This window comes from Pseudactinotalea sp. Z1739 (assembly GCF_049725055.1).
Taxonomy (GTDB): Bacteria; Actinomycetota; Actinomycetes; order Actinomycetales; family Beutenbergiaceae; genus CALKWS01.
Genome location: NZ_JBMPQA010000007.1, coordinates 55,246 through 168,627 on the forward strand (window position 1 = coordinate 55,246; position 113,382 = coordinate 168,627).

General features: G+C 69.4%; 108 protein-coding genes and 3 rRNA genes (2 of these 111 cut by a window edge). 29 read left to right on the plus strand and 82 right to left on the minus strand.

What is annotated here, in order from left to right:
• The 22 genes from ACO0LV_RS10590 to argC all read right to left on the minus strand — a co-directional run.
• Positions 1-1,073, minus strand: partial view of a copper transporter gene (locus ACO0LV_RS10590; RefSeq protein WP_424787864.1) — the 5' portion only. The gene continues 52 nt to the left of window position 1, outside the view; 1,073 of the gene's 1,125 nt are visible here — the first part of the coding sequence; it begins with the start codon at positions 1,071-1,073; the stop codon falls past the left edge of the window.
• A 28-nt stretch (positions 1,074-1,101) separates the two neighbouring features.
• Positions 1,102-2,295 (minus strand): putative cytokinetic ring protein SteA, encoded by a 1,194-nt coding sequence (steA, locus tag ACO0LV_RS10595; RefSeq protein ID WP_424787865.1) that lies wholly within the window; start codon positions 2,293-2,295, stop codon positions 1,102-1,104.
• Between the two features lie 5 nt (positions 2,296-2,300).
• Positions 2,301-4,031, minus strand: coding sequence for a DNA repair protein RecN (recN, locus tag ACO0LV_RS10600; protein ID WP_424787866.1), 1,731 nt, complete (start codon positions 4,029-4,031; stop codon positions 2,301-2,303).
• A complete protein-coding gene (locus tag ACO0LV_RS10605) occupies positions 4,028-4,867 on the minus strand; it encodes an NAD kinase (protein WP_424787867.1) in 840 nt (279 codons plus the stop codon). Before ACO0LV_RS10605 ends, recN begins: the two co-directional genes overlap by 4 nt.
• Complete coding sequence (locus ACO0LV_RS10610) at positions 4,864-5,712, minus strand: TlyA family RNA methyltransferase (protein WP_424787868.1); 849 nt, start codon at positions 5,710-5,712, stop codon at positions 4,864-4,866. Before ACO0LV_RS10610 ends, ACO0LV_RS10605 begins: the two co-directional genes overlap by 4 nt.
• A 1-nt stretch (position 5,713) precedes the next feature.
• Positions 5,714-5,860: a hypothetical protein gene (locus ACO0LV_RS10615; protein WP_424787869.1), complete on the minus strand. Its 147-nt coding sequence runs from the start codon at positions 5,858-5,860 to the stop codon at positions 5,714-5,716.
• 41 nt (positions 5,861-5,901) lie between these two features.
• On the minus strand, positions 5,902-6,957 hold the full coding sequence (locus tag ACO0LV_RS10620; protein ID WP_424787870.1) for an HAD-IIA family hydrolase: 1,056 nt from the start codon (positions 6,955-6,957) through the stop codon (positions 5,902-5,904).
• Positions 6,954-7,784 carry a hypothetical protein gene (locus ACO0LV_RS10625; protein WP_424787871.1) on the minus strand — a complete coding sequence of 277 codons (831 nt, stop codon included), beginning with the start codon at positions 7,782-7,784 and terminating at the stop codon, positions 6,954-6,956. Before ACO0LV_RS10625 ends, ACO0LV_RS10620 begins: the two co-directional genes overlap by 4 nt.
• A 112-nt stretch (positions 7,785-7,896) precedes the next feature.
• Positions 7,897-8,013, minus strand: a 5S ribosomal RNA gene (rrf, locus tag ACO0LV_RS10630).
• 82 nt (positions 8,014-8,095) lie between these two features.
• Positions 8,096-11,214 (minus strand): 23S ribosomal RNA (locus tag ACO0LV_RS10635).
• Positions 11,215-11,606: 392 nt separating this feature from the next.
• Positions 11,607-13,131: ribosomal RNA gene (locus ACO0LV_RS10640) — 16S ribosomal RNA — on the minus strand.
• The 16S, 23S and 5S rRNA genes sit together here, the layout of an rRNA operon.
• Positions 13,132-13,684: 553 nt before the next feature.
• A complete protein-coding gene (gene tyrS, locus ACO0LV_RS10645; protein ID WP_424787872.1) occupies positions 13,685-14,947 on the minus strand; it encodes a tyrosine--tRNA ligase in 1,263 nt (420 codons plus the stop codon).
• Positions 14,948-15,010: 63 nt separating this feature from the next.
• On the minus strand, positions 15,011-15,685 hold the full coding sequence (locus ACO0LV_RS10650) for a DNA-3-methyladenine glycosylase (protein WP_424787873.1): 675 nt from the start codon (positions 15,683-15,685) through the stop codon (positions 15,011-15,013).
• On the minus strand, positions 15,678-16,256 hold the full coding sequence (locus tag ACO0LV_RS10655) for a uridine kinase family protein (protein WP_424787874.1): 579 nt from the start codon (positions 16,254-16,256) through the stop codon (positions 15,678-15,680). Before ACO0LV_RS10655 ends, ACO0LV_RS10650 begins: the two co-directional genes overlap by 8 nt.
• Positions 16,253-17,686 (minus strand): argininosuccinate lyase, encoded by a 1,434-nt coding sequence (gene argH, locus ACO0LV_RS10660; protein WP_424787875.1) that lies wholly within the window; start codon positions 17,684-17,686, stop codon positions 16,253-16,255. Before argH ends, ACO0LV_RS10655 begins: the two co-directional genes overlap by 4 nt.
• Positions 17,686-19,116 carry an argininosuccinate synthase gene (argG, locus tag ACO0LV_RS10665; RefSeq protein ID WP_424787876.1) on the minus strand — a complete coding sequence of 477 codons (1,431 nt, stop codon included), beginning with the start codon at positions 19,114-19,116 and terminating at the stop codon, positions 17,686-17,688. The genes argH and argG overlap by 1 nt, the downstream gene beginning before the upstream one ends.
• Positions 19,113-19,643 (minus strand): arginine repressor, encoded by a 531-nt coding sequence (argR, locus tag ACO0LV_RS10670; protein WP_424787877.1) that lies wholly within the window; start codon positions 19,641-19,643, stop codon positions 19,113-19,115. The genes argG and argR overlap by 4 nt, the downstream gene beginning before the upstream one ends.
• Positions 19,640-20,584: an ornithine carbamoyltransferase gene (gene argF / locus ACO0LV_RS10675; RefSeq protein ID WP_424787878.1), complete on the minus strand. Its 945-nt coding sequence runs from the start codon at positions 20,582-20,584 to the stop codon at positions 19,640-19,642. The genes argR and argF overlap by 4 nt, the downstream gene beginning before the upstream one ends.
• The gene (locus ACO0LV_RS10680; protein WP_424787879.1) at positions 20,581-21,831 is read right to left on the minus strand and encodes an acetylornithine transaminase; all 1,251 of its coding nucleotides are present in this window, start codon (positions 21,829-21,831) and stop codon (positions 20,581-20,583) included. The genes argF and ACO0LV_RS10680 overlap by 4 nt, the downstream gene beginning before the upstream one ends.
• On the minus strand, positions 21,828-22,748 hold the full coding sequence (gene argB, locus ACO0LV_RS10685) for an acetylglutamate kinase (protein ID WP_424787880.1): 921 nt from the start codon (positions 22,746-22,748) through the stop codon (positions 21,828-21,830). Before argB ends, ACO0LV_RS10680 begins: the two co-directional genes overlap by 4 nt.
• Positions 22,745-23,902: a bifunctional glutamate N-acetyltransferase/amino-acid acetyltransferase ArgJ gene (gene argJ, locus ACO0LV_RS10690; RefSeq protein WP_424787881.1), complete on the minus strand. Its 1,158-nt coding sequence runs from the start codon at positions 23,900-23,902 to the stop codon at positions 22,745-22,747. The genes argB and argJ overlap by 4 nt, the downstream gene beginning before the upstream one ends.
• Positions 23,899-24,960, minus strand: coding sequence for an N-acetyl-gamma-glutamyl-phosphate reductase (gene argC, locus ACO0LV_RS10695; RefSeq protein ID WP_424787882.1), 1,062 nt, complete (start codon positions 24,958-24,960; stop codon positions 23,899-23,901). The genes argJ and argC overlap by 4 nt, the downstream gene beginning before the upstream one ends.
• A 64-nt stretch (positions 24,961-25,024) precedes the next feature.
• On the opposite strand from argC, the gene def reads away from it, so the two are divergent.
• The gene (def, locus tag ACO0LV_RS10700; protein ID WP_424787883.1) at positions 25,025-25,744 is read left to right on the plus strand and encodes a peptide deformylase; all 720 of its coding nucleotides are present in this window, start codon (positions 25,025-25,027) and stop codon (positions 25,742-25,744) included.
• 12 nt (positions 25,745-25,756) lie between these two features.
• A complete protein-coding gene (locus tag ACO0LV_RS10705) occupies positions 25,757-26,743 on the plus strand; it encodes a quinone oxidoreductase family protein (RefSeq protein WP_424787884.1) in 987 nt (328 codons plus the stop codon).
• Positions 26,744-26,800: 57 nt separating this feature from the next.
• Here the strand turns inward: ACO0LV_RS10705 and ACO0LV_RS10710 are convergent, their stop codons facing one another.
• The 3 genes from ACO0LV_RS10710 to pheS form a co-directional block, all read right to left on the minus strand.
• Positions 26,801-27,298 carry a flavodoxin domain-containing protein gene (locus tag ACO0LV_RS10710; protein WP_424787885.1) on the minus strand — a complete coding sequence of 166 codons (498 nt, stop codon included), beginning with the start codon at positions 27,296-27,298 and terminating at the stop codon, positions 26,801-26,803.
• A 76-nt stretch (positions 27,299-27,374) separates the two neighbouring features.
• A complete protein-coding gene (pheT, locus tag ACO0LV_RS10715) occupies positions 27,375-29,921 on the minus strand; it encodes a phenylalanine--tRNA ligase subunit beta (RefSeq protein ID WP_424787886.1) in 2,547 nt (848 codons plus the stop codon).
• A complete protein-coding gene (gene pheS / locus ACO0LV_RS10720) occupies positions 29,921-30,994 on the minus strand; it encodes a phenylalanine--tRNA ligase subunit alpha (protein ID WP_424787887.1) in 1,074 nt (357 codons plus the stop codon). The genes pheT and pheS overlap by 1 nt, the downstream gene beginning before the upstream one ends.
• A 114-nt stretch (positions 30,995-31,108) precedes the next feature.
• On the opposite strand from pheS, the gene ACO0LV_RS10725 reads away from it, so the two are divergent.
• From ACO0LV_RS10725 to ligD, 4 genes are read left to right on the plus strand one after another with little or no spacing between them, the layout of a single operon-like run.
• Entirely contained in the window at positions 31,109-31,858 is a 750-nt protein-coding gene (locus ACO0LV_RS10725) for a DedA family protein (protein WP_424787888.1), read from the plus strand.
• A gap of 35 nt (positions 31,859-31,893) precedes the next feature.
• Positions 31,894-32,988: a PLP-dependent aminotransferase family protein gene (locus tag ACO0LV_RS10730; protein WP_424787889.1), complete on the plus strand. Its 1,095-nt coding sequence runs from the start codon at positions 31,894-31,896 to the stop codon at positions 32,986-32,988.
• A gap of 8 nt (positions 32,989-32,996) precedes the next feature.
• Positions 32,997-33,950 (plus strand): threo-3-hydroxy-L-aspartate ammonia-lyase, encoded by a 954-nt coding sequence (locus ACO0LV_RS10735; protein WP_424787890.1) that lies wholly within the window; start codon positions 32,997-32,999, stop codon positions 33,948-33,950.
• 10 nt (positions 33,951-33,960) lie between these two features.
• On the plus strand, positions 33,961-34,989 hold the full coding sequence (ligD, locus tag ACO0LV_RS10740) for a non-homologous end-joining DNA ligase (protein ID WP_424787891.1): 1,029 nt from the start codon (positions 33,961-33,963) through the stop codon (positions 34,987-34,989).
• Positions 34,990-35,004: 15 nt separating this feature from the next.
• On the opposite strand, the gene ACO0LV_RS10745 is transcribed toward ligD, so the two are convergent.
• The 3 genes from ACO0LV_RS10745 to ACO0LV_RS10755 are packed head-to-tail and all read right to left on the minus strand — an operon-like array spanning position 35,005 to position 37,779.
• Entirely contained in the window at positions 35,005-36,060 is a 1,056-nt protein-coding gene (locus tag ACO0LV_RS10745) for an ATP-dependent DNA ligase (RefSeq protein WP_424787892.1), read from the minus strand.
• A gap of 52 nt (positions 36,061-36,112) precedes the next feature.
• Entirely contained in the window at positions 36,113-36,694 is a 582-nt protein-coding gene (gene thpR, locus ACO0LV_RS10750) for an RNA 2',3'-cyclic phosphodiesterase (protein WP_424787893.1), read from the minus strand.
• On the minus strand, positions 36,691-37,779 hold the full coding sequence (locus ACO0LV_RS10755) for a hypothetical protein (RefSeq protein ID WP_424787894.1): 1,089 nt from the start codon (positions 37,777-37,779) through the stop codon (positions 36,691-36,693). The genes thpR and ACO0LV_RS10755 overlap by 4 nt, the downstream gene beginning before the upstream one ends.
• Positions 37,780-37,861: 82 nt before the next feature.
• On the opposite strand from ACO0LV_RS10755, the gene ACO0LV_RS10760 reads away from it, so the two are divergent.
• Entirely contained in the window at positions 37,862-39,019 is a 1,158-nt protein-coding gene (locus ACO0LV_RS10760; protein WP_424787895.1) for a hypothetical protein, read from the plus strand.
• On the opposite strand, the gene ACO0LV_RS10765 is transcribed toward ACO0LV_RS10760, so the two are convergent.
• Positions 38,959-39,546, minus strand: coding sequence for an adenylate kinase (locus ACO0LV_RS10765; protein ID WP_424787896.1), 588 nt, complete (start codon positions 39,544-39,546; stop codon positions 38,959-38,961). The two genes, ACO0LV_RS10760 and ACO0LV_RS10765, sit on opposite strands and share 61 nt — an antisense overlap.
• A gap of 88 nt (positions 39,547-39,634) precedes the next feature.
• Between ACO0LV_RS10765 and ACO0LV_RS10770 the strand changes: the two genes are divergently transcribed.
• Genes ACO0LV_RS10770 through ACO0LV_RS10780 form a run of 3 tightly spaced genes read left to right on the plus strand, consistent with a single transcriptional unit; the run spans position 39,635 to position 41,579 of the window.
• Positions 39,635-40,924, plus strand: coding sequence for a GNAT family N-acetyltransferase (locus ACO0LV_RS10770; RefSeq protein WP_424787897.1), 1,290 nt, complete (start codon positions 39,635-39,637; stop codon positions 40,922-40,924).
• Between the two features lie 53 nt (positions 40,925-40,977).
• A complete protein-coding gene (locus tag ACO0LV_RS10775; RefSeq protein ID WP_424787898.1) occupies positions 40,978-41,247 on the plus strand; it encodes a hypothetical protein in 270 nt (89 codons plus the stop codon).
• A complete protein-coding gene (locus ACO0LV_RS10780) occupies positions 41,244-41,579 on the plus strand; it encodes a ribbon-helix-helix protein, CopG family (protein ID WP_424787899.1) in 336 nt (111 codons plus the stop codon). The genes ACO0LV_RS10775 and ACO0LV_RS10780 overlap by 4 nt, the downstream gene beginning before the upstream one ends.
• Here the strand turns inward: ACO0LV_RS10780 and ACO0LV_RS10785 are convergent.
• From ACO0LV_RS10785 to ACO0LV_RS10835, 11 genes are all read right to left on the minus strand, one after another.
• The gene (locus ACO0LV_RS10785) at positions 41,552-42,250 is read right to left on the minus strand and encodes a nucleoside/nucleotide kinase family protein (protein ID WP_424787900.1); all 699 of its coding nucleotides are present in this window, start codon (positions 42,248-42,250) and stop codon (positions 41,552-41,554) included. The genes ACO0LV_RS10780 and ACO0LV_RS10785 overlap by 28 nt on opposite strands.
• Positions 42,250-43,092: a TrmH family RNA methyltransferase gene (locus ACO0LV_RS10790; RefSeq protein ID WP_424787901.1), complete on the minus strand. Its 843-nt coding sequence runs from the start codon at positions 43,090-43,092 to the stop codon at positions 42,250-42,252. The genes ACO0LV_RS10785 and ACO0LV_RS10790 overlap by 1 nt, the downstream gene beginning before the upstream one ends.
• Positions 43,093-43,125: 33 nt before the next feature.
• A complete protein-coding gene (rplT, locus tag ACO0LV_RS10795) occupies positions 43,126-43,509 on the minus strand; it encodes a 50S ribosomal protein L20 (protein WP_424787902.1) in 384 nt (127 codons plus the stop codon).
• A gap of 31 nt (positions 43,510-43,540) precedes the next feature.
• A complete protein-coding gene (gene rpmI, locus ACO0LV_RS10800) occupies positions 43,541-43,735 on the minus strand; it encodes a 50S ribosomal protein L35 (RefSeq protein ID WP_424787903.1) in 195 nt (64 codons plus the stop codon).
• A 52-nt stretch (positions 43,736-43,787) separates the two neighbouring features.
• Positions 43,788-44,411 carry a translation initiation factor IF-3 gene (gene infC / locus ACO0LV_RS10805; RefSeq protein ID WP_424787904.1) on the minus strand — a complete coding sequence of 208 codons (624 nt, stop codon included), beginning with the start codon at positions 44,409-44,411 and terminating at the stop codon, positions 43,788-43,790.
• A 179-nt stretch (positions 44,412-44,590) separates the two neighbouring features.
• Positions 44,591-45,259: an SseB family protein gene (locus ACO0LV_RS10810; RefSeq protein ID WP_424787905.1), complete on the minus strand. Its 669-nt coding sequence runs from the start codon at positions 45,257-45,259 to the stop codon at positions 44,591-44,593.
• Positions 45,259-45,987, minus strand: a complete 729-nt coding sequence (gene priA, locus ACO0LV_RS10815) for a bifunctional 1-(5-phosphoribosyl)-5-((5-phosphoribosylamino)methylideneamino)imidazole-4-carboxamide isomerase/phosphoribosylanthranilate isomerase PriA (protein ID WP_424787906.1) — start codon at positions 45,985-45,987, stop codon at positions 45,259-45,261. The genes ACO0LV_RS10810 and priA overlap by 1 nt, the downstream gene beginning before the upstream one ends.
• 8 nt (positions 45,988-45,995) lie before the next feature.
• Complete coding sequence (gene hisH / locus ACO0LV_RS10820; RefSeq protein ID WP_424787907.1) at positions 45,996-46,634, minus strand: imidazole glycerol phosphate synthase subunit HisH; 639 nt, start codon at positions 46,632-46,634, stop codon at positions 45,996-45,998.
• Entirely contained in the window at positions 46,631-47,329 is a 699-nt protein-coding gene (locus ACO0LV_RS10825) for a hypothetical protein (protein ID WP_424787908.1), read from the minus strand. Before ACO0LV_RS10825 ends, hisH begins: the two co-directional genes overlap by 4 nt.
• Positions 47,326-47,928 (minus strand): imidazoleglycerol-phosphate dehydratase HisB, encoded by a 603-nt coding sequence (hisB, locus tag ACO0LV_RS10830; RefSeq protein WP_424787909.1) that lies wholly within the window; start codon positions 47,926-47,928, stop codon positions 47,326-47,328. The genes ACO0LV_RS10825 and hisB overlap by 4 nt, the downstream gene beginning before the upstream one ends.
• Positions 47,925-49,031: a histidinol-phosphate transaminase gene (locus ACO0LV_RS10835; protein WP_424787910.1), complete on the minus strand. Its 1,107-nt coding sequence runs from the start codon at positions 49,029-49,031 to the stop codon at positions 47,925-47,927. The genes hisB and ACO0LV_RS10835 overlap by 4 nt, the downstream gene beginning before the upstream one ends.
• Positions 49,032-49,605: 574 nt before the next feature.
• Here ACO0LV_RS10835 and ACO0LV_RS10840 point away from each other — a divergent pair.
• Complete coding sequence (locus ACO0LV_RS10840; protein ID WP_424787911.1) at positions 49,606-50,139, plus strand: HNH endonuclease signature motif containing protein; 534 nt, start codon at positions 49,606-49,608, stop codon at positions 50,137-50,139.
• A gap of 47 nt (positions 50,140-50,186) precedes the next feature.
• Here ACO0LV_RS10840 and ACO0LV_RS10845 read toward each other — a convergent pair whose 3' ends face one another.
• Together ACO0LV_RS10845 and hisD are read right to left on the minus strand one after the other, a co-directional pair.
• Positions 50,187-50,471 carry a PspC domain-containing protein gene (locus ACO0LV_RS10845; protein WP_424787912.1) on the minus strand — a complete coding sequence of 95 codons (285 nt, stop codon included), beginning with the start codon at positions 50,469-50,471 and terminating at the stop codon, positions 50,187-50,189.
• A gap of 74 nt (positions 50,472-50,545) precedes the next feature.
• Positions 50,546-51,874: a histidinol dehydrogenase gene (hisD, locus tag ACO0LV_RS10850; RefSeq protein ID WP_424787913.1), complete on the minus strand. Its 1,329-nt coding sequence runs from the start codon at positions 51,872-51,874 to the stop codon at positions 50,546-50,548.
• 36 nt (positions 51,875-51,910) lie between these two features.
• Between hisD and ACO0LV_RS10855 the strand changes: the two genes are divergently transcribed.
• Positions 51,911-52,156, plus strand: coding sequence for an RNA-binding S4 domain-containing protein (locus ACO0LV_RS10855; RefSeq protein ID WP_424787914.1), 246 nt, complete (start codon positions 51,911-51,913; stop codon positions 52,154-52,156).
• Between the two features lie 12 nt (positions 52,157-52,168).
• On the opposite strand, the gene dnaE is transcribed toward ACO0LV_RS10855, so the two are convergent.
• On the minus strand, positions 52,169-55,711 hold the full coding sequence (gene dnaE / locus ACO0LV_RS10860) for a DNA polymerase III subunit alpha (protein WP_424787915.1): 3,543 nt from the start codon (positions 55,709-55,711) through the stop codon (positions 52,169-52,171).
• A gap of 82 nt (positions 55,712-55,793) precedes the next feature.
• On the opposite strand from dnaE, the gene ACO0LV_RS10865 reads away from it, so the two are divergent.
• Positions 55,794-57,041 (plus strand): aminotransferase class I/II-fold pyridoxal phosphate-dependent enzyme, encoded by a 1,248-nt coding sequence (locus ACO0LV_RS10865; RefSeq protein WP_424787916.1) that lies wholly within the window; start codon positions 55,794-55,796, stop codon positions 57,039-57,041.
• Here ACO0LV_RS10865 and ACO0LV_RS10870 read toward each other — a convergent pair.
• From ACO0LV_RS10870 to mraZ, 20 genes are all read right to left on the minus strand, one after another.
• Positions 56,998-57,480, minus strand: a complete 483-nt coding sequence (locus tag ACO0LV_RS10870) for a GNAT family N-acetyltransferase (protein ID WP_424787917.1) — start codon at positions 57,478-57,480, stop codon at positions 56,998-57,000. The genes ACO0LV_RS10865 and ACO0LV_RS10870 overlap by 44 nt on opposite strands.
• Positions 57,477-58,406 (minus strand): RluA family pseudouridine synthase, encoded by a 930-nt coding sequence (locus tag ACO0LV_RS10875; RefSeq protein WP_424787918.1) that lies wholly within the window; start codon positions 58,404-58,406, stop codon positions 57,477-57,479. Before ACO0LV_RS10875 ends, ACO0LV_RS10870 begins: the two co-directional genes overlap by 4 nt.
• Positions 58,399-58,986 (minus strand): signal peptidase II, encoded by a 588-nt coding sequence (lspA, locus tag ACO0LV_RS10880; protein ID WP_424787919.1) that lies wholly within the window; start codon positions 58,984-58,986, stop codon positions 58,399-58,401. Before lspA ends, ACO0LV_RS10875 begins: the two co-directional genes overlap by 8 nt.
• Before the next feature lie 3 nt (positions 58,987-58,989).
• Positions 58,990-59,712, minus strand: coding sequence for a DivIVA domain-containing protein (locus tag ACO0LV_RS10885; protein ID WP_424787920.1), 723 nt, complete (start codon positions 59,710-59,712; stop codon positions 58,990-58,992).
• A 94-nt stretch (positions 59,713-59,806) separates the two neighbouring features.
• Positions 59,807-60,097: a YggT family protein gene (locus tag ACO0LV_RS10890; RefSeq protein ID WP_424787921.1), complete on the minus strand. Its 291-nt coding sequence runs from the start codon at positions 60,095-60,097 to the stop codon at positions 59,807-59,809.
• 7 nt (positions 60,098-60,104) lie between these two features.
• Positions 60,105-60,554, minus strand: coding sequence for a cell division protein SepF (locus ACO0LV_RS10895; RefSeq protein WP_424787922.1), 450 nt, complete (start codon positions 60,552-60,554; stop codon positions 60,105-60,107).
• 94 nt (positions 60,555-60,648) lie between these two features.
• Positions 60,649-61,398, minus strand: a complete 750-nt coding sequence (locus ACO0LV_RS10900; RefSeq protein WP_424787923.1) for a polyphenol oxidase family protein — start codon at positions 61,396-61,398, stop codon at positions 60,649-60,651.
• Complete coding sequence (gene ftsZ / locus ACO0LV_RS10905; RefSeq protein WP_424787924.1) at positions 61,376-62,617, minus strand: cell division protein FtsZ; 1,242 nt, start codon at positions 62,615-62,617, stop codon at positions 61,376-61,378. Before ftsZ ends, ACO0LV_RS10900 begins: the two co-directional genes overlap by 23 nt.
• A 135-nt stretch (positions 62,618-62,752) precedes the next feature.
• Complete coding sequence (locus ACO0LV_RS10910) at positions 62,753-63,574, minus strand: cell division protein FtsQ/DivIB (RefSeq protein WP_424787925.1); 822 nt, start codon at positions 63,572-63,574, stop codon at positions 62,753-62,755.
• Between the two features lie 8 nt (positions 63,575-63,582).
• On the minus strand, positions 63,583-64,944 hold the full coding sequence (murC, locus tag ACO0LV_RS10915) for a UDP-N-acetylmuramate--L-alanine ligase (protein WP_424787926.1): 1,362 nt from the start codon (positions 64,942-64,944) through the stop codon (positions 63,583-63,585).
• Positions 64,941-66,059, minus strand: a complete 1,119-nt coding sequence (gene murG / locus ACO0LV_RS10920) for an undecaprenyldiphospho-muramoylpentapeptide beta-N-acetylglucosaminyltransferase (RefSeq protein WP_424787927.1) — start codon at positions 66,057-66,059, stop codon at positions 64,941-64,943. The genes murC and murG overlap by 4 nt, the downstream gene beginning before the upstream one ends.
• Positions 66,056-67,399: a peptidoglycan glycosyltransferase FtsW gene (locus ACO0LV_RS10925; protein ID WP_424787928.1), complete on the minus strand. Its 1,344-nt coding sequence runs from the start codon at positions 67,397-67,399 to the stop codon at positions 66,056-66,058. The genes murG and ACO0LV_RS10925 overlap by 4 nt, the downstream gene beginning before the upstream one ends.
• Positions 67,396-68,847, minus strand: coding sequence for a UDP-N-acetylmuramoyl-L-alanine--D-glutamate ligase (murD, locus tag ACO0LV_RS10930; protein WP_424787929.1), 1,452 nt, complete (start codon positions 68,845-68,847; stop codon positions 67,396-67,398). The genes ACO0LV_RS10925 and murD overlap by 4 nt, the downstream gene beginning before the upstream one ends.
• 2 nt (positions 68,848-68,849) lie before the next feature.
• The gene (gene mraY, locus ACO0LV_RS10935; RefSeq protein ID WP_424787930.1) at positions 68,850-69,935 is read right to left on the minus strand and encodes a phospho-N-acetylmuramoyl-pentapeptide-transferase; all 1,086 of its coding nucleotides are present in this window, start codon (positions 69,933-69,935) and stop codon (positions 68,850-68,852) included.
• Positions 69,932-71,338 carry a UDP-N-acetylmuramoyl-tripeptide--D-alanyl-D-alanine ligase gene (locus ACO0LV_RS10940; protein ID WP_424787931.1) on the minus strand — a complete coding sequence of 469 codons (1,407 nt, stop codon included), beginning with the start codon at positions 71,336-71,338 and terminating at the stop codon, positions 69,932-69,934. The genes mraY and ACO0LV_RS10940 overlap by 4 nt, the downstream gene beginning before the upstream one ends.
• Positions 71,335-72,900, minus strand: a complete 1,566-nt coding sequence (locus ACO0LV_RS10945; protein WP_424787932.1) for a UDP-N-acetylmuramoyl-L-alanyl-D-glutamate--2,6-diaminopimelate ligase — start codon at positions 72,898-72,900, stop codon at positions 71,335-71,337. The genes ACO0LV_RS10940 and ACO0LV_RS10945 overlap by 4 nt, the downstream gene beginning before the upstream one ends.
• A gap of 18 nt (positions 72,901-72,918) precedes the next feature.
• On the minus strand, positions 72,919-74,697 hold the full coding sequence (locus tag ACO0LV_RS10950; protein WP_424787933.1) for a peptidoglycan D,D-transpeptidase FtsI family protein: 1,779 nt from the start codon (positions 74,695-74,697) through the stop codon (positions 72,919-72,921).
• Complete coding sequence (locus ACO0LV_RS10955) at positions 74,697-75,095, minus strand: hypothetical protein (protein ID WP_424787934.1); 399 nt, start codon at positions 75,093-75,095, stop codon at positions 74,697-74,699. The genes ACO0LV_RS10950 and ACO0LV_RS10955 overlap by 1 nt, the downstream gene beginning before the upstream one ends.
• Positions 75,092-76,081: a 16S rRNA (cytosine(1402)-N(4))-methyltransferase RsmH gene (rsmH, locus tag ACO0LV_RS10960; RefSeq protein WP_424787935.1), complete on the minus strand. Its 990-nt coding sequence runs from the start codon at positions 76,079-76,081 to the stop codon at positions 75,092-75,094. Before rsmH ends, ACO0LV_RS10955 begins: the two co-directional genes overlap by 4 nt.
• Before the next feature lie 143 nt (positions 76,082-76,224).
• Positions 76,225-76,653 (minus strand): division/cell wall cluster transcriptional repressor MraZ, encoded by a 429-nt coding sequence (gene mraZ, locus ACO0LV_RS10965; protein WP_424787936.1) that lies wholly within the window; start codon positions 76,651-76,653, stop codon positions 76,225-76,227.
• 302 nt (positions 76,654-76,955) lie between these two features.
• On the opposite strand from mraZ, the gene ACO0LV_RS10970 reads away from it, so the two are divergent.
• Genes ACO0LV_RS10970 through ACO0LV_RS10980 form a run of 3 tightly spaced genes read left to right on the plus strand, consistent with a single transcriptional unit; the run spans position 76,956 to position 81,230 of the window.
• A complete protein-coding gene (locus ACO0LV_RS10970) occupies positions 76,956-77,897 on the plus strand; it encodes an AAA family ATPase (protein ID WP_424787937.1) in 942 nt (313 codons plus the stop codon).
• A gap of 1 nt (position 77,898) precedes the next feature.
• Positions 77,899-79,077, plus strand: coding sequence for a DUF58 domain-containing protein (locus ACO0LV_RS10975; RefSeq protein WP_424787938.1), 1,179 nt, complete (start codon positions 77,899-77,901; stop codon positions 79,075-79,077).
• Positions 79,077-81,230 (plus strand): transglutaminaseTgpA domain-containing protein, encoded by a 2,154-nt coding sequence (locus tag ACO0LV_RS10980; protein WP_424787939.1) that lies wholly within the window; start codon positions 79,077-79,079, stop codon positions 81,228-81,230. The genes ACO0LV_RS10975 and ACO0LV_RS10980 overlap by 1 nt, the downstream gene beginning before the upstream one ends.
• A gap of 7 nt (positions 81,231-81,237) precedes the next feature.
• On the opposite strand, the gene ACO0LV_RS10985 is transcribed toward ACO0LV_RS10980, so the two are convergent.
• The 3 genes from ACO0LV_RS10985 to ACO0LV_RS10995 form a co-directional block, all read right to left on the minus strand.
• Positions 81,238-81,624, minus strand: a complete 387-nt coding sequence (locus tag ACO0LV_RS10985) for a DUF3040 domain-containing protein (protein ID WP_424787940.1) — start codon at positions 81,622-81,624, stop codon at positions 81,238-81,240.
• A gap of 96 nt (positions 81,625-81,720) precedes the next feature.
• The gene (gene dinB, locus ACO0LV_RS10990; RefSeq protein WP_424787941.1) at positions 81,721-82,974 is read right to left on the minus strand and encodes a DNA polymerase IV; all 1,254 of its coding nucleotides are present in this window, start codon (positions 82,972-82,974) and stop codon (positions 81,721-81,723) included.
• A complete protein-coding gene (locus ACO0LV_RS10995; RefSeq protein WP_424787942.1) occupies positions 82,971-83,375 on the minus strand; it encodes an SAV_6107 family HEPN domain-containing protein in 405 nt (134 codons plus the stop codon). The genes dinB and ACO0LV_RS10995 overlap by 4 nt, the downstream gene beginning before the upstream one ends.
• A 102-nt stretch (positions 83,376-83,477) precedes the next feature.
• Here ACO0LV_RS10995 and ACO0LV_RS11000 point away from each other — a divergent pair, with 102 nt between their 5' ends.
• Complete coding sequence (locus ACO0LV_RS11000) at positions 83,478-84,434, plus strand: spermidine synthase (RefSeq protein ID WP_424787943.1); 957 nt, start codon at positions 83,478-83,480, stop codon at positions 84,432-84,434.
• Positions 84,435-84,503: 69 nt separating this feature from the next.
• On the opposite strand, the gene ACO0LV_RS11005 is transcribed toward ACO0LV_RS11000, so the two are convergent.
• Together ACO0LV_RS11005 and ACO0LV_RS11010 are read right to left on the minus strand one after the other, a co-directional pair.
• On the minus strand, positions 84,504-84,707 hold the full coding sequence (locus ACO0LV_RS11005) for a cold-shock protein (RefSeq protein ID WP_424787944.1): 204 nt from the start codon (positions 84,705-84,707) through the stop codon (positions 84,504-84,506).
• Positions 84,708-84,971: 264 nt separating this feature from the next.
• Complete coding sequence (locus ACO0LV_RS11010; protein ID WP_424787945.1) at positions 84,972-85,898, minus strand: proteasome assembly chaperone family protein; 927 nt, start codon at positions 85,896-85,898, stop codon at positions 84,972-84,974.
• 198 nt (positions 85,899-86,096) lie between these two features.
• Here ACO0LV_RS11010 and ACO0LV_RS11015 point away from each other — a divergent pair, with 198 nt between their 5' ends.
• Together ACO0LV_RS11015 and serA are read left to right on the plus strand one after the other, a co-directional pair.
• The gene (locus ACO0LV_RS11015) at positions 86,097-88,349 is read left to right on the plus strand and encodes a HelD family protein (protein WP_424787946.1); all 2,253 of its coding nucleotides are present in this window, start codon (positions 86,097-86,099) and stop codon (positions 88,347-88,349) included.
• Between the two features lie 43 nt (positions 88,350-88,392).
• Positions 88,393-89,604 (plus strand): phosphoglycerate dehydrogenase, encoded by a 1,212-nt coding sequence (serA, locus tag ACO0LV_RS11020; RefSeq protein WP_424788016.1) that lies wholly within the window; start codon positions 88,393-88,395, stop codon positions 89,602-89,604.
• A 32-nt stretch (positions 89,605-89,636) separates the two neighbouring features.
• Here serA and ACO0LV_RS11025 read toward each other — a convergent pair whose 3' ends face one another.
• The 3 genes from ACO0LV_RS11025 to ACO0LV_RS11035 all read right to left on the minus strand — a co-directional run bounded on the left by ACO0LV_RS11025 (position 89,637) and on the right by ACO0LV_RS11035 (position 91,024).
• Entirely contained in the window at positions 89,637-89,834 is a 198-nt protein-coding gene (locus ACO0LV_RS11025; protein ID WP_424787947.1) for a DUF5302 domain-containing protein, read from the minus strand.
• Positions 89,835-89,947: 113 nt separating this feature from the next.
• The gene (gene nrdR / locus ACO0LV_RS11030) at positions 89,948-90,418 is read right to left on the minus strand and encodes a transcriptional regulator NrdR (protein ID WP_424787948.1); all 471 of its coding nucleotides are present in this window, start codon (positions 90,416-90,418) and stop codon (positions 89,948-89,950) included.
• A gap of 96 nt (positions 90,419-90,514) precedes the next feature.
• Positions 90,515-91,024 carry a LysM peptidoglycan-binding domain-containing protein gene (locus ACO0LV_RS11035; protein ID WP_424787949.1) on the minus strand — a complete coding sequence of 170 codons (510 nt, stop codon included), beginning with the start codon at positions 91,022-91,024 and terminating at the stop codon, positions 90,515-90,517.
• 373 nt (positions 91,025-91,397) lie between these two features.
• Between ACO0LV_RS11035 and lexA the strand changes: the two genes are divergently transcribed.
• Positions 91,398-92,135, plus strand: coding sequence for a transcriptional repressor LexA (gene lexA / locus ACO0LV_RS11040; RefSeq protein ID WP_424787950.1), 738 nt, complete (start codon positions 91,398-91,400; stop codon positions 92,133-92,135).
• Here lexA and ACO0LV_RS11045 read toward each other — a convergent pair.
• Genes ACO0LV_RS11045 through hflX form a run of 3 tightly spaced genes read right to left on the minus strand, consistent with a single transcriptional unit; the run spans position 92,113 to position 97,387 of the window.
• Positions 92,113-93,789: a metallophosphoesterase family protein gene (locus ACO0LV_RS11045; protein ID WP_424787951.1), complete on the minus strand. Its 1,677-nt coding sequence runs from the start codon at positions 93,787-93,789 to the stop codon at positions 92,113-92,115. The two genes, lexA and ACO0LV_RS11045, sit on opposite strands and share 23 nt — an antisense overlap.
• Positions 93,786-95,855 (minus strand): ATP-dependent DNA helicase, encoded by a 2,070-nt coding sequence (locus tag ACO0LV_RS11050; RefSeq protein WP_424787952.1) that lies wholly within the window; start codon positions 95,853-95,855, stop codon positions 93,786-93,788. The genes ACO0LV_RS11045 and ACO0LV_RS11050 overlap by 4 nt, the downstream gene beginning before the upstream one ends.
• Positions 95,852-97,387 carry a GTPase HflX gene (gene hflX / locus ACO0LV_RS11055; RefSeq protein ID WP_424787953.1) on the minus strand — a complete coding sequence of 512 codons (1,536 nt, stop codon included), beginning with the start codon at positions 97,385-97,387 and terminating at the stop codon, positions 95,852-95,854. The genes ACO0LV_RS11050 and hflX overlap by 4 nt, the downstream gene beginning before the upstream one ends.
• A gap of 367 nt (positions 97,388-97,754) precedes the next feature.
• Between hflX and ACO0LV_RS11060 the strand changes: the two genes are divergently transcribed.
• Positions 97,755-98,378 carry a class I SAM-dependent methyltransferase gene (locus tag ACO0LV_RS11060; protein ID WP_424787954.1) on the plus strand — a complete coding sequence of 208 codons (624 nt, stop codon included), beginning with the start codon at positions 97,755-97,757 and terminating at the stop codon, positions 98,376-98,378.
• Between the two features lie 462 nt (positions 98,379-98,840).
• Positions 98,841-100,715: a DUF222 domain-containing protein gene (locus ACO0LV_RS11065; protein WP_424787955.1), complete on the plus strand. Its 1,875-nt coding sequence runs from the start codon at positions 98,841-98,843 to the stop codon at positions 100,713-100,715.
• A gap of 6 nt (positions 100,716-100,721) precedes the next feature.
• Here the strand turns inward: ACO0LV_RS11065 and dapF are convergent, their stop codons facing one another.
• Together dapF and miaA are read right to left on the minus strand one after the other, a co-directional pair.
• Positions 100,722-101,651 (minus strand): diaminopimelate epimerase, encoded by a 930-nt coding sequence (gene dapF, locus ACO0LV_RS11070; RefSeq protein ID WP_424787956.1) that lies wholly within the window; start codon positions 101,649-101,651, stop codon positions 100,722-100,724.
• A gap of 10 nt (positions 101,652-101,661) precedes the next feature.
• Positions 101,662-102,576 carry a tRNA (adenosine(37)-N6)-dimethylallyltransferase MiaA gene (gene miaA / locus ACO0LV_RS11075; RefSeq protein WP_424787957.1) on the minus strand — a complete coding sequence of 305 codons (915 nt, stop codon included), beginning with the start codon at positions 102,574-102,576 and terminating at the stop codon, positions 101,662-101,664.
• Between the two features lie 43 nt (positions 102,577-102,619).
• On the opposite strand from miaA, the gene ACO0LV_RS11080 reads away from it, so the two are divergent.
• Genes ACO0LV_RS11080 through ACO0LV_RS11090 form a run of 3 tightly spaced genes read left to right on the plus strand, consistent with a single transcriptional unit; the run spans position 102,620 to position 104,434 of the window.
• Complete coding sequence (locus ACO0LV_RS11080; protein WP_424787958.1) at positions 102,620-103,168, plus strand: YbjN domain-containing protein; 549 nt, start codon at positions 102,620-102,622, stop codon at positions 103,166-103,168.
• Positions 103,165-103,638: a YbjN domain-containing protein gene (locus tag ACO0LV_RS11085; RefSeq protein WP_424787959.1), complete on the plus strand. Its 474-nt coding sequence runs from the start codon at positions 103,165-103,167 to the stop codon at positions 103,636-103,638. Before ACO0LV_RS11080 ends, ACO0LV_RS11085 begins: the two co-directional genes overlap by 4 nt.
• A 10-nt stretch (positions 103,639-103,648) precedes the next feature.
• A complete protein-coding gene (locus tag ACO0LV_RS11090; protein WP_424787960.1) occupies positions 103,649-104,434 on the plus strand; it encodes an SIR2 family NAD-dependent protein deacylase in 786 nt (261 codons plus the stop codon).
• A gap of 39 nt (positions 104,435-104,473) precedes the next feature.
• Here ACO0LV_RS11090 and miaB read toward each other — a convergent pair whose 3' ends face one another.
• Positions 104,474-105,967 (minus strand): tRNA (N6-isopentenyl adenosine(37)-C2)-methylthiotransferase MiaB, encoded by a 1,494-nt coding sequence (miaB, locus tag ACO0LV_RS11095; RefSeq protein ID WP_424788017.1) that lies wholly within the window; start codon positions 105,965-105,967, stop codon positions 104,474-104,476.
• A 196-nt stretch (positions 105,968-106,163) separates the two neighbouring features.
• On the opposite strand from miaB, the gene ACO0LV_RS11100 reads away from it, so the two are divergent.
• The 4 genes from ACO0LV_RS11100 to ACO0LV_RS11115 all read left to right on the plus strand — a co-directional run bounded on the left by ACO0LV_RS11100 (position 106,164) and on the right by ACO0LV_RS11115 (position 109,462).
• Complete coding sequence (locus ACO0LV_RS11100; protein ID WP_424788018.1) at positions 106,164-106,916, plus strand: amino acid ABC transporter ATP-binding protein; 753 nt, start codon at positions 106,164-106,166, stop codon at positions 106,914-106,916.
• A gap of 64 nt (positions 106,917-106,980) precedes the next feature.
• On the plus strand, positions 106,981-107,838 hold the full coding sequence (locus tag ACO0LV_RS11105; RefSeq protein WP_424787961.1) for a glutamate ABC transporter substrate-binding protein: 858 nt from the start codon (positions 106,981-106,983) through the stop codon (positions 107,836-107,838).
• A gap of 83 nt (positions 107,839-107,921) precedes the next feature.
• Complete coding sequence (locus ACO0LV_RS11110; protein ID WP_424787962.1) at positions 107,922-108,575, plus strand: amino acid ABC transporter permease; 654 nt, start codon at positions 107,922-107,924, stop codon at positions 108,573-108,575.
• Positions 108,572-109,462, plus strand: a complete 891-nt coding sequence (locus ACO0LV_RS11115) for an amino acid ABC transporter permease (RefSeq protein ID WP_424787963.1) — start codon at positions 108,572-108,574, stop codon at positions 109,460-109,462. Before ACO0LV_RS11110 ends, ACO0LV_RS11115 begins: the two co-directional genes overlap by 4 nt.
• A gap of 14 nt (positions 109,463-109,476) precedes the next feature.
• Here the strand turns inward: ACO0LV_RS11115 and ACO0LV_RS11120 are convergent, their stop codons facing one another.
• The 5 genes from ACO0LV_RS11120 to ACO0LV_RS11140 form a co-directional block, all read right to left on the minus strand.
• Positions 109,477-109,770, minus strand: a complete 294-nt coding sequence (locus ACO0LV_RS11120; RefSeq protein ID WP_424787964.1) for a GNAT family N-acetyltransferase — start codon at positions 109,768-109,770, stop codon at positions 109,477-109,479.
• Positions 109,771-109,787: 17 nt separating this feature from the next.
• Positions 109,788-110,435, minus strand: coding sequence for a regulatory protein RecX (locus tag ACO0LV_RS11125; protein WP_424787965.1), 648 nt, complete (start codon positions 110,433-110,435; stop codon positions 109,788-109,790).
• A gap of 7 nt (positions 110,436-110,442) precedes the next feature.
• Positions 110,443-111,501 carry a recombinase RecA gene (recA, locus tag ACO0LV_RS11130; protein ID WP_424787966.1) on the minus strand — a complete coding sequence of 353 codons (1,059 nt, stop codon included), beginning with the start codon at positions 111,499-111,501 and terminating at the stop codon, positions 110,443-110,445.
• A gap of 269 nt (positions 111,502-111,770) precedes the next feature.
• On the minus strand, positions 111,771-112,541 hold the full coding sequence (locus ACO0LV_RS11135) for an ABC transporter permease (protein WP_424787967.1): 771 nt from the start codon (positions 112,539-112,541) through the stop codon (positions 111,771-111,773).
• Positions 112,541-113,382 carry the 3' portion of an ABC transporter permease gene (locus ACO0LV_RS11140; RefSeq protein ID WP_424787968.1) on the minus strand. The gene runs 25 nt beyond the window's last position, so only the last 842 of its 867 coding nucleotides appear in the window; its start codon lies beyond the right edge, outside the window; the stop codon is at positions 112,541-112,543. Before ACO0LV_RS11140 ends, ACO0LV_RS11135 begins: the two co-directional genes overlap by 1 nt.

Here is a 113,382-nt window from a genome sequence, read left to right on the forward strand (position 1 = left end):
TCCTGCTCGTCGGTGTCATCGGTGCCCGCTGCGCCGTCACCGGCCTCGCCGTCCTCCGCATCCTCGGTGTCCGCATCGGTCTCCGGGGCATCGGGTGAGCCCGGTGCGAAGTCCTCGGGGTCGGGCGGGGGGAGCATGGTGGTGCTCGGGAATCCCTCCTCGGCACTGTCGGTGGTGCCGTAGGCCCCGCCGGACCCGGCGACATCAGCGGCCAGGGCCAGCGGGACGGTCACCTGACCGGTGATCAGATCCACCCCGTCCACGGTGCTCATCGCCTCGCTGAGCGCCTCCTGCTCGCGCACCGCGAGCACCAGGTTGCCCTCCTCGCGTGCGGCACCGGCGAGTACGTTGCCCTCCCCGGTCCGGGCCAGCCCGGTGAGGGTGGAGATCAGCACCACGTTGGTCTGGCCGGCCAGTTCGACGTCCTCGACCTCCTCGGTGCCGTCGATCACCACGGTGGCGTAGGCCGGGGCGCTGGGGGCTTCGATCTCCTCGATCAGGTCGGAGGAGATCAACAGGTCATACATCGCCTCGGCCTGCTCGGAGGCCTGGCCGGTGTTCTCCGGGTCCCGCAGCGTCAGGGCCTGCCCCAGGGCGGTCCCGAGGATCTGATCGGCGCCGGTGTCGTCGTCCGGCTGGGGGTTGAGGTAGGCGGCGATGTTGCCCGCGATCCCGGACCGGAAGGCGCGCTGACCGGGGTCGGTCCAGCCCTCGGCCAGCACGGTGCGCGAGGTCACCTCGGCACCGGCCTGGTCCAGACGGGCCAGCACGGCATCGACCGCGTCACCCCCGGCGCCGGGAAGTTCCACGACGGCGACGGTGCGGCCCTCGAGCGCCCCGCTGAGCAGCACCGGGCTGGCGGCCGCCACGAACTGCGCGGTTTCGGCGCCGTCGGCCTCGGCCTCGTCCAGAGCCTGGCGCAGGTCCTCCCGCTCCACCCGGAGCTGGTCCACCTGCCCGGACAGTTCCTCGGCCAGGTAGTCCCGCAACGGACCCGCGCCGATCACGATGCCCACGGCCAGTGCCATGAACACCGCGATCAGGGAGACGATGTGGTAGCGGAAATCGATCACGTGCAGTCCTTCTCTCGCATGGCCGGCGTCAGAACATCGCCGCGAACAGGCCGCGGAACCACGAGAGGATGTCATCGAGGCGGGTGAGCAGGATCCCGAAAATGGTCTGGCCGGCGGGGGTGACGGCCAGCGCGGTGATCAGCGCGGCCAGGCCGGCCAGGATGAGGCCGGTGAGTTGCCAGTTGGAGATGCGGTGCTGGTACAGGCGCGAGACGCCCTTGGCGTCGATGAGCTTGCCGCCCACGCGCAGGCGGGTCAGGAAGGTGGAGGCCATTCCGGCCCGGCCCTTGTCGAGGAACTCCACCAGGGTGCCGTGGGTGCCCACGGCCACGATGAGTTCGGCCCCCTTGTCATCGGCGAGGAGCATCGCCACGTCCTCGCTGGTGCCGGTGGCGGGGAACACCACCGGTTCCAAGCCGAGTTTCTCCACGCGCTCCCGGCCCGGGGCCCGGCCGTCCCGGTAGGCGTGCACCACGATCTCTGCGCCGCTGAGCAGGGTCCTGTCCGACACCGAGTCCATGTCCCCGACGATCATGTCGGGTTTGAGGCCGGATTCCAGGATCGCGTCGGCTCCGCCGTCCACCCCGATCAGCACCGGCCGGTACTCGCGGATATAGGACCTCAGCATGCTCAGGTCCTCGCGGTAGTGGTAGCCGCGTACCACGATCAGGACGTGCCGGCCCTCCAGATCGGTGCGGACCTCGGGAACTCCGACCCCGTCCAGGAGCAGTTCGCGCTCGGCCCGCATGTAGTCCATGGTGTTGGCCGCGAAGGCCTCCAATTGGACCGAGAGTCCGGCCCGGGCCTCCTCCATCGCCTCCTCGACCGTCGCGGGGGTCTGCTCGGTGCCCTCGGCCACCACCGAGCCCTCGGCGTCGAGGACGGTGTCGGCCTCCAGGCGTACTTTGCTGCCCTCCGAGAGGGTCATCACGTCCGAGCCCAAGTCGTCCAGCAGCGGGATGCCGGCCTCGATCAGGATCTGCGGGCCCAGGTTGGGGTAACGCCCGGAGATGGAGACCGCGGCGTTGAGTACCGCGGCCGGCCGGCAGGCGACGAGCGCCTCGGCCGAGACCCGGTCGATGTCGATGTGGTCGATGACGGCGACCTCACCGGGTTTGAGGCGCTTGGTCAGGGACTTGGTCCGGCTGTCCACGCGCACGCTGAGCAGATCACCCGTCGTGGGCGTGTCGTCGGTGCCGGCGCGTTTGGACAGGGTTCTCATCCGATCTATGGTCGCACGTGCGTGCGGGCCAGCAGGTCAGCGGCATGCTGACGGGCGGCCTGCGAATCTTCCTCGCCGGAGAGCATACGGGCCAGTTCGGCTTCGCGACGCTCACCGTACACGTGCTCGATATCACTGTTGGTCACGCTCTGGGCGTCCGTGCGCTTGGTGACCACCACGTGTTTCTCCGCGAACGCGGCTACCTGCGCCAGGTGCGTGATCACGATCACCTGGGTATGCCGCGCGAGCTCGGCCAGCCGGCGGCCCACCTCCATCGCGGCGCGGCCGCCCACTCCGGCATCGACCTCGTCGAAGACGAACGTGGGCAGCGGCTCGGCATCGGTGGCCCTCGATCGGGCCAGGGCCACCTCGATGGCCAGCATCACCCGGGACAGTTCCCCGCCGGAGGCTCCCTTGCCCAGGGGCCGGGCCGGTGCCCCGGGATGCGGGGTGAGCAGGAACCGGACATCCTCGGCGCCGTGCTCGCCCGGCTCGGTCCGCGGCTGCAGTTCCACCTGCAGTGAGGCCCCGGTCATGGCCAGGCTCGCCAGTTCGGACTGCACTGCCGCGCACATGGTCTCGGCGGCCCGCTGGCGGCCCCGGGTGATGGTGGTGGCCAGCGTCTCGGCGGCCTCGGTCCGCTCGGCCAGATGGGCGACCAGCCCTTCACGCCCCGCCCCCGGTGCGGTGAGATCGGCGATGCGTTCTTCGGCCCGCTCGAGGAAGGCGAGCAGCCGGTCGGCGGCGTCGGCGTCGGCGTCGGCCTCCTGTGCCGGTGCGTAGGTGCGGGCGGCCTGGGCGATCGAGGCGCGGCGCTGGTGCACCAGGTCCAACCGGGCCGGGTCGGCCTCGAGCCGGGCCAGGTACCCGGCGGCTTCGCCCGCCAGGTCCGAGAGCACGTACGTGGCCTGGTCCAGCTGGGTGGCCCAGTCGGCGATATCGGAATCGAAACCCGTGGCCGCCTCCACCTGCCGGTGGGCCTGTTCCAGCAGGGCCAGCACGTGCACGCCCTCAGCGTCCGGGCCACCGGAGAGTGCCGCCGAGAGGCTCGTCGCGGCCAGGCGCAGGTCCTCCACGTTGCCCAGCCGTTCCGACTCTGCCCGCAGCCGGGCGTCCTCACCGGGTTGGAGGTCCAGTTCCTGCACCTGCGCCACAGCGCTGCGCAGATGGTCCAACTCGGCTTCCCGCTGCCCCTCGTCGGCGTCCCAGTCCGCCAGTGCCTGCTCGGCCGCCAACCGCTCCCGGTGGGCGCGGGCGAAGGACCTGAGGGTGTCGGCGTGGCCGGCGAAGTCGTCCAGCGCGGCCCGTTGGTGAGCCGTGGAGCGCAGCCGGTGCTGGTCGCTCTGGCCGTGCACGGTGACCAGGGACTCCCCCACCTCGGTGAGCAGTCCGGCCGGCACCGAGCGACCACCCAGGTGGGCCCTGGAGCGGCCGGTGGCCGAGACGCTGCGCGATACCAGGAGGGCGCCGGCGTCCAGGAGTGCGCCGGCGTCGGTGGCCACCCGTTGCGCCGGGTGCCCCGGTGGTGGGACCAGCCGGCCCTCGGCCGTGGCCTGCTCCGCTCCGGGGCGGACCGCGGCGGAGTCGGCCTTGCGGCCCAGGATGAGTGCGAGCCCGCTGAGCACCATCGTCTTGCCTGCTCCGGTCTCTCCGGTGATCACCGTCAGGCCCGGTGCAGGTTCGATCCGTGCGGCAGAGATCACACCCAGGTCGGTGATGGACAGTTCCTCGATCAATTCTGCTGCCCCGTCCCGCGCCAGCCCTGGACGGGCAGGTTGAACTTGTGCACCAGCCGTGCGGTGAAGGGTGCGGTGTTGAACCGGGCCAGGCGGACCGGCCGCTGGCCGCGCAGCACGTCGATGTGGGCCCCTGGCGGCGCGCTCAGCCGCCGCCGGCCATCGCACCACAGCACAGCCTGGGTCAGGCTGCGGGAGAGGACCTCCACCGACATCCTGGAGTTCGGCCCCACCACCAGCGGCCGGGCGAACAGCGCGTGCGCGCTCACCGGCACCATCAGCATGGCCTCCACATCGGGCCAGACGACCGGACCACCGGCGGAGAAGGCGTAGGCGGTGGAGCCGGTGGGGGTGGCCAGCACGACCCCGTCGCAGCCGAAGGTGGACAGCGCCCGCCCGTCGATGCCCAGCGCCACCTCGATCATCCGCTCGCGCTGATCCTTCTCCACCGAGACCTCGTTGACCGCCCATCCCGAGCGGGTGGAGCCGTCCGGATACTGCACGGTGACGTCCAGGGTCATGCGCTCCTCGACGGTGTAGTCCTGCTCGGCGGCACGGCGGACCAGGTCGGTGAGCTGTTCCGCCTCGTACTCGGCCAGGAAACCCACGTGACCCAGGTTGATACCCACCAGCGGGGTGGGCCGGGACCGGGTGAGTTCGACGGTGCGCAGGATGGTGCCGTCCCCGCCGAGCACGATCGCGAGTTCCAGGTCGCCGTCGTCGGCCTGCCAGACCGCCTGGATGCCGTAGCGGCCCAGCTCCTCGGCAACCAGCGCCGCGGCACGCTTGGCCGCGGCACGGTGCGGGTGGGCCTGCACCAGAAAACGTCGTGTCATGGGACCGCCCCAGCCGGCCCGGTCCGGATCGCGGTGTCGATCGCTTCGGCGAGTTCCTCCCCCGCCAGCGCCTCGGCACCCCTCGCGGCGCCGTGACGCAGGTGCAGGAAGTACTCCACATTGCCACTGGGCCCGGGTAACGGGCTGGGCACCACGGCCAGCGCACCCGCACCGAGCCCGGTCGCGCACCGGGCCACCTCGGCCACGGCCCAGGCGCGCAGACTCTCCTCCCGCACCACCCCGCCCGAACCCAGGCGCTCCCGGCCCACCTCGAACTGGGGTTTGACCATGAGCAGCAGGTCCGCCCGGTCGGCACTGAGCGCGAGCAGCGCGGGCAGCACCAGCGTCAGGGAGATGAAGGACAGGTCGGCGGTGATGAGCTCCGGAGGCGGCTGCACCTGATCCGGCATGAGGGTGCGCACATTGGTCCGGTCCAGCACCGTGACCCGTTCATCGGTGCGCAGTTTCCAGTCCAGCTGGCCATAACCCACGTCGAGGGCGACCACGTGCGCGGCGCCGCGCCGGAGCAGTACGTCGGTGAATCCGCCCGTGGAGGCTCCGGCGTCCAGCACTCGGCGGCCCCGCACCCGCGGTGCCCGCTCGCCGAGCGCATCCAGGGCGCCGGCCAGTTTGTGTCCGCCTCGGGAGACGTACTCCGGGGCGGCGTCCTGGTCGGCCGGAAGCAGGCGGACAGGCTGGGCGGGCAGCAGTTGTGTGGCGGCTTTGGTGGCGCGTTGCCCGTCCAGCAGCACCCGGCCGGCGCCGATCAACTCGGCCGCGTGCTGGCGCGACCGGGCCAGACCCCGGCGCACCAGTTCGGCATCCAGGCGCACGCGTCGCGACACGTCAGTTCTCTGCTTCGGCCAACCGGTCCTGCAGGGTCCGGTACAGCGCCTCGAAGGCGGGAACGTGCGCAGGCAGGTCCGTTTCGGGAAGGTCTGCCACGGCACGCAGCGCTGCCGCGATCTCCGGGTGTTCGGTTGCACTGCTCACCTCCTGCCTCCTTTCGGTGCCCACGCTACCGTGATCGGTGCTCAGGCCTGGTCGACCATGCGCACGTGTGGGAAATCGGCGGGCAGGACCGAGTCCACTCCCGCCACGTCGCTGGCCTCCCAGGCAGCGGCTGCTGCGGCCCGTACCTCATCCACGTCCAGTTCGTTCGTGTGCTGCCCGAGCGTGACGTCGCCGCCGTCCCGGCGGAGCACCACCGCCTCACCCTCGATCCGCGCCGCCGCGCCGGCGCAGGTCCACCACCCTTCTGCGCGAGTGGGTTCGGGGTGCGGCTGGGAGAGCGCACGCAGGTCGAGGCCGAGGAAGGCAGGACGACGAGCGCCGACGGCGCGGAGCACCTGGGTGGGTCCGTCCACACCGGTACACACGTGCAGCCCAGGGATCTGCGCGGCACGGGCTCCGGCCAGGTCGGTATCGAGACGGTCCCCCACCACCAGTGGTCGCTGCGCACCGCCCGCCCTGGCGGCTTGGTGGAAGATCTCGGGTCCGGGTTTGCCGGTGCTTCGCGGTTGTACGCCGGTGGCGGCCACCACCGCTGCCACCAGGGCTCCGTTCCCGGGGGCGAACCCGCGTTCGGTGGGGAGTGAGGCATCCAGGTTGGATGCCACGTGCTGGGCGCCTGCTGCAATGGCGTAGGCGGCCTCGGCGAGGTCGTGCCATCCGATCTCGGGGGTGAACCCCTGGACGACGACCGTCGGGGACTGCGTGGCGGATTCCACCAGGTGCAGCCCCTCGTCCGCGATGGCTTGACGCAGGCCCGCACCACCGATCGCAAGGACACGGGTGTGCTCATCTGCCTCGGCACTGATCAGCGCGGCGGCCGCCATCGCGGCTGTGGTCACTTCCTCGGGGCCCGTCGGTATACCGAGGTCGGTGAGATGGTCGGCCACAGTCTGCGGGGTGCGGGCGGCGTTGTTCGTGACGAACACCGTGCGCATGCCTCCGGCGCGCGCCACCCGAATCGCCGCCGGGGCATGCTCTACCGCAGCGGCGCCGACATAGACCACGCCGTCCAGGTCCAGCAGGGCACAGTCGAAGGTGTCCTGTAACGGCGCGGTGCTCCCGATCAGGCCGGTCACCGCGGGTGGTCCTGGCCGCGGTGCTCAACCCCCGGTAGTTCCAGGAAGACCACGTCATCATCCTCAGGTTCAGGCAGTTCCGCCTGCAGAGCCGCCGCCTCGGCCTCGCGCCCCAGAGCCTGGAGGACGTTGATACGTTGCTCGCTCACCCGGATCTGCTCCCCCGGCCCGCCCACACCTGCGACGCTGTCCAACGTCAGCAGCGCGGCTTCGGGCTCGCCCAGGTCCATCCGTGCACCGGAGGCCACGATCGCCAGTTCTACTCTGTCCACCGCGCTCATGCCCGGCGGCGCCTCGGCGGCCAGGGTCAGCGCCCGCTCCGGCCGGCCCAGCCCCCGCTCACAGTCGGCCTCGATGGCCCGGTGAGCGTCCACCCCGCTGAGCCTGCGGACAGTACGCAGCTCGCGCAACGCCTCCGCATAGTTCCCCAGCGCATAGGCGGTCAGCGCCACGGCCTCCCGCACCACGTCCACTCGCCCGGCACGGCGCAGGGCAGCCTGGGCGTGAGCGTAAGCCTGTTGCGGATCGGTATCGAGCAGCGCACCGGCCATCACCAGATGCTTGGCCACGCCCTCGGCGTTGTCCTTGGACAGCGTGCGCAACCTGGCCCGGGCAGCCCGGTCCAGATCCGTGGCCTCGACGTCGGGATCGATCGGAGGATCGGGTACCCGCTCGGCGCGCTCGGCTTCGCGGGGGCGGCGCGACCGTTCGGATCCGCCCGGGCGTCCTGGACGGGCTGACCCGCCACGAGACGTCCTTGACCCGCTGTCCCCGCGGAAGCCCCCGGGCCGGCTGCGCGAGCCGCCACCTGTTTGACCTGATCGCACTGTCGCCTCACTGAACCTTCGATTGAACCGGCTACACCCTATCGAGTTGATCGACCTCCAGAAACGACTGAGGGCCACCCAGAAAAATCTGGGTGGCCCTCAGCGAAAAGTTGTCCGGCGGCGACCTACTCTCCCACGCAGTCTCCCACGCAGTACCATCGGCGCAGAGGGGCTTAGCTTCCGGGTTCGGAATGGATCCGGGCGTTTCCCCCTCGCTATGACCGCCGTAACTCTGTGGAGATGTCATCGGTTTCCCGACCGTATCTCGGGAACCGCACAGTGGACGCGTAGCATCATTCAATTCTGAATGAGTAATCAAGTTATCGGCATATTAGTACCGGTCAGCTTCATGAGTCGTTAGTCCTCACTTCCACATCCGGCCTATCAACCCAGTAGTCTAGCTGGGAGCCTCTCGGGGCAAGCCCCATGGAAATCTCATCTTGAAGCAGGCTTCCCGCTTAGATGCTTTCAGCGGTTATCCCTTCCCAACGTAGCTAACCAGCCGTGCTCTTGGCAGAACAACTGGCACACCAGAGGTTAGTCCGTCCCGGTCCTCTCGTACTAGGGACAGCCCTTCTCAAATTTCCTGCGCGCGCAGCGGATAGGGACCGAACTGTCTCACGACGTTCTAAACCCAGCTCGCGTACCGCTTTAATGGGCGAACAGCCCAACCCTTGGGAACGACTACGACCCCAGGATGCGACGAGCCGACATCGAGGTGCCAAACCATGCCGTCGATATGGACTCTTGGGCAAGATCAGCCTGTTATCCCCGGGGTACCTTTTATCCGTTGAGCGACGGCGCTTCCACGAGCCACCGTCGGGTCACTAGTTCCGACTTTCGTCCCTGCTTGACTTGTCAGTCTCACAGTCAAGCTCCCTTGTGTACTTACACTCGACGTCTGATTACCAACCAGACTGAGGGAACCTTTGAGCGCCTCCGTTACATTTTAGGAGGCAACCGCCCCAGTTAAACTACCCATCAGGCACTGTCCCTGGTCCGGATTACGGACCGAGGTTAGATATTCAGAACGACCAGAGTGGTATTTCAACGATGACTCCACAACCACTGGCGTGGCTGCTTCAAAGTCTCCCACCTATCCTACACAAGCCGTACCGAATACCAATACCAAACTATAGTAAAGGTCCCGGGGTCTTTCCGTCCTGCTGCGCGTAACGAGCATCTTTACTCGTAGTGCAATTTCGCCGAGTTCGCGGTTGAGACAGCGGAGAAGTCGTTACGCCATTCGTGCAGGTCGGAACTTACCCGACAAGGAATTTCGCTACCTTAGGATGGTTATAGTTACCACCGCCGTTTACTGGGGCTTAAATTCTGAGCTTCGCTCCGAAGAGCTGACCCGTCCTCTTAACCTTCCAGCACTGGGCAGGCGTCAGTCCGTATACATCGTCTTGCGACTTCGCACGGACCTGTGTTTTTAATAAACAGTCGCTTCTCCCTGGTCTCTGCGGCCCTCAAACGCTCCCACCGCTAGGGTGTTCACGCCTCAGGCCCCCCTTCTCCCGAAGTTACGGGGGCATTTTGCCGAGTTCCTTAACCACGATTCTCTCGATCGCCTTAGTATTCTCTACCTGACCACCTGAGTCGGTTTGGGGTACGGGCGGCTAGAACCTCGCGCCGAGGTTTTTCTAGGCAGTATAGGATCGCCAATTTCCAGCATTCGCTGTCACCTTAAGTTCTCAGGCATATGAGGTACGGATTTGCCTATACCTCGCCCTACAACCTTGGACGTGCCAAGCCATAAGACACGCTCGGTTACCTTTCTGCGTCACCCCTGTTAATACGCTTACCTACTACCGGTTCGGGTCGCGCGCTCCACACAGAACAACTCCGAAGAGTCGAACCGTGCTTCGGGCGCTTAGCATCACCGGATTCGGTATGGGCGGTTCTTCGCCGGTACGGGAATATCAACCCGTTGTCCATCGACTACGCCTGTCGGCCTCGCCTTAGGTCCCGACTTACCCAGGGCGGATTAACCTGGCCCTGGAACCCTTGGTCATTCGGCGGACGGGTTTCTCACCCGTCATTCGCTACTCATGCCTGCATTCTCACTCGTATGGCATCCACGGCTGGATCACTCCGCCGCTTCTCTCGCCATACGACGCTCCCCTACCCATCTACACGCCTGGATCCGATGGTCAAGCCATCGGACCAAGCACAAATGTAAATGCCACAACTTCGGCGGTATGCTTGAGCCCCGCTAAATTGTCGGCGCGGAATCACTTGACCAGTGAGCTATTACGCACTCTTTCAAGGGTGGCTGCTTCTAAGCCAACCTCCTGGTTGTCTGTGCAACTCCACATCCTTTCCCACTTAGCATACGCTTAGGGGCCTTAGTTGGTGGTCTGGGCTGTTTCCCTCTCGACCATGAAGCTTATCCCCCACAGTCTCACTGCCACGCTCTCACTTACCGGCATTCGGAGTTTGGTTGACGTCAGTAACCTTGTAGGGCCCATCTGCCATCCAGTAGCTCTACCTCCGGTAAGAAACACGTGACGCTGCACCTAAATGCATTTCGGGGAGAACCAGCTATTACGAAGTTTGATTGGCCTTTCACCCCTATCCACAACTCATCCGCCCAGTTTTCAACCTAGGTCGGTTCGGTCCTCCACGCGGTCTTACCCGCGCTTCAACCTGGCCATGGATAGATCACTTCGCTTCGGGTCTAGGGCACGCGACTCAGTCGCCCATTTCGGACTCGCTTTCGCTACGGCTTCCCCACACGGGTTAACCTCGCCACGTACCGCTAACTCGCAGGCTCATTCTTCAAAAGGCACGCCGTCACCCCTGCTATGGAGGCTCCGACGGGTTGTAAGCAATCGGTTTCAGGTACTATTTCACTCCCCTCCCGGGGTACTTTTCACCTTTCCCTCACGGTACTTGTCCGCTATCGGTCATCAGGTAGTATTTAGGCTTACAGAGTGGTCTCTGCGGATTCGCACGGGATTTCTCGGGCCCCGTACTACTTGGGATACTCGTCGAGAGATCGCACTATTTCGTCTACGGGAGTGGCACCCTCTGTGCTCGACCATTCAATGTCGTTCGACTATAGCGCGATTTTGTAACTCTCTGTCTGCACGGCAGTACAGACTGACAAGTCCCGCAACCCCGTAAGTGCAACGCCTGCCGGCTATCACACACCTACGGTTTGGCCTGTTCCAATTTCGCTCGCCACTACTCTCGGAATATCTTTTCCTGTGGGTACTGAGATGTTTCACTTCCCCACGTTCCCTCCGCATGCCCTATGTGTTCAGGCATGGGTAACTGGACATGACTCCAGCTGGGTTTCCCCATTCGGAAATCCTCGGATCACGGTTCGTTTGCCAACTCCCCGAGGCTTATCGCAGGCTACTACGTCCTTCTTCGGCTCCTGATGCCAAGGCATCCACCGATTGCTCTTAAAAACTTGACCACAAAAATCAAAGATGCTCGCGTCCACTGTGCAGTTCTCAAGCTACGGGCGGTTCCCACCGGGCTCCTCCGCTTGCCGGCTTTGTGGCCGGTAGTTCGAAGGTCCGCCGGGACCGACGTGCTCCCTGTACGAGCACGGCATTGCTGCCGGTCTCGTACCGGGGTCCGAAGGATGGGTTCTTCACCCGCTCCCTCAGGACCCAACAGTGTGCCATGCGTCCCGAACTCGAGCACCGCGCGTTCCTGACCAACGAAGTGGCCGTACTGACTCGAGCACTCTCACTCGTTCCTCAATCAATGTTCCACCCGTGAGCACCACCTCAGATCGTACGTCTGAGTAGTGGGCCTGGACGCATTCGTACAAATGCACGCTATACGCCAGATGCTCCTTAGAAAGGAGGTGATCCAGCCGCACCTTCCGGTACGGCTACCTTGTTACGACTTCGTCCCAATCGCCAGTCCCACCTTCGACGGCTCCCTCCCAAAAGGTTGGGCCACCGGCTTCGGGTGTTACCGACTTTCGTGACGTGACGGGCGGTGTGTACAAGGCCCGAGAACGTATTCACCGCAGCGTTGCTGATCTGCGATTACTAGCGACTCCGACTTCATGGGGTCGAGTTGCAGACCCCAATCCGAACTGAGACCGGCTTTTTGGGATTCGCTCCACCTTACGGTTTCGCAGCCCATTGTACCGGCCATTGTAGCATGCGTGAAGCCCAAGACATAAGGGGCATGATGATTTGACCTCATCCCCACCTTCCTCCGAGTTGACCCCGGCAGTCTCCTATGAGTCCCCACCTTTACGTGCTGGCAACATAGGACGAGGGTTGCGCTCGTTGCGGGACTTAACCCAACATCTCACGACACGAGCTGACGACAACCATGCACCACCTGTATACGAGTGTCCAAAGAGACGACTATCTCTAGCCGCTTCTCGTATATGTCAAGCCTTGGTAAGGTTCTTCGCGTTGCATCGAATTAATCCGCATGCTCCGCCGCTTGTGCGGGCCCCCGTCAATTCCTTTGAGTTTTAGCCTTGCGGCCGTACTCCCCAGGCGGGGCACTTAATGCGTTAGCTGCGGCGCGGAACTCGTGGAATGAGCCCCACACCTAGTGCCCAACGTTTACGGCATGGACTACCAGGGTATCTAATCCTGTTCGCTCCCCATGCTTTCGCTCCTCAGCGTCAGTAGTGGCCCAGAGACCTGCCTTCGCCATCGGTGTTCCTCCTGATATCTGCGCATTCCACCGCTACACCAGGAATTCCAGCCTCCCCTACCACACTCTAGTCTGCCCGTACCCACTGCAGGCGCGAGGTTGAGCCTCGCGTTTTCACAGCAGACGTGACAAACCGCCTACGAGCTCTTTACGCCCAATAATTCCGGACAACGCTTGCACCCTACGTATTACCGCGGCTGCTGGCACGTAGTTAGCCGGTGCTTCTTCTGCAGGTACCGTCACTTTCGCTTCTTCCCTACTGAAAGAGGTTTACAACCCGAAGGCCGTCATCCCTCACGCGGCGTCGCTGCATCAGGCTTTCGCCCATTGTGCAATATTCCCTACTGCTGCCTCCCGTAGGAGTCTGGGCCGTATCTCAGTCCCAGTGTGGCCGGTCACCCTCTCAGGCCGGCTACCCGTCGTCGTCTTGGTGAGCTGTTACCTCACCAACTAACTGATAGGCCGTGAGTCCATCCCAAACCGATAAATCTTTCCAGACGCTACAGATGCCTGTGCGTCTCGTATCCGGTATTAGCTCCGGTTTCCCGGGGTTATCCCAGAGTCTGGGGCAGGTTACTCACGTGTTACTCACCCGTTCGCCACTGATCCACCAGAGCAAGCTCTGGCTTCACCGTTCGACTTGCATGTATGAAGCACGCCGCCAGCGTTCGTCCTGAGCCAGGATCAAACTCTCCGTAGATGCTTAATGGCAACTGCGACCTGAGCCGCACTTGCCGACATTACGAAGTGGCTCCGTTAAGAGCCGCTTAATGATTCTGGCTGGATCGAATCCCATACGGGGTATGAGTTCGATCTAACCAAACAAATGTTGGCATTGATTGATATGACACACTGTTGAGTTCTCAAGGAGCGGATGCGCACCGTTATGATCCCTCTCGGGCTCACCTCGGGGCAACCTCTTAAGCCTACATCACCTGGGCGATGCTTGTCCAACCGGAGTTCGGTGGATCCTGCTGGATCCGCCGCCCTCGTCATGGGGCTTGTGTTTCCCTGCGCCGGGCCGTTCGCCGATCGGCTTCCGTCCCTCTCGCTGCGGGGCAACGAGAAGTAACATTACGAGCCCCCGGGGCGGGTGTCAAATCTCTGCCGGGGCGCTCCGATCCGACCGGTTTCGGGCCTCGCGCCCGCCCTGACCTGCACAAACGCTCCGATCGCCGCAGCCCGGGCGGGCAGTTGAGGCCCCTGCTCGACGGAAGTATGACGCAGGTCACCCCAGGTTGGCGCCGGGGGCGTCAACCGGCGCGGATGGCCCCGAGATTGCGCCGTCCACGACGCAGGAGGGCCACGTTGCCGGCAAGCAGGTCGTTCTCGGTCAGGACCCGGTCCGGGTCGGTGACCTTGTCGTTGTTCAGGTACGCCCCGCCGTCGGCCACTGTGCGGCGGGCGGCGTTGCGACCGGTGCTCAATCCGGCGGCCACCAGGGCGTCCAGGATCGTTGCCTCGCCCAGGTCGAGGGCACCGCTGGGGATCTCCGCGACGGCGTCGGCCAATGTGGCTGCGTCCAGGTCGCGCAGGTCCGCGCGTCCGAAGAGTGCCTTGCTCGCAGTCATCACCGCCTCGGTGGCGGCGCGCCCGTGCAGCAGCGTGGTCACGTCCTGCGCCAGCACCTGCTGGGCCGCCCTCGCGTAGGGGCGCTCCTGTACGTCCGTGGCCAGGGATTCGATCTCCGCGCGGGTGCGGAAGGTGAAGACCTTCAGGTAGCGCACCACGTCGGCATCGGCGGTGTTCAACCAGAACTGGTAGAAGGCGTACGGGCTGGTGAGTTCGGGATCGAGCCAGATCGCCCCACCCTCGGACTTGCCCATCTTGGAGCCGTCGGACTTGGTGATCAGCGGCGTGGTCAGCGCGTGGGTTGCGACCCCCTCGGCCTTGCGGATCAGTTCCACCCCGGACAACAGGTTGCCCCATTGGTCGTTGCCGCCCACCTGCAGGGTGCAGTTGTGGCGGCGGAGCAGTTCCAGGAAGTCCATCCCCTGCAGGATCTGGTAGCTGAACTCGGTGAAACTGATGCCCTCGTCGGAGCGAAGCCGGCGGGCCACGATGTCCTTGGCCAGCATGGTGCCCAGGCGGTAGTGCTTGCCCACGTCCCGGAGGAAGTCGATCGCGCTCAGGTCCTTGGTCCAGTCCAGGTTGTTGACCATCTGCGCCGCCGCCGGGCCGGAGAACTCCAGGAAGGGTTCGATCTGGCCACGGATGCGCTGCACCCACTCGGTGACCACCTCGGTGGAGTTCAGGGCGCGTTCGCCGACGTCGCGGGGGTCCCCGATCATGCCGGTCGCGCCACCGACCAGTGCGAGCGGACGGTGCCCGGCGTCCTGCAGGCGCCGCATCGTCAGGATGAGCACCAGGTGCCCCACGTGCAGGCTGGCCGCGGTCGGATCGAAGCCGCCGTAGAAAGTCACCTGACCGCTCTTCAGGGCCTGCCCGAGGGCCTGTTCGTCGGTGGACTGGGCGATCAGGCCGCGCCAGCGGAGATCGGCAAGAATGTCGCTCATCGTGCCTTCTGCGAGGTCGGGGACGCAGTCCGCGTCCGGGTGGAGGTGATGCCGGTCCGAACCCTACCGGGAGCGTCCGGAGCCGGGGCGACCGGCCGCCCGCCCCGGCCGGAAGACCGAGACGTGCCGGTCGCCGGTGATCCAGAACCGCCACGGGTAGGTCGCCGGGTCCCCTCCGGGGCCGTTCACGCCCACCCGCGCTCCGGTGGATATCGGCACGGACCGGTCCTCGGCGCAGGGCCGGTGCAGATGCAACGGTGCGTCGGCGTCCGCACCCAGCCGGGACCCGTTGTGCGCCCCGGTCAGACCCAGGGCCACGGCCAGCCGCCCCGGCCCCCTGGCCAGGTCGACCGCGGCGCGACACACCCCGGCCGCTCGTCGTCGTGCGAACGCGATCTCCTCCCCCTCGACCACCTCGCCGGCACGCAGCAGCACGGCCGAAGCGCGTCCGGGCGCCCCGGTGACGATGTTGACGCAGTGGTGCAGCCCCATGTGGCGGTAGACGTAGAGGTGTCCCGCGGCGGCGAACATCACCTCGGTACGGGCGGTTCGGCCCCGGTAGGCGTGCGAGCCGGGATCGGCCCCGCCCTCGTAGGCCTCCACCTCGACCAACCGGACACTCACGGTGTCGGAACCGATCCGGCTGGTCAGCACCGAACCGAGCAGGCCCGGTGCCACCGACACCGCGGTGTCGGTCAGATCGGGCGTGCGATCGGGCCCACCGGGGTCTCTACTCATCGAGCCGGCCCCAGCTATCGAGGCGCAGGTGCGCGCGCTCGGCCGTGCGTTCGCGCGCATAGAGCACCTGCTCATCGGCCATGAATGCGCGCCAGTGGCCCTCCGACTGCGTGCCGTCACGCTCCAGGCCCCGCCGCAGTCGCAGGTCATCGGGTGCGCTCACCCAGATCAGCAGACCCAGATGGGGCTGCACCACTGCCGAACCCGCTCCGCACCCCTCCAGGATCAGCACCGGGGTGCGTGGTACAGCCACCCACTCCGCGAACTCACCGCGGTGCCAGTCGTAGCGCTGGTAGCGCCCCTGCTCCCCCGCGGCCATTGGCACCAGGATCTGCTCGTGCAGCCGAGTGGATACCCCCAGGAGGCCGGACCAGCCCTCGTACAGATCATCCATGTGCACCACGTGTGCGCCGGTCCGTCGGCTGAGCCGGGTGGCCAGGGTGGTCTTGCCCGAGCCTGCCGGCCCGTCGATGCACACCAGCGTGAGCCCATCCTCGCCAGGGCCCAGCCGCGCCGGGGCATGCCGGATCCTGGAGGTGATCACCTCCAGTGCGGCATCGGTGGCACTCACGGGGACGGCGCGGGCTCCCGTGCGGTGAACGTCCGGCGCCACCGGGCCGATTCGGTCCGGGCCTGGCCGAGCTGCTCAGCCACCCGCACCGGCGCGGTGCCCCCCACGGCGTCGCGGGAGGCCAGCGATCCGGCCACGGTGAGGACCTCGCGCACCTGCGGGGTCAGATGGGGCGAGATCCCGGCGAGATCGGCGTCGGAGAGTTCGTCCAACTCGATTCCGCGCTGCTCGCACACCCGCACGCAGGAGCCGGCGATCTCGTGTGCGGAGCGGAACGGCACACCCTCACGCACCAGCCATTCGGCGATGTCGGTGGCCAGCGAGAACCCGGCCGGGGCCAGTTCGGCCATCCGCTCGGTGTGGAAGGTCAGGGTGGCCACCATGCCGGAGACCGCCGGCAGCACCAGCGCCAGGGTGTCCACGGCGTCGAATACCGGTTCCTTGTCCTCCTGCAGATCCCTGTTATAGGCCAGCGGCATCCCTTTGAGGGTGGCCAGCAGCCCGGTCAGATCCCCGATCAGGCGCCCGGCCTTGCCCCGGGCCAGTTCGGCCACGTCCGGATTCTTCTTCTGCGGCATGATCGAGGACCCGGTGGAGTAGGAGTCGTGCAGGGTGATGAAGGAGAACTCCTTCGTCGCCCACACGATCACGTCCTCGGCAAGGCGGGACAGGTCCACCGCGATCATCGCGGCGACGAAGGAGAACTCCGCCACCACGTCCCGTGCCGCGGTGCCGTCGATGGAGTTGGTCACCGGTGCGTCGAACCCCAGTTCGGCCGCGACCTCGGCCGGATCCAGTCCGAGGGAGGACCCGGCCAGGGCGCCGGAGCCGTACGGGGACGTCGCCGCGCGGGCGTCCCAGTCCACCAGCCGCTGCACATCGCGCAGCAGCGGCCAGGCGTGCGCGAGCAGGTGATGGGCCAGCAGCACCGGCTGGGCGTGCTGCAGGTGGGTGCGCCCGGGCATCGGGGCCTGTGGGTGGGCACCGGCCTGGTCGCACAGGGCATCGACCACGTCGAGCACGGCAGCGGCGATCGAGGCACCCTGCTCGCGAAGGTACATCCGGATCAGGGTGGCGATCTGGTCGTTCCGGGACCGGCCGGCGCGCAGCTTGCCCCCCAGTTCGGGTCCGGCCCGCTCGATCAGCAGCCGCTCCAGCGCGGTGTGCACGTCCTCGTCCTCGGTATCGGGCTGCACCCGGCCCGCGGCCACGTCCTCGGCGAGACCGTTCAGTGCCTGCAGCATCGCGGTGAATTCATCGGCGGTGAGTAGCCCGGCTCCGTGCAGCACCCGGGCGTGGGCCCGGGACCCGGCCAGGTCGTGCAGCGCCAGGCGCCAGTCGAAGTGGGTGGACACGCTCAGGGCGGCCAGGGCGTCAGCCGGCGCGCCGGTGAACCGTCCGCCCCACAGGGCCGCACCGCCGCCGGCCATCAGTCCGTCCCCGCTTCCATGGCCGCGGCGTCCAGCGCGTCCTGCTCGGAGTCCGCGGCCTCGGGGTTGGCGACGATCCGCTCGGCTCCACCTCCGGGCAGGGCACCGAACAGCGTGCCGTGCTCCACCAGCACCTGGCCCTGGTCCACCGGCTGCTGGGCGTACATCTCCAACTTGGCCCGGGAGTCGGCGATGTCCAGGTTGCGCATGGTGAGTTGCCCGATCCGGTCGGTGGGCCCGAAGGCCGCGCCCTCGGTGCGCTCCATCGAGAGCTTCTCGGGGTGGTAGGACAGGTTCGCCCCGGTGGTGTCCAGGATCGTGTAGTCCTCCCCCCGGCGCAGCCGCAGCGTGACCGTGCCGGTGACGACCGAACCGATCCACCGCTGGATCGACTCCCGGATCATCAGCGCCTGCGGGTCCAGCCAACGACCCTGGTAGAGCAGGCTGCCGAGCCGGCGGCCCTGGTCGCGGTAGGTGGCGATGGTGTCCTCGTTGTGGATGGCGGCGACCAACCGCTCGTAAGCGATGTGCAGCAGCGCCATGCCCGGGGCCTCGTAGATGCCACGGGACTTGGCCTCGATGATGCGGTTCTCGATCTGGTCCGACATGCCCAGCCCGTGCCGCCCGCCGACGGTGTTGGCCTCGTGCACCAGCGCCACCGGATCGTCGAACACGCGCCCGTTGATAGCCACCGGCCGGCCCTCGGCGAACTCCACCGTGACGTCCTCGGTGGCGATGTCCACCTCGGGATCCCAGAACCGCACGCCCATGATCGGCTGCACCGTCTCCAGGGAGACGTCCAGGTGCTCCAGGGTCTTGGCCTCGTGGGTGGCGCCCCAAATGTTGGCGTCGGTGGAGTAGGCCTTCTCCGCGCTGTCCCGGTAGGGCAGGTCACGCTCGGTGAGCCACTGGCTCATCTCCGTGCGGCCTCCGAGTTCGGCGACGAAGTGCGGGTCCAGCCACGGCTTGTAGATCCGCAGATTCGGGTTGGCGAGCAGCCCGTAGCGGTAGAAGCGCTCGATGTCGTTGCCCTTGAAGGTGGAGCCGTCACCCCAGATGTCCACGCCGTCGGCCTGCATGGCCCGGACCAGCAGGGTGCCGGTCACCGCCCGGCCCAGCGGGGTGGTGTTGAAGTAGGCCCGCCCGGCGCTGGTGATGTGGAACGCGCCGCAGGCCAGTGCCGCCAGCCCCTCCTCCACCAGGGGAGCGCGGCAGTCGAGGGCGCGGGCCAGTTCGGCGCCGTAGACCTTGGCCCGGTCCGGAATCCCGGAGATGTCGGTCTCGTCGTACTGGCCGATGTCGGCGGTGTAGGTGTAGGGCACCGCACCGGCCTGGCGCATCCAGGCCACCGCCACCGAGGTGTCCAGACCGCCGGAGAAGGCGATCCCAACCCGTTCGCCGACGGGCAGTTGTGTCAGTACCTTGCTCACTGGTTCTCCTTCTCGGGGTGGGTGGTGTCGCCATCGGCGAGGGCGAGGAAGCGCCCCGCCACGGCCGCCGCGGCGCCGGGTTCGGTGTCGGTGACGATCAACAGGATCGTGTCGTCCCCGGCGATGGTGCCCAGCACCTGCGGGAGCAGGGACTGGTCGATCGCCGAGGCGAGGAACTGGGCCGCCCCGGGCGGTGTGCGCAGCACCACCAGGTTGCCCGAGGAATCGGCCCCGATCAGCAGATCGGTACACAGCCGTGCCAGCCGGGCCGAGAGGTCCTCGGCGCTGGCCGTGGGGGCCACGCCGATCGCGTGCCCCTCCGGGGGCAGGGCGTAGTGCGCCACGCCGTCGGTGCCGCGCACCTTGTGGGCCCGCAACTCTTCCAGGTCCCTGGACAGGGTGGCCTGGGTGACGTTGACGCCCTCGGCTTCAAGGTTGTGCAGCAGTTCGCTCTGGGAGCGCACCCGGGTGGCGGAGATGATCCGCCGGACCAGGGCGTGCCGGGCCGCCTTGGTGGCCGGGATCATGCCTCCCCCACCAGGAACTCCAGCACCGCCTTCTGCACGTGCAGGCGGTTCTCTGCTTCCTGCCACACCACCGAGGCCTCCGATTCCAGCACGTCGGCAGTGATCTCCTTGCCGCGATAGGCGGGCAGGCAGTGCAGCACGATGGCCGACGACGAAGCCGCGGCGAGCAGGTCGGCGTTGAGTTGGTAGGGGCGGAAGGGCGCCTCCCGCTGGTCCGCCTGATCCTCCTGGCCCATCGAGACCCAGGTGTCGGTGGCGACCGCATCGACGCCCCGGACCGCCGCCACCGGATCGGTGTGCACGGACACCGACCCGCCGGTGCCCCGGGCGATCTGCTCCGCTCGCGCCAGGATTCGTGCCTCGGGCTGGAAGGCTGGTGGGGTGCCGATCCGGATGTCCATCCCGGCCACGGCTCCGGCGAGCAGGTAGGTGTGGGCCATGTTGTTCGACCCGTCGCCGACATAGGCCAGCGAGCGTCCGGCCAGGGCCGGCCCGTCGGCAGCGAGGCCGCCGGTGTGCTCGGCCACGGTGACCAGGTCGGCCAAGCCCTGGCAGGGGTGCAGTTGGTCGGTGAGTGCGTTGATCACCGGTACCTGGGCCAGTTCCGCCATCTCCTCCAGGTCGGCCTGGGCGAAGGTGCGCCAGACGATGGCGCGCACCTGGCGACCGATCACACGGGCCACGTCGGCCACCGATTCACGCCGGCCGATCCCGGCCAAGCGCCCGTCCAGGACCAGGGGGTACCCGCCCATCTCGGCGATGCCGGTGGCGAAGGAGACCTGGGTACGCAGGGTGGGCTTGTCGAAGATCACCGCGACGGACTCGGGCCCGGCCAGGGCCGTGGAGGCGAACCGGTCTGCCTTGAGTTCCAGGGCGCGCCTGAGCACCCGGTGCTGTTCGGCACTGGTGAGGTCGTCGTCGGTGCGGAAGTGGCGGGTCATCTCTGCTCCACGTGGTCCAGGATGGCGGGCAGGGCCCGGGTGAAGTCGGCGGCCTGGTCGGCGCGCAGGATCAATGGCGGCGCCATCCGGATGGCGGCCGGCCCCACGGCGTTGACGATGAAGCCGTGCTCCAGCGCGGCGGCGGCCACCGCCGGGGCCACCGGCTCGTTCAGTTCGAGCGCGATGAGCAGTCCCTCACCGCGCACCTGGGCGATCATCGGGTGGCCCAATCCGGCCAGATCGGCTCGCCAGGTGTGCCCGAGTGCGGCGACGTGGCCGAGAAGTCCGTCCCGCTCGATCACCCCGATCGTGGCCAGCGCGGCGGCCGCCGCCACCGGATTGCCGCCGAAGGTGGTGCCGTGCTGGCCGGGGGCGAAGATACCTCCCGCCGCCCCCACGCCCACGAGTGCGCCGATCGGGAAGCCCCCGGCGAGGCCCTTGGCCAGGGTGATCACGTCCGGCGTGACGCCGCCGCCCAGGTGGTCGTGGTGGTGGGCCAGCCAGCGGCCGGTGCGCCCCATCCCGCTCTGGATCTCATCGAGGATCAGCAGCGCCCCGTGCTCACGGCTGAGGGTGCGCGCCAGCGCCAGGTACCCGGGCGGGAGCGGGCGCACCCCGGCCTCGCCCTGCACCGGTTCGAGGACCAGTGCGGCGACCTTGTCGCCGTCGGTGGCGAAGGTCTGCGCCAGCGCGTCGGTGTCACCGAAGGGCAGGTGTTCCACGCCGTCGGGCAGTGGTCCGAAGGGATCGCGGTAGGCGGCCTTGTGGGTCAGGGCCAGGGCCCCCATGCTGCGTCCGTGGAAGGCACCTTCCAGGGCCAGCACCCGCGGACGCCCCGGTCCGCCGTGCAGCCGGGCGAGTTTGAAGGCGCCCTCGATCGCCTCGGTGCCGGAGTTGGTGAAGAACACCCGCGAGCCCTCAGGCACCTGCTCCGGCAGGGCCAGGTCCAGGAGACGCTCGGCCAGGGCCACCTGGGTGGGGGTGGTGAAGAAGTTCGAGACATGCCCCAGCGTGCCCAGTTGCGCGCTGATCGCCCCGGTCAGGGTGGGATGGGCGTGCCCGAGTGCGTTCACCGCGATACCGGCGAGCAGGTCCAGGTAGCGGGTGCCGTCGGCGTCCCAGACGTAGGCGCCCTCCCCGCGCACCAGGACCCGTTGCGGGGCACCGAAGGCGTTCATCAGGGCACCGGCGTAGCGACGCTGCCACACCTGCGCCGGCGCCGTACCGGGATCGGTGAGTTCACTCATGGTCGCCCCTCCACAGGCTCATCGGGCAGCACCATCGTGCCCACTCCCTCGTCGGTGAAGATCTCCAGCAGCAGCGAGTGGGCCCGGCGGCCATCGATCACGTGCGCCTGGGGCACTCCGCCACGGACCGCGCGCAGGCAGGCCTCCATCTTGGGCACCATGCCCGAGGCGAGCGTGGGCAGCAACGCGGCCAACGCGTCGGCGCGGACCTGGCTGATCAGCGAGCCGGTGTCCGGCCAGTTCGCATACAGGCCCTCCACGTCGGTGAGCACCACCAGTTTGTCCGCCCCCAGGGCCACCGCCAGGGCCGCGGCTGCGGTGTCGGCGTTGACGTTGAGCACCGCGGCCGAATCGTCCACGTCGGGGGCGATGGTGGAGACCACCGGGATCCGGCCGGCGGCGAGCAGGTCCTGGACGGCCCGGGGGTTCACGTCCACCACGTCACCGACCATTCCGACGTCGATGTTCTCGCCGTTCTCCACCGCGTGGCGTCGTTTGGCCCGGAACAGCCCGGCGTCCTCCCCGGACAGGCCCACCGCCAGCGGATCGTCGGTGTTCAGCGCAGAGACCAGGGTGCGCTGGACCTGGCCGGTCAGCACCATCCGCACCACCTCCATCGTCTCCGGGGTGGTCACGCGCAGGCCGCCGCGGAACTCCGAGGAGATCGCCAACCGGTCCAGCATCGCCGAGATCTGCGGTCCGCCGCCGTGCACCACCACGGGCTGCAGGCCGGCGTAGCGGAAGAACCGCACGTCCTCGGCGAAGGCCCGCTCGAGCCGGGCGTCCACCATGGCGTTGCCGCCGAACTTGATCACCACCACCGCCCCGGCGAAGCGTTCCAGCCAGGGCAGGGCCTGCACCAGGACCGCGGCCTTGAGGTCGGGGTCCAGATCGTCGGGAGTCGTGTCGGCGCTCATGTGGAGTAGGCGCTGTTCTCGTGGATGTAGGCGTGGGACAGGTCATTGGTCCAGACGGTGGCTCCGGCGGCACCGGCGTGCAGTTCGATCTGGATGTGCACCTCGCGGCCGGCCAGGTCCACCTCGGAGCGGTCCTGCGCGGCGACGCCGTCGCGGCACACCCACACCCCGTTGATGGCCACGTCGATGCGGTCGGCCTCGAAGGCGGCCACCTCCGGCGGCACGGTGCCCACCTGGGCGAGGATACGGCCCCAGTTCGGGTCCTGACCGAACATGGCGGTCTTGACCAGGTTCGAGCGGGTGACCGCGCGCGCTACGGCCTCGGCGGCACCCTCGGAGCCGGCGCCGCCGACCTGCACCGCGATCTCCTTGGTGGCTCCTTCGGCGTCGGCGATCAGGGCCCGGGACAGGTCCGCGCAGGCCCGGGTCAGCGTGGCGGCGAACTCCTCGGCGTCGGCCTGCCGGCCGCTGGCCCCCGAGGCCATCAGCACCACGGTGTCGGAGGTGGACATGCACCCGTCGGAGTCGATCCGGTCCAGAGTGGTGGCGGTGGCGCGGGCCAGTGCCGTGCGCGCCGTCTCGGTGTCGATCACGGCGTCGGTGGTGAGGACGCAGAGCATCGTGGCCAGCGCGGGAGCGAGCATGCCCGCGCCCTTGGCCATCCCGCCGATGGTGTAGCCCTCGCCGTCCACGACCACCGACTTGGGGACCGTGTCGGTGGTCATGATCGCCTGCGCGGCGTCGTCGCCACCGGTGCCGCTGAGCTCCCCGGCGGCCGCGGTGACACCGTCGAGCAGGGTCTGGATCGGCAGGAGTTCCCCGATCAGGCCCGTGGAGGCGACCACCACGTCCTCGGGCTCAAGGCCCAGGTGGGTGGCGACGTGCTCGGCGGTGCTGCGGGTGTGCTCGCGCCCCTGTACCGGGGTGCAGGCGTTGGCGCCGCCGGAGTTGAGCACCACCGCGCTGATCACGCCGTCGGCCACCACCTCGCGGGACCACTGCACCGGCCAACCGGTCACCCGGTTGCGGGTGAACACCGCCGCTCCCACCTGGTGCGGCCCGTCGTTGACCACCAGGGCCACGTCCTTGCCCTGCGCCTTGAGCCCGGCGCGCACGCCGGCGGCCCGGAACCCTGCCGGGGTGGTGATTGTCACGGCGCAACTCCCGTCGTCGGCAGGCCCAGCGTCTCGGGCAGGCCCAGGGCCAGGTTCATCGACTGCAGCGCCGCTCCGGCGGTGCCCTTGACCAGGTTGTCCAGGGCACAGATGGCCACCACCCGGCCGGCCCGGGCGTCGTAGGTGAGTTGCACCTGAGCGAGGTTGGCACCCACCGTGGCCGCCGTCGTCGGCCACTGGTCCTGCGGCAGCAGTTGTACGAACGGTTCGTCGTCGGTGGCCTGCGCCCAGGCGGGGCGCAGTGCCGCGGGGTCGGCCCCGGCGGCAAGGGGCACGCTCATCGTGGCCAGGATTCCCCGGGCCATCGGGACCAGGGTGGGCGTGAAACTCAGGCCGACCTGGCCGGCACCGGCGGCGTGCAGGTTCTGTTCGATCTCCGGGATGTGCCGGTGCACCCCCCCGACGGCGTAGGGCTGGGCCGAGCCCAGGGCCTGCGCGGCGAGCAGGTGCGGTGCCAGGGCCTTGCCCGCGCCGGAGTAGCCGTTGGCCAGCACGGCGACCACGTCGGCGGTGTCGATCAGGCCTGCGGCCACCCCCGGTTGCAGACCCAGGGTGACGGCCGTGACATTGCAGCCGGGTACCGCGATCCGGCGCTGCCCGGACAGCAGGTCGCGCTGGTGCGAGGCGCGCTCGTGCCCGGCCAGGATCAGTTCCGGCATGCCGTACGTCCAGGTGCCGGCGTGGGCGGTGCCGTAGAAGGCCTCCCACGCGAGGGCGTCGCTCAGGCGATGGTCGGCGCCGCAGTCCAGTACCAGGACGTCCTCGTCCAGATCCGCCGCCAGCGGACCCGAAGCACCGTGCGGCAGCGCCAGGATCACGACGTCGTGGCCGGCCAGTGCCGCAGCGGTGGTGGGCTGCAGCACCCGATCGGCGAGTTCTGGCAGATGGGGGTGGTGACGCCCGAGCGGATCCCCGGCACTGCTCTGGGCGGTCAGGGCACCGATCCGGACCTGCGGGTGGGCGAGCAGCAGGCGCAGCAGTTCCCCGCCGGCGTATCCCGAGGCACCCGCCACGGCGATAGATACAGACATTTGCATAACTATACACGCACGTGGCTACGTCCGGGTCACCTGCTCCGCACAATGCGGGACAATGGTGCCCATGACCGACGCCGCCGAGTTGACCGAGGACCCCGCCGACCCCGCCCAGGGTCCGGTGCGCACCCTGCTCCAGGGACAGGACGTAGCCGACTTCGGGCCCGTCACGCCGATGGCCCGCCGCGGCAACGTGCGCCGGATCACCGAAATAGGCGAGGACGTGCTGCACCGGCGCTGCCGCAGCATCACCGACTTCGGCACCGACGGCCTCGCCGCCCTGATCGATGACATGTTCACCACCATGCTCGTCGCCGAGGGTGTGGGCCTGGCCGCCAATCAGATCGGTGTGGACGCCCAGCTCTTCGTCTACGACCTCACCGATGCCGACGGCGTGCGGCACGTGGGACACCTGATCAACCCAGCGATCGAGGCCATCTCCCCCGATGAGACCGAGGAGATGACCGAGGGATGCCTGTCCGTCCCCGGCCCGGGGGCGGACCTGTACCGGCCCTACCACGTGCGCGTGCGCGGGGTGGATCAACACGGCGAGCCGCTGACTCATGAGGCCACCGGCTACCTGGCCCGCTGCTTCCTGCACGAGACCGGTCACCTGCACGGACAGCTCTACACCGACCTGCTCGCCAAGCGGGTGCGCAAACGGGTCCTGGCCGAGATGGCCGACCTGCGCGAGAAGGTGTTCACCCGGCGCACCGAGGTTGCCCTCCTGCTGGACAAGGAGCCCGCCCGGTATCCCGAACGGAGCGCGCTGGAGGACGGCAGGTAATAGATTGGCCTCATGCAGGTCATCGAAGCGAAAGAACCAGGCGGCCCCGACGTCCTCCAGCTCCAGGAACGCCCCGAGCCCACCCCGGCTCGCGGTGAGGTGGTGGTGGATGTGGCCGCTGCCGGGGTCAACTTCTACGACACCTACGTCCGCTCCGGGGTGTACTCGGCCGACTTCCCGCTCGTACTCGGCAACGAGGGCGCCGGTGAGGTGATCGCGGTCGGCGACGACGTCACCCACATCGCCGTGGGTGACCGGGTGGCCTGGGCCGGCAGCGGCGGAGGCTCCTATGCCAAGTTCCTGGCGATCGCGGCCACCAAGGTGGTCCCGGTGCCGGACAACGTCGACCTGCGCACGGCGGCCGCGGTCCCCCTGCAGGGGATGACCGCGCACATGCTCGTCGAGGGTGCCTTCAATGTCCAACCCGGCCACGACGTGCTGCTCACCGCCGGCGCGGGTGGGGTGGGGCTGCTGCTCACCCAACTGGCGGTGGCCCGCGGAGCGCGCGTGATCACCACGGTGTCCACCGAGGAGAAGGAACGCATGTCCCGGGCCGCCGGTGCGGCCGACGTGATCCGGTACGACGCCTTCACCGACATGACCACCGAACTGTCCCAGGCGGTGCGCGACCTCACCGAAGGGCGCGGCGTGGATGTGGCCTACGACGGCGTCGGCAAGGACACCTTCGACGCCTCCCTGGCCAGCGTCCGGATGCGGGGCATGCTGGTGCTCTTCGGGGGCGCCTCCGGACAGGTGCCACCGTTCGACCTGCAGCGCCTGAACAGCGCCGGCTCACTGTTCGTCACCCGGCCCACGCTGTTCCACTACATCGCCGAGACCGACGAACTGCGCTACCGGGCCCGGGCGGTCTTCACCGCCGTGGCCGAGGGCAGCCTCGACGTGCACATCGGTGCGCAGTTCCCGTTGGCCGATGCCGCGCGCGCCCACCGGGCGCTGGAGGGCCGGGAGACCACCGGCAAGGTGCTGCTGCTCCCCTGACGACACACCGGGGGCGCCGGACCCGGCGACGACCTGGATCCCCCGCGGTCGAGCCGGTCAGGCCACCGATGCCCGATCCGCCTGCACGGCGACGCGGCGCGCCCAGGCCTCGATCGTCTCCCGATCGCGTTCATCCTTGCCGTGCGAACCCATGAACCCGGCCAGCGCCCGTTCGGCCGGGCCGAGTTGGCCGGGATCCACCCGCCCTCCGAAGATCGGGTACTGGCCCCCGAAGTAGGGCGGTTGCTGTGGTTGGGCGTACCGGTCCTGCAGCGGGCTGGCAGTGACGTTCTTCATCCCGGAGGCGAACACCCACACCGGCTTCGGTGCGAACTCACTCTCCAGACGGCGCGCGAACTGACGGGCGTGGGTCAGGATCCGGCCGATGTAAACCGCCGAACCGAGCACCACCGCGTCGTAGTCGGCCAATCCCTCCACCTGCTCCACCGACGACAACGTGACGGAGTGTCCGGTGTCGGCGAGGGCATCGCGGATCCAGCCTGCGAGTTCATGGGTGGCGCCATAGGTGGAGGCCACCGCGACCAAGATCTTCATACCTCTAGAGTGCCCCGCCGAACTGGCGTCTTCCAGGGACCTTGGTCCTCAGGCACACCGTCGCGGCCCCTGGTGCTCAGGTCCGCAGCCGGGCTCCGTGCCGCTTGGCCGCCAGATCCACCACCGCATCACGTACGGCCGCGGCATCGGCGGCGGTCAGCGTCCGGTCCGGGGCTCGCAGCCGCAGCGCGAAGGCCAGGGACACCTGCTCGGCGCCGATGGACTCACCGGTGTAGCGGTCGAACAGGTGCACCGCCTCGGCCAGGTCTCCGGCGGCCTCCTCGACCGTGGCCAGCACCTGGGCCGCCGGGACATCGGCCGGGACCACCAGCGCGATGTCCTCCTTGGCTGCCGGGTAGGTCGAGAGCGGAGCGAACTGCGCCGGCTCCTTCGGTGCCACGCTCAGCATCGCCTCCAGGTCCACCTCGAAGGCCACGGTCCGCTCGGGCAGCCCCAGGGCGCTGACCACCTTGGGGGCCAGTTCACCCGCGTGGCCCAGCACCCGGCCGTCCTCGGCGCGCACTACCGCGCAACGCCCCGGGTGGAACGGCGCGGTGGTGGTCTCGGCCTCGATGCGCACCGGCACCCGGAGGACGTCCGCGATCCGGATCACCGCGGTGATGGCGTCGCTGTGGTCCGCCCGCCGCGCCGCGGTGTACACACCGGGCGGTTCGGCGTTGCCGGTCAGCACCCCGGCGACGTGGCGGGGCTGGTCCGGTACGGCCGCCTCGATCGCCGCCAGGTCCCGCGGTCCGGGCAGTACGCCCAGCCGCGGGAGCGGGCTGGCTTCGCGGGTGCCGGTGCCGACCGTGACCATGCCGACCTCGAAGATGCCCAGATCCGTCAAGCCCCGGCCCACGTTGCGTACCGCGGCATCCACGAGCGTGTGCAGCAAGGTGGAGCGCAGATAGGGCTGGTTGTCCGCCAGCGGGTTAGCCAGGCGCACCCGGAGCCGGCGCTCGTCGTCCTCGGCCAGGCCCAGTTCGTCATCGCGGGAGCCGGCGACGAAAGGATAGGTGAGCACCTCCACCAGGCCGATGTCGGCCAACACCTGGGCCACCCGGCGCCGGCGACGCTGGTCGGTGGTCAGTCCGCCTCCGGGCCGGGCCTGCGGCAGCACCGAGGGAACCTGGTCATACCCGCGCAGCCGGACCACTTCCTCCACCAGGTCCGCCGCGGCGACCAGATCCGGGCGCCACGTCGGTGGAGTCACCACGAGGTGGCGCTCCTCGCCCTCGTCCACCCGCGCTCCGAGTTCGGTGAGGGTCTCGACCACCTGCGTGCTGGTGTAGTCGACCCCGACCAGGCGGGCCGGCTCGGCGGCGTCCAACCGGATCGGCGCCGGCGGCGCCGTGCGATCCAGGTCGGTGACCGCCGGGTCGGCACGTCCGCCGGCGTGGCGCACCAGCAGGTCCACCACCATCTGGGCGGCGACCGGCGGCAGAGCCGGGTCCACCCCGCGCTCGAACCGCTTGGCGGCCTCGGAAGGCAGCCGGTGGCGGCGTGCGGTCCGCGCGACGCTGACCGCATCGAAGTGCGCGGCTTCGATCAGCACGTCCGTGGTGTCCTGGCTGACCTCGGTCGCGGCACCGCCCATCACACCGGCCAGGCCGAGGATGCGCTCACCGTGGCCACCGGCGGAATCGGTGATCAGCAGATCTTCCGTGGCCAGGTCGCGTCGGACGTCGTCCAGGGTGACCAGGTGCTCGCCGGAGCGGGCCCGGCGCACCACGATCGGAGCGATGAGGCTGTCCAGGTCGTAGGCGTGGATCGGCTGGCCCACGTCGAGCATCACGTAGTTGGTCACGTCCACGACCACCGAGATCGGGCGCATCCCGGCCTGGCGCAACCGGCGCGCCATCCACGGCGGGGTGGGCGCATCCGGGTCCACGCCGCGGACGATCCGGGTGGCGAAGCGGTCGCAGCCCGCCCGGCCGTAGATCGGTGCCTCGTCCTTGACCACCACTTCGAATCCGTCCGGGGTCGGCTCCGGCGGGGCGGCCTGGGCGAGCACCGGGTCGGTGAACTCCGCCCCGGTGGAGTGTCCGTACTCGCGAGCGATACCGCGCACGCTGAAGCAGTACCCCCGGTCCGGGGTCACGTTGATCTCCAGTACGTCCTCGTCCAGGCCGAGCAGGCCGCGCGCATCGGTGCCGGGGGCGGGTGCGCCCTCGTCCAGCACGATGATTCCTGCCTCTGCCTCGGGCCCCTCGCCCACACCCAGCTCAGCCGCCGAGCAGATCATCCCGTCCGAGACGTGCCCGTAGGTCTTGCGGGCCGAGATGGCGAAGTCTCCGGGCAGCACCGCCCCGGGCAGGGCGACCACCACGGCGTCGCCGACGTCGAAGTTGTGCGCGCCGCACACGATGCCGCGACCCTGCTGCCCCGGCGGGTTGTACTCACCCACATCCACCTGGGTCCACGAGATGGTCTTGCCGTTGGAGTGCTCCTCCTTGACCAGCTGCGCCACGCGTCCCACCACCAGCGGTCCGGTGATGTCGGGGGTGTGGATCTCCTCCTCCTCCAGGCCCACCCGGACCAGGTCGGCGGCCAGGTCGGCGGCACCGGTGCCGGCGGGCACCGTCACGTGCTCGCGCAGCCACTCAGCGGTGATGTAGGGCATCAGCGGTCTCCCTGCAGCGAGAAGCGGATATCGCCTTCGACCATGTCGTGCATGTCATCGATGCCGTGGCGCAGCATCAGGGTGCGTTCCAGGCCCATGCCGAAGGCGAAGCCGGAGTAGACGTCCGGGTCCACGCCGCAGGCACGCAGCACGTTGGGGTGCACCATGCCGCAGCCACCCCACTCGATCCAGCCCGGACCGCCCTTCTTCTGCGGGAACCACAGGTCCATCTCCGCACTGGGTTCGGTGAACGGGAAGAAGCTGGGCCGGATCCGGGTGCGCGCATCCGGGCCGAACATCGCTCGGGCGAACTGGTCCAGCACCCCGCGCAGATTCGCCATCGTCAGGCCCTTGTCCACCGCCAGTCCCTCCACCTGGTGGAAGACCGGTGTGTGCGTGGCGTCGAGTTCGTCGGTGCGGAACACCTTGCCGGGGCAGGCCACGTACACCGGCACGCCGCGGGAGAGCATCGTGCGCGCCTGCACCGGGGAGGTGTGCGTGCGCAGCACCAGGTGCTCGTTCTGACCAGGGGTGTCATCGGCGACGAAGAAGGTGTCCTGCATCTGCCGGGCAGGGTGGTCCGGGCCGAAGTTCAGGGCGTCGAAGTTGAACCACTCGTGCTCCACCTCCGGGCCCTCGGCGATGTCCCAGCCCATGGAGACGAAGAAGTCGCCGACCTCCTCACCGAGCACTTCCAGGGGGTGGCGTGCGCCCAGGACGTACCGGTCCACCGGAATGGTGACGTCGACCGCCTCGGTGCGCAGCACCTGCGCGTCCCGCTCGGCGGCGAGCACCTCCTGGCGCTGCGCGATCACCTTGTTCACCTCGCCACGGGCCTGGCCCATCATCCGCCCGGCGGTGGCCTTCTGGGACTTCTCCAGGGAGCCGATCGCGCGGTTGGCCAGGGCCAGCGGGCTGGCGTCGCCGGTGTGCGCCAGGCGCGCCGCTTTGAGCTCATCGAGGTTGCCGGCCTCGGCTACCGCGTCCTTGGCGCGGGCAACGGCAGCACTAATGGCCTCTGCATCCAGAGGTGAGAGCGGGGTGGACACGACGAAGGTTCTCCAAATCGTCACTGCAGGGTGGTCTGGGGTTGCCCGCCCGGGGCGTGACTGCGTCGCTCAGCGACCGCGCGCCAGCCCGGAGACGGGCCGGCTAAATCGGCGCGGGAGCATATCCATGGCCCCATCATGGCACAGTCGACCGCACCCGGGCCCGGCGGTGCGTCACACTGGAGCGTGCCCGCCTCCGCTGCCTACTCAGCCTCCTCCGGCCCCACCGACCCCGCCGCCGGGTATGAGGGCTTCATCGGCTGGGTGCTGTCCCTGATGGAGTCCATCGGGGAGGTCGGGGTAGGCGTGGCCGTGCTGATCGAGACCTTCTTCCCACCGATCCCCTCCGAGGCAGTGCTGCCCGGCGCGGGTTTCCTGGCGTACGAGGGCCGGATGAGTGCATGGGGCGCCTTCATCGCGGCCACGCTCGCCTCGGTGGTGGGAGCATGGTTCTGGTACGGCATCGGGGCCGCGCTGGGTCCGGACCGCACCCGGTCAGTGGTGCGCCGGATCCCGCTGCTGGATACCGGCGACGTGGATCGTGCGGTGGACTTCTTCGCCCGGTGGGGAGCCATCGCGGTGCTGACCGGTCGGTGCGTGCCGTTGGTGCGCAGTTTCATCTCGATCCCGGCCGGTCTGGTGCGGATGAACCCCGGCGCCTTCACCGTCTACACCGCGATCGGCTCGGGGGTGTGGAACGCGATCTGGATCGGTCTGGGTTTCGGCTTCGGCCCGGCGATCCAACCGGCACTGCAACGTTGGAGCGGGGCGTTGTCCACCCTCACCCTGGTGGCGATCGGGCTCGCTCTGGTGGTGTTCGTGCTGCACCGCCTCCAACGCAACCGGCGCCGGCGGCGCGAGGCGCCCGGAGCGTCGCAGGACCTGTGACCGCCCGGGGGCGGCGCTGTCGGTAGGGTGGAGGTATGGCCGTTGAACCTGCACCGATCTCCTTTGCCCGTGGCGCCCCGTCGCTGGACATCATCGACGTCGACGGACTGCGCCGAGCCGCCGAACGCGCCTTCAGCAAGGACCCCGCCGGTAGTTTCGCCTACGGAACTGCCGTGGGGTACAAGCCGCTGCGCGCCTGGATCGCGCAGCGCCACGGTGTGGCCGAGGACCAGGTGCTGGTCACCAACGGGTCCATGCAGGCCGACGCGTTCCTCTTCCAGACCCTGGTGGAAGCCGGAGACGGCGTGATCGTCGAGCGGCCCAGTTATGACCGGACCCTGCTGTCCCTGCGTGGGCGCGAGGCGAAGGTGCACCCGGTCGAACTCGAGGCCGACGGGGTGAACGTGAGCGCGATGGCCGATCTGCTCGCCGGCGGAACGCCGGTGAAGTTGGCGCACATCATCCCCAACTTCCAGAACCCGGCCGGCTACACCCTCTCCGGTGACAAGCGCCGGGCCCTGGTAGCCCTGGCCCGGGAGTACGGCTTCACCATCTTCGAGGACGACCCTTACGTGGAACTGCGGTTCACCGGGACCCCCGAACCCACCATGTTGTCCCTGGCCGGCGGCGATGAGGTGGTCTATGCCTCCTCCTTCTCCAAGACCGTGTGCCCGGGTATCCGGGTGGGTTACCTGGTCGGCGAGGCGGACCTGATCGCCACGATCACCAAACTGGCCACCGCCACGTACATCTCGCCGTCGATGGTCTCGCAGTCGATCGTGAACGAGTTCGTCCGGGGTGGCTCGTTCGACTCCTCCATCGAGACGGTCAAGACCGCCTTGGCCAAGCGCGCGAAGCGCCTGGGTGAGGCGCTGCGGGCGGAGTTGCCGCAGGTGAGTTTCGTCGAGCCCGAGGGTGGCTACTTCCTGTGGGTGCAGTTGCCCGAGGGGGTCGACGGCGACGCGCTCGCCGAGGCCGCGGCCAAGCGGGGTGTCGCGGTGGTCAAGGGCTCAGACTTCGTCACCGATGGTTCCCGGGACGCGATCCGCCTGGCCTACTCCGGGGTCGGCCTGGAGGAGATCAGCGAGGGCGTGACCCGCCTGGCCCAGGCCTATCGGGAAGTCGCCTGAGAGAACCGGTGCAACCCGAGGACGTCGCCGCGGCCACCCACCGGATCGCGGCGCATGTGCACCGCACCCCGGTGCTGACGTCACGGCGTCTGGACGAGCGGGTGGGTGCCAGGGTGTTCCTCAAGTGCGAGAACACCCAGCGCGCCGGTGCCTTCAAGGTCCGGGGCGCCTTCAACGCACTGCTCCAGTTGCCTCCGGCCCAGGCCGCCGCCGGGGTGATCACCTACTCCTCGGGTAACCACGCCCAGGCGATCGCACTGGCCGCCGGTGAACTGGGCATCCCGGCCACGATCGTGATGCCCCACGATGCCCCCGAGGTGAAGGTCGCCGCGACGAAGGGCTACGGCGCCGCCGTGGTGCGGTACGACCGCTACGCCCAGACACGGGAACAGATCGGTGCCGACCTGGCCCGTGAGCGCGGCCTGACGTTGATCCCCCCGTACGACCATCCGCACATCATCGCCGGGCAGGGCACCGCGGCCGCCGAACTCCTCGCCCAGGCTCACGGCCTGGACGTGGTCCTGACCCCGTTGGGCGGGGGCGGGCTGCTCGCCGGCACCATCCTGGCCGCACGGGAGGCGGCGCCGGCGGCCCGGATCTACGGCGTGGAACCCGAGGCGGGTGACGACGGTCTGCGCTCGCTGCGCGCGGGCCGGATCGTGCACATCGACACCCCGCGCACCATCGCCGACGGCGCCCAGACCCAGGCGCTGGGTGAGTGGACCTTCCCGATCATCGCCGGCGGCGCGGCCGATGTGCTCACCGTGAGCGACGAGGCCCTGCGCGAGGCGATGCGAGTGCTGGCCACGACCACGAAACTGGTGGCCGAACCCACCGGTGTGCTCGCCCTGGCGGGCCTGCTGACGCACACCGGCACCATCTCCGGCGGGCGCATCGGGGTGATCGTGTCCGGGGGGAACGTGGACCTGGACCGCTATGCCGCACTGATCGCCACCCAGTAGCGTTTCGCGCATGGCTGCCAAGGCGATCGTGCTGGATGTCCCCGGACCGACCGTGCGTCAGGTGCGCCTGTCCAGCCCGGACCGGCTGCTGTGGCCGCAGGAGCAGATCACCAAGGCCGATCTGGCCGAGTACACCATCGCCGTCGGCGAGGGCCTGCTGCGGGCCGTCGGGGACCGCCCGGTGACGCTGCAACGCTTCCCCACCGGCATCGACGGGGAGGAGTTCTTCTCCAAGAATCCCCCGCGCGGGGTCCCGGAGTGGGCCCGCACCACGATGTGCACCTACCCGTCGGGCCGGTCCCACCCCCAACTCGTGATCGATGAGGTGGCCACCGCGGTGTGGGCGGTGCAGATGAACACCCTGACGCTGCACCCCTGGCCGGTGCGCTCGGGCGACAACGACAACCCGGACGAGCTGCGGATCGACCTGGACCCCCAACCGGGCCGCACCTTCGGTGACGTGGTCACCGCGGCCGTGGGGCTGCGGGCGGTGATGGCCGACGCCGGTCTGGTCGCCTGGGTGAAGACGTCCGGTTCCCGCGGGTTGCACGTGTACGCCCGGATCGAGCCGGTCGCGGAGTTCCTCGAGGTGCGCCACGCGGTGATCGCGATCGCGCGGCGCCTGGAGCGGGCGATGCCGGACCTGGTGACCACCGCGTGGTGGAAGGAGGAACGCGGGGAGAAGATCTTCGTGGACTTCAACCAGGCGAACCGGGACCGCACCATCGCCTCGGCCTACTCCCCCAGGCCCCTGCCCGCGGCGCCGGTGTCGATGCCGGTGCGGTGGGCGGACCTGGACGGGCTGGACCCGGAGGAGTTCACGGTGCGCACCGTGCCGGGCATCCTGGCAGCCGACGGTGATGCCTGGGCGGACCTGGACGCTCACGTGGGCACACTGGGCACTGCGATGTCCTGGTGGACCCAGGACTTCCAGGACGGTCTGGGCGAGGAGCCCTTCCCGCCGGAATACCCCAAGATGCCCGGGGAGCCGCCCCGGGTGCAGCCCTCGAAGCAGCGGCGCGCGGACAGTGAGTACTGAGCCTCACTGGTGGACTCAGGTGGCCAGCACCTCATCGAGGTCGTAGGCCACCGCGCGGTCCACCTGGTCCAGGGTGCACGATCGCGGATCGCGGTCCGGGCGCCAGCGCAGGAACCGCACCGCGTGGCGGAACCTGTTCCCCTCGAGCTGGTCGAAGGCCACCTCGACCACCCGCTCCGGCGCCAGCCGGACGAAACTGATGTCCTTGCCCGAGGTGAACCGGGAACGGTCGGTCTCCCCCAGCACGGGGGCGCCGTCGTCGTCTGTGATCACCCAGGGCTGGAGTTCCTCGACCAGTTCGACTCGCCGTGTGTTGGTGAACGCGGCGATCCCGCCCACGTTCACCAGGTCGCCGGCATCGGAGTACATACCCAGCAGCAGTGATCCGACACCACTGCCGGATTTGTGCACCCGGTAGCCCAGCACCACCGCCTCCGCGGTACGGGCGTGCTTGACCTTGACCATGGTGCGCTTGCCACCCTGGTAGGTGCTCTGCCAACCCTTGGCGACAACGCCGTCCAACCCGGCCCCCTCGAAGGTGGCGAACCAGTGCCGGGCCACGTCGGCGTCGTCGGTCAGCCGGGTCAGGTGCACCGGGGTGCCGGTGCCGGCCAGCGCCCGGCTCAGGCGGTCCCGACGGGTCCGGAACGGGGCTCCGGTCAGGTCCTGCTCCCCCAGGGCGAGCACGTCGAAGGCGATGAACTCGGCGGGAGTCTGCTCGGCCAGCAGTGCGATGCGGGAGGCGGCGGGGTGCACCCGGGCCGAGAGCGCCTCCCAGTCCAGGCGCTGGGCGCCGGGCTCACCGGTGCGCACCACCACCTCCCCGTCCAGGACGCACCGGGCGGGCAGGTGCTCACCGAGGGCATCGGCCAGTTCGGGGAAGTACCGGGCCAGGTCCTTGCCGCTGCGGCTGGCGATCCGGATCTGCTCCCCGTCCCGGCCGATCAGGGCGCGGAACCCGTCCCACTTGGGTTCATAGGCGTACCCACCCTCGATCGCGTCGGCGGCAGGGACTTCTTTGGCGGCCTTGGCCAGCATCGGCGCCGGCGGCCAGGACAGCGGCAGATCCATGGGCGAGAGTGTGGCAGGTCCGGGCACGCTCGCCAAAGCCGGAGTCGGGGGATCAGCCGGTGCCTGAACCCCCGCCGTGCCCCAGCGGGGCGGTACCGACCAGTTCATACCGGGGACTGCCGCCCGGGCCGGCGCCCAGTTCGGAGGAGTACAGGCAAACCTGCGGCACCGACCACGCCGGCCCGCGGTAGACCGAGAGGGCCCGCACCAGGCCGGGCAGTTCGGTGCCGTCGGAGCGCCGCCCCGTGCGCGCAACGGTCAGGTGCCCGCGCCGGCGCCTGCGGTCCGGTTCGGGAGTCAACTCGCCGCAGGAGGCCATCAGGTCCACCAGCCCTCGCTCATCGGCTCGGTCCGCACCGGCCACCCCCATCCACAGCGTGCGTCCGGTGAACGAGCCCGCCCCGGACAGCCGCAGCGTCATCGCCCGGCTCATCGCGGCCGTTGCGGTCAACGCCTGCATCAGGTCCGGGACGGAGCCATCGGGAACCTGCCCGTAGAACGCCAGCGTGAGGTGCCACTGCGCGGGGTGCACCCAGCGAAGCCGCGACCCGGCGCTCTCGCGGATCCCCTCCAGGGCGCCGTCGAGGTGCTCGGCGGCCGGTGCGGCGAGGTCGACCGCGGCGAAGACTCTCATCGCCGCCCGATCCGTTGCGCCGGGGATTCCGGTTGCCCTCCCGGATCCGCGCCGCCGGAGCCGGGCTGCTGCGAGCCGGGCCGCCGCTGCCGCCGGCGCCACCGTCCCAGTCCCAGCCCGAGGCCGAACAACACCAGCGCCACCGCCGCGGTCAGCGGCACCACCAGGGTCCAGTCGATCCGTTCGATCACCGGCAGCATCTCAGGTCGTTCCACCGCGGTCTCGGCCAACACCAGATCCAGCACGGTGGCATCGGTCCGGATGGTCACTTCGGCCAGACAATCCCCGGACAGGTTCGGGATACAGATTCGTGCGTCCAGTTCCAGGTGCACCGCAGCATAGAACCCCACCGCCGCGGCGGACCCGGTGGCCGCGTCGGCCTGCTCGGTCCGGCCCATCCGCACCTGCACCCCGCCGCCGGCCTCGAACACCCCGCCCAGGGTCTGCACCAGCGTGGTCAGTCCCGGCAGCGCCGTCTCCAGCGCCTCCAGGGCATCGGCGGTGGACAGGTACTGATCGATGTCCACCGGCTCATCGACCGGCAGCGGCACCTGGCGGCCGAAGAAGTGCACGCTCGGCTCTCCCGCCGAGGCAGTGGGTTCCTCGGTGGGGTGCGTGCTCGCCTCGGCGTGCACCCCACCGACCCGCAAGACATCCAGGCCGAGCAGGCCCACGTGTACCTCACCGGTGCGGGCCTGGGCGGACAGTTCGCCGTCCTGGATGCGTTCGGTCCCCGCGCTGATCTCCTCGACCGTGACCAGTCCGGGGATCCGTCGCTCCGGCTGGGTCCGGGACTCGGTGCCCGACGGCGGTTCCGGGGTGGCAACCTGCGCGGCGACCTCCTGGCGACCACTCAGGATGGGATCGCGGGTGAGCCGGTCCAGGATCGGCTGCACCGCGGAGATCGCGCCATTGGCGCTGACCTCCAGGCGCACCTCGGGGGCCTGACCGCGCATCCCGGTGGCTTCCGCGGACCCGCCCAGGCTCGCGTGGGCCGGCGTTGCCAGCACCATGGCAGCCAGCATGGCCGCCAGGACGCCCGCCCCGAGGCGGCGCACCCACGAGCCGGCCCGCTGCGTTCCCATCCAGTGCACGATACTGCCGCCGCGTGGCCGCCGGGGACCTCGCGCGGGGGATCGATAGACTGCCCGAGAGGATCCCCCGGATGTGAGGACTGCAGGATTGGATGTGCGCTGGCTCAGCGCCCCGGAGGCCGAGGTTGAGGCAGCCATCACCGATGCGGGGGCGGAGGCGCACGATCCGCCGTCGTGGGTCCCCAGGAGACGCAGCCTGGTCGGATACGTCAGTGTCTGGTTGCTGCTGTGGTATCTCGCTGTGGTGTGGGTGAGCCTCGGTGTCCACATCGACGCCCGCGGCGGCTGGGAGCCGCGCGACATCCCCACCGTCACGGTGACGATGGGGATCGCGATCGGCTGGACGTGGGGCACGCTCCGGCTGTTCCGGTGGGCCGATCGGCCCAGCAGCAGTGCCCGGATCGCGGTGTGGCGGTCGAACCTGACCGCCCTGGCCAATGGTTTCGAACCCGAACCGGCCCGGCGGGCTCACTTCTCCTCCCTGATCACCGGTGAGCGCCGGACCGCGCGAGCCTACCCACGCTTCGTCGCCGACGGGGTCGAGTTCGGCACCCTCCAGGCCCACGGCCAGCACCCGTTGGCGTGGAACTACGTCAGGGTGGCGCTCCCGGCGCCGCAGCCGCACCTGATCCTGGATGCCACGGCGGACGGCCCGGCGCCACGGGAGTTGCCGCGCCCGGACCCCGGTCAGCAGATACTCCGCGGTGGCACGTTCGACCGGTCGTTCCGGGTCTTCGCCCCGCGCGCCTACGAGACCGACGCGATGTTCCTGCTCACCCCCGAGGTGATGGCCGCACTCGCCGACCACGCACCCCGCTTCAACATCGAACTGCGGGATGACAGTCTGGTCTTCTTCACCCGCTCCCTCCCCGGCTTCACCGAGCCCGGATCGTGGCGGACGGTGGGAGCGTTGCTGCGCGATGCGGTGCCCCCACTGCTGGCGCGCACGGAACGCTACCGGGACCAGGACCGGTCCCGGACCGGGCCGGGGTCCGAGCAGGAGGCCCACCGGCGCGCAGCCTTTGACGCGGCGATCAAGGACCTGGGCTCCTATTGGTTGCAGCGGGCACCAAGCATCGGCCCGGTCGGCAAGCGCCTGAGGATGCACAAGCCCGGGATCACCTGGTCGCGATTCCGGTTCGGTGTGCGCAACGTGGCCCTGTTCCTCCTCTACGTCACGCCGCTATCGGTGGCCTTCGGCGGCTTCGCCTCCGCGATCTTCGGTCGGTGACGCTGGCGCGCCCAGGCCAGGAAGGCGCGGGTCTGGCGCGGGCTGCGCAGCACCAGCACCCGGTCCACCGGTGGATCCTGGGCCCAGGAGCGGATCTGGGCGCGTTTGGATGCGAAGGACCGGAAGTGCCAGATGAGGATCGACTCGCGGGAGAACAACCGTCGGAAGGACTCGGTGTTGTCGTTGCAGATCCGCCGCTTGCCGAGAGCACGCCTCAGGCTGCGGCGCACCAACCTGCCCAGCGACACCGCCCGGGGATAATCCAGCGCCACGATCATCTCGACCCGTGGCAGCACCACATCCAGCCAGGCGCCGTAGGCGGTGTCCATCACCCAGGCATCCTGCGCCACGATCTGCTCAACCAGATTCCGCTGCTGGACCACCGGCCGGTTCACCCAGCCCGGCAGCCAGCCGATCTCATCATCGACGCTGACCGAGCGCACATCCAGCGTGCCACCGAGATCCCGGGCCAGGGTGGTCTTCCCGCTGCCCGTGACCCCGTAGATCAGGATCCGTTGTGCACGCACCGCCCCCACCGTACCGGCGTCCCTGCTGCGCGCCGACCCGCGGGAAAATCACCTCGCCCCGCACCCCGGCAACCGGGATCATCGCACTATGGAGAATTACCGGATCATCCCGCTGTCCGCCGCCGATGCCGACCGGCTCACTGCCACCGAGGTGTTGGTGTGGTTCCACGACCGGCCCGGGGTGAGCCCGCAGGAGTTCGTGGAGACCTTGGACCCGCAGATGATCTGGGGCGTGGAGTACACCGGTCCCGAGCCCGTGGCCCTCCCCGAGCCGCGCCCGCTGGCCGGCACTTTCGCCTCGTGGGACATGGATCTGACGGTTCCGGGGCCGGGTGAGAAGGTGCGCCGGGTTCCGATGGATGCCCTGACCTGGGTCGGGGTGCACCCGGACCATCGCCGGCGCGGCCTGTTGCGGTCGATGATCTCCCACCAAGTGCACCGGGTGCGTGAGCAGGGCCGCGCTGCGCTGGCCGGCCTGCACGCCTCGGAACCGGGGATCTACGGGCGATTCGGGTACGCGGTGGCCTCCCTGGACGTCACCCTCGCGCTGAACAAGGGCACCACGTTGGCCGCCCCGGAGCACATCGCGCGGTCGGCGGAGGGCATCAGCACCCGCCTGCTGCCCGCGTCGCAGTCCGCCGACCTGATCCAGCAGGTGCACCGCGCCACCACGGCCGCCACTCTGGGGGCGGTGGCCCGCCGCGACGCCCAGGGCGACACCTGGTGGATTGACCACGCAGTCGAGCGGGGCAGCAAGGAACCGTTGCTGGTGCTGCTCGCCCAGCGCGACCAGGCCCCGGTGGGATACGCGATCCTGCGGCGGCAGAGCAAGTGGTCGGATCAGGAGTTGCCCGCGGGCAAGGTACAGGTGTGGGAGATGGCCGCCACCGACTCCCCCGCCCTGCTGGCGCTGGGCCGGCGCCTGGTCGACTTCGACCTGACCGCCACCGCGGAGTTGCCGAACCGCACCCTGGACGATCCGTTGCTGTGGTGGGCCGGTGGCCCGCGGGCCGCCGGGGTGCGCGCCGGGGACAGCCTGTGGCTGCGGATCGTGGACCTCGCGGCGGCGCTGACCCAGCGCGGATACGCCGCCCCGTGCGACGTGGTCCTGGACGTCACCGACCAGATGTGCGCGCCGAACGCCGGGAGGTGGCACCTGCAGGTCGGCGCCGATGGCACCGGGCGGTGCCGAAGGACCGACGACGACGCGCACCTGCGCCTGGACGTGTCCGACCTGGCCGCGGCTTACCTGGGCAACCGATCGATCGCCGGCCAGGCGGCTGCCGGTTACGTCACCGAGGTGTGCCCGGGCGCGGTGGCCGAACTGTCCCGTGCGATGCGCACCGACACCGCCCCGTACGGCGCGCTGATGTTCTGATCAGCCAGACCCGAATAGCGGCGCGTAGCCGCATTCTGTGCTACAGTTCCGTAGTGGGAGTTGAGTGGACCCTCAGCGCTGACAAGCACGGTGTGACCCGTGAGGACGCGCTGTACGCGATGATGCACGCCGAAGCAACGGCAGAGGTTGACGGCGAGCCAGGTGAGCAGACCATCGTGTACGTCGGTCACCCACATGAGCAGACCGACCGCTACCTGGAGGTAATCGCTGCGCATCGTCCGCCGAGGACGATCATCATCTTCCATGTCATGCCTCTCACCGACAACTTTCGTCACCTGCTGTACGAAGGAGAAGCACAATGACCGACAAGTACGACGACCTCGCCGCCGGTGCCGAGCGTGGCGACCTGACCGTGAAACTGGGCACCGTCCGCCGCGGGGAGGCCGCTGCTGCTGCCGCTCGTAGTGCCCTGATGGATGCCACCGGCGCGACCACCGAACAAGAGGTCGTGCAGATCGCCGTCGGGCGTCCCCCGGCGGGGACGAAGCGGGGCCCGTCACCCGTGGTCCGGGCGCGCGTTCCCCAGGCTCTCAAGGATCGAGTGCATGCCCTTGCCGAGCGTGAGCAACGCGACGAGTCCGACATCGTGCGCGAGGCCGTCGCTGCCTATGTCAAGTTGCGTGAGGTTTCGTGACTCGGTAACTGCTCCCAGTCGATGATCACATCGGCGCGGTTCCGGGTGGTGGCCACCAGGGCCGCGTTGGCGGCATCGGAGCCGTCGGTGAAGGCCAGCGCCTGTGCATGCGACTTGCCACCGGCCAGGTGCCGGGCCAGCAGCCATTCGCGCCGGACGTCCGCGGCAGTGTGCACGTACCAGGTCTCCTTGACCAACCCGGGAACCTGATCCCACGGAGCAGTGGGCAGCAACAGATAGTTGCCCTCGGTCAGCACCACCTCATCGTCCGGGTGCACCGGGACCGCCGATCCGATCGGTTGTTCCACCGCCCCGCGCACATAGAACGGCGCATAGACGGTGCCGGTGGTCTGCCTGCGCAGCCGGTGCAGCAGCGCGAGGTAACCATCGGCGTCGAAGGTGTCCGGGGCGCCCTTACGTTCCGCCCGGCCCAGGCGCTCCAATTCGGCCTGCGCCAGATGGAAGCCATCCATCCCGACGACGGCGCACCTCACCTGCTCGGCGCGCAGCGCCTGTGCCAGGGCGGCGGTCAGCGTGGATTTCCCGGCGCCGGGCGGTCCAGTGACCCCGACGATCACCCGCCCCGCGCCCCGCAAGCGCTGGATGCGCGCGAGGAGGTCATCGAGGTGCTCCGCAGTCGCGCGGAACCGCACTGGTCCGGTGGCAGGCATCAAGGGGTCCGCTGCGCCCGCGCGGAGGCAAACAGGCACAAGGTGGCGGCCATGGCCAGGTTGAGGGACTCCGCGTGCCCGCCGATCCCGATGCGCACTACGGCGTCGGTCAACCCACGTTCAGCCAGGGTCAGCCCGTGGGCCTCGTTACCGAACACCCACATCGTGGGGCGCCTCAGGTCCACCGCCCCCACCGCACCTGCGCCGTCGCTCTGGCCGGCCGCAGCATCGGCGAGGTCGTCCAGATCGACGGTGCCCTCGCCGTCAGCTGCCAGCACCTGAAATCCCGCAGCACGGGCCTGCGCCACGGCGCCGGCCAGGTCCGCGCCGGTGGTCACCGGCAGGTGGAATACCGACCCTGCGCTGGAGCGCACTGTCTTGGGGTTGTGCAGTTCCACACTGGCCTCGGACAGGATCACCCCACCGGCACCGGCGGCATCGGCAGCCCGGATCACCGTTCCCGCATTACCAGGGTCGCGAACCTCGTGCAGGTAGACGACCAGCGTCCCGGTGAGAGCGGCGGGCACCGGGGCCGGCTCGATCCGGCCGATGGCCAGCACCCCCTGGGCGTCCGGGCTCATCGCCTCCAGCACCGGCTCGGTGCCGGTCAGTGTGTCCCGTGGGGCCACCTGCCGGGCCAGTTCGGCAATGTCAGGATGCCGCCCAGCTGCCTGCGGGGTGAGGAACACCTGCACAACCACATCCGGCCGGTGCCTGAGCACGGCTCGCACTCCCTGGGGGCCCTCGATGAGGAACCGGCCCTGCCGCACACGCACCGAACGCCCGGACAACGACCGGATCCGGCGGACCCGCGGGGCGCGCGGGTCGATCAGATCAGTCATGTCCGGGCGTTCTGGTGGGTGTGTTCGGTCGGCTCAAGCCGAGGCCGGGGCGTTCACATCCTCCGGCAGGGCGTTCTTGGCCACCTTCACCAGCGCCGCGAAGGCTTCGGTGTCGTTGACGGCCAGGTCAGCCAGGACGCGGCGGTCCACCTCCACCTGGGCCAGTTTCAGGCCCTGGATGAACCGGTTGTAGGTCAGGCCGTAACTACGCGCGGCGGCATTGATCCGCTGGATCCACAGCCGACGGAAGTCACCCTTGCGGGCCCGGCGGTCGCGGTAGGCGTAGTTGAGTGAGTGGTCGACCTGTTCCTTGGCCTTGCGGTACAGCCGGGACCGCTGCCCGCGGTAGCCGCTGGCGCGCTCCAGTGTCGTCCGGCGCTTCTTATGGGCGTTGACCGCCCGCTTGACGCGTGCCACGTGATGCTCCTTGGTTGGTGGTGCCGGGCGCTTACTTGCCGAGCAGTTTCTTGGTCTTCTTGGTGTCCGCGGGTGAAACGACCACGTCGTTCACCAGCCGGCGCGCCTGGCGCTTGCTTCGTTCCTGGAACTTGTGCACGTGGCGCGCACGCTGGCGCATGATCTTCCCCGAGCCGGTGACGCGGAAGCGCTTCTTGGCACCGGAGTTGGTCTTGTTCTTGGGCATGGCCTCTTCCTTGATCTTCCCGGCACACCGGCCGGGACGTGGTGCGGACGTCTCAGGACGACGTTGCCGCGTCGTTCTGCTGAGCTTCTTCTCGAGCCTGACGGTCGCGCCGCTGCTGGCTGCGCGCCTCGGACTTCTTGGTGTTCGGGCCGAGCACCATGGTCATGTTCCGTCCGTCCTGGCGCGGCACGGACTCCACGTGACCGAGTTCTTCCACATCCTCGGCCAGGCGCTGCAGCAGCCGCATACCCATCTCCGGCCGGGACTGCTCGCGTCCGCGGAACATGATCATGACCTTGACCTTGTCCCCGCCCTTGAGGAACCGCTCGACGTGACCCTTCTTGGTGGCGTAGTCGTGCTCGTCGATCTTGAGCCGGAACCTGATTTCCTTCAGGACCGTGTGTGCCTGGTTGCGCCGTGCGTCACGGGCCTTCATGTCCGACTCGTACTTGAACTTGCCGTAGTCCATGAGCTTGGCAACCGGCGGCCGGGCGTCCGGCGCGACCTCGACCAGGTCGAGATCGGCCTCGGCGGCAAGGCGCAGCGCGTCTTCGACCCGGACAACTCCTACCTGCTCGCCGCTCGGGCCGACCAGGCGTACTTCCGGGACGCGAATCCGATCGTTGATGCGGGGATCGCTGATGTGTGGCTCCTTCGTGAGGTGATCTGCTTCCACCCACGAGAAAGGCCCCCGCGGGTGTGCGGAGGCCTGTGGTCTGAGCGCTTGCTCGTGCGGACATCGACTGCCCGCGACCGGGACCCAGGCTCTGGTGCGGCGTGACCCGTTCGGTCGAGCAGGGGTGGGAGTGGCTCCGCTTGGTCCGGTCCGTCAGGACCGGTTGGTCAGCGATGAGTCTAACACGCACGCAACCGCAACTGAACGGAGTCGACACGTTCGGCGACAAGATCACACCGAGCCAGTTCCGCCCCGGCCCGGGACGTGATCCGGTCCACCTGCGCGCGGGACAGCCCTGCTGGTACCCCCAGGACCACCCGGGTGGCCCCGTCCGGTGCGTCTTCCAGTTCCACCGCCGCCACCCCCGGCACCGTGCGCAGTGCCGCACCGACCTGGTCACGCAACTGCTCGTCGTCGGCCGGTGGCACCCAGGTACGGCCCTGAGCCAGCGCCCACACCGCGGGCCGGGGCACCAGCACCGGGACCGGGCCGGCCGGGTCCAGCACGAGCAGGCCGTCGGACTCGGTCACTGTGGCCAGGGCCACCTGCGGACCGGGCACCGGGATCGGGCGGGCGTCCGTGCGCCAGGCGTGCAGGGTAGCCAGCGCCGAGAACACCGGCATCGCCGAGCGCCCATCGGGCGTGGCCACCGTGACCATGGCCGCCGAGGCCTGCTTCTCCCCCGCAATCGCCACGACCGGTACCAGCAGACGAGCCCGGCCCAGGGCATCGACCACCGCCCGCAGCCGCTCCTCGGCACCGGTCAGCGCCAGGGCCGCACCCAGATGGGGGTCAGTGCTGCCGTCATCGCCGGCGAAGGCCGACGTCGGCGGCAACTCCCGGGCCATCAGGAGCGCCCGGCCACATCCAGGGCCTGGCCGAGGGTGAACGCACCGGCGTACAGAGCCTTGCCCACGATCGCCCCCTCGACGCCGATCGGGGTGAGTTCGGCCAGGGCCGCGATGTCGGCCAGGCTGGAGATCCCCCCGGATGCCACCACCGGGGCGTCGGTGCGGGCACACACCTGGGTGAGCAGGTCGGTGTTCGGGCCTCGCATGGTGCCGTCCTTGGTGACGTCGGTGACGACGTAACGTGCGCACCCGTCTGTCTCCAGGCGCTCCAGCACCTCCCACAGGTCCCCACCCTCCCGGGTCCAGCCGCGGGCGGCCAGGGTGGTGCCACGCACATCCAGCCCGACGGCGATCCGGTCCCCGTACTCCCCGATCACCCTGGCCGTCCACTGCGGGTCCTCCAGTGCCGCGGTGCCCAGGTTCACGCGAGCGCAGCCCGTGGCCAGGGCGCGCTGTAGCGATTCGTCATCGCGGATCCCGCCGGACAGTTCCACGTCGATATCCAGCGCGCCGACCACCTCGGCGAGCAGGTCGGCGTTGGAACCGCGTCCGAACGCGGCGTCCAGGTCCACCAGGTGCACCCAGGAGGCGCCGTCGCGCTGCCAGGTCAGCGCTGCCTCCAGTGGTGGGCCGTAGTTGGTCTCGGTGCCGGCTTCTCCCTGCACCAGGCGCACGGCCTGGCCCTGCGCCACGTCAACGGCGGGGAGTAGTTCAAGTGTGCTCAAGGGTCTCCTCAGGTCAGGGTGGTCAGCCAGTTGCGCAGCAGCGCGGCGCCGGCGGCGCCGGACTTCTCCGGGTGGAACTGGGTGGCGCTGAGCGATCCGTTCTCCACCGCGGCCACGAACCGGGTGTTCCGCTCGGGACTGCCGTGGGTGGACCAGGTGGTGCGCAGGTGCGCCGGGGCGGACCGGGCGGCGTAGGAGTGTACGAAGTAGAACCGCTCCTGCTCCAGTCCGGCGAACAGGGCGCTGTCCGGTGGTGGCTCGAGGGTGGACCAGCCCATATGCGGGACCACGGGGGCGTCCAGGCGCTCCACCCGGCCGGCCCAGTGTCCCAGGCCGCGGGTGTGCACGCCGTGCTCGAGTCCGTCGCTGAACATCACCTGCAGGCCCACGCAGATGCCCAGCACCGGCCGGCCGGCGGCCAACCGCGCACCGATCATCTGCGGTGCTCCGACCTGTTCCAGGGCGACCATCACCGAGGCGAAGGCCCCCACGCCGGGCACCACCAAGCCGTCGGCGCCCGCTACCGCCTCGGGCCGGGCGGTCAGGTCCACCCGCGCCCCGGCTCGGCGCAGGGCTCGGACCACCGAGCGCACGTTCCCCGATCCGTAGTCCAGCACCGCTACCCGCGGCACGAGCGGGATGGTCATTGCTTTTTGCGCCGTCGGGTTCCGAACAGGCCCCCGGGGCGCTGTACCTTGGCCGGATCGATCCGTCCGGGCGCATCCAGTGGGTCCAGGGCGCCGATCAGCAGGGACTCCAGGACGTCGTCGGCATTCGCCAGCACCAGCCCGGCCGGCACCTCCTTCCCCGGTTCCCCGCCGGTGTACTCCCGGCCGGTGATGGTGCCGCTGGGCCCGTCCTGCCCGCTGCCGAGGTTCGCGGTGAGCAGCACCACCCCGAGTTTGGCCGTGCGGGACAGGGTCTGGGCCAAGTCCACGGCCTCGGCCGGGGCGCCGGTGAGCAGCAGTTCGGTCTCATCGACGGGGCCGGTGATGGTGCGCACGGCCAGCGCCCCGTTCCTGGAGGCGATCACGTGGGCGTCGATGGAGGCCATCGCGCACAGCGCGGCCAGGGCCGCGGCCGAACGGATCGGGGTCAGCACCACCGCGATGATCCGGCGCTGGTCGGTGCTTTCGGTGCCCGCACTGCCGTCGGCGTGATCAATCTCATCAGGGCGCTCGGTCGGCGCGGCGGCGGGGCGGTCGGGTTCGGTGGCCTGACCGAACTCGGCCGCGAAGGCGGCGTCGAAGGCCGCCTGGTCGAAGGCGTCGCCGTTGAGGCGTTCGTCCTCGACCCGCTCCTCACGGTCGCCGTCGTCATCCCCGGGCGGTACCGCGGTCACAACGCCCCCTTGGTGGAGGGCACCCCGTCCACCCGCGCGTCGGGTGCGACCGCTGCGCGCAGCGCCCTGGCCAACGCCTTGAACTGGGCCTCGGCGATGTGGTGCGGGTCCCGCCCGGAGAGCAGGTGAACGTGCAGGCAGATTCCGGCGTGGTAGGCCAGCGACTCGAAGACGTGCCCGGTGAGGGAGCCGGTGAAGTGCCCGCCGATCAGGTGGTGGGCCTGGGCCTCCGGCTCCCCGGAGTGCACCACGTAGGGACGCCCGGAGATGTCCACCACGGCCCGGGCCAGGGCCTCGTCCAGCGGCACCAGGGCGTCACCGAATCGAGCGATGCCGCGCTTGTCCCCCAGGGCCTGGCGCAGGGCCTGGCCGAGCGCGATCGCGGTGTCCTCCACGGTGTGGTGGGCGTCGATCTCGGTGTCGCCCTCGGCCCGGACGGTCAGGTCGATCAGGGAGTGCTTGCCCAGCGCGGTGAGCATGTGGTCGTAGAACGGCACTGTGGTGGAGATGTCGGTGGCGCCGGTGCCATCCAGGTTGACCTCGACGCTGACGGTGGACTCCGACGTGCTGCGTTCGACCTTCGCGGTGCGTGAACTCACCGGCTGGTCACCTCCTTCAATGCGCCGCGGAAGGCGGCCATGTCCGCTTCGGTCCCGATCGAGACCCTCAAGTATCCCGCAGGCCCAGTCTCCCTGATCAACACACCTCGGTCCACCAGCCCCTGCCAGATGCGGTGCCGGTCGGTGAAGGTGCCGAACAGCACGAAATTCGCGTCGGAGTCCGCAACCGTGAAGCCCTGCGCACGCAGCCATGCCACGCATTCATCGCGCGTGACGCGCAGTGCGGCCACGCCCTCCTGCAGCACCGGTGCGTGGGCCAGGGCGGTGCGGGCCACCGCCTGGGTGATGGCCGAGAGGTGGTAGGGCAGCCGGACCACGCGCAGGGCATCGACCACCTCTGCGGCCGCGGCCAGGTAGCCCACCCGGGCGCCGGCGAAGGCGAAGGCCTTCGACATGGTCCTCGCCACCACCAGGTGCGGGTGGTAGGGCCGGATGCTCAACGCGCTGGCCGTGCCCTCCCGCCGGAACTCTGCGTAGGCCTCGTCGATCACCACGAGGCTAGCGGCGCCGTCGGGGCCGGTGTCGGTGGTCCCGGCGGCGATCGCGCTGATGGTCTCGATGTCCATCGCGGTACCGGTGGGGTTGTTCGGGCTGGCGATCAGGACGACGGCGGGGCGCACCTGCGCGATCTGCTCCAGCGCGTGCTCGGCGCCCAGGCGGAAGTCCGGCGTCCGCGTGCCGGCGACGTAGGTGGTGAAGGTGTCCCGGGCGTACTCGGGGTACATCGAATAGGTCGGCGCGAAGGACAGCACCGTCCGGCCCGGGCCGCCGTAGGCCTGCAGCAGGTGCAGCATGACCTCGTTCGAACCGTTGGCGGCCCAGATGTTCTCCGCCCGCAGTTCATCCGCACCGGACTCGACCGCCAGATAGCCGGCCAGTTCGGTCCGTAGGCCCACGAAGTCCCGGTCCGGGTACCGGTTCACACCCGCCGCGGCGCGGGCGACGGAATCGGCGATGTCGGCCACCACCTGCTCCGGTGGCGGGTAGGGGTTCTCGTTGGTGTTCAACGGGACCGGCACGTCCAACTGGGGGGCGCCGTAGGGTTCGATCCCGATCAGGTCCGGGCGTAGCGGCAGGGTCACACCGGTGAGTCTAGAACGTGTGCCCCGGCGGTCGGCCCCGCGCCCGGCGCGGAAGCGTCAGCAGATTCGCTCCGTCGCGCTTCCGCGGGAGCGTCGGGAGGCACTGTCCGAGAGATCTGCGGCCTGGCCTCCCACATCGCCGCGTTCACCTGCCGGTTCCTGGAGTCGCTGTCCGCGTTCGACGCCGTCGACGGCGGGCGTCAGCACGGCTTCGTCTCAGCCAGCCACTGGCTCAGTTGGCGCTGCGGGATGAGTCCCACGGCCGCGCGCGAGCACATCCGGGTAGCCCGGGCGCTCCCGGGGCTGCCGCTGATCAGCGTCGACTTTCAAGCGGGCCTGCTCAGTTACTCCAAGGTTCGCGCCCTGACGTCGCCCGTGGAGCCGGTGCGAACCAATTGGCACGGGACTACCTGGGCAGTACCGATCCCAACGGGCCATCGACTGCTTCCGGCTCAGCAGCGGCGCCGGAAGGGGCTGAGGAACATGCCAGGCGTCGGTCGGCTCTGCCAGGCTCGAACTCGGCCCGGCGCTGCACCCTGAGATCGCGCGACGGCTGACGTGTGACACCGGCGTGGTGCTACACCTGCACGATGGCGACACGGCCTACAACGCGGTGCCGAGCACCCATCCGGGCCGCACCATCGACGTCGGGCAGCGCACCCGCACATCCAATGCCGCCCTCATGCGAGTGCTGCGGGCGCGCGATCAGGGGTGCCGCTTCCCGGCTTGTGACCGGCGCCGGTACATCCATGTGCAGCACTGGGCCCACGGCGGGCCGATCGAACTGGACAACCTCGTGCTGCTGTGCGGTCAGCACAACCGTCTGCTCCATGAGGGCGGCTTCGCACTGACGATGAGGCGCGACCACGTCCAGGTCATCGACCCCGACGGGATGCCTCTCCCCGGGGTTTGCGACCTCGGTCCTGCCCCGCCGGACGCACCGACCGGAACCGAGGTCCCCGCGGACCCGGCGCATGGCGAGGCCCTGAGCCCCGTCAACGGTGGGCCGATGAACCTGAAGTGGGCCGTCAGCGTGATCGCGGGCAACTGGGAGATCGAGCGCCTGCGGGCGGCCCGCCAGTGGTCATACCCGGCTGCCGCGGCCTAGCCGGAGACTCCCGCGCCAAGTGCGGGGGACGGGCCCGGCGGGGAGCGCTACTCCGGCACGATCGTCGGTGCGTCGCTGTTCCTGTTGGTGCGGTACTGGTTCACCAGCCGCTGCAGCGGGATGGTGCCGTCCTGCCAGGGGAGCAGGATCCACAGCACGATGTACAGGGTGGGTCCGAGCACCGGCAGCAGCATCGCAACAATCATCAACACCCGCACCAGCACCACGTCGAGATTGGTGGCGTCGGCGATGCCGCCGGCGAGGCCGGCCAGCACCCGGCGTGGTCCGCGCCGGAAGCCGAGATTACGGATGACGTCGAAGAAGGAGTCCATGGACCCAAGAGTAGGGAACCGCTGGCAACGTGCGCCATCGGGGAACACCCGGAGACGACCCTGAGCCTCCGCCCCTACTCCGTCCGGCGAAGCACTACGGCGGTGCCGTGGGCCGGTAGGTCCTCCGCCGCGGCCAGGGCCACGAGGTGGTCGGTGACCTCGGCGAGACCGGCCGCGTCGTAGTCGATCACCTGCATCGACTTCAGATAGGCCATCACCCCCAGGCCGCTGGCGAACCGTGCGGTCCCACCGGTGGGCAGCACGTGGTTGGACCCAGCCAGGTAGTCCCCCAGCGGCACCGGCGAGTGGGAGCCGAGGAAGATCGCTCCGGCGTTGTGCACCCGCTCGGCCACCTGCGCGGCATTGCGGGTGTGGATCTCCAGGTGCTCGGCCGCATAGGCGTTGACGACCTGCACGCCCTGGTCCAGGTCCTGCACCAGCACCACCGCCGACTGCGGGCCGGTCAGCGCCCGCCGGATCCGCTCGGCATGCTTGGCCAACTCGGTCTGGGCCTCGATCTGCCCGGCGACCTGATCGGCCAGCGCTCCCGAGTCGGTGATCAGGACCGAGGCCGCCGCCGGATCGTGCTCGGCTTGGGAGATCAGGTCCGCGGCCACATAGGCGGGTTGCGCGGTCTCATCGGCCAGGACGGCGATCTCGGTGGTGCCGGCCTCGGAGTCGATGCCGACCAGACCCAGTACCGCGCGTTTGGCCGCCGCCACGTAGATGTTGCCCGGGCCGGTGATCACGTCGACCGGTTCGCAGGCATTCTCCGCCCCGGCTCCCGGCGCGGCCTCGACACCGTGGGCGAACATGCCCACCGCCTGAGCGCCCCCGACGGCGTAGACCTCCTCCACCCCGAGCAGGGCGCAGCTGGCCAGCACCACCGGATCGGGCCAGCCGTCGTTGTCCTTCTGTGGCGGACTGGCCACCGCCAGTGCCGTCACCCCGGCCTCCTGGGCCGGCACCACGTTCATCACCACCGAGGAGGGGTAGACCGCCAGTCCCCCGGGTACGTACAGACCCACCCGACGCACCGGGACCCACCGCTGGTGGACCTGTGCACCGGGGCCGAAGGTGGTGCGGGCGGCGCCGGGTAACTGGGCGCGGTGGGCTTTCCGGGCCCGACCGATCGCCTCGGTGAGCGCCGCCCGCAGATCCGGGACGAGCCCGGCCAGTGCCCGGGCGAGCACCTCCTGCGGCACCCGCATGGAGGCCGGTGTCACGCCGTCGAACGCCTCGGTGTAGTCCGCGATCGCCGGGGCCCCCTCCTGGCGGACACGTTCCAGGATGGGCCTGACGGTCTCGATCGCGGCCGCAACGTCCACCTCGGCCCGGGGAAGCACCCGGCGCAGGTGGGCCGCAGAGGGTGCGGTGTTACGAAGGTCGATCGTGCGCATCACGAGGCATGAGTCTACGCGCGCTGCCATGATGAGGTGATGCCCTCAACACCGCAGACCGATCCGCAGGACGTGGCGATTCGCGACGAGATGATCCGGCTGGGCCAGTTCCTCAAGTTAGCCGGCGTCGCCGAGGACGGGATCGAGGTCAAGGCGCTGCTCGCCGAGGCCGCGGTGACCGTCAACGGTGAGATCGAGGCACGCCGCGGCAGGCAACTGAACCGCGGGGATGTCATCGGCATCGAAACACCGGCCGGCTGGACCTATCTGCGGGTGAGCGGGTGAGATCAGTGCTGCTCAGGCCACGCAGTGCGGCCCCAGCAGCGCCTTGAGGTCCCCGTACAGCGCGGGCGTGCGCTCCACCCGGAGCTGATCGTCCAGCCGAAGCACGGTGGCCCGGCCGGGTGAGGTCAGTCGCAGCCGCACCTCGGTCACACCGGGGTGGGTGGACAGGATGTCGCGCAACTGCTGGACCACCGGGGTGGTGCAGCGGTACTCGGCGAGGCTGACCGTCATCGGGGCATCATCGCTGACCGACACGTCCGGCAGGGACATCTCCATCGCCTGCAGGGCCAGGGAGTCGTCGCGCCGGCGCAACCGGCCGCGCAGCACCACCACGGTGTCCTCGGCCAGGGCGGTGGAGTAGGCCAGGTAGGTCTCCCCGAAGAACATCACCTCGACGCTGCCGGCCATGTCCTCGATGGTCACCGCCGCCCAGGTGTTGCCCTGCTTGGAGACCTTGCGGGCGACCGAGGTGATCAGCCCGGCCACGGTGACGGTGGACCCGTCAGGTCGCGCCTCATCGGCCAGCAGGGTCGCGATCGGCACATCGGCGGCCTTGGTGAGCACGTGCTCGATACCGGACAGCGGATGGTCGGAGACGTACAACCCGAGCATCTCGCGCTCGAAGGCGAGTTTCTGCTTCTTGTCCCACTCGGGCAGGTCGGGGACCTCCACGGTCAGGGACACCTCGTCATCGGCGTCACCGAGTCCGGCGAACAGGTCGAACTGGCCCTCGGCCTCCTTCCGCTTGACCCCGATCACGGCGTCAACGGCCTGCTCGTGGATGAGCAGCAACGACCGGCGGGTGTGTCCCAGGGAGTCGAACGCACCGGCTTTGATCAGCGATTCGATGGTGCGCTTGTTGCACACCACCGCAGGCACCTTGTCCAGGAAGTCCGTGAAGGAGGTGAAGGCGCCCTTGTCCGCACGGGTGGCCACGATCGCCCTGACGACGTTGTCACCGACGTTGCGGACCGCCCGCAGCCCGAACCGGATGTCATCGCCCACCGGGGTGAATGTTCCCTCGGAGGCGTTCACATCCGGGGGCAGCACCGTGATGCCCATCCGGCGGCACTCGTTCAGATAGAGGGCGGACTTGTCCTTGTCATCCCGGGTGGAGGTGAGCAGGGCGGCCATGTACTCGGCCGGGTAGTGGGCCTTGAGGTAGGCGGTCCAGTAGGACACCAGCCCATAGGCCGCGGAGTGGGCCTTGTTGAAGGCGTAGTCACTGAACGGGACCAGGACTTCCCACAGCGCCTTGATCGCCGCCTCGGGATAGTCCCGCACACGCATCCCGGCGTGGAACTTGTCGAACTCGGCGTCCAGGACCTCCCGCTTCTTCTTGCCCATCGCCCGGCGGAGCAGGTCCGCCTCACCCAGGGTGTACCCGGCGAGTTTCTGGGCGATCTCCATCACCTGCTCCTGGTAGACGATCAGCCCATAGGTGGTGCCGAGGATCTCGTCCAGGGGCCCGGCCAGTGCCGGGTGCAGCGGGGTGATGTCCTGCAGGCCGTTCTTGCGCAGGGCGTAGTTGGTGTGGGAGTTGGCGCCCATCGGGCCGGGCCGGTACAACGCACCGACCGCGGAGATGTCCTCGAAGTTGTCCGGGCGCATCTGCCGTAGCAGCGTGCGCATCCCGCCACCGTCGAGCTGGAACAGACCGAGGGTGTCGCCGCGCCCGAGAAGTGCGTAGGTCTCGCGGTCGTCCATCGGCAGGTCCTCGACGATCACCGGGTCCTTGCCGTTGACCTCGATGTTGATCAGCGCGTCTTCCAGGATGGTCAGGTTCCGCAGGCCCAGGAAGTCCATCTTCACCAGGCCCAGGTCCTCCCCGGCGGGGAAGTCCACCTGGGTGATGACCGCACCATCCTGCTCGCGCCGCATGATCGGGATGATGTCGATCAGCGGCTCGCTGGCGATGATCACTCCGGCGGCGTGCACACCCCACTGGCGCTTCAGGCCCTCCAGGCCCTTGGCCGTCTCGAGTACTTTGGCCGCGTCGGGGTCCTCGCTGATGAGTTGGCGGAACTCCCCGGCCTCGGCGTAGCGGGAGTCATCGGCGTTGAACATCCCCGCCAGGGAGACATCCTTGCCCATCACCGCCGGCGGCATCGCCTTGGTGAGTTTCTCACCCATCGCGAACGGATAGTCCAGGACCCGGCTGGCGTCCTTCAGCGCCTGCTTGGCCTTGATGGTGCCGTAGGTGACGATGTAGGCGACTTTGTCCTCGCCGTACTTGTCCGAGACGTAGCGGATCACCTCGCCGCGGCGGCGCTCATCGAAGTCGATGTCGAAGTCGGGCAGGCTCATCCGCTCGGGGTTGAGGAACCGCTCGAAGATCAGCCCGTTCTTCAGCGGGTCCAATCCGGTGATGCCCATCGCGTAGGCGGCCATCGACCCGGCTCCCGAGCCACGGCCCGGGCCCACCCGGATGCCCTGGGACTTGGCCCAGTTGATGAAGTCGGCCACCACCAGGTAGTAGCCGGCGTACCCCTTGGAGGTGATCACCTCGTGCTCGTAGTTCGCCTGGGCGCGCACATCGTCGGGAATGCCGTTCGGGTAACGCTGGTGCAACCCGAGTTCGACCTGCTGGGTGAAGTAGGAGACCTCGTCCTCACCCTCGGGAACCGGGAAGTGCGGCATGTACCGACCGACCTCCTCGGTGAAGGTGACCTCACACTGCTCGGCCACCAGCAGGGTGTTGTCGCACGCCTGGGGGTAGTCGCGGAACAGCTCACGCATCTCCGCACCGGACTTGAGGTAGAACTCCTCTCCCTCGAAGGCGAACCGGGACCCGCCCTGCGCGTATGACGGCTCGGTGAGCCGGGAACCGGAGTTCACGCACAGCAGCGCCTCGTGGGCGTGAGCGTCCTCGCGCTTGGTGTAGTGCAGGTCGTTGGTGGCCAGCAGCGGCGCGCCGATGTGCTCGGCCAGCCGGATCAGGTCGGTGATGGTCCGGCGTTCGATCTCGATGCCGTGATCCATGATCTCGACGTAGTAGTTCTCCCGCCCGAAGATGTCCTGCAACTCGGTGGCGGCCCGGACCGCCTCGTCCCACTGGCCCAGGCGCAGGCGGGTCTGCACCTCCCCCGACACACAACCGGTGGTGCCGATCAACCCCTCGGCGTAGGTGGACAGCAGGTCCCGGTCCATCCGGGGCCACTTGCCCATCTGACCTTCCAGGGACGCCAGCGAACTCATCCGGAACAGGTTGTGCATCCCGGTGTTGTTCTTGGCCAGCAACGTCATGTGCGTGTAGGCGCCGCGGGCGGAGACGTCATCACCGCCCTGGGAGCCCTCCCCCCATTGCACGCGGGTCTTGTCGAACCGGGAGGTACCCGGGGTGACGTAGGCCTCCACGCCGATGATCGGATTGATGTCGTGCTTGCGGGCGGTGCGCCAGAAGTCGTAGGCCCCGAAGAGATACCCGTGGTCGGTCGTGGCCAGCGAGGTCTGCCCGAGCCGGGCTGCCTCGGCGAACAGATCGTCCAACCGTGCCGCCCCGTCCAGCATCGAGTACTCGGTGTGGACGTGCAGGTGAGCGAAATCGGCGGCCATGGCACCCGAGTCTAGGCGGGCTCGCCCACAGCAGCCGGACGGCTCACCGGGCGCGTGCGTGGACCGGGCATAGGGTGGCAGCATGGGCACGAGCAAGCGATGGCACGAGGTAGTCCGGGCAGCCGGTTTGGACGACGGTGAGGGTGGGACACGGCCCACGATCTTCGCCGAGATGACGGCGCTGGCCCAGCGGACCGGGGCGTTGAACCTGGGTCAGGGCTTTCCCGACTCCGACGGCCCGGCCACGGTCACCGAGGCCGCGCGCACCGCTATCGCCGAGGGGATGAACCAGTACCCGCCGGGCAACGGGATCGTGCCGTTACGGGAAGCGATCGCGGCGCATCAGAGCCGCCACTACGGCATCGACCTGGACCCCGGCAACCAGATCACGGTCTCCAACGGGGCCACCGAGGCGATCGCGGCGTCGATCCTGGCCCTGGCCGGACCGGGCGATGAGGTGCTGACTCTGGAGCCCTACTACGACTCCTACGCCGCCGTGATCGCGATGGCCGGCGCCACCCACGTGAGCGCTCCGCTGGTGGGCCACGCCGATCAGGGGTTCACCGTGGACGCCGAGGCCCTGCGGGCTGCTTTCAGTGAGCGCACCGCCGTGGTGCTGCTGAACAGCCCGCACAACCCCACCGGTGCGGTGCTCAGCGCCGAGGACCTGGCGCTGATCGCCGAACTGGCCATCGCCCACGACGCGGTCGTGGTCTCGGACGAGGTCTATGAGCACCTGACCTACGACGGCGCCCGGCACATCCCGATCGCCACCCTGCCGGGCATGTTCGAGCGGACGGTGACGATCTCCTCGGCGGGCAAGACGTTCTCGGTGACCGGTTGGAAGGTGGGCTGGGCCAGCGGTCCGGCGGATCTGATCACGGCACTGGTCAGCATCAAGCAGTTCCTCACCTACACCGGCGGCGCCCCGTTCCAGCCCGCGGTGGCCACCGCCCTGAACCTGGAGATCACCCCCGGTCCTGATCAGCACTGGGTCGGCGAACTCGCCGCCGACCTGTCCGCCCGGCGCGACCTGCTCATGACGGGCCTGACCGAGGCGGGCTTCGAGGTCGTGCGGCCGCGGGGATGCTACTTCGTCATCGCCGATTCCTCGACGTGGCTGGAACGGCACGGTCTGGCCGACGGAGCGGCGCTGTGCCGCGCCCTGCCGGAGTTGGCCGGGGTGGCCGCGGTGCCGGTGAGTGCCTTCACCGTGCCCGGCAGCCGGGCCGACCGGGATCTCGCCGCATCGGTGCGGTTCACCTTCACCAAGTCCTGGGACGTGCTCAACGCGGCTCTGCAGCGTCTGGCGCAGACGTCAGCACCTTGACCGCGTCGCGGTGCCACATCCTGGCATCGAGGTAGCGCTCGGCGCCGATCTCGTACCCCAGGGACTCGTAGAAGGGCAGCGCGGTCTCCTGGGCGGACAACTCCACCCGCACCTGCCCGTCGACGGCGAACTCGGTGTAGGCGATCCGTTCCAGCTCGGCCATCAGGGCCCGACCGACCCCCTGGCCCCGGGCCTCGGTGAGAACCGCGACCCTGGTGGCGTGCACGACGCCCGGCTGCTCGGCGTCGGTCAGCATCCGCGCGGTTCCCACGTCGCGGAAGTCGGGGTCCACCGCGATCAGGTGCACGCTGGAGTCGGACTCATCCCGCCCGTCGAGTTCCTCGGCGGGCAGCACACCCTGCTCCTCCACGAACACCGTCCAGCGCAGCCCGTGCACGCGGGCCAGTCCGGAGAGTCCATGTACACGTTCGATCCTCATGGCTGCCGCAATTCCTCCAGGGCTCCGGCCAGGTCCTCGGGGTAGGTCGATTCGATCATGAGCGGCTGCCCGGTGGCCGGGTGGTCAAAGCCCAGTGCCATCGCGTGCAGCCACTGCCGGCGCAGGCCGAGCCTGCGGGCCAGCACCGGATCGGCGCCGTAGGTCAGGTCGCCGACGCACGGGTGCCCGATCGCCGAGGAGTGCACGCGGATCTGATGGGTGCGTCCGGTTTCCAGGTGGATCCGCAACAGGCTGGCCGCGCGCATCGCCTCCAGCGTGGAGTAGTGCGTGATGGACTCGCGGCCTCCGGCTACCACCGCCCACTTGTAGTCGTGCCGTGGGTGCCTCCCGATCGGGGCGTCGATCGTGCCGGCCGAGGGGTCGGGGTGTCCCTGCACGACGGCGTGGTAGATCTTGGTCACGGTGCGCTCCTTGAACGCCCGCTTCAGCGCCGTGTAGGCACGCTCGCTCTTGGCCACCATCATCAGCCCGGAGGTGCCCACGTCGAGGCGGTGCACCACGCCCTGGCGTTCGGCTGCCCCGGAGGTGGAGACCCGGTACCCGGCGGCCATCAGCGCTCCCACCACCGTGGGGCCGTCCCAGCCGGGGCTCGGGTGGGCGGCCACGCCCACCGGCTTGTCCACCACCACGATGTCGTCGTCGTCGAGGCGGATCACCATGCCCGGGACCGGCTCGGGTGGAGCCGGGGCCGCGTCGGGGGGCGCCTCGGGCAACCGGAGTTCCAGCCACGCCCCGGACCGGAGCCGGTCGGACTTGCCGACGACGTCCCCGTCCATGGTCACCGCGCCGGCGCCGAGCAACTCGGCGGCCTTCGTGCGGCTCAGCCCGAGCAGGCGGCCCAGCGCGGCATCGGCACGCTGGCCCTCGAGTCCCTCGGGCACCGGTAGGGCGCGGTGGTCAGCCATGGTCTTCCTGCGGGGCGGAGGACACCGCAGGGGTGCCCGCGGAGTCGTGCTCACGGAGTCCGTCCAGCCCCACCCCGCGGATCAGTAGGATCGCGATCATCGGAGCGGCCACCACGATCGCGATGTCGGCGACGTTGCCGATCACCAGACCCGCGTAGTTGAGAAAGTCCACCACGTGCCCCTGGGCGAAACCGGGGTCGCGGAAGAGGCGGTCGGCCAGGTTGCCCAGGTTTCCCCCCAGCAGCAGCCCGAGTCCGATCGCCCACGCCCGGGAGCGCAACCGGGGCGCTGCGACCAGGATCACCACCGTGACGACGGTGGCGGCGACGGTGAACACCCAGGTCAGTCCGGTGGCCAGGGAGAAGGCCGCACCGGGGTTGAACACCAGTTGCAGGCCGAACCAGTCCCCCAGCACCGGGTGGTACGCGCCGGGTTCCAGGGTTGCCAGCACCACGATCTTCGTGGCCTGGTCCACACCGAGCACTGCCAGGGTCAGGACCACCAGGTAGGCCAGCGCCCGGGACCGGGAGGCGGGTGCGGCGCGGTTCCCGCCGGTACTGCTACTCGAGGACTCGCTCACCGATCACGGACGGCGCAGGTCGTTCTCCGAACTCCCGCCGCCATAGCCGCTCAGGCCGGAACCACGGCCCTCGACGTCGCTGAGCAGCCCTTCCAGATAGCTCTTCAGCCGGGTGCGGTAATCACGCTCGAAGACCCGGAGTTCGTCGATCTTGCGCTCCAGTAGGGAGCGCTCGCCCTCGAGCTGGTTCAGGGTGCGAGTACGCTTCTCCTCGGCCTCGTTGACGATCTGCTCGCCCTCGGTACGGGCTTCGGTCAGGATCCGGTCCGCCTCGGCCTTGCCGTTGGCGACGTACTCGTCGTGCAGGCGCTGCGCCAGTTGCAGCATGCCGGTGGCCGACTCGGGTTCGCCGCTCTGCGCGGCGGCAATGCCGGCTGCCGGGGTCGCATCGGCTGCGCTCGGCTGGGACGGCTCCGGCTCCACCGGGGATGCCGCGGACGGCTCGGCCGGTGAAGGTTCTTCGGGGGCCTGTTCGGTCGAGTGCGCAGCCGCCACTACACCGAGGTTGGCGGTCTCGTCGGCCGGGGTGCCGGCGCTGAGTTCTGCGATGCGTGCCTCGGCAGCCTCGAGTTTGGCCTTGAGTTCCTCGTTCTCGCCGGAGACCACCCGCAAGGTAGCCACGACCTCGTCGAGGAAGTCATCGACCTCATCCTGGTCGTACCCCTCGCGGAACTTCGTCGGTTGGAATTTCTTGTTGAGGACGTCGTCCGCAGTCAGCAGTGCCATTTTCAGCTACCTCGGATTGTTGATCGGGTGGCGGATGCCACCTACTTGTACGTTAGCGGAGTTCCGCCCGTGCCCTGCTACAGGATACGCCCGACTACAGCGTATGCGGCTGAATAATCCCGAGGAGCAGGGAACAGGCAATGAACACCAGGATGAAGCCCAAATCTAGGGCAACGGCGCCGATTCGCAACGGCGGAATGACCCTGCGGACCGCTCGCAGCGGCGGATCGGTGACGGTGAAGGTGAGTTCAGCCACAACCAAGGTCACGCCCTGGGGCTTCCAATCCCGGGCGAATTGCTGCACCCAGTTGAACACGAGCCGGACCAGCAGCAGGACCACGTAGAGCAGTACAGCCAGATACAGAACGCTCAGGACGACGGACACTCAAGACCTAACTCTGGTTGAAGAACCTTGCCTGAGCAGTCTCCGGCTCCCGCTCCTCGTTGGCAATCTCCACCGTGGCAGGTGAGAGCAGGAACACCTTGTTGGTGACCCGCTCGATAGCGCCGCGCAGCCCGAACACCAGGCCGGCGGAGAAATCCACCAGGCGCTTGGCCTCGGCGTCGGTCATGTCGGTGAGGTTCATGATCACCGGGGTTCCGGAGCGGAACGCCTCGCCGATGGTCTTGGCATCGTTGTAGGTGCGGGGGTGCACCGTCGTGATCCGCCGTAGACTGCCCGAGTCCCTGTGCGACGCGGCGCGGCTGATCGGGGTCACTTCTGCCGGGGGGGTCTGCTCACCCGGCTCCTCGTCGTCGTAGTCCACGTAGTCCTCGTGCTCCTCAGCCTCCGGCTCGGACAGCCCGAGCCAGAGCATCGACTTGCGCAGCGTTCCGGCCATGGGTGCTCCTCGTTCCCTCGCCCACAGCGTGCGCTGTGAGGATGCGTTCTGTTGGTTCCGACGCTAGACCAGCACCGAACCGCGTCAGGGCAGGTCACCGCGGCGTGTCGCGGCCGCCGAGCGCAACCAGTCCGGCAAACCGGCCGGTCCGGCCGTCCCGACGGTAGGAGTAGAACCGGCGGTCCTCATAGGTGCACAGGCCCACGTCGTCGATGTGGGGCACCCTGGCCCGGTGGAGCACAGCGGCCACTCCGGCGGCGAGATCGATCGAGGGGGTGCCCCAGCTCGTGGTGCCGCCGAGTGCGGGGTCGACCGCCTCGGCGTCCGCGCGCAGGTGGGCGGGAACCTCGTAGCACCGGCCGCAGATCGCCGGACCGATGACGGCGTGGGAGGCGCCGGCACCCCGGGCTTGCATCGCAGCGAGTGCGTTCTGCACCACCCCGGCCAGGAGACCCCGGCGCCCGGCGTGCACCGCGGCGACCAGGCCCGGCCCGGCCAGCAGCACCGGAACGCAATCCGCTACCAGGACCCCGACGCCGCTGCCCGTCCCCAGCAGCGCGTCACCGGTGCCGTCGGTACAGCCCGGCTCGAGCACGTCGGTGCCGTGGACCTGCCGGGCGTAGGCGACCGGCCCGCCGAGGAGCTCGGCGGCGATGGCCCTGTTGGTCCGCACATGGTCCGGGTCGTCGCCGGCCGCGCCCCCGAGGTTCAGCGCCTGGAACGGCGGCGCGCTGACACCGCCGGCGCGGGTGGTGAACAGTCCGCGCGCATCCGGGCCGAGGTCGACCCGGATCACGGTGTCGGCGTCAGCGCCGTCGGCCCTACTTGAGGAACTCGGGCACATCCAGATCGTCGTCCCGCCGCCGGCGGGGCGCCTCGTCGAAGATGCGCGGGACCTCAAGCCCCTGGGTCGGGGGGCCCGCGGGGCTCTGCGCCGAAGGGGCTTTCGGTGCGCCGTTGGTGTGCGCCGCCACCGGGACGCGCCCGGCGGTTGCGTGTTCGTCGGCGTCGATCACGGTGGGTACCGCACGCTCGGCCGGCGCCACGGGCTCCGGGGTCCGCTCCACCTTGGGCTCCGGGTGCGCAATCGACCTGCTCCCGTCCGTCGGGGTCGGGCTGCCGCCGTCGAATCCTGCCGCGATCACGGTGACCCGCACCTCGTCGCCGAGGGCGTCGTCGATGACGGCGCCGAAGATGATGTTCGCCTCGGGGTGGGCAGCCTCCTGGACCAACCGGGCCGCCTCGTGGATCTCGAACAGGCCCAGGTCGGAGCCGCCCTGGATCGACAACAACACCCCGTGGGCGCCATCGATGCTGGCTTCCAGCAGTGGCGAGGAGATCGCCAGTTCCGAGGCCTGCACGGCACGGTCGTCGCCACGCGAGGAGCCGATCCCCATCAGGGCGCTGCCGGCCCCCTGCATCACCGACTTCACGTCCGCGAAGTCCAGGTTGATCAGGCCCGGGGTGGTGATCAGGTCGGTGATCCCCTGCACACCCGAGAGCAGCACCTGGTCCGCGCTCCGGAAGGCATCCAGGACCGAGACCCCGCGGTCGGAGATGGACAGCAACCGGTCGTTCGGGATCACGATGAGGGTGTCCACCTCATTGCGCAGGGCCTCGATGCCGGCGTCGGCCTGCACTCCGCGCCGCCGGCCCTCGAAGGTGAACGGGCGGGTCACCACCCCGATCGTGAGCGCGCCCAGGGACCGGGCGATCTTCGCGACCACGGGCGCGCCACCGGTCCCGGTGCCTCCGCCCTCACCGGCGGTGACGAAGACCATGTCCGCCCCGCGCAGCACCTCCTCGATCTCCTCGGTGTGATCCTCGGCGGCCTTCTTGCCCACCTCGGGATCGGCTCCTGCCCCAAGCCCGCGGGTCAGGTCACGGCCGACGTCGAGTTTGACGTCGGCATCGCTCATCAGCAGTGCCTGGGCGTCGGTATTGACGGCGACGAACTCCACGCCTTTCAATCCGACCTCGATCATCCGGTTGACGGCGTTGACTCCACCACCGCCGATACCCACTACCTTGATGACCGCTAGATAGTTCTGCGGTGCCGCCACGTCACTTCCCTCTCGTCAAACCCTCAACCTCTACTTAAGGTTTAGAGTTATGTCATTTCCTCACAGCGATGACGCTATGTCCGCCGCACCCCGGCGGCAACGACCTAGCGGGGCGTGTCGGCCTTGAGATTCTGCTCAGCCCCGGGTGATGGGGTTACGTGGCGCCGACACGTCGTACACCTCGGCCGGTACCTGACGCAGCGTCGTGAGGACGGCTGCCTTCAGTTCGTTCTCCTCCGCACTCCCCCACACCACCACCGCACCGTCGGTGAGTTCGAGTTCGACCTGGTCCGGGCTGGCCGCGCCGGCGGCGGTGACCTGATCGAACAACTCCGGTGGCAGGGCGCCGAGCACCGTGACCGCGGCCTCCAGTGAGGCCGCGGAGGTCTCGGTGCCGACCTCCACCTCCACCAGCGGGAGGTCCTCGCGCGGCTCAGGCGTCACCTGCAGTTCGACCGCATCACCGTCGAGCACCAGGTACTCCCCCTCGTCGGGCACCGTCGCAACGGGAGTGCGCGGTGTGATCTGGACCTGCACCCCGTGTGGCCACTCGCGCACCAGATCGGCCGAGAGCACGCCGGTCACCTCCTCGACCTCCCAGGCCAGTGCCGTGGTATCCAGCCGGACCAGCGGCTGCCCGTCGTGTGCGGCCAGCAGGTCGTGGATCTGCTCGACCTCGACCAGGTCGGAGGCGCCGGTGATCCGTACCTCCTGCGCGCGCAGCGCCAGCACCGGGGAGAACAGCACCAGGTAGACCACCACGGCCACCGCCAGCACCGCTGCGGCCACGATCGCGATGGTGCGCCACCGCAGTCGCCGGAGCGCCCGGCGGCGTTCGGCCAGCCGGGCACCGAACTGGGTGGAGATCCGGCGCTGTGGTGCGCCCGAGTCGGCCTCGGCCGCCACCGGCCTGCCGGGGCGTCGCAGCGGCGTCCCGCCCGGGGGGCGCGGGCTCACCGGCGCCCTCACCGGCGCCCCAGTTCGGCGAGGATCAGCTCCGGGAGCGCGGTGACGTCCCCGGCGCCGATCGTGACCACCAGATCACCGGGCGCGGCCCGAGCGGCCGCTGCGGCGGCCAGAGCGGCAAAGTCCTCGATCACCTCGGCCCCGTCGAGGTGATCGGCGATCAGCGCCGAACTCACCCCGGGCAACGGCTCCTCCCGGGCCGGGTAGATCGGGGCCAGCAACACATGGTCCGCCGTGCGCAGGACCCGGGCGAACTCTTCGGCGAAGTCCCGGGTGCGGGAGTACAGATGCGGCTGGAAGACGGCGATCACACGCCCTCCCGCAGCCGCGCGTCGTGCGGTGGCCACCGCTGCGGCGACCTTGGTGGGGTTGTGGGCGTAGTCGTCCACCACCCGGACCCCGGCAACCGTGCCCCGCAACTCGAACCGGCGCGCGGTCCCGGTGAATGAGCCCAGGGCGGCGGCCATCTGGGCGGGGTCCACGCCCAGTTCCACACCGGCACACCACGCGGCGGCGGCGTTGGCCAGGTTGTGCTCGCCGGGCACGGCCACGTCCAGTTCCACCGCGCCGAGCGCGCTGGTCAGGCGCGCGCCGGACTGTCCCGGGGCGAGGTGGGTGATGTCGATGCGCACGTCCGCGTCGGTGCTGACGCCATAGGTCTGCACCCGGGTGCCCCGCTCCCTCAGGGCGGCGGCAAAGCCCGTCGCGCCGGGGTCGTCGGCGCAGGTGATCACCAGCCCCCCCGGCTGCACCCGCGCGGCGAACTCCAGAAAAGCCCCGGCATAGGCCTGCGCCGTGCGGTAGTGGTCCAAATGGTCGGCCTCGATATTCGTCACGATCGCTACCCGGGGCGAGTAGTTGACGAAGGAACCGTCGGACTCATCAGCCTCGGCCACGAAGACGTTGCCCTCGCCCTGGTACGCGCCGGTGTCCAGGGAGACCACGCGCCCCCCGATCGCGAAGGAAGGGTCCAGCCCGGCAGCGCGCAGGGCGACGGCGAGCATCGCCGAGGTGGTGGTCTTGCCGTGGCTGCCCGCCACGGCCACGAATTCCTTGCCGCGGGCGGCCAGTGCCAATGCCTGGGACCGGTGCAGGATCGGCACGCCCCGGTCCCGAGCGGCGCGCACCTCGGGGTTGTCGGGGCCGATCGCGCTGGAGATCACCACGGCGTCCTGCGGGCCCAACTCCGCCACGTGCTCGGCGGCGTGGCCCACGTGCACCCGGGCACCCAGGCTCCCGAGCCTGGCCAGAGCGGGCGAGTCGGCCCGGTCCGAGCCGCTGACCTGATAGCCCTGACGCACCAGCAACTCGGCGATCACCGACATCCCGGCACCCCCGATGGCGATGAAATGCATCCTCATCCGCGCTGCTCCAGCACCGTGGTCACCATCCGGGCCAGCCGGTCGGTGCCATCGGTGATGCCTGCCCGGAACGCGGCGCTACGCAGCCGGGCCAGCTTCTCGTCCCCGCGCATCAGCGGCAGCACGTGCTCAGCCAGCCACCCCCCGGTCAAGTCCTCGTCCGCGACCATCAGGGCGCCTCCGGCAGTCACCACCGGTCCGGCGTTCAGCGCCTGCTCCCCGTTGCCGATCGGGAGCGGGACGTAGACCGCAGGAATGCCCAGTGCGGTCAGTTCGCTGACGGTCCCCGCACCGGCGCGTGCGATCACCAGATCCGCGCAGGCCAGGGCGTGCTCCATCTCCATCAGGTACTCGCGCACGTGATAGTGATGGGATTGCGCCATGTCGGCGGTGGCCTGGTGGACCGGATCCGCTTTGCCCCGGCCGGTCAGGTGCAACACCTGCGCGCCGGCCTCGATCAGGTCCGGGCCGATCTCGGGAAGCACCTGGTTCAACCGGGCCGCGCCCAGGGATCCGCCGGTCACCAGCACGGTGCGACGGTCCGGATCCAGGCCCAGGGCCCGGGCACCGGCGCGCGCGGTGGCATCGGCATCCTGCTCACGCCGTCGGATCAGGTCGGCGATGCTCGCCCGCAGCGGCAGGCCCACGAGTTCGCCCGCACGCAACGCGGTGCCGGGAAAGGTAATACCCACCGCGGCTGCGTACCGCGCACCCAGCCTGTTCGCCAGCCCGGGGCGGGCGTTCTGCTCATGCACCACGATCGGGACCCCGGCCCGCCGCGCCGCCAGGTACGCCGGTGCGGAGACGTACCCACCGAATCCGACCACCAGGTCAGCCCCGGACACCACCGAGGTGGCGGCGGCCATCGCCCGGCGCCAGCGGCCCGGCAGCGTGAGCCACTCGGCACTGGGACGGCGCGGCAACGGCACCTTCTCGATCGTGACCAGGTCCAGCCCGGCGGCGGGCACCAGGTCGGCCTCCAGCCCGGCCGCGGTGCCCAGCACCTTCAGTTGCACCCCGGGCAACTCCGCGGGCAGGCGTTCGGCCAGCGCCAGCAACGGGTTCACGTGCCCGGCCGTGCCACCCCCTGCCAGCACGATCACCGGAGCGCTCACGAGGACCTCCGGGACCGCGGAGCCACGACCGCCAGGTGGGCACGCAGGGAACTGCGCCGCGCCGCCAGCGCGGCTCTGGCACCGGGCTCGTTGCGGGCGAAGGCCAGCACGATCCCGAGCGCAGCCATCGTGGTGACCAGGGCCGAACCGCCGGCGCTGACCAGCGGCAACGGCAACCCGATCACCGGCAGCACCCCGATCACCACGCCGATGTTGATCAGTGCCTGGCCCAGGATCCAGGTCCCGATGGCGGCGGTGGAGATCTTCACGAACCGGTCCGGGTGGCGCCGGACCACCCGGGTCAACCCGAGGGCGAGCGCGGTGAACAGCACCAGCACCAGCAGCGCGCCCAGCAGACCGAGTTCCTCGCCGATGATGGCGAAGATGAAGTCGTTGTGGGCCTCGGGCAGCCAGAGCCACTTCGAGCGGGACTCCCCCAGCCCCACCCCGCTCAGCCCCCCGGTGCCCAGGCCCTGCAGGGCACGGCGGGGCTGCAGGCCCAGCCCCATCGGGTCGACGTCGCCCATCCCGAACAGCATCGCGATACGATCGCGCCGGTTGCTCGAGGGGATCACCAGGAAGGCCGCCGCCGCACTCCCGGCCATCGCCGCCAGGGTGAACATCGACAGCGGCACCCCGGCCACCCAGAGTGCCCCGGCTACCAGCAGCATGATCACCAGCGCGGTGCCCAGGTCATGGGTGTAGAGCACCATGGCCAGAATCCCGGTGGCCACGAACACCGCTGGGAAGAGGACGTGGTACCAGTGCCGCAGCAGGCGGCCCTTGGCGGCCAACACCGCACCGAGCCAGACGGCCAGGCCGAGTTTGCCGAACTCCGCAGGCTGGAAGTTCTGCCCGGCGATCACCACCCAGCCGGCGTTCCCGCCGGCCGCGACCTGCAGACCGGGGATGAACACCAGCGCCTGCATCAGTGCGGCCAGAGCCATTCCGGGCCAGGCCAGCCGGCGGATCCAGGACACCGACAGCCGCGAGATCCCCCAGGCCACCGGCAGCGCGAGCAGGGCGAACCTGGCCTGGTTGAGAAAGGTGGTGAACGGGGTGCCGGAGAACTGCAGCGACAACACCGACGAACTGGACAGCACCATGACGAGCCCGAGCAGCAACAGCAGTAGCGCCGAACCGCCGACCAGGTAGTAGCTGGTCACCGGGGAGTCCCAAGCCGCCGCCACGGTGGTCTGCCGGGCGGTCCGTCTCTCGGCCTTGGACTCGGCCGTACTGGACCTGGACCTGGCCGGCTTCCGCGACGTGCGCTTCGCCGTCGTCTGCGGGTCGGCCGGGCGCGCGCGCACCGCCGGGCGTCGGGTCGGGGTCGTGGTCACCGGGGCGTCCCCAGTCCTGTGACCGCATCGATGAACGCCTCGCCGCGGGCCGCGTAGGAGTCGAACTGATCCTGGGAGGCACACGCAGGGGCGAGCAGCACGACATCGCCCTGGCGGGCCAGGTCGGCGGCATGTCGGACGGCACGGTGCATAGGTTCAGTCTCACCAGCGGGCACCACGACTCGCGGGAGGTGCGGCGCGTGTCGGTCGAGTGCGGCCACGATCGGGGCCGGATCGGTGCCGATGACGACGACGGCGCGCAGCCGGTCTGCGCTGCCGGCGACCAGGGGACCGAGGTCGGCGCCCTTGGCCAACCCACCGGCGATCCAGATCCCGCGCCCGGGCGGCAGCGCACTGAGCGATGCGGCCGCGGCGTCGGGGTTGGTGGCCTTGGAGTCGTTGACGTAGCGAACGCCCGCGTGGCTGCCAACCTCCTGGATGCGGTGCGCACCGGGCGCCAGCGCGCGCAGGCCCGCGCTGATGTGCTCCGGGGCGACGTCGGCGGCCAGCGCGAGGGCCGCGGCGGCCAGCGCGTTGGCGACCAGGTGACCCGGTACCGGCGGGCCGCCGAGGTGGGCCAGGTCGGCCAGGGTGGCCAGTTCCTGGGCGTGGGTGCGCCGCCCCGGGGTGAACGCCCGGTCGGCGAGCACGTCCTCGACCAGCCCGAGCTGACCCAGGGCCGGCACGTTCAGGGTGAACCCCACCGCGCGGGCGCCTTCGGCGACGTCGGCTGCGGCCACCATGTCCCGGGTGGCGTCGTCGTGTGCGTTGTAGATGCAGGCGGCGGTGGTGCGCTGGTAGATCCGGGCCTTGTCCGCGGCATAGTTCTGCGGGCTGCCGTGCCAGTCCAGGTGGTCCGCGGACAGGTTCAGGCACGCACTGGCCAGCGGCGCGAGGGTGTGGGTGTAGTGCAACTGGAAACTCGACAGTTCCACCGCCAGGGCGTCCAGGGTGGTCCCGGCGGCGCGGGCACCGAGCACCGTGGTCACGATCGGGTCACCCACGTTCCCCACCGCCGGGGCGTTGCGTCCTGCGGCGGCCAGCATCGAGGCGAGCATGCTCACCGTGGTGGTCTTGCCGTTCGTTCCGGTCAGCGCCAACCACGGCACCCCCGGCGGGCACAACCGCCAGGCCAGCTCGACCTCGCTCCAGACCGGCACCCCCCTCTGCTCGGCCGTCTGCAGCAGGGGGTTGTGCGGTGGCAGTCCCGGGGAGGAGATCAGCACCTCCGGCTTCTCCTCCAGGGCCCGCCGGGCCAGCCCGGGCCAGTCCTGCCCGGTGAACACCATCACCCCGGCGGGCAGTGGTGCGGCGCCGGCCACCTCCGGACGGGAATCGACCGCGCTGACCCGGGCTCCGACGTCGTGCAGTGCCTGCACGGACGCAACGCCGCTGATCCCCAGCCCGGCCACCAGGACGCGCGCACCGGAGAGCTCGGCAGCCTCCATCGCTATCCGACGACCCACTCGGCGTAGAAGATGCCCAGACCCACACAGACGAACAGTGCCGCGATGATCCAGAACCGGATCACGATCGTCACCTCACCCCAACCCATGAGTTCGAAGTGGTGGTGCAGCGGCGCCATCTTGAACACACGTTTACCGGTGAGTTTGAACCAGCCGATCTGGATCACGTCCGACATCACGATCAGCACGAAGAGCCCACCGATGATCGCGGCCAGCACCTCGGTGCGGGTCAGGATGGACAGCCCGGCCAGCGCACCGCCCAGGGCCAGGGATCCGGTGTCGCCCATGAAGATCTTCGCCGGTGAGGCGTTCCACCATAGGAACCCGAAGCAGGCCCCCACGATGGCGGCGGCGATGATGGACAGGTCGCGCGGGTCGCGGACCTCATAACACCGCGACGCCACCTGGGAGAGCACCTGGCAGCTCTGGTTGGACTGCCAGACCGCCACCACCACGTAGGCACCGAAGACCAGCATCGACACACCGGTGGCCAGTCCGTCCAGACCGTCGGTGAGGTTGACCGCGTTCGACCAGGCGGTGATGAGGAAGTTGGCCCACAGCACGAACAGGATCAGTCCCACCCCCGCGCCCAGGAAGGCCAGGTCCAGGGCTGAGATGTCGCGGGTGAAGGAGATCTCGGTGGAGGCCGGGGTGCGGTACCGCTCGTTCGGGAACTGCAGGACCAGGACCGCGAACGTGACCCCGATGGCGCCCTGGCCGATCATCTTCCACAGCGGGCTCAGCCCGAGGGAGCGCTGCCGGCTGATCTTGGTGAAGTCGTCGGCGAAGCCGATCACGCCCAGACCGACCATGAGGAACAACAGCAGCAGACCGGAGACATTCGGCGGACGGCCCGCCACCAGGTTCGCCACCGCGTAGCCGATCACCGTGGCTGCGATGATCACCACCCCGCCCATGGTGGGCGTGCCACGCTTGGTGAAGTGCGCGGTGGGGCCGTCCTGCCGGATGAACTGGCCGTATTCGCGCTTGACGAGGAACCGGATGAACAGCGGTGTGCCCAGCAGGGACACCAGCATCGCCACGGCACCCGCGGACAGGACGGCGATCATCGGGCTCGTTCCAACGCCTCGACCACCCGCCACAACTGCTCTCCGTTGGATGCCTTGACCAGCATCACGTCCCCGGAGCGCAGGTACCGGCGCAGCATGGCCACCGCCTCCGAGACCCCACTGGCCCGCTGCACCTCGCGCCGGTCCATCCCGGCCGCCAGCGCTCCGGTGGCCAGCGGGCGGGCCTCCTCCGCCACGGCGATCAGGCGGTCCACTCCCACCTGCACGGCGAAGGCACCGACTGCTTCGTGCTCGGCGGCCGAGTCCGGTCCGAGTTCGCGCATCGGGCCCAGCACCGCCACCGCCCGGCCCCCGGACCCGGCCGCCATCTGGCTCAGGGAGCGCAACGCCGCCCGCATCGAGTCCGGGTTCGCGTTATAGGCGTCGTCGATGATCGTGACCCCGGCGTCGCTGCGTTGCACGTGCATCCGGTGCGGACTGCGGGCGGACGCCGAACCGAGCGCGGTCGCGATCTGCTCCGCGCCTACTCCGAGTTCGTACGCCACCGCTGCCGCGGCCAGGGCGTTGGAGACCTGATGGAGGCCGTACAGAGTCAGTTGCACCGGGTGTGCCTGCCCGCGCAGGTGTAGCGTGAAGCGCGCCCGCCCCTGATCATCGGTGCCGATCTGCTCGGCGCGGACCTGCGCATCACCTCCGGTGCCGAAGAACACGGTCCTGCGCCCGGCCGCGTCAGGTGCCATCGCGGCCACCCGCGCGTCGTCGGCGTTCAGGACCGCCACGCCGTCGGCTCGCATGTTCTGCACGAGTTCGGCCTTGGCCCGGGCGACCGCCCCGATATCGCCGAAACCATCAAGGTGAGCCCGGCCGACGGCGAGCACCACCGCGATGTCCGGTGCTGCGATCGAGGTCAGGTAGGTCAGGTTCCCCGGTGCGTCGGCCCCCATCTCCAGCACCAGCGCGGCGGTGTTCTCCGTGGCGCGCAGCACCGTCAGGGGCAGGCCGATCTCATTGTTGTAGGAGCCCACCGGGGCGATCACCTCACCACAGGTCTCCAGCACCGCCGCGAGCAGGTCCTTGGTGGAGGTCTTGCCCACCGAGCCCGTCACGCCCACCACGACCGGCGGCCGGGCGTTCTTCCGCAGCCGGGACAGCACCGCGGCGGCCAGGTCTCCCAGTGCCCTGGTGGTGTCGGCCACCACGATCTGGGCCAGCGGGGCCCGCGGCACCTCCCTGCTCACCAGGGCGGCCACCGCACCGGCCTCGGCCGCGGCGCCCAGGTAGTCGTGGCCGTCCACTCGGGCACCGCCCACCGCGACGAACAGGTCCCCCGGTCCCACCCGACGGGAGTCGGTGACGACCCCACCGCTGACCGTGGCACCCTCATGCCCCGGGACGGTGCCGTCCACGGCGGCAGCGATCTGGGCGATCGTCAGGTCGATCATGAGGCGGTCGGGTGCTGCACTCGTTCGGCCATCGCCTTGCGCACCTCCTGTCGGTCATCGAGGTGGTGGTCCACGCCCGCGATCTCCTGCCAGGTCTCATGTCCGCGCCCGGCTACCAGAACCGTATCCGTATCGGCGGCGAATCTGATGACACGGGCGATCGCGGCCTGTCGCGGCGCCACCTCGTACAAGTCCACCTGCCGGCCCTCCTGCTGCTCCGTGGCCAGTGCGCGCACCGCTCCGGCCATCACCTCGGCCCGGATGCCCGCCGGGTCCTCATCGTGCGGATCATCATCGGTGATCACCACCACATCGGCACCCTGCACCGCCGCCGCGCCCATCGACGCGCGCTTGCCGCGGTCGCGGTCTCCGGTGGCACCGAAGATCACGAAGAGGCGCCCCTGCGTCCCCTGTCGCACCGCGGCCAGTGCCTGCTGGATCGCCTCGGTATTGTGCGCGAAGTCCACCAGCACCCGGGGGGCGGTGGCCACCAGTTCCATCCGACCGGGGACCACGGCGGTCAACCCCTCCGGCAGCGCGGCGGTGATCTGCTCCGGGCTCGCCCCCACCTGCAGGGCCATCACCAACGCCACGGCCGCATTGGCCACGTTGAACGTCCCCGGTAGGGCCACGGTGGTGCTCAGTTCCGCACCGTCGGCGCTGCTCAGCGTGATCGGAATGCCCGCGGGTCCCGGCGCGCCGGCGCTGACCTGCCAGTGGGCCGGCGCCCGGGTGGCCGAGACCGTGACGACATCGATTTCGGCCCGGGCGGCCAGTCGTCGTCCCCACTCGTCGTCGACCAGCACCACGCCGCGCCGCGCGCGGCCCGGGGTGAACAGCGCAGCCTTCGCGGCGAAGTAGGACTCCATGTCGCCATGGAAGTCCAAGTGGTCCTGGGTCAGGTTGGTGAAGCCGGCCACCTCGTAGACGACCCCGTCCACCCGGTGCAGTTCCAGGGCGTGCGAGGAGACCTCCATCACCACGTCGTCCACCCGGGAACGCACCATCTGCGCCAGCAGTTGGTGCAGCGCGGGGGCCTCCGGGGTGGTCAACCGGGCGGGAGTGCGCTCGGCGCCGATCTTGAGTTCCACCGTCCCGATCAGGCCGGTGCTGCGACCCAGCGCAGCAAGGATGTGCTCGAGGAAGTAGGTGGTGGTGGTCTTGCCGTTGGTCCCGGTCACCGCGTAGGTGCCCAACCGCCGGGAGGGATGCCCGTAGATCCATGAGGCCACCTGGCCCAGGACCACGCGCGGATCCTGGGCCACCAGCACCGGCACGGCGATCTCCTGCCCGGTGAGCAGGTCCGCTCCCGCGGCGTCGGTGAGCACACCCACCGCGCCGCCGGCCACCGCGGCGGCAGCGAAGCGCGCACCGTGGGCCCGCGCACCCGGGAGCGCAGCGAACAGCTCACCCGGACCGGTGAGCCGGTTGTCCAGGCTGACGCCGGTGACGGCGACCTCGAGGCCGGAGCCATCCTCCGGCCCGCCGCGCGCGGTCAGGCCGAAGGCCGCGGCTAGTCCGGCGAGGGTCCGCCGGGGCGGCTCAGCAGATGCAACGTTCATGCTCCTAGTATCGATGCCTCAGGAGTCTTCTGGTCGCAACGGGTACAGGTCGGGCTCCTCGGTGGAGGGCGCCACGCCCAGGTGCTGCAGGCTGAACTCGGTCACGTCGTGGAAGACCGGGGCTGCCACGAGCGAACCGTAGATCCCGGAGGGTTGGGCAACCACCACACCGACGGCGATCTCCGGCGCCTCGGCCGGTGCCACGCCCACGAAGGAGGCCACCCGGTGGCTCAGCCCGCCCCGTCCATCGGAGGTCTCAGCGGTACCGGTCTTGCCCGCCACCCGGTACCCGTCGATCGCCGCCCGCACGCCGGTGCCGCCCTCGTGCACGGTGGACTCCAGCATCCGGATCATCTGCTCGCTGCTCTCCGGGGAGACCACCTGCACCGGGTCCTCGTCCTGGAGTTCCTCGTACGCCCCCTCACACGTGTAGCCCTCGATGATCCGCGGCGGGATCGCCATCCCCTGATTGGCGATGGTGGCGAACACCTGGGTGTTGGCCACCAGGTTCACGTTCACGCTCTGGCCGAACATCGTCACGTACTGGGTGCGGCCGTCCCAGTCCGAGTAGTGGTGCAGGATGCCGGCGGTCTCACCGGGAAGGCCCATCCCGGTTCGCTCACCCCATCCCATGTTCCGCATGTACTCGAACCGCGTCTGGTTCGACATCTCCGACCCGATCAGCACCGTGGAGGTGTTCGCCGACTCCGCCAGCACCCCGGTGGTGGTCAGCACCTGGTCAGGGTGCTCGGTGTGGTCGGTGAAGCTCTGACCGTTGGGCATGGTGTGCCGGTAGGGGTTCTCGATCGGCGAGGTCGGAGTGACCACTCCTTCCTCCAGCGCCGACAGCACGGTGAGGACCTTGCCGGTCGAACCGGGGTCGTAGGCATTCTGCACCGAACGGGCACCGCGGCTGTCCTCGGGGGTGTCCATCGGGGAGTTGGGGTCCACCGCGTGGGAGTCGGCCAGCGCCAGGATGCGCCCGGTGCCCACCTCGACCACCACGACCGCACCCCAGGCGGCACTCCAGGAGTCCACCGATTCGTCGATCACCTGCTGGGCATGCCATTGCAGATCGGTGTCGATGGTCAGGTGGACATCACAGCCCGGGACCGCCGGGGTGGAGGACTGCGCGCCGGTGGGGATCACCTGCCCGCGGGCCCCGATCTCCACCTCGCTGGAACCCGGGGTGCCCAGCAGCCGGGAGTTGAGGGTCGACTCGATCCCGGCGGCGCCATCGCCCTCGTCGTTGACCCAGCCGAGAATGTTCCCGGCCGTGTTCCCGGCCGGGTAGACGCGCTGGCTGGTGCGCTCGGCGGTAATGCCGTTCACCCCGAGGCTGGCGATCGCCTGCCAGGTTTCCGGTGTGGCATTGCGCAGGAGCCGGTGGTAGCCGTTGTCCCCGACCAGTTCCGCTCCGAGTTCGGCGGGGTCGCGATCCAGCAACGGAGCCAGCACCCTCGCCGCCGCCGCGGCACCGCGGCTGACGATTTCACCGTCCTCATCGCGGAGCACGAAGGACGGGATCTGGCGCAGATCGGCGACGATGTCGAACGTGTCGGCGCTGGTGGCCAGCACCGTGCCGTGGGCATCGACCACGTCTCCGCGCGGTGCCGGAATGATCTGGGTGTGGGTGCGCTCCTCCCGGGCGGTCTGGGCCAGGGCGGGCCCGGCGATCACCTGGATGTAGACCAGCCGGACACCGAACAGCAGCACCACGATCAGGATCGCGGCGAGGATGATGTTCTGTCGGCGCACCGGTGCCCCGACACCGGTCATCGGCGTCGGCCCGGCCATCAGTCCGAACCGACCAGCTCAGCCGCCGGGCCGGCGATGGCGCCATCCTCGAGCCGCAGGTAACTGGTCCCTTCGCCCCGCTCCATCCCCAGTTCGGCCGCCGCCGCGGCCAACGCTGCCGGGGCTCCGCGCCGCTCCACCTGCTGGGTGAGGAACTGCTGGTGCTCGGACAACTGGGCCAGTTCGATGCGCTGCTCCCGCATCTCGTACGCGGTCGCAGCCATCGCGGTGTTGAGCAGCAGCGCCCCGAGCATCGCGCCAACCAGGATGGTCAGGCACAGCGCCACGAACGGCACGAGACTGCGCTGGTGTGCGGGCGCCCGCACGATCTGGAGCCGGGGGCGGCGGGTGGTCACCGCCGGCCGGGCCACCGGGGCCCGCTGCGGAACTGCGCTCATGCTGGACCCTCCTGCAGATGTTTCGGCGTAGGGCGGAGCCGTTCGACGGCGCGCAGTCGTACCGAGGCCGAGCGCGGGTTGGCACGCTGTTCGGCGTCGCCGGCCGCCTCGGAACCGCGGGTGAGAGAGCGTAGATAGGGCTCATGCCCGGGCAGTTCGGTGGGCAGATCCACGGGCGTGGAGGAGGTCAACCCGGGCCGGAAGGCGTTCTTGACCATCCGATCCTCCAGGGAGTGATAAGACAGCACCACCATCCGACCGCCCACGGCCAGCGTCTGCAGCGCACCGGGCAGCGCGGCCCGCAGCACCTCGAGTTCGGCGTTCACCGCGATCCGCAACGCCTGGAAGGTCCGCTTTGCGGGGTTGCCACCGGTGCGCCTGGCGGCCTGGGGAATGTTCTCGCGGACGAGGTCGACCAGTTCGCAGCTGCGCTGGAGCGGCTCGGTCCGACGACGGCGCACGATCGCCGCAGCGATACGGCCGGCGAACCGCTCCTGGCCGTAGTCGGAGAGGATCCGGCGCAGGCCGGCCTCGTCCTCCTCCGCGAGGAGCTGGGCGGCGGTCCGTCCGGCGCTCTGGTCCATCCGCATGTCCAGTGGGGCTTCCTGGGCGTAGGAGAAACCTCGCTCGGCGCGGTCCAACTGCAAGGAGGAGACGCCGAGATCGAACAACAGCCCCTGGACCGGTCCGTGGCTCCGCTCGGCCAGGACTGCCGGGATCTGGTCATACACGGCGTGTACCGGCTCGAACCGGTCGCCGAAGGCGGCCAGGCGCTGCCCTGCCAACGCCAGTGCCTGCTGGTCGCGGTCGATCCCGATCAGGCGCAGGCCCGGATGGCGACGCAACAGCACCTCGCTGTGGCCGCCCATCCCGAGGGTGGCATCCACAGCGAGCGCACCGGGCGCGTCCAGCGCTGGGGCCAGCAGTTCGGCGCAGCGGTCGGCAAGGACGGGCGCGTGCAGTGCGCCGATCGGCTTGCTGATCATCGAACGTCCTCGCTGCTGGCGCTGATCCTGAGGTGGTCGGAGGCCCCTCCGCCGTCCGACCAGGACTCCCGCCGCCCGATCTGGCGCCGGGGAAGTGCGCCAGAGTCGCGGTGAGAGACCAAGTGGGACGGAGTCGGACCCGATCACAGGCCGGGGACCACCTCCTCGGTGAGTTCGGCGAATGCCTGCTCGGAGGCGGCCAGGTACTCGGTCCAGGAGGTTGAGTCCCAGATCTCGATCTTCGATCCGGCGCCGATGACCGCCAGTTCGCGCCCGAGCCCGGCGTACTTGCGCAACACCGGCGGAACGGTCAGGCGGCCCTGCTTGTCCGGGATCTCGTCGGAGGCTCCGGAGAGCAGGATCCGCTGGAAGTCCCGGGCCTGCTTGGACGTCAGGGACGCCGACTGCATCTGGGCGTGCACCCGCTCGAACTCCGCGCGCGGGAACCCGTACAGGCAGCGCTCCTGGCCCCGGGTGAGCACGATGCCCGGCGCCAGCGCCTCCCGGAACTTCGCGGGCAGGATCAGGCGGCCCTTGTCGTCGAGCCTGGGTTCGTAAGTCCCGAGGAACATGTGCCACCCCCAACCCTCCCTACTAGTCCGGATTCCCCCACATTACTCCACTTTCCTCCACCGTCAATCGCAACACACGCGTTCTGCGCAGGAGTTCCTCCTATTTCAGCAGGTCAGGGCCGTGGTGCGATGTGGAGTAGATTTCTCAGCAACGGGCCCTTCAGACCGTGATTGCGTGGTGGATCCCTGCCCCGGCAGGCTGTTTCCCGCCGAGTTCGGCCACACGCGGGACCACGGTGGAGCGAAGTGGAGAATCTGCCGACCCGTGGGCGCCGGAGCCGCGCAGGACGTACCCTCGGACCATGACGACGACGACCACCGAAGCGGCTGCGATCGCTCGGCTGATGGACAACCTGAGCCAGGTTCTGTCCGGCCGTCCCGCCGTGGTGCGCACCGTCGTCGCCGTCTTCCTCGCTCAGGGCCATCTGCTGATCGAGGACGTGCCCGGGGTGGGGAAGACGACCCTGGCAAAGGCCCTGGCCCGTTCGGTCGGCGGCACGATGGGGCGGGTGCAGTTCACCCCGGACCTGCTGCCCAGCGACCTCACCGGCGTGAGCGTCTACCGGGCCCAGACCGGAGACTTCGAGTTCCACCCCGGTCCCCTGTTCGCCACCGTGGTGATCGGCGACGAGATCAACCGCGCTTCCCCCAAGACGCAGTCGGCGCTGCTGGAGTGCATGCAGGAGCGCCAGGTGACGGTCGACGGGACCACTCATCCACTGCCCGATCCATTCATGGTGATCGCCACCCAGAACCCGGTGGAGATGGCCGGGACCTACCCGCTCCCGGAAGCGCAGCGCGACCGCTTCATGGCTCAGGTGCGCATCGGCTATCCCGCCCAGCAGGACGAACTCGAGTTGCTGGCCACCGGCGGCTTCGCGGATCCGCTGGCTGACCTCGACCAAGCCCTCACCGACGACGAGATTCAGGCCGCGCGGCTGGCGGTGCGCGCCGTCTACGTCTCCGATGCCGTGCGCGGCTTCATCCTGGACCTGGTCCGGGCCACCCGTCGTCACGAGGAGATCGCGTTGGGCGCCTCACCGCGGGCGGGATTGCAACTGCTGGCGATGGCCAAGGCGCTGGCGGTCGTGCAGGGCCGGGACTTCGTCCTGCCTGATGACATCCAGGAGATCGGCGTATCCGTCCTGGCGCACCGGGTCGTCGCTCGGCGTGGTGCCTCGGCCGGCCCCGCTGAACTCATCGGCCAGATTCTCCGAGGCATCCCGGCTCCCGGCCCGTCCTGAGATGCGCCTGACCTTACGCGGGATCGGGATGCTCGCCGCCGGTGCCCTCCTGGCGGTCGCAGCGGCGGCGACGGACGCCCTGGCCCTCGCGCGGATCAGCGCCCTGCTGCTGGGGCTGATCGCGGTCGCTCTGGTCTGGGTGCTGGGCAGCCGCCGGCGTGCCGCACGGATGCGCCTGCGCCGCCGGGTGGATCCACCCCGGCCGGTCGTGGCTCAGGTGGCCACGGTCCACCTGGAACTGCTCGCGGGCCAGTTGGGCGCCTGGTCCCGGCTCCGCGAGCGAACGCCGGCGCTGCTGAACCGCTCCCACGTCCGGGCTGCCGGTCAGCAGCGCAGAGCCTGGACCTACCAGATCCGCCCACGCGAGCGTGGATACCACCGGCTCGGGCCCAGCACCGTGGTCCACGGCGACCCGTTGGGGCTGCTGCGCTGGCCGGTCCGCGGTGACTGCGGGGAACCACTGCTCATCTGGCCCCGGACCGCCGTGCTGGACGAGTCGCTGCGGCTACGAGACCTGAGTGGAAGTGAGCACTCGGCCTTCGGACTTCCTGAGCGCTCGGTGGAGGACCTGACGCTGCGCGAGTACGTGCGAGGCGACGACGTGCACCGGGTGCACTGGCGCACCTCGGCACGCCGGGGCGAGTTGATGGTCCGCGCCGATGAGCCCTCCCACCCTCCGGCGGTGGACCTGCTACTGGATCTGGGCCGCAAGAGTGGCGCGGAGTGGGCGTTGAGCGCCTTCGCCTCGCTTGCGGTCGGCCTCGTCTCCTCCGGGGTCCCGGTGCGGCTGCACGTGTGCGCCAGGGCCGGCCTGGATGCCGATCCGGACGTGCACTCGGTCACGTGCACCACCGCAGCGGATGCCCTCGACGTGATCGCCCCGGCCACCATCACCCCCGCGGCGCTGCGTGGTGAGCAACGCCGGGGCCTGCACGGGGCCGGCCCGAGTCTGATCGCGGTACTGCACTCCCCCGACGTCGGCCTGCTCCATACCCTGAGCCCGTTAGCCGGTCACCGCCGTGCCTACGCCCTGATCGTCACCGACCGTTACGACGAGCGGGTACCGGCGGCCGGACTCGCCAAGCACGGCTGGGCCCTGCACACCGCGCGCGCTCGCGCCGACACCTCCGGGATCGCCGAGTCCTGGAACACCCTCCTCACGCCCCTGGTGGTGCGCTGATGGACGGGCACCCGCGCCGGGTCCTCGCCGCCGGGCTCCTGGTGCTGGCCGCGCTGGGCGGTGGATTGAGCCTGGAGCGCCTGGTGGAGACGGCCTCCTGGTTCCCCAGCGCCCTGGTCGTCCTGAGCGTGACGGCCGCGTCGCTGGTGCTCATCCGCACCTGGCTGGCCTCGATCTGGTTGCCCACGGTGATCAGCGGCGCGATCGGGATCTACCTCACCGCCGCGTTGTTCGTTCCCGGCGACGGCATGCTGGAGCCACTGCCCGGAGTGGCCGCGCCCGGTGAGTTCCTGGCATTACTCCGGCAGGGCGTGGCCGATACCGCCACCCAGGCCCCGGTGGTGGGCAGCGCGGGACTGGCGCTGGGCATCGTCTCGGCGTTGCTGGTGGTCCTGTTGCTGGCCGAGCTGCTCGCGGTCGGTTGCCGGGCACCGGCGTGGTCCGGGATCGCCCTGCTGGCGCCGTGGATGCCCGCCGTGGCCCTGGGTGAACCGGTGCCGGCAGCGGTGTTCGTGCTCGCTGCCACCGGCTACCTGGGCCTGCTGGTGCTGCACTCCGCCGGAACCGGAGCGGAACAGCGTGCGCGTCACGGCGCATGGAGATCAGCCGCCGGTGCCGCCGCGCTCACCGTCGCGGTGGCTCTGATCGCCGCCCCTGCGGTCCTGCTCATTCCCACGTCCCCCTGGCAGTGGTCCGGATCCGGGGGCACCAGCGCCACGCGGCTCGATCTGGGCCTTGACGTCAGTGACCATCTGGATCGGGGCGCCGACGAGCTGCTCTACTCCTACCGGGCGAGCGACCCCGAGAACCTCGGACCGCTGCATGCCTACACCCTCGCCGAGTTCACCGGGCAGCGTTGGCTGCGCGGCACCGAACCCCGCGAGACCGAGCCGGTGCAGAATCAAGTGCTGTGGCCGAGCCCGATCGAGGCCGACCGGCCCGACGAGCGGCTGCAGATGAACGTGCTGGACCTGGCCCAGGACCGGCTGCTGCTGCCCGACCAGCCGCGCCGGCTCTCGATCGAGGGCGAATGGGCCTACGACGGCGACTCCGATGAGGTGATCGGCTCCGGCTCGACGCCGCTGGAGTACGAGGCGGAGATCTTCGAGGTGGATCTGGATCCGGCGGACCTCAACGCCGTGGAGTTGGTCGAGGACCCCGAGGTCGACCCCCTCACCCTGCACGTACCCGACACCGGTCACGCCGATCAGATCCGAGCGCTGACGCAACGGGTCGTCGATACTGCCGGTGCCCGGACCCAATATGAGCAGGCGGTGGCCATCCAGGACTTCCTGCGGTTCGACAGCCAGTTCACCTACGACGTCGAGGTGGACCCGGCCCGGACCTCCGATGCGGTCTGGGACTTCCTCGGCAGCGGCCGTGGCTACTGCGTCCAGTTCGCCACCGCGATGGTGGTGATGGCCCGCACGCTGGACATCCCGGCCCGGATGGCGGTGGGGTTCCTGCCCGGGGAAGAGTCCGATCAGGACGGCACCGTCGAGGTCAGCGGCCACCGGGCGCACACCTGGCCGCAGGTGTACTTCGACGGCGTGGGCTGGGTCCGGTTCGAGCCCACCCCACCGGGGCGCACCGGCGCTGCGCCGGAGTGGGCCACCGGGGTGCCCGAGGGCGCCGAATCGCCCGAGGAGGAGTTCCCCACCGGTACCGCGGCCCCACAGACCCCGGAGGAACCGGCCGACGCCGCAACTCCGCAGACGACTCCGGAATCGATCGGCGGTGCCTCCGATCAGCCCGCTCTCTGGCGCTGGCTCGCACTGGCCATCCCGGTCGGCTTGATCGGCGGCGTGCTGGCGTGGCAGTACCGCCAGCGCCGCGGGTCTGACGTGGAGCGTTCCTGGGCGCGGGTGCGCCGGGCCGCCACCGGTATCGCACCGGAGTCCGCTCACCCCGGAGAGACCCCCCGAGGGCTACGGGCGCGGGTGGGGCTGACCGGCCAACCCGGGCAGGCCCTGGCGGAACTGGTGGGGGCGGTGGAGCGCCACCGCTATGCACCACCCGGGCGGCAGGCGCCGAGCGGCAAGCAGGTGCATCAGTGGCGCAGACAGGTACTGGAGGAGATCCGCCGACAGCATCCGCGCAGCAAGTGGCGCCGCAGGGTCATGCACGAGGTGAACACCCGGGACCGGGCGTGACCGGTCTTCAGGGTTCGCGTCGGCGGCGGTCCCAGCGCTCTTCGAGTTTGTCCATGAACCCGGAATCACGCGGCGCGGTCTTGCCGCCGCCACCCCCTCGGATCGGGTGCACGTTCGAGGCGTCACCGTCGGGCTGACCCTTCGGGCGCGACATCGCCACCAGCACACCGGCGAACATGAGAAGGAAGCCGACGGCACTCAGCCAGAGATGCCCGCCGGCCAGACCACCCACCAGGGCAGCCAGACCACCGAGCAGACCCACGATCCCCAAGCCGATCTGCAGGGGTTTGCGGCCGGCACGTCCGGAGATGGTGTCGGCGAGTTTGGGATCGTCGGAGCGCAACTGTTGCTCCAACTCCTCCAGTACGCGCTGCTCGTACTCGGAGAGAGGCACGGTACCTCCCAGGGCGGTTGACGGGTACCCCGACGAGGGGTCTGGTACCTAGGATAAGTGCCCGGAGCCAATAGTGGTAGCCGAAGCGAAGCGAAGCTACCCAGATGTGGCATCTCTAACGTCCGGCGAGCCTCCCGGACGCACGAGGGTGGCCGCTCGGACCGCGCCGCGCCCGTATCGAGCGGTGATGGAATCCATTGCCCGTTCGGCATCGCGGCGGCCCGGTGCGGGCCCGGCCAGGGTGCCCTGGACGGCGGTGGTGGCCGCCGGACTGAGGGCCTCACACCGCACGCCCAGCAACCGCACGCCGCCGGCGGGCAGGGCGACCCCGGCCAGCAGTTCCCGGGCGGTGGCGTAAACGGCCTGCGCCACATCGGTGGGCTCCGACAGCGCCCGGGAACGGGACAGGGTGGTGAAGTCGGCGAACCGTACCTTGATCGACACCGACGCGGTGACGGTGCCCGCCGCCCGTAACCGCATCGCGCAACGGTGCGCCTGGTCCAACAGGACCGCGTTCAATTCCTCGGTGCGGGAGAGGTTGACCGCAAAGGTCTGCTCGTGTCCGATCGACTTCTCCTGCCGCTGTGGCTGCACCGGGCGCGGGTCGCGGCCCCAGGACAGGTCCAGCAGGCGCTGTCCGGCTGCCACCCCGAGCAGGCGGTGCAGGGTCGGTGCGGGCGTGTGCGCAAGGTCGGAGACGGTGTGGATGGCCATCGAGGCCAGCCGTTCCGCGGTGCGCTCACCCACCCCCCACAATGCCCCCACGGGCAGCGCATGCAGGAACGGGACGGTGGCCTCGGCAGGGATCAACAGCATCCCGTCCGGCTTGGCGTGGCTGGAGGCCAGTTTCGCCACGAACTTGGTGCCCGCAACTCCCACGGAGGCATCCACGAACAGCTCGGTGCGGATGCGCTCGCGGATCTGCTGCGCGATCTGTGTCGGTGAGCCCAGTCGCCGGCGCGCTCCGGAGACGTCCAGGAACGCCTCATCGATGCTGACCTGTTCCAGCACCGGGGTGATCTCGCCCAGGACCTGAAGGACCGCGAGGGAGACCTCCCGGTAGCGCTCGTGCCGGGGCTCCAGCACCACCGCGTGCGGGCACATTGCCCGCGCCCGCGCCATCGGCATCGCCGAGTGCACCCCGAATTCCCGCGCTTCGTAGGTCGCCGACACCACCACGCCACGATGGCGGCCACCGACGATGACCGCCTTGCCACGCAGGTCGGGCCGCTCGATCAACTCCACCGCGGCGAAGAAGGCATCCATGTCCACGTGCAGGATGGGCGCTCCGGAGTCGTCGTCGCCCCAGTCCCTCCCGGCCGCCGCCGCCGACCGCGCCGAACGACTCACGAGGCCATCGCCGGAAGGTGCGTGGGCTCGCGGGCCGTCCGCACCGCCTCGGTCACGATCGCGACGAACTCCACTGCGGCCTGCTCGGTGCGCGCCACCTGCGCGGCCTCGAGGGCCGGCGCACGCCCCGTCTCGATCGCCGCCCGGATCGGCGCGCCGGAGGCGAACAGCGCCGCCCACGGTACCCAGACCTCGTCCAGCTCGGCGATCTGTTCCCAGACGCTGCGCACCGCGCGCCGCCTGCCGGCCGAGGCCGGGTGCAGGGCGAGCAACGCCGCCCCGGCGCGCAGCGCCGCCATATGGGCGTGCAGGAAATTCTCCTGCCCCTCGGCCCGCGCCGAGAGTTGATCGAGTTCGGCATGGGCTCGCCGAAGCAACCGCTCAGGTACCGCACCGCCCATCATCGACTCCCTTCCCGCCCTATCATTATCGAACGCTCGTTCGAAGTTGTCAAGGGCCTTCCGCGTTCGGTCCCACCCGGGTCGCGGGGTACCGTTCCCTGCATGGCACGGCGCAAGACACGCTCGGTGGCGCCGTCGGTCGCGGCGCTTCCACAGGGTCCGATCCCCACCACGTATGCCACCGTAGAACTGACCCCTGACACCGAGGATCCGAACGGTGTGCTGCTGCTGTTGGACGGGGTGCAGAGTTCCCACCTGTACCTGGACGACCCCACCCGGCTGATGTTCGAGTACATGCAGCAGATGCAGGTGGTGCTGACCCATCGATTCGGCCCGGAGGAACCGCTGAACGTGGTGCACCTGGGCGGTGCCGGATGTGCGCTCCCGCGGGCGATGGCCGCACTCTGGCCCGACTCGCGTCACCTGGTCGCGGAGATCGACGCCAAACTCGCTGAGTACGTGCGCACGTGGTTCGACCTGCCGCGCGCCCCGCGACTGCGGATCCGCGTGGCCGATGCTCGCGCGACCATCGCCTCGTTGCGCAGCGGCGGCGGCGACGCCGTGATCCGGGACACGTTCGCCGCCGGCGCCGTCCCACCACACCTGCGTACCGTGGAGTTCACCGAACTGGTGGCCGATCGGCTCAACCCGGCCGGGTGCTACCTGCTGAACCTGGCAGACAACCCCCCGCTGCCGGTGGCTCGGCGCGAAGCGGCCACCCTCGCCGAGGTGTTCGCCCACACCGCCGTGATCGCCGAGCCCGGCGTACTGCGCGGGCGTCGCTACGGCAACGTCGTCATCCTGGGCGCCAACCGCCCCTGGCCCACCGCTCAGTTGAACCGGTCGTTGCGCACCCTCGCCCCCACCGCGCGAGTACTGCACGGCCGCGACCTGCGGGACTTCATCGGCACCGCCCAGGTGTTCCGCGATCCGGTCGAGTCCGATCAGTGGCGCGCCGGGGAGGAGCCGACCCAAGCCTCCGAGTCCGCCGAGCAACGGATGCTGAGCATGCTGCCCGACACCCGCGAGGATCCGGACGGGCTGATCAGCCTGCCCTAGCGAGGTGCCGGAAAAGCCACGAGCCCGGCCGGCGCAACTGCGCCGACCGGGCTCGTGGGAGGTCTGGAATCAGACCATGCGGACGCTCTCCGCCTGCGGGCCCTTGGGGCCCTGGGTGATCTCGAACTCAACCCGCTGCGCCTCTTCGAGGGAGCGGTAGCCGTCCGACTCGATGGCCGAGTAGTGAACGAAGACGTCGTCTCCGCCACCGTCCTGGGCAATGAATCCATAGCCCTTCTCAGCGTTGAACCACTTGACGGTTCCCTGTGCCATGTTGTGCTTGTCCTTCCGGGGACGTTGGTGGGGCAAGCCGTGTGCCGGCCCCGTCTTGCCACATGCTTCGCCCCACGCCTATCTCATCCCCGACCAAGTGGTACCTGGCCCGGAATGTTGGGATTGCGCACAGGAGTGCCCACCCGGGTCGAACGTAAGTGAAACTGTAACAAGGCCAGCATGTCATGCTCTGCCGCAGAAGCGCTACCGCAACACCCGCCGAGTCCGGCTAGTGGACTATCCAGGGTTGCTGGACGGCCCCGCTCAGCCCTTGTCGTTGTCCTGGCCGGCCAGGTACTGGGAGAAGCGGGCGGCGATCTCATCGGCGCTGGGGACCTCCTCCGCCTCCACCACCGGAGTGCCCAACGCCTCGTCCCCGGTGGCCTCGGCGAAGGAGTCGAACTGTTCTTCCAGCGCCCGGACCACCGCGCCAACCTCGTCGGAGGCACCGACCTGCCGGTCGATCTCGGTCTGGATCCGCACGCCGTCGGCTTCCAGGTCACCGATCGGGAGCCCGAGACCGGTCACCCGGGTGATCTGGCGCACCAGTTCGGCGGCGGCCTGCGGATAGTCGGACTGAGCGAGGTAGTGCGGGACGTGCGCGGCGAACCCGAGGGCGTCGTGGCCGCGCCCACCCAGGCGGAACTCCAGGAGTGCCGACGCCGAACCCGGCACTCGCACCGAACTGATGTAGTTGGGGTAATCGGCCACCAACTCGGGCCGCGTCCCGTGGGCGGTCACGGTGATCGGGCGGGTGTGGGGTACCCCCATCGGGATCCCGTGCACTCCGACGGTGGTGCGCACACCGAACTCCTCGATCAGGCCGGTGATCGCGTCGATGAACAGTTCCCACTTCAGGTCCGGCTCCAGGCCGTGCAGCAGCAGCATCGCCTGACCTTCGTCGTCCCGCAGCAGGTCCAGCGTCAGGACCGGCTCGTCATAGGTGGTCCAGGCCCCGTCCTCGTACGTCATCACCGGCCGGCGGGAGCGGTAGTCCAGCAGCGCATCGACATCGAACGTCGCCACCCGGCGGGTGCTGAGTTTGGCGGTGAGGTGCTCGGCGAGCAGCGCTCCGGCGTGTCCGGCGTCGATCGAGCCCTGCAAGGCGTGCACCAGCACCGCGACCTCGCCCTCGGGCAGGTCGGTTACCTCAGTCTCGCGGGTGTACAAATCGCGCGGATCAGCAGCCATGGACGTCCTTTCCTCGTTCACCCCATACTCAACGCTTCCTGCGGTGGTCACATTCCAGCCGGCTCCGCACCGGCAGCAGGGGTGCACCACACCCCAGGGTAGAGGCATAATGAACGGTCGCCCGGTTCCCCACGCCTTCCGAGCCGCTGGAGCCCCGGCGTACCGGCCACGATCACCGCAGCGGAGTACCAACCTATTGTGACCAGCCCTGAAGTCGGCCCACGCAACGCCCTGGAGGTCGAGCAGTCCTACGTCGACCTCGTCTACGCCCGCCTGGACGAACTACGCGCGGGCGCCCGGAAGCGGTTGGCCAAGATACGCCGTGAGGGACCCAGCGGATCTCCGCAGAACCGGTCCGAACGGGATGCCTTCGCGACCATGTACGAGGACCGGGTGGCCGCGCTGGACGCGGTCGAGGACCGCCTGGTGTTCGGACGGCTGGACCTGCGCGACGGCGATCGGCGGTACGTGGGCCGGATCGGTATCTCCGACGCCGAGCACTCCCCCGTGCTCACCGACTGGCGGGCACCGGCGGCACGTGCCTTCTACCAGGCCACCGCGCACGCTCCCGGGGACGTGACGCTGCGCCGGCACCTGCAAACCAGGCATCGCCAGGTGGTGGCGATCGAGGACGACGTTCTCGACCTCGATGCACTTGACCCGGACACCCAGGTGCAACTGGCCGGCGAGGGTGCGCTGATGGCCGCACTGAAGGCCTCCCGCACCGGACGGATGGGTGACATCGTCGCCACGATCCAGGCCGAGCAGGATGCGATCATCCGCTCCGACCTGGGCGGCGTATTGGTGGTCCAGGGCGGCCCGGGCACCGGCAAGACCGCTGTGGCCCTGCACCGGGCGGCCTATCTGCTGTACTCCCACCGGGAACGCCTGGAACGCTCCGGCGTTCTGCTCATCGGCCCGAGCCGGGTGTTCCTGCGCTATATCGAACAGGTGCTGCCAGCCCTGGGCGAGACCGGGGTGGTCTCCTCGACGCTGGGTGATCTGATTCCTGGGATCAGTGCCACCGCCACCGAGGAACCGCGGGTGGCCAGGATCAAGGGGCGCCGCGCATGGGCCGGGATCATCTCCCGGGCGGTCAGGGCCAAGCAGCGGGTGCTGGGGCCCCAGGAACTCAAGGTGGGATCGGTGGTGCTGCAGTTGCGGCCGGATGAGGTGCGGGAGGCTCAGGCCCGCGCCCGACGGTCCGGGCACCCGCACAACCGGGCCCGGGTCACGTTCGTCCGCGCGATGCTGACCGCACTGGCTACCCAGTACCTGGAGCAGATCGGCGGCGCCGGGGAGGATCCGGCCGAGGTGGTCGAGGAGATCCGCAGTGCCCGGGACGTGCGGGTAGCGTTGAACCTGTGCTGGCTGCCACTGACGGCTACCGGCCTGGTGGCCGAGTTGTTCGCCAAACCCCACAAACTCGAAGCCGTGGCCGGACGGATGCCGGCGGCCGACCGCGAGGCCCTGGTGCGGCCGGTCGGGTCGGAGTGGACGACGGCGGACATCCCCCTGATCGACGAGGCCGCCGAGCTCATCGGTTCCGATGACGAGACCGAGCGCGCCCAGGCGCGCATGGAGGCCGCGCGCCGGGAGCAGGAGGTCGCCTACGCCCGGGAGGTTCTCGCCTCGGTCGGCAGCAGTGACGATCCCGTCACTGCCCGCGATCTGGTGTCGGCGGAGACCTTCGCGGGACGGTTCGCTGAGTCGGGGCCACAGTTGACCACCGCCGAGCGCGCCTACCGGGACCGGTCCTGGACCTACGGGCACATCGTGATCGATGAGGCACAGGAGCTCTCGGAGATGGCCTGGCGGGCGCTGCTGCGGCGCTGCCCCAGCCGGTCCATGACGGTGGTCGGCGACGTCGCACAGACCTCCTCCCCCGCCGGTACCCGCGAGTGGTCCCAGCGCCTGGACACGATGCTCCGCCGGGACTGGCGGGTCGCCGAACTGACTGTGAACTACCGCACGCCGGCCTCGGTGATGCGGGCGGCCCGGGCTGCTGTGACCGCCGCCGATCCGAAGCACCCGCCGGCACCCCTGCAATCGGCCCGCGAGGTCCCCGACGCACTGGTCCTGACCGCAGCGGACAGCCTCGGTGAGACTGTGGCGGCGGTGCTGGAGGACGAAGTGGCCGCCGTGGGCGACGGCACCGTGGCCGTCATCACCGCGACAGCCCGCCAGGATGAACTGAGCAGGATGCTGGACATCCCGGCCGGACCGGTGGACCTGGCCGCCCAAGTGGTGCTGCTGGATCCGGCCGGGGCCAAGGGACTGGAGTTCGATCGAGTGATCGTGGCCGAGCCCGCGGCGATCCTGGCCGAGGGCGAGCCCGCGGATCTCTACGTGGCGATGACGCGGCCCACCCAGCGTCTGCACGTGGTGCACGCCGAGGAACTGCCGGCCGGTTTCGCAGCCGCACTGGACCAGCCGATGTCCGACAGGTGAGACGCCTGGCTACCGGCGAGGAAGAAGAAGGACGATGAGCACCGTGGTCAAGGCACTGCTCCTGGAGAACATCCATCCCCTGGCACTCGATCTACTCGAGGGATCCGGCGCGGACGTCTCCACCGTGCCCGGTTCCCTGGACGAGGACGAACTGATCGAGGCCCTGGCAGGTGTGTCCGTCCTGGGCATCCGGTCCAAGACCAACGTCACCGAACGCGTCCTGTCGCGGAGTCCGGACCTACAGGCGATCGGCGCCTTCTGCATCGGCACCAACCAGATCGATCTGGATGCCGCCGTCCACCACGGGGTGGCCGCCTTCAACGCCCCGTTCTCCAACACCCGCTCGGTCGTGGAACTGGCCCTGGCCGAGATCATCGCGCTCACCAGGCGGTTGACCGAGAAGGACAAGTCACTGCACGCGGGCCTGTGGGACAAGTCCGCCAACGGTGCGCACGAGGTGCGTGGGCGCACGCTGGGCATCGTGGGGTACGGCAACATCGGCACCCAACTCTCGGTCGTCGCCGAGGCCCTGGGGATGCGGGTGGTCTTTTACGACAACGCCGAGAAACTCGCCCTCGGCAACGCCCGCCGCATGCCGGATCTGGACTCCCTGCTGGAGGTCTCCGATGTGGTCACCCTGCATGTCGACGGCCGGGCCGGGAACGCCGGGATGTTCGGGCCGGCGCAGTTCGCCAGGATGAAGCATGGTGCCATCTTCCTCAACCTCTCCCGCGGGTTCCTGGTGGACTACGCCCACCTGCGCGATGCGATCAGGGCCGGGGATCTGGCCGGCGCCGCGGTGGATGTCTTCCCTGACGAGCCCAAGCGCAACGGCGACCCGTTCGAATCCGAATTGCGTGGGCTGCCCAACGTGATCCTGACCCCGCACGTGGGCGGATCCACCGAGGAGGCGCAGCAGGACATCGGGGTGTTCGTGGCCGGAAAACTCCGCGACTACATGCGCTCGGGCTCCACAGCCCTGAGCGTGAACCTGCCCAGGCTCACGTTGGACACGCCCGGGCCGGGCCGCCAGCGCATCGCCCACCTGCACCGGAACGTGCCCGGCGTGCTGGCCGCGGTGAACCAGGCGTTGTCCTCCGGTGGGGCGAACATCGATTCCCAGATGCTCGCCACCACCGGTGACGTGGGTTACTCGGTGACCGACATCAGCGGCACCCTGCCGCGGCAGGCAAGGGACCACCTTCGTGAGATCGAGGGCACCATCAGTGTCCGCGAGCTCAACGGGTCGGTCTAGGCTCGCTTCGGACCGGGCGCCGAGCGAGGAACTCAGCCGGTCTTACGCGGCCGGAATGTCCGCTTGGGCTCGCCGACCACCTCCGGCCCGTGCACCGAACCGGTGTTCCGGACTCCATCTGCGGTGGGGTGGTCACCCGCGTTCTTGCGATCGAGCGCCTCGCGCATCTTCGCCTTGGCATCGGCCATCGGCCGATCGGGACCTTCGGATCCGTTCTTCTTCGATGACATCAACAGTCCTCCCTGAACTCACCACGGACCGGGACCGCGTCCCGGGTGGCTCATCCTCAACCTTGCCGGGTCCGGCGCGAACACGCCAGCGGATAAACCCCGGCCATGCACCCTCAGGCGTACTGCTCCGAGGCAGGATTGCGGTCCAACTTCAGCGCGGTGATCGCGGCCTCGAAGTCCTCGAGGGAGGTGAAGTTCTGGTAGACGCTGGCAAAGCGCAGGTACGCCACCTCGTCCAGCGCCCGCAGCGGCCCCAAGGTCGCCAATCCGACCTCGTGGGAGTCGATCTCGGCCACGCCGGTGGCGCGGATGGACTCCTCCACCTGCTGGGCCAGCAGCGCCAGGTCATCGGCGGAGACCGGGCGACCCTGACACGCCTTGCTCACACCGGCCACGACCTTCTCCCGGCTGAACGGCTCCATCGCCCCCGATCGCTTGATCACCGTGAGGCTGGTGCTCTCCACCGTGGTGAAGCGGCGCGAGCACTCGGGACAGTGCCGGCGGCGGCGGATACTGCCGCCGTCGTCGGCGGTGCGGGAGTCCACCACCCGCGAGTCGGGGTTACGGCAGTACGGACAATGCATCGGCGCGTCCCTTCCCGGCTTGGTGACGGCGTGCTCGGTGCACACACAATGCCACATCTGGCTTCCGGTGTGGGACGTCGCCCTCCAGCGGGTTCCTCAGCCCTGCGGGACGCTCAACTCCTGACCGGCGTGCACGGTGGAGCGCTCCAGCCCGTTCATGCCGCGGATGGTCTCCACCACCTGGCGCACGTCCTGCCCCGGATCGGCGATCTCACTCGCGATCACCCACAGGCTCTCGCCCGGCTGGACCACCACGGTGGAGACCTCTGCCGGCGTCTGCGCCTCCGGCGCCAGCAGGGTGCCGAGCCCGCCGCCCACGGCGATCGCCAGCGCGAAGCCAAGCGCGACCAGCACCCGCCGTCCGCGGGTGGTCAGCCGCAGGGGGGCGTGTTCGCGCGCCCTGGCCGGGCGCACCGGCGCCGCCGGACGAACCGGTACCGCCGGGCGAACCGGTGCCGTCACCAGGGGCGTCACGGGACGGGTCCGGCCGCCCGAGCCCTCGGTCTGCTGGGGTACGAGGGCCCGCGGCACGTCGCTCTGCGGCGCAGCCTTCGGGGCCTCCGGGGCCGGAGCCGCTCCGGGCGCCGAGAAGACTGCGGGAACCACGCTGAGGTGACAGGTCGAGTTACGTGCAGGGCCGGCGTGCCCGCAGGGGCGCGTCCGCGACCGCCGCAGGGCGGCCCGCCGGGTCGAGGGGCTGGGGTGGATCGCCAGTGCACTCATCGGATTACTCCTCGGGCCACGTCCGGGACCGGCAACCGACCGACCCTCGAACTGATGTTCTGCGAACACATGTATGGACAGTAACACAGCCGTTCGATAGAGTCGACACGCCAGTCGAACAGATGTTTCCTGTTCGGCGCCGTAACGCCTAGGCTTGGGAACGTCATGGGGAACACCCCACCACCGACCCCTGACATCGCGGTGACGGGACCATGGCAGAGCCGCTCGCAACCGCACCGAACCGCAGGAGGACACGATGGCCGAGGGACCCAAGGACACCAGCCGGCAGCACCCGGACCAGACCGGCCACTCCCCCGGTCTGACCGTCCGGCAACAGCGGATCATGGACTCGATCCGCACCAACATCGAGACCAAGGGGTACCCGCCGACGATGCGCGAGATCGGCACCGCCGTGGGCCTGGCCAGCCCGTCATCGGTGAAGTACCAGCTCCAGGTCCTGGAGGAGAAGGGGTACCTGCGCCGGGACCCGATCTCCACCCGCGCGATCGAGATCCTGGATCCCCACGGCACTGCGCCGGCGCAAGAGAGCCCGGCACCGGCTTCGGCCCGCGGCCCGAAACAGTTCTTCAGCACCGACTCCGATGAGCAGGTGGACGCCTCGCCCAGTTACGTCCCGGTGGTCGGGCGGATCGCGGCGGGCGGCCCTGTGCTGGCCGAGCAGTCGGTGGAGGACGTCTTCCCGCTGCCGCGCCAATTGGTCGGCGACGGCGACCTGTTCCTGCTCAGGGTCACCGGCGACTCGATGATCGACGCCGCGATCTGCGACGGCGACTTCGTCGTGGTGCGTCAGCAGCCGGTGGCCGAGAACGGTGAGATCGTCGCGGCGATGATCGACGGTGAGGCCACGGTCAAGACGCTCAAGCACACCGAGGGCGAGGTCTGGCTGATGCCGGCCAACTCCGCCTACTCCCCGATCGAGGGATCCGACGCCCAGATCCTGGGCCGGGTGGTCAGCGTCCTGCGCTCGGTGTGACCCGCCCGTCCGGTCCGATCCGCAGGCACACCTCGTCGTCGTAGGTGCGTCGCTCGATCCGGAGCACCCGGTACTGCGAGTCCAGGACCGGGAAGGCGTGGATCGGTTGCAGCGTCAACCGCGCTCCGGTCCCGGTGCGCTCGAGGTTGATGTCCAGGTAGCCGTAGTGCTTGCCACCCTCACGCAGCACCGGGTTGCCGTCGCCGGCCACCTCCCAGCGCTCCGGAGCGTCCTGGTCGGCCGTCCAGGCCCGGTGCGGGTTGTACCGCAGGAGTTCCCCATCACCCCCTCGCAGTTCGCCACCCAGGCTGTCCCCGGCCACACCGACGTCGTAGTAGAGCACCCCGGGTGAGCCTTCGTCGCCGTCGGGCACCACCGAGCGCTCGAACAGTTCACTGTGCCCGCAGAGCACCGCGGCCACGCCGAATTCACTGAACATCCGATGGAACCTGCGCATCGGGGTTCCGCCCTGGCCGGTAGAGAACTCGTGATCCATCGGTAGGCCGTGCGCACCGCTGGAGTAGGGCACGTGGTGGAACTGGACCAGGATGATCCGGCCCTGCGCCCGGGCGTCGGCCAGATTCTCTTCGGCCCAGCGCCACTGCGGCCTGCCGGGGGCGATGTCGTTCAGGTCCGTGCCACCGGCGGCGGTGTACTCCGTTGCGGTGAAGTGGTCCTGGGTATCGGTGCCCGGGCCCCGGTAGGCCCGCCCGGTGAGGGGCCGGGCGTAACGGGACCGATGGTCGTCGGGCTCCCCGTTCGAGGAGTCCAGCGTCAGGATCGTGAGTGGTCCGTGGTCGAGGCGGTAGTAGCCCCGGCCCCGCGCCCCGTCCGGGCCCGGGAAGTGGGCGTGGTACTTGGCCCGGGCCCGCACCACCGGGGAACGGTCCGACGGCGTGCCGTACAGGCCGTTGCGGGCGCCGAAGTTCTCCCAGTTTCCCAGCGCAGGCAGGAGCGGTGCCCGCGAGAGCAGGCCCGAGGGGGCGTTGATCGTGAAGAACTCATCCCAGGCGGGCTGGTATCCCCCGCCGCCGACCAGGTCACCGGGATGCAAGATGAGGTCCGCCTCCTCCTGGGCGATCATGCTCACCACCGCCCGGTAGCCCTCCGCCTTGGTGAGCGGGTAGCGCAGGACGGGCCGGCCGGCAGTGTGCTCCGCCACGCCGAAGGCCTCCCGCCACAAACCGTGCGGGTCGGGACGGGACTCCCCGCCGGGGCCGGCCGGCCAGGAGCGATGCGTCACCCGCCCAGCCGGAGCGGTCTCGGAGTCCGACAGCGCCACCAGATGGATCTGCTGCCAGGACCCGTCGGTGGGAGCGGTGCGGAAGGCGGCACGGTACTGCTCGCCATCCTGGGTGACCGCGTAGGTGTACCGCGTGTGTGGCCGCAAGCCGGTCAGGACGACGACGTGGCGGACGTTCCCGTCCGGGTACAGCCAGGAGCCGGGCGCCAGACCCTCGATGAGTTCGGTGCGCTCAGCCTCGGTAGGGCTCAGCACGTCGAGGGCCTCGGGTCGGGACGTGACCGGCCCGGGCGCGCCCGGGCCGGTCACAACGACTTCTCCGGGTTCATCGGTGTGGGAGAACCAGATGATCGTCATGCCGGTGCTGCTCGGTGCGTGCAGGTAGGGCCGGACGCGGAAACCGGACGTCATGCCGGTGCGTCCCCACCACCGGACAGCCTGCGCAGCGCGGCCCGGACCAGGTCACCGTCGGTGGTGGGCCACAGCGGCGGGAGCGACTTGGCCAGGAAACTGCCGTAGCGCGCCGTTCGCAGCCGGGGGTCGAGCACGGCCACCACGCCACGATCGGCCACCCCACGCACCAGCCGGCCCGCGCCCTGAGCCAGCAGCAGAGCCGCGTGGCTGGCAGCCACCGTCATGAAGCCGTTGCCACCTCCGGCAGCCACCACCTCCTGGCGCGCCTGGCGGATCGGGTCATCGGGGCGCGGGAACGGGATCCGGTCGATGACCACCAACTGGCATGCCTCCCCCGGCACGTCCACGCCCTGCCACAGCGACAGTGTGCCGAACAGGGAGGTGGCGGGTTCGGCGGAGAACCGGCGCACCAGGGCCGGGATCGAGTCCTCGCCCTGTAACAGGATCTCGGTGTCCAGCCGCTCCCGCAGCGCCTCGGCCGCAGCCTGCGCACCGCGTCGGGAGGAGAACAGCCCGAGGGTGCGCCCGCCGGCGGCCTCGATCAGTCCGGCGAGTTCGTCCAGGGCCTCCTGGGCCGTGCCGTCACGGCCCGGCGGCGGCAGGTGCGAGGCCACGTAGAGGATGCCCTGCTTGCCGTAGTCGAACGGGGAGGACACCTGCACGGCCCGGTGGGGCCCGAAGCCCATCCCGACGCTGCGCACGGCGTGGTCGAAGGTACCACCGAGGGTGAGGGTGGCCGAGGTGAGCACCGCGGCCCGCTCGGCGAAGAGTTCGGAGGCGATCGGGCCGGCCACGTCCAGCGGTGCGATCTTCAGCCGCGAACCCTCCCCCGGTGCGCGCCCGCGCTCGCACCAGAGCACGTCGATCCGCTCCGCCACACTGTCGGAGAGCAGGCGTTCGGCGATCTCGAACAGCACCAGCAGCGCCGACGTCGCCATGGCTCGGCCACCGGCTTCCTCGGCCTTGCCCTGGCCCTGGGTCTGCTCGCTGCGCACCGCCGTCATCGCCTCCCGGCACGCCTCGGCGATGGAGCGCACCGTGGGCACCAGTTCGGCCGGCAGGCCCTGGGGCAGGCGGCCCTCGGGCACCAGACCAAGGTTGGTGCGCAGATGTGTGGCGGCATCCTCCAGGGCGGACAGCGCGATCCCGGCGTGGCGGCGGGCGAGCCGGGCGGTGCGTTCCACGGACGCGGCGGACAACTCCACCGTGGCCTGGGCGGTGACCCGGTCTGCGAGTTCATGCGCCTCGTCCACGATGAGCACCTGGTGTTCGGGCAGCACCTTCGGGGAACCCGAGGCGGCGATCCCCAGCATCGCGTGGTTGGTCACCACCAGGTCCGCCTCACGGGCGGCGCGGCGGGCGTGTTCGGGGAAGCAGTCGTTCAGCAGCGGGCAGCGTTGCCCCAGGCACTCCAGGGAGGTGAGGGAAACCTGCCGCCAGGCCCGGTCGCTGACCCCGGGCACCAGATCGTCACGGTCCCCGGTGCTGGTCTCCTCGGCCCACCTGCGCAACCGCAGCACCTGTCCGCCCAGGGAGTCGTCCTGGCCCTCGGGGTGCTCCTCGGCGGCCGAGGGGGCCGCGGCTGCGGCGTCGAAGAGGGTGCCCTCGTCGTCGGCCGGGTAGCCGCCAGCCACCTTGTGCAGGCACAGGTAGTTGTGCCAGCCCTTCAGCAGCGCCACCTGGGGCTCCCGGGGCAGGTGCCGCCGTAGGGACTCCGCGGCAAGCGGCAGGTCGTGTCCGAGCACCTGGCGCTGCAGGGCCAGGGTGGCGGTGGAGACGATGGTCCGTTCCTCGTTGCCGACCGCGTGCAGCAGCGCCGGGATCAGGTACGCCAACGACTTACCGGTGCCGGTGCCTGCCTGGACGAGGAGGTGCTCGGCGCCGGCCAGCGCGGCGGCCACCTCGGTGGCCATCTGGTGCTGGCCCTCCCGGCGGGCGCCGCCCATCGCCGCGATGACCTCATCGAGCACGGAATCCAGGTGCGATGGCGGATCGGGACGACTCACGTCGTCGTCGGTTGGAACGGTACCGCCCGCGTCGCTGCCGGCGTCGTCGGGGCTCATCCTCCGACGGCAGCATCCAGGTCTGCCGCCAGCGCCCCGTCGACCCGTGCGTGCAGCCGGGTCCCGTCCTCGGTGTGTTCGGTACTGATCACCTCTCCGGCCACGTGGGCCCGGTGCACCAGATCGCCGCGCCCATAGGGCACCAGCACGTCCACCTCCACCGCCGGGCGGGGAAGTTCGGAGGCGATGTGTTCGCGCAGTTCCCCGATGCCCGCGCCGGTGCGCGCGGAGACGGCGACGGCGCTGGGCTCGCGGGTGCGTAGCGCGGCGATGGTCTCGGCATCGGCGAGGTCGGCCTTGTTCAGCACCACGAGTTCGGGGATCTCCGAACTGCCCTCGATCTCCCGCAGCACATCGCGCACCGCGGCGATCTGACCAGCGGGATCGGGGTGGGAAGCGTCCACGACGTGCACGATCACGTCGGCCTCGGCAACCTCCTCCAGCGTGGAGCGGAAAGCCTCGACGAGCTGGGTGGGCAGGCTCCGCACGAACCCGACGGTGTCGGCCAGGGTGTAGGTGCGCCCGTCCGGGGTCTCGGTGCGCCGCACGGTGGGGTCCAGGGTGGCGAACAACTGGTTCTGCACCAGCACACCCGCGTCCGTGAGGCGGTTCAGCAACGAGGACTTGCCGGCGTTGGTGTACCCCACGATCGCCACCGAGGGCACCGCACCGGCACGGCGGGAGCGGCGCCGCCCGGCCCGGGCCGGGGCCATCTGGGCGATCTGCCGCCGAAGCCGGGCCATCCGGGTGCGGATCCGCCGACGGTCCAACTCGATCTGGGTCTCCCCGGGTCCGCGCGAGCCGATACCGGCGCCCCCGGCCGTCTGCCCACCGGCCTGCCGGGACATCGACTCACCCCACCCGCGCAGGCGCGGCAGCAGGTACTCCAGTTGGGCCAGTTCCACCTGTGCCTTGCCCTCCCGGGACTTGGCGTGCTGGGCGAAGATGTCCAGGATCAGCGCCGTGCGGTCGATCACCTTGACCTTGACCACGTCCTCCAGGCCACGGCGCTGGGACGGGCCCAGTTCGGAGTCCACGATCACGGTGTCGGCGCCGGTGGCGTGCACCAGTTCGGCGAGTTCGGCCGCCTTGCCCGAGCCGAGGTAGGTGCCCGGTTCAGGATGACGACGACGCTGCAGCACTCCATCGAGCACCTGCGATCCGGCCGTCTCGGCCAGGGCGGCCAACTCCCGCAGCGAGACCTCGGCCTGCTCCACGGTGCCCTCGGACCACAGGCCCACCAGGATCACCCGCTCCAGGCGCAGCGAGCGGTACTCCACCTCGGTGACGTCGTCGAGCTCTGTGGACAGCCCGGCTACGCGGTTCAGCGCGGCACGTTCCTCCGCGTCGAACTGGTCACCGTCGTGCGCACCGGGCGCGGCGTCGTCGGCCTGGATGGCGGTGCCGTGGCGAGCCAGGATGCGGTTCACCACGGCTTGGGCGCGATCCTCGACGTCATCGGTGGGCGAGCTGTTCGTGGCGTGGGTAGGTTCATCTGCCACTGGGCGGTCCTGCGAGGGGGTGTTGGTCATCGTGTCCTGTCGTCGCGGTCCCGGTGGGCTGGGGACATCGGGTCGCGCCAGGGCCGGGGAATCTGTCGGTTCCACTTTCCCACGCTCATGCCGGGGTTCCAACCGATTTCGCTGAGCGCGTGTGGTCCGGCGTGGTGGTCCGCGTTGAGCCACGACGCCTCGGCCCGGACACCTGCGCCCTGATCACCGACATGGAATAACCGACATGGAATAGAGGTGAATAGCGGAAATGCTATGGAATCGGGGGGCCTTTGTGATCTCGCATGCCCCGGCCCGATCCACGAAGTCACATGGGATGAGGCATGCTCGGGGCCACGACCGCGCATGTGAGTCTGGGCGGCCACCCCCGCGCGGCTATCCTCGCGGGGTGGCGCACTACTTCGAGTCCCCGACGGCCGGCCCCGCGCGCCGGCGCACGATCTCGGTGAATCTTCGCGGTGAGCAGGTTGAGGTGCACACCGACCGGGGGGTGTTCTCCGGGGACCGGCTCGATCCTGGTACCGCTGTGCTGCTGCGCACGGTCACCGAGCCGCCGGCGTCCGGGGTCCTGGTGGACCTGGGGTGCGGGTGGGGGCCGATCGCGCTCTCGATGGCGCGCGCCGCGCCCCAGGCACGGGTGCTGGCCGTGGACGTGAACGAGCGTGCGTTGGAGCTGACGGCCGCGAACGCCAGGACGCTCGGGCTGGGCAACGTGGAGACTTTCACACCCGATGCCTTGCTGACGGCCGTACCCGATCTGGTCATCGATGAGTTGTGGTCCAACCCGCCGATTCGCGTGGGAAAGGCTGTGCTGCACGGGTTGCTCCGCGCGTGGCTGCCTCGGCTGCGGTCCGGCGCGCAGGCGCACCTGGTGGTGCAGAAGAACCTGGGGTCGGACTCGCTCCAGCGTTGGATCGCGGCCGACCTCGGCTTCGAGGTGGAACGCCTGGCCAGTTCGAAGGGATTCCGGGTGCTGACGGTGCGCGGTCGCGGCCCGACCGACGGCGCCTGAGTCGCAGACGCCCTCGGTTCGGAGGCTGCTGCGACCTTCCTACCGAGAGCGCATATTTCTGCGATTTCTGGCGTCTGGGTCTGGTGGTTGTCGGTGGCCCACGGTAGACTCGTACACATGTTCGACGTACCGCAAGCGGGGCCCGGCCGGCATGGGAAGCCGGCCGAGGGCGCTGTGCGTGCTGATGCCGCGCAGGCAACTGAGGTTCACGCGCAGACCGGTGCTCGGCCAGAGGCTGACGGACGAACCCGTGCTCGGCCAGAGGCTGACGGACGAACCCGTGCTCGGCCAGCGCCCGCGCCCACGCCCGGATCCGCGTCGGGGTCGGGGTCGAGGTGCGAGTGTGGAGGTTCGCGGGGGTTGGGGCCGGGTGGGCGGTTGCCGCTGTGGAAGATCCCTCAACCGGCTGATGATGAAGTCTCGTCCGGGCCGGAACTGGAAGCCCGGGGTTGGCGTGAGGTGGTGGCACCTGGATCCGATGCGCCCGATGAGGTGGTCGCAGCGTTCAACGACCCACCCGCGCATGTGCTGCAGGAATGGTCACAGGATCCACATTTCCCCGCTGCTGAGAGCGAGTTCGACGAGCAGGCTCCGGACTTGGATGAGGACGAACTGGTCGATGCCAATCTGATCGCTGCCGGTGTTTTCACCCAGGTGTGTGCAGACCCGGATCCAACGGGGGTGTTCCCCTTGCCGGCGTGGGGTGAACGGTTGCCGGTGGGGGTGGCCCCGCGCACTGATGGGTACCTGGCCGATGTGGGGGCTCATGCCCGCCGGCGTGGGGATTGGCAGGCTGTGTACGACTTGGAGCGCCTGGATGCCAGTGGGATGGACGCTTACACGTTGATCGAGGCCGTGGCGGCGTGGCGACGGGTGGAAGCCCTGGCCGCGTATCACCAGCGGATCCTGGCCCATGAGTTGTCCTTGCGTCCGGTGCTGGCCCTGGGTAAGGGCCGGGCCGAGGCGCCCTCACGGGTGTCGGTCGCGGCAGCACAGTTGGGGGCCCGGGTGGGGTTGACTCGTCAGGGCGCGATCAAGTTGGTGACCGTCGGGGCGGCCATGCGCGCCGGTACCGGGATCGGTGTCGGTCAGGCGCTGCGCGAGGGGGACATCGATGCGGACAAGGCGGACCTGCTGGTCCAGGCCACCAAATACCTGCCCGAAGAGGTGGCGATGCAGGTCCACGACCAGGTGTTACCCGGTGCAGGTTTGAACACTTTGCCCCGGGTGGAGCGGGACGTGGCCACGGCGGTGGCTGAGGTGGATCCGGAGGATCTCTCCGCCCGTCACGCCCGGGCGCGGGCCGAGCGGCGAGTGGGTGCACCGCGGGTGCGTCCCGATGGGATGGCCACAACCAGCATTTACTGGCCGGCCACCGATGCCATGGCGTTGCACACCGCCCTGGAAGCGGGCGCGCGGACAGCCAAGAACGACGGCGATGAGCGCACCCTCGACCAACTGCGTACCGATGCCCTGACCACCATGGCCCACACGGCCCTGGCCACCGGACGCATCGGCCCCTGCCCCAGCGCCACCACGCCCGGGCACGCCCAGTCCGGTGACGACAGCGCGAGCGCTGGTGACGGGTGCACCTGCCCACCGGTGTTCAGCACCTCCGAGGTGGCACCGGCCAGGGGGCGGGGCCGCCATGATGGCAGTCCGCTGAGCCCTGGTGAGGTGCTGACGCCGTTCACTCTGGGCACCGTGGGTGGAGCCCGGGCCCAGATCCGCATCACCGTGCCCCTATCCACCTTGATGGGCACCAGCAACGACGCCGGTGACCTCGAAGGATACGGACCCGTGCCGGCCGAAGTGGCCCGCGCCTTCGCCGCCGGGGGCACCTGGAAGCGCCTCGTCACCGACCCCCTGACCAACCGGGCCCTGGACGTGACCGCGAAACGTTACGAACCACCACCGTGGCTGCGCGAACAAGTCATCACCAACCAGCCCTTCTGCGTGGCCCCGGGTTGCAACGTCCAAGCCCGGCACGCCGACCTCGACCACGGCGTGCCGTTCCCTCACGGCCCCACCGCCGAGTGGAACCTGCACCCCCTGTGCCGCCACCACCACCGGTTGAAAACCCACGCCGGATTCACCCATCACAGCCCCACCCCGGGTGTGCACGAATGGACCACCCCTACCGGGCACCGCTACCGCACCGACCACGACGGCACTCACCTGCTCCCACCCCCGGGGCAGCACGAGACGAACGGTGCCGGGCGAGCCAACGGCGATGGGCCGAGCACGCGCAACGGTCCCGTCAGGACACCGTCGTCCTCCGAGTCAGTTGGGCCACCCCACGCCTATCCCAGCCGGGACGACCCACCACCCTTCTGAAGTGGCTCAGAACGGGTGAACCTGCGCCACCAGTTCAGCCGGCCCGGCCAGTTCCACGTGCCCGTCCTCGAGCACGCTCACGCGCAACCGCCCGCCAGGAACCAAAACGTACCAGACGTTCGGGGCCCCCTCCCCGAACCAGGTCCGGACCGCGAGCGCTGCGGCGCAAGCGCCGGTCCCGCACGACCGGGTCTCCCCCACCCCGCGTTCGTGTACTCGCATCTTGACCACCCCGACCGACTCCGCCCCCACCACGTTTCCGGCCTCGTCGACGATGTCCAGATCCTGCTCGCCCAACGGCACCACGAGTTCAACGTTCGTGCCCTCAGCCGGTTCCGGATCGACCACCGGCACCTTACTCAGGTCCGCCAGTTCCAACTCCTCCGGATCGGTCAGAGCAATCACGGTATGCGGATTCGGTACGGACAGCCGCAACCCCGGCCGCGGAGCGCGGAGTCCCGCGACCTCCACCTGCACATCCGACCCGGCTCGTAGCGCCTCAGAACCGCCCGGCGCCGACCACGTCCCCATGTCGACCGCGAACTCCTCCCCCTCCCGGCGCACAATCAACTCCCCCGCACGGGTCGCGATCGGAACGGCTGCACCGTCGGGAAATTCGAGCAGGCCCTCATCGATGAGGTACGCCACGAACACCCGGACGCCGTTGCCGCACACCTCCGCCACCGAGCCGTCGGCATTGCGGTAGTCCATGAACCACTCGGCGTCACGGACCGGCACATCGGCGAGCGCCCCGCCGGCCGAACTGACCAAGACCGCACGGATCACGCCGTCCGCGCCGATCCCGGTGTGCCGGTCCGTCAGGTCCACGACGTACTCGGCGCTCAGCGTGTGCTGGTCATCCGGGTCGGCGAAGAGGAGGAAGTCGTTGCCGGTGCCATGACCTTTGGTGAAGACCGGATGTGGTTCTGGACCCATACGCCGGAGCCTACTGTGCATCGGAACGGGTCTCGAGATGACCCAACGCCCGGTGCAGCACCCCGGCGCCGGCCCGGAGCCAGTGCACGCGCGGGTCACGCCGGAACCACTTGATCTGCCGGCGGGCCAACTGCCGCGTGGCCAGGCCAGTGTCGGCCACAGCCTGTGCCACATCGCACTCCCCGCGCAGCACGGCCAGGGCCTGGGCGTAACCCACCGCGCGGTTGGCGGTTCGCCCACGCTCCAGCCCGTTGGCGACCAGTGCGCGGGTCTCCTCGATCAGACCCGCCTCGAACATCGACACCGCCCGCGCATCGATCCGCTGGTCGAGCCGGGCCGCTGGCATCTCCAACCCGATCTGCACCGCCGGGATCGCATACCGGTGCTCGGGCAGATTGGCACTGAACGGCTTCCCGGTCAGGCGGATCACCTCCAGCGCCCGCACGATCCGGCGCGCGTTGCGCGAATCGATCCGCTCGGCCGCCACCGGATCCACCCGGCCCAACTCGGCGTGCAGCACGCCGGGGCCCTCGGCCTCGGCCCGGGCCTCCAGTTCGGCACGCACCCGCGGGTCGGTGCCGGGGAAACTCATCTCGTCCAGCAACGCCCGCACGTACAGCCCCGAACCCCCGACGACGACGGCGCGGCGCCCCCGGGCGGCGATGGCGGCCAGGTCCGCTCGGCCGTACTTCTGGTACGCAGCCACCGAGGCTTCCTGGTGCACCTCGAGCACATCCAACTGGTGATGCGGAATCCCCCTACGCTCCGCGACGGGCACCTTCGCCGTGCCGATATCCATGCCCCGGTAGAACTGCATCGCGTCGGCGTTGACGATCTCAGCCCCCAGATGCTCGGCCAGGTCCAGGGCGAGATCAGACTTTCCAGTCGCGGTGGGCCCCACGATGGCGATCACTGACGCAGACACCCTGGCAACCTACCGCTCGCCCCCGGGCTTATGCTGATTGGTGATGAGCAACCCCGACAACGGCCCCGACGAGGGCCGATCCTCCGAGGAAGACCAGGCGCCCGCCGAGGAACCCGTCAACGCGGCCGACTTCGAACTGTCGGAGGAAGACATCGCCGCCGCCGAGGTCCATCCGGTCACCCCGGAGCGCATCCGGACCTGGCTGAAGGAGAAGGGGCACAACCACCTCCTCCGCCCCGACGGCCAGCCGGCCGGGATCTGGAACGGCTCCCTGTTCACTTTCACCGTGACCCGGCACGTGCTGCAGATCCGGGGCCAATGGAGCCGCACCATCACCATCGAGCGCCGCGCGGAGTTCATGGCGCTGATCAACCACTTCCACACCCGCAACCCCTGGCCCAAGTGCTTGCTCCAGGTCATGGACGACGGCTCCATGCGGTTCACCGCCGACCTGGCCACGCCGATCTCGGCGGGGATGTCCGAGCAGCAACTCACCCGGGCAATACGTCTGGGTATCGGCGCCGGCCTGTCCCTCTTCGCCCAGTTGGATAAGCAGTTCCCCGACCCCTTGATGACCACAGGTGCCGCATGATCGACCCCACTGACCTACCCGGCGTCGGCGACTGGCCCGCGCCGGTAACCGTCGACCGTCTTCATCGAATGGTCGAGTCGGCCGGCGTGACCGTGACCCCGGCCGAGAACCAGATCCTGCGCGCCCGGCTCGGTGACAACCTCGTGGAGATCTCGGTGGCCGCGGGCAAGGCCACCGTGCTGCGGGTCCTGGGACTGGCCTCGACCACCCTGCCCAAGGACGCCGAGTCGGCCCTGGCCACCTATGCCAACAACTGGCACCGCGAGAAGGTCTGGCCCACGTTGCTGTGGACCACCAACGCCGAGGGCAACCTGGCGCTGCGCAGCGTCTACACAGTCGACTTCACCGCCGGTGCCACCGACCAGCAACTCACCACCGCGATCCGGCTGGGTCTCAGCGCCACCGCCAAGGGCCTGGACTCGGCGCTCGAGGCGCTCCAGAACGGCACCACCGAGCCCGAACTGGGCTGACGGGCTCATGATGAGCCACCGTCCGGAACCCGCGGCGCAGGCCGATTTGCGGACACTGCTCGACTCCGCCGACCGGATCGTCGGCTTCACCGGCGCCGGTGTCTCCACCGAGTCGGGCATCCCGGACTTCCGCTCCGCCGGTGGGGTATGGACCACGTACGATCCGGCCACCTTCGACTTCGCCCGGTTCATCACCGATGCGCAGGTGCGCGAGCAGAGCTGGCAGATGCGCCGGGAGTTCTTCGACGCCGATGCTCGACCGAACCCGGCCCACCGCGCCCTGGCAGCCCTGGAACATCAGGGCCGCTGTGCCGGGGTGATCACGCAGAACATCGACGGCCTGCATCAGCAGGCGGGGTCGGTCAACGTCCTGGAACTGCACGGCACCGCCCGGGAGGTGCTGTGCATCGGAACCCATCCTGCTCCCGGCAGCCCGCAAGGTTGCGGGTGGCGGGCGCCGCACGCATGGGCGATGGAGCAGGTCGACGCCGGCCATCCCGACCCGCGCTGCCCCGACTGTGCCGGGATGGTGAAATCCGCGACGATCTCGTTCGGCCAGCTGCTCGACCCCGACGTGATCGAGGCGGCCCTGGCCCTGGCCCGGTCCGCGGATCTGCTCATCGCCGCGGGATCCTCGTTGCAGGTGCAGCCGGCTGCGGGCCTCCCGCTGGAGACCCTCGAGGCCGGCGGCCGCCTGGTGATCATCAACGACGAGCCGACCCCGCTGGACCGGTTCGCCGACGTGGTGGTGCGAGGCCGTGCCGGTGAAGTGCTCGGCGCAGCCGTGTCGCCCTAACGCAGCCGTGCCGATGCACCACGGCGTACCCGCCCCGGCTCAGGCCTGCGAGCGCACCTTGGGCATCCCCAGCCCCACCGGGACCGGGCCTGTCGGGACGGTGCCCGCGGCCCTGGCCCGCTGCGCCGCCTCCCACGCATCACCGGAGCGGGTGCGCCGGACCTCGAACGTGCCACCCCGGACACCGGAGTCGGCGATCAGGTGGTGCGGCGCCGAGGACGTCACCCGCGCGGTGACCATGTCGCCCGGGCGAGGTGCGTCGTCGTCGGGCATTCCCTCCGGCAGACCGAGGTGCACCAGCCGGTTGTCCGCCGCCCGCCCCGAGAGCCGCTTTGTGGCGGCGTCCTTGCGCCCCTCGCTCTCCGCGATGAGCACTTCGACGTCGGTCCGGACCTGCTTGGCGTTCTCCTCGGTGGAGATGCGCTGCTGCAGGTTCACCAATCGCGCGTACCGCTCGGCGACCACATCGGCCGGCACCTGATCGGGCATGTCCGCGGCCGGGGTTCCCGGACGCGGGGAGTACTGGAAGGTGAAGGCGCTGGAGAAGCGGGAGGCCTCCACCACGTCCAAGGTGGCCTGGAAGTCCTCCTCGGTCTCCCCGGGGAAGCCCACGATGATGTCAGTGGTGATCGCGGCATCGGGCAGTTGCGCCCGCACCCGGTCCAGGATCCCGAGGAACTTCTCCGACCGGTAGGACCGGCGCATCGCGCGCAGGATCACATCCGACCCGGACTGCAGCGGCATGTGCAGCGAGGGCATCACGTTCGGGGTGGCCGCCATGGCATCGATCACGTCATCGGTGAACGCCGCCGGGTGCGGGGAGGTGAACCGGACCCGTTCCAGGCCCTCGATGTGACCGCAGGCGCGCAGCAGTTTCGCGAACGCACCCCGGTCCCCGAAACCCACGCCGTAGGAGTTGACGTTCTGGCCCAGCAGGGTCACCTCGATGGCACCCTGATCCACCACGGCGGCGACCTCGGCGAGCACCTCGCCAGGGCGCCGGTCCCGTTCCTTGCCCCGCAGGCTCGGCACGATGCAGAAGGTGCAGGTGTTGTTGCAGCCCACCGAGATCGACACCCACGCCGCGTAGGCACTCTCCCGGCGGGTGGGCAGCGTGGAGGGGAAGACCTTCAGCGACTCCTCGATCTCCACCTGCGCCTCGTCGTTGTGGCGGGCCCGTTCCAGCAGCACTGGCAGCACGTCGAGATTGTGGGTGCCGAAGACCACGTCCACCCACGGAGCGCGCTCGACGATGCCGGCCCGGTCCTGCTGGGCCAGGCAGCCTCCGACGGCGATCTGGAAGTCGGGGCGGTCCTTCTTCAGGGAGGCGAGCTGGCCGAGGTTCCCGTACAGGCGGTCTGCGGCGTTCTCCCGTACCGCGCAGGTATTGATGACGACGACGTCGGCCCGGGCGGCCTGTTCCAGCAACGAGCCGCTGTGGCCGCCGGCATCGATGTAGCCGGCCTGCTCCAACATGCCCGACATCCGCTCGGAGTCGTGCACGTTCATCTGGCAGCCCAGGGTGCGCACCATGTACCGGCGCGGGGTTTCAACACTCACAAGGCCCGATTCTACGGTGCTGCAGGCCGAGCGCGAGAAGCCTGGTGGGCGGGGATCGAGTCCAATTCGTGATCTGCGTACCGACCCCCGGATGGGTACGAGGCATTAGGTTGCAGATATGTCAGAAGCGACTCCAGAACCGCCTGCCCTGACGGCGCCGGCCCCGGATATGACCGCAGCCGCCGGTGAACCGCTCGTGGTGCTCAGCGACGTGCAGAAGTACTTCGGTGAGTTGCACGTGCTCAAGGACATCGACCTCACCGTGCACCGCGGCGAGGTCGTGGTGGTGATCGGGCCCTCCGGTTCGGGCAAGTCCACCCTGTGCCGCACCATCAACCGGTTGGAACCGATCAATTCCGGTTCGATCACCCTGGACGGCCAGGAACTGCCCGCCGAGGGCAAGGCCCTGGCCGCGCTGCGCGCCGATGTGGGCATGGTCTTCCAGGCCTTCAACCTGTTCGCGCACAAGACGGTGCTGGAGAACGTGACGCTGGGGCCGATCAAGGTCAAGAAGATGAAGACCGCCGAGGCCCGCAAGGTCGCGATGGATCTGCTCGACCGGGTCGGCGTGGCCAACCAGGCCGACAAGATGCCGGCCCAACTCTCCGGAGGTCAGCAGCAGCGTGTGGCGATCGCCCGCGCCCTGGCGATGCGGCCCAAGGTCATGCTGTTCGATGAGCCCACCTCAGCGCTGGACCCGGAGATGGTCAACGAGGTCCTCGACGTGATGGTCTCCCTCGCGAAGGAGGGCATGACGATGGTGGTCGTGACACACGAGATGGGCTTCGCGCACAAGGCGGGCGACCGCGTCGTCTTCATGTCCGAGGGCCAGATCGTGGAGGTTGCCGATCCGGACACCTTCTTCGCCGACCCGCAGACCGATCGAGCCCAGGATTTCCTGAGCAAGATCCTCACCCACTAGTCGCCGCCGACCTGAACACCCATTCCACTCACAGACATGTGCGACCCACAGGAGGAAACCCACGATGAAGAACACCCGTAAGACATTGATCGCCCTGGCGGCAGCCGGGCTGCTGATGCTCACCGCCTGCAACGGGGACGACGGCGCTCCCGAGGGCGAGCCGGTCGACCCGACGGAGTTCCCCGAAGGCAGCACGATGCAGCAGCTGCACGACCAAGGCTCCATCACCATCGGCACCAAGTTCGACCAGCCCTTGTTCGGGCTGCAGGGCCCGGACGGCACACCGGTGGGCTTCGACGTCTCCATCGGCCAACTCGTCGCCGACGCCCTGGGCGTGGAAGCCGAGTTCGTGGAGGCACAGACCCCGCAGCGTGAGAACCTCATCGAGAACGGATCGGTGGACATCGTCGTGGCCACCTACACCATCAACGACACCCGCAAGGAGGTCGTCGACTTCGCCGGCCCGTACTACATCGCCGGTCAGTCCCTGATGGTGACGATGGACAACGACGAGATCTCCGGCGACGACGACCTCGACGGCAAGCGCGTCTGCTCCGCGGACGGGTCGACCCCGGCGCAGAACATCGCCGAGAACTACCCGGAGGCCGAGCTGGTCACCTACGGCGCCTACACCGACTGCCTGGACCCACTGCGAAGCGGGCAGGTGGACGCCGTGACCACCGACAACGTGATCCTGGCCGGCTACGTGGACGAGAGCCCGGACGACTTCAAGATCGTCGGGGACCTGTTCACCGAAGAGCCCTACGGCATCGGCCTGGCCAAGGGCGACGACGAGTTCCGCGATTTCATCAACGACGTGATCGAGGAATCGTATGAGAACGGCAACTGGGAGGCCGCGTGGGAGAACACCGCCGGCACGGTGCTGGAGCTCCCGGAGCCCCCGGCCGTCGACAGGTACTGATCGCTGCCCACGTTGACACACCTTGACGGTCCGGGGCGCGCTTGCGCTCCGGACCGTCAAGGGTCGGATCGGGAGGACAAGGCATGAATGTTGTCCTGGACAACCTGCCTGCGTTCTGGAACGGATTCCTCACCACGCTGTACCTGTCGGTAACGGCGGGGATCATCTCACTGGTCGTGGGAGTCCTGCTTGCCGCGATGCGGGTCTCCCCCCTGTCCACCTTGCGCTGGGTCTCGACGGCGTGGGTCGAGGTCATGCGGAACACCCCGCTGACGCTCATCTTCGTGTTCATCTCCGCCGTGCTGTTGACGATGGACATTCTGATCCCGATCGGACGTACCCAGGCGATCGTGGCGCTTTCGGTCTACACCTCCGCGTTCGTGTGCGAGGCGGTGCGCTCCGGGATCAACAGTGTGGGCGTCGGACAGGCCGAGGCAGCCCGTGCGATCGGCCTGACCGGCGGGCAGTCGTTGAATCTGGTCGTGCTCCCCCAGGCGCTGCGGACCGTGGTGCCACCGATCATCAACGTGCTCATCGCGATGATCAAGAACACCTCCATCGCGGCCGGATTCGCCACGGTGGAACTGACCTCCACCGCCCGCACCCTGGCGCTGGGTAACCCCGGTCCGGCGGCCCTGTGGATCTTCGTGGGGATCGCCGTGTTCTACCTAGCGCTGACCGTGCCCTCGGGGCTACTCGCCAACTACATCGAGCGGAAGGTGGCCTTCGCGCGATGAGCAACGTCAGTTCAGTTCTCTACGACATTCCCGGACCGGTGACCAAGCGCCGGCAGCGGCGGTGGTCGGTGGTCGCCGGGCTGGCGATCTTCGCGGTCCTCGGTGCGGGCCTGTTCGCGATGTACCGCAACGGGGTCTTCGATGAGCGCTGGATGGTGCTGATCGATCCACCGAACGTTCGGGGGTTGAACAGCACCGCGGCAGATGTGTGGTGGAACTCACTCATCATGACCGGCCTGATCCAGGGGACGCTGGCCGCGGCTGGGCTGGCCATGCCCATTGCCGGGCTCGTCGCGCTGATCCTGGTGGTGCTACGCACCTCGACCAAGAAGGCCGTCAGCGTCCCCGCCAAGGTCCTCATCGAGGTCTCCCGCGGACTCCCGGTGCTGGTCCTGATGCTCTTCGGGCTGTTCGTCTTCAACTTCAGCGCCTACGTCTCTGTGGCATTCGGGCTGATCGTCTATAACGCCGCGATCCTCGCCGAGATCCTGCGGGCCGGTCTGGCCTCGATCGCCAAGGGTCAGGGCGAGGCCGGGATGGCCATCGGGCTGAGCTGGTTCCAGAACTTCTTCATCATCACCCTGCCGCAGGCAGTCCGGGTCATGATGCCCAGCCTGATCGCGCAACTGGTGGTGTTGCTGAAGGACACCTCGATCGGTTTCATCGTGGGCTACACCGAACTGCTGCGAACCGGACAGGTCAACTGGAACTTCTTCGGCAACGAAACCCGCCTGCCGTTCTTCGTGGCGGTGCTGGCGATCTACCTGGTGCTGAACTTCTCCCTCACCCGCATCGCCACCTTCGTGGAGAAGCGGCTCCGCGAGCGTGGCCAGCGCGCCACGCTGCCCGGTGGGATCGCCGCCACCCTCAATCCCAGGGACGCCTGACCGGCTGCCGCCTCCTAGGAGCCCTCGGAGACCACCAGGTCGGCGTAGTCGGGATGACGCTCGATCCAGGCGGCCACGAACGGGCACACCGGGTCCACCCGGCGCCCCTCGGCGCGGATCCAGTCCAGCGCCGTGCGCGCCAGGGCCGAACCCACGCCGCGGCCCTCCGCGGCCGGCTCCACGAGGGTGTGGCGAAGGGCCACCACGTCTGCCCGGCGCTCGTACTCCAGGCGCCCGAGGTGTTCACCACCGGCGGTCGCCACGAACTGCTGCTGGTCGGATGAATGTGAGATCTGCGGATCAGCCATGACTCACCCTAGGCAGATCACGGGCTCTCCAGGAAACTCTCGGCGGTGCCGGCCGGGTCGGAGTCGCCCTGGTCGACGCCGTCCTCGGCCTGCTCATCCTGGAACAGTTCGCTGATCAGCCGGTGTGCCAACCCCGCCGGGTAGCCCTTGCGGGCGAGCATGCCCATCAGACGCCGACGGCGCCGAGTCGGATCCAGGCCCTGGGAAGACCGGGCCTTGCGGCGCAACAGGGCCCGCGCCGCGGCCTCCTCGTCCTCGGGCTCGATCGAACTCAACGCAGCCTCGGCATCCTCACTGCCGATGCCCTTGCGTCGCAGCTCGAGCGCCAGCGCCCTGCGGGCGAGCCCCCGCTCGGACTGACGGCTGCGCACCAGCATCTGCGCGTACTCGGCGTCGTTGATCAGGCCCACCTCGGTGAACCGGTCCAGGACCTTGGCGGCCACCGCCTCGGGGACGTCCTTCTTGGCCATCGCCTCGGCCAGTTGCGAACGGGAACGCGGGGAGTGGGTCAGCAGGCGCAACGCGATCGCGCGCGCCACCGACTCCGCTTCCGGTTCGGAATCAACCGCCGCCGCGCCCGTGGCCGGGGGTTCACTCACCCGGCCACGGGAGGTACGCGTACGGCGCATCAGGTCACCGGCGTCGGCTCGCTCGGAGGAAGGCATCCGATACTCAGAAGTCGACCGCCTCGGCGGACTCCGGCACCACCTCGAGTTTGATTCCCACCCCGAGTTTGGTCTTGATCTTGGTCTCGATCTCGTCAGCCAACTCGGGGTTGTCCTTCATGAAGCGGCGCACGTTCTCCTTGCCCTGACCCAGTTGGTCACCCTCGTAGGTGTACCAGGCACCGGACTTGCGCACGATCCCGTGCTCCACGCCGAGGTCGATCAACCCGCCCTCGCGGGAGATGCCCATGCCGTAGAGGATGTCGAACTCGGCCTGCTTGAACGGCGGGGCCATCTTGTTCTTCACCACCTTGGCACGGGTGCGGTTACCCACCGAATCGGTGCCCTCCTTGAGGGTCTCGATCCGGCGCACGTCGATGCGTACCGAGGAGTAGAACTTCAGCGCCTTACCGCCGGTGGTGGTCTCCGGTGAGCCGAAGAACACCCCGATCTTCTCGCGGAGCTGGTTGATGAAGATGGCGGTGGTCCCCGAGGAGGACAGCGCGCCGGTGATCTTGCGCAGCGCCTGGGACATCAGCCGGGCCTGCAGGCCCACGTGGGAGTCGCCCATCTCGCCCTCGATCTCGGCCTTGGGGACCAGGGCTGCGACGGAGTCGATCACCACGATGTCCAGGGCGCCGGAGCGGATCAGCATGTCCATGATCTCCAGGGCCTGCTCGCCGGTGTCCGGCTGGGAGACCAGCAGCGCATCGGTATCCACCCCCAGACTCTTGGCGTACTCGGGGTCCAGGGCGTGCTCGGCGTCGATGAATGCGGCGATCCCCCCGTTCTTCTGGGCGTTGGCCACCGCGTGCAGCGCCACGGTGGTCTTACCGGAGGACTCCGGACCGTAGACCTCGACGACCCGGCCCCGCGGGAGGCCACCAATGCCCAGGGCCACGTCCAGGGCGATCGAACCGGTCGGGATGACCTCTACCGGCGGACGGGTGTCATCACCCAGCCGCATCACCGAGCCCTTGCCGTAGGCGCGGTCGATCTGGCCGAGAGCGGCGTCAAGGGCCTTCGTGCGATCTGCGTTCGTGCGATCTGCTGCGGAAACAGCCATGGTGTGTCACCTTCGGTTCTGGGCGGACTCTCCGCCGGATGTGCAAGGGCTGGTCTGTTCGCCACCACCCTCTCCGGGTGGCTTGATGGGGCGTGGAACGAGGCTATGTCCGACCACTGACATCCGGTGCGCCGCGGATCCAGCGTGTGGATCCAGGGCCGCACCGTCCGCGTCCTGTGGACAGCCTAGGACGAACGCGTGTTCGAGGTAAGTCCGACACGCCGAACGCGCGGATTGACCACGACGCAGAGCACGATCGTGGGCCCCGCTCAGGTCAGCAGCAGCCGTTCGATCCGCCGGGTCGCGGCCCACAGACCCAGCGCGCTCATCACCGCCAGGTAGGCCACGTGCGCCCACATACGGGCGTGCACTGCTCCGGTGGTCAGGCTCCGGATCAGTTCTACCCCGTGGTACAGCGGGGTCGCCTGGACCACCCACTGCAGGGCCGGCGGATAGGTACTCAGCGGGAAGAACGTGGCGGAGAACAGGAACAGCGGCAGGATCGCCAGCTGCACGTAGTCGGCGTCATTCCATGAACGCATGTAGGTGGTGGCGGCCATGCCCACCGAGCCGAACGCCAGCCCGATCAGCGAGGCGACCGGGATCGCCAGCACCGCCCAGGCCGACAGCACGAACCCCGACAGCGTGGCCACCAACAGGAACGCCACGGAGTACACCAACCCCCGCAACAGCGCCCAACCGATCTCCCCCACCGCGACATCGCGCGGGCTCAGCGGGGTGGTGAGCACCGAGTGATAGAGCTTGGCGTCCTTGATCTTGCCGAACACGTTGAACGTGGAGTCCATCACCGCCCCGTTCATCGCGGAGGTGGCCATCATCGCCGGGGCAACGAAGACCGCGTAGGACATCGCCTCCCCGTCGACGTCGATGGTGCCCACCAGCGTCCCGATGCCCACCCCCAGGGCGAACAGGTAGAACACCGGCTCGAGGAAGCCGGAGACATAGGTGAACACCGCCCGGCCGGCCGCCCGCGCGTTGCGTTCGACCAGTGCCCACGGCCGCAGCAGCAGCGCGATCATCACACCACCATCCGCTTTGTCAGTCGGCGCACCGCGAGGGCATAGCCGACGGCGATCATCGCCACCAGCACCGCCAGATGCACCGCGAACCGCCACGGTTCCAACCACAGCGGGGAGTCCGGCCCCAGCCCGAACGCCCGGTTCAGCGCCACCGCGTGGGTCAGCGGCGACACCCATGCCACCGCCTGCAGGCCGGTGGGCAACTGCTCCAGGGGGAAGAACGTCCCGGAGAACAGGAACATCGGCATGATGACGAAGCGCTGCAGGATATTGAAGCCCTGCCCGGAGTCGGTGATCCCGGCGGAGTAGGCGAAGGTGCAAGCCGCGAAGCCCATCCCGGTCAGCACGGCCACCACGACGACGGCGGGCACCCATACCCCGTTCATCGCCCCCAGCGCCGTGGCCACCGCGGTGAAGACCCCGGCCACCATCGTCATCCGGATCAGGATGTAGACCAGTTGCCCGCGCACCAGGTCCACCACCCTGATCGGGGTGGCCAGCATCGCGTAGTAGTTGTAAGTCCACTTGATCGGCGCCAGCACGTTGTAGGTGGCCTCCCCGGAGCCGGTCATCATCGTCTGGGCCGCGACCAGCCCGGTGGCCACGAACGCGACGTAGGCCACGCCGTTGATCGCGCCACCGCCGGGGCCGTCCACCAGCGACCCGAGCCCGTAGCCCAGGCCGGCCAGGTACATCAGCGGGGCCAGGAAGGAGGAGACCACGGTGGAGGGCCAGATCCGCCGGTAGCGCATCAACCAGTACGTCAGCACCGCCCGCCAGCCGGAGAACGAGGACGAGGAGACCGGACGCCTCGGATCGGCAGGGAGGCTCGCGCCGGCAC

Excerpts from the sequence above, each read along its gene's own strand:
- steA (WP_424787865.1), bottom strand. The coding sequence starts at position 2,295 with ATGAGAACCCTGTCCAAACGCGCCGGCACCGACGACACGCCCACGACG.
- ACO0LV_RS10605 (WP_424787867.1), bottom strand. The coding sequence starts at position 4,867 with ATGACACGACGTTTTCTGGTGCAGGCCCACCCGCACCGTGCCGCGGCC.
- tyrS (WP_424787872.1), bottom strand. The coding sequence starts at position 14,947 with ATGAGCGACATTCTTGCCGATCTCCGCTGGCGCGGCCTGATCGCCCAG.
- ACO0LV_RS10650 (WP_424787873.1), bottom strand. The coding sequence starts at position 15,685 with ATGAGTAGAGACCCCGGTGGGCCCGATCGCACGCCCGATCTGACCGAC.
- argH (WP_424787875.1), bottom strand. The coding sequence starts at position 17,686 with ATGGCCGGCGGCGGTGCGGCCCTGTGGGGCGGACGGTTCACCGGCGCG.
- argR (WP_424787877.1), bottom strand. The coding sequence starts at position 19,643 with ATGATCCCGGCCACCAAGGCGGCCCGGCACGCCCTGGTCCGGCGGATC.
- argF (WP_424787878.1), bottom strand. The coding sequence starts at position 20,584 with ATGACCCGCCACTTCCGCACCGACGACGACCTCACCAGTGCCGAACAG.
- ACO0LV_RS10680 (WP_424787879.1), bottom strand. The coding sequence starts at position 21,831 with ATGAGTGAACTCACCGATCCCGGTACGGCGCCGGCGCAGGTGTGGCAG.
- argB (WP_424787880.1), bottom strand. The coding sequence starts at position 22,748 with ATGAGCGCCGACACGACTCCCGACGATCTGGACCCCGACCTCAAGGCC.
- argC (WP_424787882.1), bottom strand. The coding sequence starts at position 24,960 with ATGCAAATGTCTGTATCTATCGCCGTGGCGGGTGCCTCGGGATACGCC.
- def (WP_424787883.1), top strand. The coding sequence starts at position 25,025 with ATGACCGACGCCGCCGAGTTGACCGAGGACCCCGCCGACCCCGCCCAG.
- ACO0LV_RS10705 (WP_424787884.1), top strand. The coding sequence starts at position 25,757 with ATGCAGGTCATCGAAGCGAAAGAACCAGGCGGCCCCGACGTCCTCCAG.
- ACO0LV_RS10710 (WP_424787885.1), bottom strand. The coding sequence starts at position 27,298 with ATGAAGATCTTGGTCGCGGTGGCCTCCACCTATGGCGCCACCCATGAA.
- pheT (WP_424787886.1), bottom strand. The coding sequence starts at position 29,921 with ATGCCCTACATCACCGCTGAGTGGCTGCGCGAGCACGTGACGGTGCCC.
- ACO0LV_RS10725 (WP_424787888.1), top strand. The coding sequence starts at position 31,109 with ATGGCACAGTCGACCGCACCCGGGCCCGGCGGTGCGTCACACTGGAGC.
- ACO0LV_RS10730 (WP_424787889.1), top strand. The coding sequence starts at position 31,894 with ATGGCCGTTGAACCTGCACCGATCTCCTTTGCCCGTGGCGCCCCGTCG.
- ligD (WP_424787891.1), top strand. The coding sequence starts at position 33,961 with ATGGCTGCCAAGGCGATCGTGCTGGATGTCCCCGGACCGACCGTGCGT.
- ACO0LV_RS10745 (WP_424787892.1), bottom strand. The coding sequence starts at position 36,060 with ATGGATCTGCCGCTGTCCTGGCCGCCGGCGCCGATGCTGGCCAAGGCC.
- thpR (WP_424787893.1), bottom strand. The coding sequence starts at position 36,694 with ATGAGAGTCTTCGCCGCGGTCGACCTCGCCGCACCGGCCGCCGAGCAC.
- ACO0LV_RS10755 (WP_424787894.1), bottom strand. The coding sequence starts at position 37,779 with ATGGGAACGCAGCGGGCCGGCTCGTGGGTGCGCCGCCTCGGGGCGGGC.
- ACO0LV_RS10770 (WP_424787897.1), top strand. The coding sequence starts at position 39,635 with ATGGAGAATTACCGGATCATCCCGCTGTCCGCCGCCGATGCCGACCGG.
- ACO0LV_RS10780 (WP_424787899.1), top strand. The coding sequence starts at position 41,244 with ATGACCGACAAGTACGACGACCTCGCCGCCGGTGCCGAGCGTGGCGAC.
- ACO0LV_RS10785 (WP_424787900.1), bottom strand. The coding sequence starts at position 42,250 with ATGCCTGCCACCGGACCAGTGCGGTTCCGCGCGACTGCGGAGCACCTC.
- ACO0LV_RS10790 (WP_424787901.1), bottom strand. The coding sequence starts at position 43,092 with ATGACTGATCTGATCGACCCGCGCGCCCCGCGGGTCCGCCGGATCCGG.
- rpmI (WP_424787903.1), bottom strand. The coding sequence starts at position 43,735 with ATGCCCAAGAACAAGACCAACTCCGGTGCCAAGAAGCGCTTCCGCGTC.
- ACO0LV_RS10810 (WP_424787905.1), bottom strand. The coding sequence starts at position 45,259 with ATGGCCCGGGAGTTGCCGCCGACGTCGGCCTTCGCCGGCGATGACGGC.
- hisH (WP_424787907.1), bottom strand. The coding sequence starts at position 46,634 with ATGACCATCCCGCTCGTGCCGCGGGTAGCGGTGCTGGACTACGGATCG.
- ACO0LV_RS10845 (WP_424787912.1), bottom strand. The coding sequence starts at position 50,471 with ATGGACTCCTTCTTCGACGTCATCCGTAATCTCGGCTTCCGGCGCGGA.
- ACO0LV_RS10855 (WP_424787914.1), top strand. The coding sequence starts at position 51,911 with ATGCCCTCAACACCGCAGACCGATCCGCAGGACGTGGCGATTCGCGAC.
- dnaE (WP_424787915.1), bottom strand. The coding sequence starts at position 55,711 with ATGGCCGCCGATTTCGCTCACCTGCACGTCCACACCGAGTACTCGATG.
- ACO0LV_RS10865 (WP_424787916.1), top strand. The coding sequence starts at position 55,794 with ATGGGCACGAGCAAGCGATGGCACGAGGTAGTCCGGGCAGCCGGTTTG.
- ACO0LV_RS10870 (WP_424787917.1), bottom strand. The coding sequence starts at position 57,480 with ATGAGGATCGAACGTGTACATGGACTCTCCGGACTGGCCCGCGTGCAC.
- ACO0LV_RS10875 (WP_424787918.1), bottom strand. The coding sequence starts at position 58,406 with ATGGCTGACCACCGCGCCCTACCGGTGCCCGAGGGACTCGAGGGCCAG.
- ACO0LV_RS10885 (WP_424787920.1), bottom strand. The coding sequence starts at position 59,712 with ATGGCACTGCTGACTGCGGACGACGTCCTCAACAAGAAATTCCAACCG.
- ACO0LV_RS10895 (WP_424787922.1), bottom strand. The coding sequence starts at position 60,554 with ATGGCCGGAACGCTGCGCAAGTCGATGCTCTGGCTCGGGCTGTCCGAG.
- ACO0LV_RS10900 (WP_424787923.1), bottom strand. The coding sequence starts at position 61,398 with ATGTGCCCGAGTTCCTCAAGTAGGGCCGACGGCGCTGACGCCGACACC.
- murC (WP_424787926.1), bottom strand. The coding sequence starts at position 64,944 with ATGAGGATGCATTTCATCGCCATCGGGGGTGCCGGGATGTCGGTGATC.
- murD (WP_424787929.1), bottom strand. The coding sequence starts at position 68,847 with ATGGAGGCTGCCGAGCTCTCCGGTGCGCGCGTCCTGGTGGCCGGGCTG.
- mraY (WP_424787930.1), bottom strand. The coding sequence starts at position 69,935 with ATGATCGCCGTCCTGTCCGCGGGTGCCGTGGCGATGCTGGTGTCCCTG.
- ACO0LV_RS10940 (WP_424787931.1), bottom strand. The coding sequence starts at position 71,338 with ATGATCGACCTGACGATCGCCCAGATCGCTGCCGCCGTGGACGGCACC.
- ACO0LV_RS10945 (WP_424787932.1), bottom strand. The coding sequence starts at position 72,900 with ATGAACGTTGCATCTGCTGAGCCGCCCCGGCGGACCCTCGCCGGACTA.
- ACO0LV_RS10950 (WP_424787933.1), bottom strand. The coding sequence starts at position 74,697 with ATGGCCGGGCCGACGCCGATGACCGGTGTCGGGGCACCGGTGCGCCGA.
- ACO0LV_RS10955 (WP_424787934.1), bottom strand. The coding sequence starts at position 75,095 with ATGAGCGCAGTTCCGCAGCGGGCCCCGGTGGCCCGGCCGGCGGTGACC.
- rsmH (WP_424787935.1), bottom strand. The coding sequence starts at position 76,081 with ATGATCAGCAAGCCGATCGGCGCACTGCACGCGCCCGTCCTTGCCGAC.
- mraZ (WP_424787936.1), bottom strand. The coding sequence starts at position 76,653 with ATGTTCCTCGGGACTTACGAACCCAGGCTCGACGACAAGGGCCGCCTG.
- ACO0LV_RS10970 (WP_424787937.1), top strand. The coding sequence starts at position 76,956 with ATGACGACGACGACCACCGAAGCGGCTGCGATCGCTCGGCTGATGGAC.
- ACO0LV_RS10975 (WP_424787938.1), top strand. The coding sequence starts at position 77,899 with ATGCGCCTGACCTTACGCGGGATCGGGATGCTCGCCGCCGGTGCCCTC.
- ACO0LV_RS10980 (WP_424787939.1), top strand. The coding sequence starts at position 79,077 with ATGGACGGGCACCCGCGCCGGGTCCTCGCCGCCGGGCTCCTGGTGCTG.
- ACO0LV_RS10995 (WP_424787942.1), bottom strand. The coding sequence starts at position 83,375 with ATGGGCGGTGCGGTACCTGAGCGGTTGCTTCGGCGAGCCCATGCCGAA.
- ACO0LV_RS11000 (WP_424787943.1), top strand. The coding sequence starts at position 83,478 with ATGGCACGGCGCAAGACACGCTCGGTGGCGCCGTCGGTCGCGGCGCTT.
- ACO0LV_RS11005 (WP_424787944.1), bottom strand. The coding sequence starts at position 84,707 with ATGGCACAGGGAACCGTCAAGTGGTTCAACGCTGAGAAGGGCTATGGA.
- ACO0LV_RS11010 (WP_424787945.1), bottom strand. The coding sequence starts at position 85,898 with ATGGCTGCTGATCCGCGCGATTTGTACACCCGCGAGACTGAGGTAACC.
- ACO0LV_RS11025 (WP_424787947.1), bottom strand. The coding sequence starts at position 89,834 with ATGTCATCGAAGAAGAACGGATCCGAAGGTCCCGATCGGCCGATGGCC.
- nrdR (WP_424787948.1), bottom strand. The coding sequence starts at position 90,418 with ATGCATTGTCCGTACTGCCGTAACCCCGACTCGCGGGTGGTGGACTCC.
- lexA (WP_424787950.1), top strand. The coding sequence starts at position 91,398 with ATGGCCGAGGGACCCAAGGACACCAGCCGGCAGCACCCGGACCAGACC.
- ACO0LV_RS11045 (WP_424787951.1), bottom strand. The coding sequence starts at position 93,789 with ATGACGTCCGGTTTCCGCGTCCGGCCCTACCTGCACGCACCGAGCAGC.
- ACO0LV_RS11050 (WP_424787952.1), bottom strand. The coding sequence starts at position 95,855 with ATGAGCCCCGACGACGCCGGCAGCGACGCGGGCGGTACCGTTCCAACC.
- hflX (WP_424787953.1), bottom strand. The coding sequence starts at position 97,387 with ATGACCAACACCCCCTCGCAGGACCGCCCAGTGGCAGATGAACCTACC.
- dapF (WP_424787956.1), bottom strand. The coding sequence starts at position 101,651 with ATGGGTCCAGAACCACATCCGGTCTTCACCAAAGGTCATGGCACCGGC.
- ACO0LV_RS11080 (WP_424787958.1), top strand. The coding sequence starts at position 102,620 with ATGAGCAACCCCGACAACGGCCCCGACGAGGGCCGATCCTCCGAGGAA.
- ACO0LV_RS11085 (WP_424787959.1), top strand. The coding sequence starts at position 103,165 with ATGATCGACCCCACTGACCTACCCGGCGTCGGCGACTGGCCCGCGCCG.
- ACO0LV_RS11090 (WP_424787960.1), top strand. The coding sequence starts at position 103,649 with ATGAGCCACCGTCCGGAACCCGCGGCGCAGGCCGATTTGCGGACACTG.
- miaB (WP_424788017.1), bottom strand. The coding sequence starts at position 105,967 with ATGGTGCGCACCCTGGGCTGCCAGATGAACGTGCACGACTCCGAGCGG.
- ACO0LV_RS11100 (WP_424788018.1), top strand. The coding sequence starts at position 106,164 with ATGACCGCAGCCGCCGGTGAACCGCTCGTGGTGCTCAGCGACGTGCAG.
- ACO0LV_RS11105 (WP_424787961.1), top strand. The coding sequence starts at position 106,981 with ATGAAGAACACCCGTAAGACATTGATCGCCCTGGCGGCAGCCGGGCTG.
- ACO0LV_RS11110 (WP_424787962.1), top strand. The coding sequence starts at position 107,922 with ATGAATGTTGTCCTGGACAACCTGCCTGCGTTCTGGAACGGATTCCTC.
- ACO0LV_RS11115 (WP_424787963.1), top strand. The coding sequence starts at position 108,572 with ATGAGCAACGTCAGTTCAGTTCTCTACGACATTCCCGGACCGGTGACC.
- ACO0LV_RS11120 (WP_424787964.1), bottom strand. The coding sequence starts at position 109,770 with ATGGCTGATCCGCAGATCTCACATTCATCCGACCAGCAGCAGTTCGTG.
- ACO0LV_RS11125 (WP_424787965.1), bottom strand. The coding sequence starts at position 110,435 with ATGCCTTCCTCCGAGCGAGCCGACGCCGGTGACCTGATGCGCCGTACG.
- recA (WP_424787966.1), bottom strand. The coding sequence starts at position 111,501 with ATGGCTGTTTCCGCAGCAGATCGCACGAACGCAGATCGCACGAAGGCC.
- ACO0LV_RS11135 (WP_424787967.1), bottom strand. The coding sequence starts at position 112,541 with ATGATCGCGCTGCTGCTGCGGCCGTGGGCACTGGTCGAACGCAACGCG.